This is a genomic window from Corynebacterium sp. HMSC11E11 (genome assembly GCF_001807025.1).
GTDB classification, from domain to species: Bacteria; Actinomycetota; Actinomycetes; order Mycobacteriales; family Mycobacteriaceae; genus Corynebacterium; species Corynebacterium freneyi.
In genome coordinates this window covers 1-94,250 of the sequence record NZ_KV787115.1, presented here as the reverse complement: position 1 = coordinate 94,250, position 94,250 = coordinate 1, and the positions used below count along the sequence as shown (strand labels likewise).

Annotated in this window: 74 protein-coding genes, 3 tRNA genes, 1 other RNA gene, 2 pseudogenes and 1 riboswitch; of the genes and pseudogenes, 32 read left to right on the top strand and 48 right to left on the bottom strand. The window is 69.0% G+C overall.

Going from position 1 to position 94,250, the window contains the following annotated elements; all coding sequences use genetic code 11:
- A pseudogene (locus HMPREF3121_RS12545) lies at window positions 1-543 on the top strand (hypothetical protein); the annotation flags it as partial.
- 105 nt (window positions 544-648) lie between these two features.
- On the opposite strand, the gene HMPREF3121_RS02535 reads toward HMPREF3121_RS12545, so the two are convergent.
- Window positions 649-1,056, bottom strand: coding sequence for a DUF3592 domain-containing protein (locus HMPREF3121_RS02535; RefSeq protein WP_168161352.1), 408 nt, complete (start codon window positions 1,054-1,056; stop codon window positions 649-651).
- A gap of 242 nt (window positions 1,057-1,298) precedes the next feature.
- Here HMPREF3121_RS02535 and thrC point away from each other — a divergent pair, with 242 nt between their 5' ends.
- Together thrC and HMPREF3121_RS02525 are read left to right on the top strand one after the other, a co-directional pair.
- Complete coding sequence (gene thrC, locus HMPREF3121_RS02530) at window positions 1,299-2,735, top strand: threonine synthase (protein ID WP_070519562.1); 1,437 nt, start codon at window positions 1,299-1,301, stop codon at window positions 2,733-2,735.
- A gap of 435 nt (window positions 2,736-3,170) precedes the next feature.
- On the top strand, window positions 3,171-5,003 hold the full coding sequence (locus tag HMPREF3121_RS02525; RefSeq protein WP_246816045.1) for a thiamine pyrophosphate-binding protein: 1,833 nt from the start codon (window positions 3,171-3,173) through the stop codon (window positions 5,001-5,003).
- Between the two features lie 86 nt (window positions 5,004-5,089).
- Here the strand turns inward: HMPREF3121_RS02525 and HMPREF3121_RS02520 are convergent, their stop codons facing one another.
- The 4 genes from HMPREF3121_RS02520 to HMPREF3121_RS02505 form a co-directional block, all read right to left on the bottom strand.
- The gene (locus HMPREF3121_RS02520) at window positions 5,090-5,743 is read right to left on the bottom strand and encodes an LppP/LprE family lipoprotein (RefSeq protein ID WP_083291187.1); all 654 of its coding nucleotides are present in this window, start codon (window positions 5,741-5,743) and stop codon (window positions 5,090-5,092) included.
- A 50-nt stretch (window positions 5,744-5,793) separates the two neighbouring features.
- The gene (locus HMPREF3121_RS02515; RefSeq protein WP_070519558.1) at window positions 5,794-6,357 is read right to left on the bottom strand and encodes an O-acetyl-ADP-ribose deacetylase; all 564 of its coding nucleotides are present in this window, start codon (window positions 6,355-6,357) and stop codon (window positions 5,794-5,796) included.
- 93 nt (window positions 6,358-6,450) lie between these two features.
- Window positions 6,451-7,470, bottom strand: a complete 1,020-nt coding sequence (locus tag HMPREF3121_RS12685) for a cation diffusion facilitator family transporter (RefSeq protein WP_083291186.1) — start codon at window positions 7,468-7,470, stop codon at window positions 6,451-6,453.
- 76 nt (window positions 7,471-7,546) lie between these two features.
- A complete protein-coding gene (locus HMPREF3121_RS02505) occupies window positions 7,547-8,323 on the bottom strand; it encodes an AAA family ATPase (RefSeq protein ID WP_070519555.1) in 777 nt (258 codons plus the stop codon).
- Window positions 8,324-8,366: 43 nt separating this feature from the next.
- Here HMPREF3121_RS02505 and HMPREF3121_RS02500 point away from each other — a divergent pair, with 43 nt between their 5' ends.
- Entirely contained in the window at window positions 8,367-9,680 is a 1,314-nt protein-coding gene (locus HMPREF3121_RS02500; protein ID WP_070519553.1) for an MFS transporter, read from the top strand.
- A gap of 72 nt (window positions 9,681-9,752) precedes the next feature.
- On the opposite strand, the gene HMPREF3121_RS02495 is transcribed toward HMPREF3121_RS02500, so the two are convergent.
- Window positions 9,753-10,421 carry a hypothetical protein gene (locus HMPREF3121_RS02495; protein ID WP_070519552.1) on the bottom strand — a complete coding sequence of 223 codons (669 nt, stop codon included), beginning with the start codon at window positions 10,419-10,421 and terminating at the stop codon, window positions 9,753-9,755.
- Window positions 10,422-10,542: 121 nt separating this feature from the next.
- Between HMPREF3121_RS02495 and glsA the strand changes: the two genes are divergently transcribed.
- Window positions 10,543-11,958, top strand: coding sequence for a glutaminase A (gene glsA, locus HMPREF3121_RS02490; RefSeq protein WP_070519550.1), 1,416 nt, complete (start codon window positions 10,543-10,545; stop codon window positions 11,956-11,958).
- 182 nt (window positions 11,959-12,140) lie between these two features.
- A complete protein-coding gene (locus HMPREF3121_RS02485; protein ID WP_070519548.1) occupies window positions 12,141-12,683 on the top strand; it encodes an NADPH-dependent FMN reductase in 543 nt (180 codons plus the stop codon).
- Between the two features lie 55 nt (window positions 12,684-12,738).
- On the opposite strand, the gene HMPREF3121_RS02480 is transcribed toward HMPREF3121_RS02485, so the two are convergent.
- The 3 genes from HMPREF3121_RS02480 to glnA form a co-directional block, all read right to left on the bottom strand.
- Entirely contained in the window at window positions 12,739-15,249 is a 2,511-nt protein-coding gene (locus HMPREF3121_RS02480) for a hypothetical protein (RefSeq protein ID WP_070519546.1), read from the bottom strand.
- 748 nt (window positions 15,250-15,997) lie between these two features.
- Window positions 15,998-19,183, bottom strand: a complete 3,186-nt coding sequence (locus HMPREF3121_RS02475) for a bifunctional [glutamine synthetase] adenylyltransferase/[glutamine synthetase]-adenylyl-L-tyrosine phosphorylase (RefSeq protein WP_070519544.1) — start codon at window positions 19,181-19,183, stop codon at window positions 15,998-16,000.
- Window positions 19,184-19,303: 120 nt separating this feature from the next.
- Window positions 19,304-20,644 carry a type I glutamate--ammonia ligase gene (gene glnA / locus HMPREF3121_RS02470; protein ID WP_070519542.1) on the bottom strand — a complete coding sequence of 447 codons (1,341 nt, stop codon included), beginning with the start codon at window positions 20,642-20,644 and terminating at the stop codon, window positions 19,304-19,306.
- A 64-nt stretch (window positions 20,645-20,708) separates the two neighbouring features.
- Between glnA and panB the strand changes: the two genes are divergently transcribed.
- Both panB and HMPREF3121_RS02460 read left to right on the top strand, forming a co-directional pair.
- Window positions 20,709-21,518: a 3-methyl-2-oxobutanoate hydroxymethyltransferase gene (panB, locus tag HMPREF3121_RS02465; protein WP_070519540.1), complete on the top strand. Its 810-nt coding sequence runs from the start codon at window positions 20,709-20,711 to the stop codon at window positions 21,516-21,518.
- Between the two features lie 127 nt (window positions 21,519-21,645).
- Window positions 21,646-23,718, top strand: coding sequence for a CYTH and CHAD domain-containing protein (locus HMPREF3121_RS02460; RefSeq protein ID WP_083291193.1), 2,073 nt, complete (start codon window positions 21,646-21,648; stop codon window positions 23,716-23,718).
- Window positions 23,719-23,796: 78 nt separating this feature from the next.
- Here the strand turns inward: HMPREF3121_RS02460 and HMPREF3121_RS02455 are convergent, their stop codons facing one another.
- Window positions 23,797-24,006: an SPOR domain-containing protein gene (locus HMPREF3121_RS02455; RefSeq protein ID WP_070519538.1), complete on the bottom strand. Its 210-nt coding sequence runs from the start codon at window positions 24,004-24,006 to the stop codon at window positions 23,797-23,799.
- Between the two features lie 151 nt (window positions 24,007-24,157).
- On the opposite strand from HMPREF3121_RS02455, the gene HMPREF3121_RS02450 reads away from it, so the two are divergent.
- Entirely contained in the window at window positions 24,158-25,324 is a 1,167-nt protein-coding gene (locus tag HMPREF3121_RS02450; protein WP_070519536.1) for a galactokinase family protein, read from the top strand.
- 100 nt (window positions 25,325-25,424) lie between these two features.
- Here HMPREF3121_RS02450 and HMPREF3121_RS02445 read toward each other — a convergent pair whose 3' ends face one another.
- Window positions 25,425-26,993: an RNB domain-containing ribonuclease gene (locus tag HMPREF3121_RS02445; RefSeq protein WP_070519534.1), complete on the bottom strand. Its 1,569-nt coding sequence runs from the start codon at window positions 26,991-26,993 to the stop codon at window positions 25,425-25,427.
- A 140-nt stretch (window positions 26,994-27,133) separates the two neighbouring features.
- Between HMPREF3121_RS02445 and HMPREF3121_RS02440 the strand changes: the two genes are divergently transcribed.
- Entirely contained in the window at window positions 27,134-28,498 is a 1,365-nt protein-coding gene (locus HMPREF3121_RS02440) for a TrpB-like pyridoxal phosphate-dependent enzyme (protein WP_070519599.1), read from the top strand.
- A 368-nt stretch (window positions 28,499-28,866) separates the two neighbouring features.
- Here the strand turns inward: HMPREF3121_RS02440 and HMPREF3121_RS02435 are convergent, their stop codons facing one another.
- The 6 genes from HMPREF3121_RS02435 to cobC form a co-directional block, all read right to left on the bottom strand.
- Window positions 28,867-29,889: a hypothetical protein gene (locus HMPREF3121_RS02435; RefSeq protein ID WP_070519532.1), complete on the bottom strand. Its 1,023-nt coding sequence runs from the start codon at window positions 29,887-29,889 to the stop codon at window positions 28,867-28,869.
- A gap of 536 nt (window positions 29,890-30,425) precedes the next feature.
- An RNA gene (gene rnpB / locus HMPREF3121_RS02430) (RNase P RNA component class A) lies at window positions 30,426-30,863 on the bottom strand.
- 145 nt (window positions 30,864-31,008) lie between these two features.
- Window positions 31,009-31,755, bottom strand: coding sequence for a histidine phosphatase family protein (locus HMPREF3121_RS02425; protein WP_371327304.1), 747 nt, complete (start codon window positions 31,753-31,755; stop codon window positions 31,009-31,011).
- A gap of 50 nt (window positions 31,756-31,805) precedes the next feature.
- Window positions 31,806-32,552: a zinc ribbon domain-containing protein gene (locus HMPREF3121_RS02420; RefSeq protein ID WP_070519530.1), complete on the bottom strand. Its 747-nt coding sequence runs from the start codon at window positions 32,550-32,552 to the stop codon at window positions 31,806-31,808.
- Window positions 32,549-33,712, bottom strand: a complete 1,164-nt coding sequence (locus HMPREF3121_RS02415; protein WP_070519528.1) for a Nif3-like dinuclear metal center hexameric protein — start codon at window positions 33,710-33,712, stop codon at window positions 32,549-32,551. Before HMPREF3121_RS02415 ends, HMPREF3121_RS02420 begins: the two co-directional genes overlap by 4 nt.
- Before the next feature lie 113 nt (window positions 33,713-33,825).
- Window positions 33,826-34,944, bottom strand: coding sequence for an Rv2231c family histidinol phosphate aminotransferase CobC (cobC, locus tag HMPREF3121_RS02410; protein ID WP_371327303.1), 1,119 nt, complete (start codon window positions 34,942-34,944; stop codon window positions 33,826-33,828).
- Window positions 34,945-34,999: 55 nt separating this feature from the next.
- Here cobC and HMPREF3121_RS02405 point away from each other — a divergent pair, with 55 nt between their 5' ends.
- Window positions 35,000-35,722, top strand: a complete 723-nt coding sequence (locus tag HMPREF3121_RS02405) for an HAD hydrolase-like protein (protein WP_070519527.1) — start codon at window positions 35,000-35,002, stop codon at window positions 35,720-35,722.
- Window positions 35,723-35,980: 258 nt separating this feature from the next.
- Complete coding sequence (locus HMPREF3121_RS02400) at window positions 35,981-36,484, top strand: low molecular weight protein-tyrosine-phosphatase (RefSeq protein WP_070519525.1); 504 nt, start codon at window positions 35,981-35,983, stop codon at window positions 36,482-36,484.
- Window positions 36,485-36,587: 103 nt separating this feature from the next.
- Here the strand turns inward: HMPREF3121_RS02400 and HMPREF3121_RS02395 are convergent, their stop codons facing one another.
- Window positions 36,588-37,187, bottom strand: coding sequence for a GtrA family protein (locus HMPREF3121_RS02395; RefSeq protein ID WP_371327302.1), 600 nt, complete (start codon window positions 37,185-37,187; stop codon window positions 36,588-36,590).
- 218 nt (window positions 37,188-37,405) lie between these two features.
- Between HMPREF3121_RS02395 and HMPREF3121_RS02390 the strand changes: the two genes are divergently transcribed.
- Window positions 37,406-38,488 (top strand): SURF1 family cytochrome oxidase biogenesis protein, encoded by a 1,083-nt coding sequence (locus HMPREF3121_RS02390; protein ID WP_246816044.1) that lies wholly within the window; start codon window positions 37,406-37,408, stop codon window positions 38,486-38,488.
- A gap of 39 nt (window positions 38,489-38,527) precedes the next feature.
- On the opposite strand, the gene cbiB is transcribed toward HMPREF3121_RS02390, so the two are convergent.
- The 3 genes from cbiB to HMPREF3121_RS02375 all read right to left on the bottom strand — a co-directional run bounded on the left by cbiB (window position 38,528) and on the right by HMPREF3121_RS02375 (window position 40,222).
- Complete coding sequence (gene cbiB / locus HMPREF3121_RS02385; RefSeq protein ID WP_246816043.1) at window positions 38,528-39,463, bottom strand: adenosylcobinamide-phosphate synthase CbiB; 936 nt, start codon at window positions 39,461-39,463, stop codon at window positions 38,528-38,530.
- A gap of 106 nt (window positions 39,464-39,569) precedes the next feature.
- Window positions 39,570-39,641: transfer RNA gene (locus HMPREF3121_RS02380), tRNA-Val, on the bottom strand.
- Between the two features lie 161 nt (window positions 39,642-39,802).
- Window positions 39,803-40,222 carry a DUF3052 domain-containing protein gene (locus HMPREF3121_RS02375; protein WP_070519520.1) on the bottom strand — a complete coding sequence of 140 codons (420 nt, stop codon included), beginning with the start codon at window positions 40,220-40,222 and terminating at the stop codon, window positions 39,803-39,805.
- A 373-nt stretch (window positions 40,223-40,595) separates the two neighbouring features.
- Here HMPREF3121_RS02375 and aceE point away from each other — a divergent pair, with 373 nt between their 5' ends.
- Together aceE and HMPREF3121_RS02365 are read left to right on the top strand one after the other, a co-directional pair.
- Window positions 40,596-43,325 carry a pyruvate dehydrogenase (acetyl-transferring), homodimeric type gene (gene aceE, locus HMPREF3121_RS02370; RefSeq protein WP_070519518.1) on the top strand — a complete coding sequence of 910 codons (2,730 nt, stop codon included), beginning with the start codon at window positions 40,596-40,598 and terminating at the stop codon, window positions 43,323-43,325.
- A 32-nt stretch (window positions 43,326-43,357) separates the two neighbouring features.
- Window positions 43,358-43,735: an acyl carrier protein gene (locus tag HMPREF3121_RS02365; protein ID WP_070519516.1), complete on the top strand. Its 378-nt coding sequence runs from the start codon at window positions 43,358-43,360 to the stop codon at window positions 43,733-43,735.
- A 38-nt stretch (window positions 43,736-43,773) separates the two neighbouring features.
- Here the strand turns inward: HMPREF3121_RS02365 and HMPREF3121_RS02360 are convergent, their stop codons facing one another.
- On the bottom strand, window positions 43,774-44,427 hold the full coding sequence (locus HMPREF3121_RS02360; RefSeq protein ID WP_070519591.1) for a DUF3145 family protein: 654 nt from the start codon (window positions 44,425-44,427) through the stop codon (window positions 43,774-43,776).
- Window positions 44,428-44,852: 425 nt separating this feature from the next.
- On the opposite strand from HMPREF3121_RS02360, the gene HMPREF3121_RS02355 reads away from it, so the two are divergent.
- Together HMPREF3121_RS02355 and HMPREF3121_RS02350 are read left to right on the top strand one after the other, a co-directional pair.
- The gene (locus tag HMPREF3121_RS02355; protein ID WP_070519514.1) at window positions 44,853-45,548 is read left to right on the top strand and encodes a hypothetical protein; all 696 of its coding nucleotides are present in this window, start codon (window positions 44,853-44,855) and stop codon (window positions 45,546-45,548) included.
- Entirely contained in the window at window positions 45,538-47,208 is a 1,671-nt protein-coding gene (locus tag HMPREF3121_RS02350) for a hypothetical protein (protein WP_210387243.1), read from the top strand. Before HMPREF3121_RS02355 ends, HMPREF3121_RS02350 begins: the two co-directional genes overlap by 11 nt.
- Before the next feature lie 45 nt (window positions 47,209-47,253).
- Here the strand turns inward: HMPREF3121_RS02350 and HMPREF3121_RS02345 are convergent, their stop codons facing one another.
- The 3 genes from HMPREF3121_RS02345 to HMPREF3121_RS02335 are packed head-to-tail and all read right to left on the bottom strand — an operon-like array spanning window position 47,254 to window position 50,689.
- Window positions 47,254-48,444, bottom strand: a complete 1,191-nt coding sequence (locus HMPREF3121_RS02345; RefSeq protein WP_070519509.1) for a hypothetical protein — start codon at window positions 48,442-48,444, stop codon at window positions 47,254-47,256.
- A gap of 2 nt (window positions 48,445-48,446) precedes the next feature.
- Window positions 48,447-49,298 (bottom strand): serine hydrolase domain-containing protein, encoded by an 852-nt coding sequence (locus tag HMPREF3121_RS02340; RefSeq protein WP_070519507.1) that lies wholly within the window; start codon window positions 49,296-49,298, stop codon window positions 48,447-48,449.
- Window positions 49,295-50,689 (bottom strand): dicarboxylate/amino acid:cation symporter, encoded by a 1,395-nt coding sequence (locus HMPREF3121_RS02335; protein ID WP_070519505.1) that lies wholly within the window; start codon window positions 50,687-50,689, stop codon window positions 49,295-49,297. The genes HMPREF3121_RS02340 and HMPREF3121_RS02335 overlap by 4 nt, the downstream gene beginning before the upstream one ends.
- 339 nt (window positions 50,690-51,028) lie before the next feature.
- Between HMPREF3121_RS02335 and HMPREF3121_RS02330 the strand changes: the two are divergent.
- Window positions 51,029-51,682 (top strand): annotated as a pseudogene (locus HMPREF3121_RS02330) (trimeric intracellular cation channel family protein); the annotation flags it as partial.
- Window positions 51,683-51,933: 251 nt separating this feature from the next.
- On the top strand, window positions 51,934-53,700 hold the full coding sequence (locus HMPREF3121_RS02325; RefSeq protein WP_246816041.1) for an MFS transporter: 1,767 nt from the start codon (window positions 51,934-51,936) through the stop codon (window positions 53,698-53,700).
- A 66-nt stretch (window positions 53,701-53,766) separates the two neighbouring features.
- Here HMPREF3121_RS02325 and HMPREF3121_RS02320 read toward each other — a convergent pair.
- A tRNA-Ile gene (locus tag HMPREF3121_RS02320) sits at window positions 53,767-53,840 on the bottom strand.
- 151 nt (window positions 53,841-53,991) lie between these two features.
- Here HMPREF3121_RS02320 and HMPREF3121_RS02315 point away from each other — a divergent pair.
- Both HMPREF3121_RS02315 and HMPREF3121_RS02310 read left to right on the top strand, forming a co-directional pair.
- Complete coding sequence (locus tag HMPREF3121_RS02315) at window positions 53,992-55,086, top strand: ribokinase (RefSeq protein ID WP_246816040.1); 1,095 nt, start codon at window positions 53,992-53,994, stop codon at window positions 55,084-55,086.
- Window positions 55,087-55,228: 142 nt separating this feature from the next.
- Window positions 55,229-56,050, top strand: coding sequence for an alpha/beta fold hydrolase (locus HMPREF3121_RS02310; RefSeq protein WP_070519586.1), 822 nt, complete (start codon window positions 55,229-55,231; stop codon window positions 56,048-56,050).
- Window positions 56,051-56,193: 143 nt separating this feature from the next.
- Here HMPREF3121_RS02310 and HMPREF3121_RS02305 read toward each other — a convergent pair whose 3' ends face one another.
- Together HMPREF3121_RS02305 and HMPREF3121_RS02300 are read right to left on the bottom strand one after the other, a co-directional pair.
- On the bottom strand, window positions 56,194-57,822 hold the full coding sequence (locus HMPREF3121_RS02305) for a flavin-containing monooxygenase (RefSeq protein ID WP_070519501.1): 1,629 nt from the start codon (window positions 57,820-57,822) through the stop codon (window positions 56,194-56,196).
- Between the two features lie 66 nt (window positions 57,823-57,888).
- Entirely contained in the window at window positions 57,889-59,253 is a 1,365-nt protein-coding gene (locus HMPREF3121_RS02300) for a PhoH family protein (protein ID WP_168161354.1), read from the bottom strand.
- Between the two features lie 306 nt (window positions 59,254-59,559).
- Here HMPREF3121_RS02300 and HMPREF3121_RS02295 point away from each other — a divergent pair, with 306 nt between their 5' ends.
- On the top strand, window positions 59,560-60,231 hold the full coding sequence (locus tag HMPREF3121_RS02295; protein WP_070519499.1) for a LiaF domain-containing protein: 672 nt from the start codon (window positions 59,560-59,562) through the stop codon (window positions 60,229-60,231).
- A gap of 188 nt (window positions 60,232-60,419) precedes the next feature.
- Here HMPREF3121_RS02295 and HMPREF3121_RS02290 read toward each other — a convergent pair.
- Window positions 60,420-60,494 (bottom strand) — tRNA-Asn (locus HMPREF3121_RS02290).
- A 203-nt stretch (window positions 60,495-60,697) separates the two neighbouring features.
- A riboswitch (TPP riboswitch) is annotated at window positions 60,698-60,795 on the top strand.
- Between HMPREF3121_RS02290 and HMPREF3121_RS02285 the strand changes: the two genes are divergently transcribed.
- From HMPREF3121_RS02285 to HMPREF3121_RS02260, 6 genes are all read left to right on the top strand, one after another.
- Window positions 60,786-62,411 (top strand): bifunctional hydroxymethylpyrimidine kinase/phosphomethylpyrimidine kinase, encoded by a 1,626-nt coding sequence (locus HMPREF3121_RS02285; protein WP_083291181.1) that lies wholly within the window; start codon window positions 60,786-60,788, stop codon window positions 62,409-62,411. It overlaps the preceding riboswitch by 10 nt.
- Window positions 62,412-62,601: 190 nt before the next feature.
- The gene (locus HMPREF3121_RS02280) at window positions 62,602-63,669 is read left to right on the top strand and encodes an S-(hydroxymethyl)mycothiol dehydrogenase (protein WP_070519580.1); all 1,068 of its coding nucleotides are present in this window, start codon (window positions 62,602-62,604) and stop codon (window positions 63,667-63,669) included.
- Between the two features lie 57 nt (window positions 63,670-63,726).
- A complete protein-coding gene (locus tag HMPREF3121_RS02275) occupies window positions 63,727-64,398 on the top strand; it encodes an MBL fold metallo-hydrolase (protein ID WP_070519497.1) in 672 nt (223 codons plus the stop codon).
- A gap of 238 nt (window positions 64,399-64,636) precedes the next feature.
- Window positions 64,637-64,996: a GntR family transcriptional regulator gene (locus HMPREF3121_RS02270; protein WP_035121833.1), complete on the top strand. Its 360-nt coding sequence runs from the start codon at window positions 64,637-64,639 to the stop codon at window positions 64,994-64,996.
- Window positions 64,993-65,895: an ATP-binding cassette domain-containing protein gene (locus HMPREF3121_RS02265; RefSeq protein ID WP_070519495.1), complete on the top strand. Its 903-nt coding sequence runs from the start codon at window positions 64,993-64,995 to the stop codon at window positions 65,893-65,895. The genes HMPREF3121_RS02270 and HMPREF3121_RS02265 overlap by 4 nt, the downstream gene beginning before the upstream one ends.
- A 2-nt stretch (window positions 65,896-65,897) precedes the next feature.
- Window positions 65,898-66,584 carry a hypothetical protein gene (locus HMPREF3121_RS02260; RefSeq protein WP_070519493.1) on the top strand — a complete coding sequence of 229 codons (687 nt, stop codon included), beginning with the start codon at window positions 65,898-65,900 and terminating at the stop codon, window positions 66,582-66,584.
- 81 nt (window positions 66,585-66,665) lie between these two features.
- Here HMPREF3121_RS02260 and dnaG read toward each other — a convergent pair whose 3' ends face one another.
- Window positions 66,666-68,639 carry a DNA primase gene (dnaG, locus tag HMPREF3121_RS02255; RefSeq protein WP_070519579.1) on the bottom strand — a complete coding sequence of 658 codons (1,974 nt, stop codon included), beginning with the start codon at window positions 68,637-68,639 and terminating at the stop codon, window positions 66,666-66,668.
- 89 nt (window positions 68,640-68,728) lie between these two features.
- On the opposite strand from dnaG, the gene HMPREF3121_RS02250 reads away from it, so the two are divergent.
- Complete coding sequence (locus HMPREF3121_RS02250; protein WP_083291179.1) at window positions 68,729-69,370, top strand: guanyl-specific ribonuclease; 642 nt, start codon at window positions 68,729-68,731, stop codon at window positions 69,368-69,370.
- Window positions 69,371-69,432: 62 nt separating this feature from the next.
- Window positions 69,433-70,140 (top strand): vitamin K epoxide reductase family protein, encoded by a 708-nt coding sequence (locus tag HMPREF3121_RS02245; protein ID WP_083291178.1) that lies wholly within the window; start codon window positions 69,433-69,435, stop codon window positions 70,138-70,140.
- Between the two features lie 4 nt (window positions 70,141-70,144).
- Here HMPREF3121_RS02245 and HMPREF3121_RS02240 read toward each other — a convergent pair whose 3' ends face one another.
- Entirely contained in the window at window positions 70,145-71,491 is a 1,347-nt protein-coding gene (locus tag HMPREF3121_RS02240) for a deoxyguanosinetriphosphate triphosphohydrolase (protein WP_070519491.1), read from the bottom strand.
- 137 nt (window positions 71,492-71,628) lie between these two features.
- On the opposite strand from HMPREF3121_RS02240, the gene HMPREF3121_RS02235 reads away from it, so the two are divergent.
- Window positions 71,629-73,680: a TPM domain-containing protein gene (locus tag HMPREF3121_RS02235; protein ID WP_070519490.1), complete on the top strand. Its 2,052-nt coding sequence runs from the start codon at window positions 71,629-71,631 to the stop codon at window positions 73,678-73,680.
- 574 nt (window positions 73,681-74,254) lie between these two features.
- Here HMPREF3121_RS02235 and HMPREF3121_RS02230 read toward each other — a convergent pair.
- Both HMPREF3121_RS02230 and HMPREF3121_RS02225 read right to left on the bottom strand, forming a co-directional pair.
- Window positions 74,255-75,040 carry a hypothetical protein gene (locus HMPREF3121_RS02230; protein WP_224370114.1) on the bottom strand — a complete coding sequence of 262 codons (786 nt, stop codon included), beginning with the start codon at window positions 75,038-75,040 and terminating at the stop codon, window positions 74,255-74,257.
- 42 nt (window positions 75,041-75,082) lie between these two features.
- On the bottom strand, window positions 75,083-76,468 hold the full coding sequence (locus HMPREF3121_RS02225; RefSeq protein ID WP_070519488.1) for a glycine--tRNA ligase: 1,386 nt from the start codon (window positions 76,466-76,468) through the stop codon (window positions 75,083-75,085).
- 288 nt (window positions 76,469-76,756) lie between these two features.
- On the opposite strand from HMPREF3121_RS02225, the gene HMPREF3121_RS02220 reads away from it, so the two are divergent.
- The gene (locus HMPREF3121_RS02220; RefSeq protein WP_141742931.1) at window positions 76,757-77,233 is read left to right on the top strand and encodes a Fur family transcriptional regulator; all 477 of its coding nucleotides are present in this window, start codon (window positions 76,757-76,759) and stop codon (window positions 77,231-77,233) included.
- A gap of 83 nt (window positions 77,234-77,316) precedes the next feature.
- On the opposite strand, the gene HMPREF3121_RS02215 is transcribed toward HMPREF3121_RS02220, so the two are convergent.
- The 15 genes from HMPREF3121_RS02215 to HMPREF3121_RS02145 form a co-directional block, all read right to left on the bottom strand.
- Window positions 77,317-79,194, bottom strand: a complete 1,878-nt coding sequence (locus HMPREF3121_RS02215; protein WP_070519486.1) for an HNH endonuclease signature motif containing protein — start codon at window positions 79,192-79,194, stop codon at window positions 77,317-77,319.
- Between the two features lie 231 nt (window positions 79,195-79,425).
- Window positions 79,426-80,154: an isoprenyl transferase gene (locus tag HMPREF3121_RS02210; RefSeq protein WP_256388229.1), complete on the bottom strand. Its 729-nt coding sequence runs from the start codon at window positions 80,152-80,154 to the stop codon at window positions 79,426-79,428.
- A 125-nt stretch (window positions 80,155-80,279) separates the two neighbouring features.
- Window positions 80,280-81,242 carry a DNA repair protein RecO gene (gene recO, locus HMPREF3121_RS12300; protein ID WP_141742930.1) on the bottom strand — a complete coding sequence of 321 codons (963 nt, stop codon included), beginning with the start codon at window positions 81,240-81,242 and terminating at the stop codon, window positions 80,280-80,282.
- A gap of 21 nt (window positions 81,243-81,263) precedes the next feature.
- Window positions 81,264-81,755 carry a DUF4282 domain-containing protein gene (locus tag HMPREF3121_RS02200; protein ID WP_070519482.1) on the bottom strand — a complete coding sequence of 164 codons (492 nt, stop codon included), beginning with the start codon at window positions 81,753-81,755 and terminating at the stop codon, window positions 81,264-81,266.
- A 164-nt stretch (window positions 81,756-81,919) separates the two neighbouring features.
- Window positions 81,920-82,867 (bottom strand): GTPase Era, encoded by a 948-nt coding sequence (gene era, locus HMPREF3121_RS02195; RefSeq protein ID WP_070519568.1) that lies wholly within the window; start codon window positions 82,865-82,867, stop codon window positions 81,920-81,922.
- A gap of 19 nt (window positions 82,868-82,886) precedes the next feature.
- Window positions 82,887-84,230, bottom strand: a complete 1,344-nt coding sequence (locus tag HMPREF3121_RS02190) for a hemolysin family protein (RefSeq protein WP_070519480.1) — start codon at window positions 84,228-84,230, stop codon at window positions 82,887-82,889.
- Window positions 84,227-84,907, bottom strand: a complete 681-nt coding sequence (ybeY, locus tag HMPREF3121_RS02185; protein ID WP_083291175.1) for an rRNA maturation RNase YbeY — start codon at window positions 84,905-84,907, stop codon at window positions 84,227-84,229. The genes HMPREF3121_RS02190 and ybeY overlap by 4 nt, the downstream gene beginning before the upstream one ends.
- A 63-nt stretch (window positions 84,908-84,970) precedes the next feature.
- Window positions 84,971-86,143 (bottom strand): PhoH family protein, encoded by a 1,173-nt coding sequence (locus tag HMPREF3121_RS02180; RefSeq protein ID WP_246816046.1) that lies wholly within the window; start codon window positions 86,141-86,143, stop codon window positions 84,971-84,973.
- A 185-nt stretch (window positions 86,144-86,328) separates the two neighbouring features.
- Window positions 86,329-87,456: an AbrB family transcriptional regulator gene (locus HMPREF3121_RS02175; RefSeq protein WP_070519478.1), complete on the bottom strand. Its 1,128-nt coding sequence runs from the start codon at window positions 87,454-87,456 to the stop codon at window positions 86,329-86,331.
- An 11-nt stretch (window positions 87,457-87,467) separates the two neighbouring features.
- Window positions 87,468-88,226: a 16S rRNA (uracil(1498)-N(3))-methyltransferase gene (locus tag HMPREF3121_RS02170; protein ID WP_070519476.1), complete on the bottom strand. Its 759-nt coding sequence runs from the start codon at window positions 88,224-88,226 to the stop codon at window positions 87,468-87,470.
- A 60-nt stretch (window positions 88,227-88,286) separates the two neighbouring features.
- Window positions 88,287-89,426, bottom strand: coding sequence for a molecular chaperone DnaJ (gene dnaJ / locus HMPREF3121_RS02165; protein WP_070519474.1), 1,140 nt, complete (start codon window positions 89,424-89,426; stop codon window positions 88,287-88,289).
- Window positions 89,427-89,560: 134 nt separating this feature from the next.
- Complete coding sequence (hrcA, locus tag HMPREF3121_RS02160) at window positions 89,561-90,595, bottom strand: heat-inducible transcriptional repressor HrcA (protein ID WP_070519472.1); 1,035 nt, start codon at window positions 90,593-90,595, stop codon at window positions 89,561-89,563.
- A 66-nt stretch (window positions 90,596-90,661) separates the two neighbouring features.
- Window positions 90,662-92,020, bottom strand: coding sequence for an MFS transporter (locus HMPREF3121_RS02155; protein ID WP_070519470.1), 1,359 nt, complete (start codon window positions 92,018-92,020; stop codon window positions 90,662-90,664).
- Window positions 92,021-92,055: 35 nt separating this feature from the next.
- Window positions 92,056-93,270 (bottom strand): radical SAM family heme chaperone HemW, encoded by a 1,215-nt coding sequence (hemW, locus tag HMPREF3121_RS02150; RefSeq protein ID WP_083291172.1) that lies wholly within the window; start codon window positions 93,268-93,270, stop codon window positions 92,056-92,058.
- The gene (locus HMPREF3121_RS02145) at window positions 93,267-93,935 is read right to left on the bottom strand and encodes a hypothetical protein (protein ID WP_070519468.1); all 669 of its coding nucleotides are present in this window, start codon (window positions 93,933-93,935) and stop codon (window positions 93,267-93,269) included. Before HMPREF3121_RS02145 ends, hemW begins: the two co-directional genes overlap by 4 nt.
- Window positions 93,936-94,250: the final 315 nt, after the last annotated feature.

The following is a 94,250-nucleotide window of genomic DNA, read 5'->3' as shown; positions in this document are numbered from 1 at the left end:
GCGACCCGGACGCACCGGGCCCAGCTGCTCGCACGCGCCGCCGAGGCGATTCACGACGGCGCCGCCGCCACCGCCGACGCCGCGGCGCGGGCCCGGGCCCTGTCGCTTCTCGACGACGTCGACGCCCTCGTCGCCGACGACCCGTCGATGGCCGCAGGCCTCACCGTGCTCCGGGCGGTGCTGGCCACCCGCTGGCCGTACACGACCCACGACGACTACCGGGAGCTGCTGCCCCACGTGCAGGCCGCGGCCATCGCAATGCGCCACACCGCCCTTGCCGCCGAAACACCGCGGGCCCGGCGCGCCCACGCCGCCGCCCACGCCACCACCGCCATCGAGCTGGCCTGCCACATCGCGTTCATCACCGGCCGCGCCGACCAGGTGGCCGCGATGGTCGACTTCGCCGCGGCCACTCCGGCCCTGCGCGCCGTCGGCCCGTCGCTTCTGGTCGGCCCGCCCCCGCCGACGCCCGGCCTCGACGACGCCCACCACATCGCTTCACGACGATTCGGGGTCCGGGAGAGGGCCATCGGACAACAGTGATCGAATCGAAACGCGACGTCGGCGGGATTTCGCGCTGCTCCCGCCAACTCCCACCGGCAATGCCTCAGGTACAGGGCCTCGGGCGGGCACCGCAGACGCGAGAACTCAGAAACCGCCCGACGTCACCCCGATGCCGACAAACACGATCCCGAGGAGCACCACCGCCAACGCCACGAAGCCCAGTGGCACGGTCCCGACCAGGACCTCCCGCGGGTCCCGGGGGTTGTACCTGACCTCGACCTCCTTGCCGATCACCAGATCTGACGTGGACATGTTCGTCCGGGCCTCGTGCTCCACGCCCCGTTCATCCCGGAAGGCCACGATCTCCCGGAACATCGCGCACTGCTCCTCCTGGTCGAAATACTCCTCGCCCCCGATGACGTGCCCGACGGACTTCGGCCACGTCCGTGCCCGCAGCGCGAACCCCGCCAGCACGACGCCCACCATGATCACCAATGCACCGGGCACTCCAAACCCGATCAGCCAGATCCACCCGCCGATGCCAGACGGCATGCCGATCACCTCTTCTTCCGATTCTCCCGCGAACTTCCGCGGCAACGAGCTCCCCGCATCGCCGCCACGGTGCACGACCGGCACCCGACTCCCGCAGGCGCATCCGGCCCACGGCCATCGCGCCCTGCACCAACCGATCATCGCCCACCACCGGCGGCCGCGCAGCACCACATCCCCCACCCCCACGCAAGACGCGCAGCCGGTGGCCGTCGTCAAGCACTCCCTTCAGTAAGGTTGGCCCCGTGGACTACATTTCGACGCGCGACCCGAAGCGAACCCCCGCCAAGTTCTCGGACATCCTCCTCGGCGGACTGGCGCCCGACGGCGGCCTGTACCTGCCGGCCGAATACCCGCAGGTCGACGACGCGACGCTCACCCGCTGGCGCGGCATCCTCGCCGACGACGGCTACGCCGCCCTGGCCGCCGAAGTGTTGCAGCTGTTCGTCGACGACATCCCCGCCGACGACCTCAAGGCCATCTGCGCCCGCGCATACACCACGCCGAAATTCTCCGACCCCGACATCGTGCCCGTCACCGAACTCGAAGACGGCCTGCACATCGGCCACCTGTCCATGGGCCCCACCGCCGCATTCAAGGACATGGCCATGCAGCTGCTCGGCGAACTGTTCGAATACGAACTCGCCCGCCGCGACGAAACCCTCAACATCCTCGGCGCCACCTCCGGCGACACCGGATCCTCCGCCGAATACGCCATGCGCGGCCGCAAGGGCATCTCCGTGTTCATGCTCACCCCCGCCGGACGCATGACCCCCTTCCAGCAGGCGCAGATGTTCGGCCTCGAAGACCCGAACATCCACAACATCGCCCTCGACGGCGTCTTCGACGACTGCCAGGACGTGGTCAAGGCCGTGTCCGGCGATCTGGAGTACAAGGCCGCCAACCGCATCGGCGCCGTCAACTCCATCAACTGGGCCCGCCTGATGGCCCAGATCGTCTACTACGTGTCGTCGTGGATCCGCATGACCGACGCCAACGACGAAAAGGTCAGCTTCTCCGTGCCCACCGGCAACTTCGGCGACGTGTGCGCCGGCCACATCGCCAAGTCCATGGGCGTGCCCATCGACCGCCTCATCGTGGCCACCAACGAAAACGACGTCCTCGACGAGTTCTTCCGCACCGGCGCCTACCGCGTGCGCACCTCCGAGGAAACCCTGGCCACGTCGAGCCCGTCGATGGACATTTCGCGGGCCTCGAACTTCGAGCGCTTCATCTTCGACCTCCTCGACCGCGACGCCGAGCGCGTCGCCGAGAAGTTCGGCGTGAAGGTCAAGCAGGGCGGTTTCACCCTGTCCGGCGACCCCGCCTTCCCCAAGGCGTCGGCCGTGCACGGGTTCCTGTCGGGCCGCTCCACCCACGCCGACCGCGTCGACACCATCCGCGACTGCTGGGAGCGCCTCGGCGTCATGGTCGACCCGCACACCGCCGACGGCATCCACGTCGCCCGCGGCCTGCGCGACCAGGTGTCCACCCCGATCGTGTGCCTCGAGACCGCGCTGCCGGTGAAGTTCGCCGACACCATCATGGAGGCCACCGGCCGCGAACCGGACATGCCGGAGCGTTTCGCCGGGATCATGGATGCGCCGCGCCGCGTCGTGGACCTGCCCAACGACGCCGACGTGGTCAAGAAGTTCATCTTGGACAACATCGCCGAAAAGTAGGCCGAGAAGTAGGGTTCGCCCGTTCCGTTCGGGGCGCCGCCGGGGTGACCGGTGGCGCCCCGTTTCGCTGCTACCCCGAGCGACCGCCCCGCTCTTTCCCCCAAACCACGGGGTTGACGGCGATCCCGTGGTTTGGACCCCGTGGTTTGGAGATTTCTGGGGCGCCGGAAAGCACGCCCCGCGCCGCAGTCGGTGAGAAGCGGGCGCCTGCCCACGCCGCCCCCGCTGAGCAATACCCCCGCCGAACACCCCCGTGAAACGCGCGGGACAAACCCAAGCGAACGGCGCAATCCCCCGCTTTTACCCCCGAACTTCCGGTAAAACCCGTGATCAATCCGTTATCTGGATTTTCCTCTTCCACCGACCAGCGAAATCGGCAAGAATCGGCCCCTGCACATCCACGCACCACCAGCCCGCCGCCGAAGGAGGCCCTCCGTGCAGCGATATTCCGCCGAGACCGACCACCCCGAAACCAACACGATCGGGCATGGGGCCGCGGTCGCAATCGACGCGTCTGCCACCCGCGACGCGGACACGCCCGCTGCGGCGACGGTGTCCACGGCCATCGCCGACGTCATCCTCGCCCGCGCCGACCACGTCTTCGGCCTGGTGGGCAACGCCAACTCGCACGTGGTCAGCCACCTGACCTCCCGCGGCTTCCCGTACACCTCCACCCGCCACGAAGCCGGCGCGGTCGCCGCGGCCGACGCGTTCTTCCGGGCGGGCGGGGGCATCGCGGTGGCCACCACGACGTGCGGTGCGGGGTTCACCAACACCATCACGGCGCTCGCCGAAGCGAAGGCAGCCCGGGTGCCGATGGTCTACGTCACCGGTTCGGCCCCCGCCGCCGGGGCGCGCCACTTCGACCTGAACCAGGCGGGGCTTCTCGACGCGCTGGGGATCGACCACTTCACCCCCACCCCGGAGACCGCCGCCGCCGACGCCCACGCCGCATTCGCGCTTGCGCAATCGCACCAGGAGCCGGTCGTACTGCTGCTTCCACACGACCTGCAGACCGCGCCCCTCTTCGACGGCGGCGACGTGCTGTCGCGCCCGGAGCTGCTGCGCCCGGCCCACGCCACTCCGACGCGCCCGATGTCCGACGATCTGCGCGCCGAACTGGCCGCCGTCGCCGACGCGTTGGCTTCGGCCCGCCGTCCGCTGATCCTGTCGGGCCGGGGCGTGGTTCGCGCCGGAGTCGCCGATGACGTCGCGGCCCTGGGCGACCGCATCGGGGCGTTGCACATGCATTCGGCGATGGCCCGCAACGTCGTCGGGGGTCAGTGGTGCATGGGCACCGCCGGCGGTTTCACGCATCGGGCGCACGTTCCCATCGCCCGCGACGCGGACGTGGTGCTGGTTCTCGGGGCGAGCTTCAACGCGCACCAGGTCCGGGGCGGTTCGTTGTTCTCGCCGGACGCGACGGTGATTCATCTGACGCTCGAGGAGCATCCCTCCAGCCGCGAGGTGGATGTGCGCGTGCTGTGCGATCTGGCGTCGGTGATGCCGGTGCTCGATGAGCTGGTCGCCGAACGTCTCGCCGGCACCGACGTCCCCGACGGCACCATCACCGCCGACGCCGCCGCCTCCCCCACCGCGTCGCGCCGCACGTGGCGCGATGAGCTGGGCGCGCTGCCGCCGGCGGAGGACCCGGTGACGCAGCCGGAGCTGTTCCACGAGCGCGGCGCCGATGGTCGCCTCGATCCGCGGGCGGCGCTGCGCGAGTTGGACCGCATCCTGCCGAAGCGGCGCACGGTCTGCACCGACGGCGGGCATTTCCTCGGGTGGGTGCCCATGTACCTGGACAGCCCGGATCCGCGGGCGCAGGTGTTGGTGGGCACGGCGATTCAGACGATTGGCCTGGGCTTTCCGACGGCCATCGGCGTCGCCGCGGCCCGACCGGACGATTACACCGTGTTGGTCACCGGTGATGGCGGCGGTTTGATGGCGCTGTCGGATGCGGAGACGGTATTCCGCACGGTGCGGCGGGGTGCGGTCGTCGTGATGAACGACGCGGCCTATGGCGCGGAGCTGCACCAGTATCGTGCGGAGGGCCTGGACACCGCGTCGATGGTCATCGACGACGTCGATTTCGCCGCGGTGGGCCGTTCCTTCGGTGCGCGCGGGGTGACCGTCGCGGACATGTCGGACTTTGCGCGGGTGTCGGAGTTGCTTGACGACGACCCGTCGGGCGTCATCGTCATCGACGTGAAGATTTCCCGCGAGGTCATCGCCGACTTCATCTCCGAGGTGCTGAAGAAGCAGTAGGCGTCATCGCCGGAAAAACGGTGGCGCCACCGCCTGGAAGGAGTCGACGCCACCGCGAAAAAAACCGGCAGAGAAACCGGCGGGCGTTATTGGCCCAGGTTGGTGTTCGGGAATTCCCCGTCGACGTCGACCTTGCCGGCGGACTCGTTCCACGTGAACGTCAGGGTCCGGGTGTAATTCGGGGCCGCGGCGTTGGCTTCGCCGGATTCCATGAGGGCTTCCCAGTCCTTGTACTTCACCTCGAACCAGCCGTCGCCTTCGCCGACGATCTGGCCCTGCTGGCGGTAATCGGAATCGACGCCGAGGTATTCGCCGTCGTGGAACATGAGGATCTTGGTCAAGAACTGGGCGCTGCCCTGCGGCATCTGGTGGTACAGGGCGTAGGTCAACTCACCGCAGGGGTCGTAGTTGGTCTCCACCAGTTCCCAGTATTCGACCGGATCCGGCGTGTCCACGGTGTCGATGGCTTCGTCGAGCACCGCCGCAGTCTCGTCGATGCCGCAGTTGTCGCCCCCTCCGTCGCCTTCCGTCGTCGTGGTCGTGGTGGTTTCGGTCGTGGGGTCGGCTCCACCGTCACCGGCGGCACCGTTGGTTTCGGTGGTCGTGGTCGTCTCGGTGACCGTCGGCTCATCGCCGCCATTGCCGCCGTCGCAGCCCGCCAGGGCCAAGCCCAGGGCGCACGCCAACGCAAGCCCGGCCGTCGCGGGGCCGGTTCGAATGGTTCCTCGTCGCTCAAACATCGTCTTCTCCCGTCTGATCCGTCTTCGACTGGTCGTCGGTTGTCCGTCGTCTACGGCTCGTCGGTTCCCGGCGCACCGGTCGTCGACCCGCCGTCCGCACCGAACTCGGCACGGAAAACGGCGTCGAGGTGATCGTCGAAAAGCACGAAAATCACCTCGGCCAGGTCGTCCAGGGCACCGTCGGGCCTCGATTCGATCGCCCGGTGCGCCGCCGCCGCGACATCCTCGCCGCTCCAGCCGTAGGCACCGGCACCAATGGCGGGCACGGCCACGGACCTGGCACCGACTCGACCCGCGGCGTCGAGGGCGCTGCGAAACGCCGACTCCAACACCGCGACGTCGGTCTCCCCCGCGTTCCTGTTCGGCCCGACCGCGTGAATGATCCACTGCGCCGGCAGGTCATACGCCGACGTGATCGTCGCCTGCCCCGCCGGCAGGCCGTCGGCGAGCGATTCCTCCCGGAGCCTGCGGCATTCGGCCAGCAACTCCGGGCCCGCCGCCCGATGGATCGCGCCGTCGACGCCGCCGCCTCCCAACAGCGACGAATTCGCGGCATTGACCACCGCGTCGGCCCGCACCTGCGTGATGTCTCCCCGAATGAACGTGATCTTCATGTGGCCCCTCCTCGGTAACCTCGGGCGTTACCTTCGGGTGTACACGTATTTATGCGATCGCGGAACCCTTTGCGGCGGATACGGGCCGCTCGGTCACACCTCCCGGGGGCGTTCGTGGGCGTGGTGGGCCTCCGTCTCCAGCTGCAACGTGGCATGGCCGACGCCGAACTCCTCGGCGAGGCCGTCCTCCATGTCGCACAGGATGGAACAGGCGTCGGAGAAATCGAGGTCATCGTCGACCGTGACGTGGGCGGTGAGCACCACATCGGAGCCGTGAATCGACCAGACGTGCAGGTCATGGATGCCGCGGACGCCGGGGCGCGCCACCATCCACTCCTCCAGCCGCCGCGTGTCCACGTCCGACGGCACCAGCTCCAACAGCACCGCCCCCGCATTGCGGATCAACGCCAGCGCCTGCGGGATCACCAGCAAGGCGATGAGCACCGCCGCCACGACGTCGGCGCGGTCGAAACCGGTCACCCGCACCACCAGCGCGGAGACGAGCACGCCAACCGAACCGAGGGCGTCGACCATGACGTGCAGCAACGCCGCGCGCAGGTTCATGTTGTCCTTGTCGCCGCTGGCCAGGATCGCCGCCGCGAGGAGATTGGCGACCAGACCGATGGCGGCGATGATCAGCACCGTCCCCGACGACACGTCGGCCGGCTCGGACCAGCGGTGGAACGCCTCGACGAGGATCCACACGCCCGCGGCGCCGACGAGAATCGCGTTGAACATCGCGCCGAGGACCTCCGCGCGGCGGAATCCGTAGGACGCCAGCCGCGTCGCCGGCCGCGATCCGATCCATGCGGCGGTCATGGCGACCAGCAGGCCCAGCCCATCGGAGGCCATGTGCGCGGCGTCGGCGAGCAGCGCCAGCGAGTTGGCGACGAGGCCGCCGACGACCTCGGCGATGAGAATGATCGCCGTCAGCCCGAAGGCCATCGCCAACCGGGGAAAGGCCGTGCTGGAGTGGTCGTGATCGTGGACGTGGAACAGACCGTGGCCATGGTCGTGATCATGCGAATGGCCGGAGCCGTGGTCGTGACCATGCGAGTGGCCGTGGTCGTGCTCATGACCCTGAGAGTGGTCGTGTCCGTGTGCGCTGCCCATGACCACAGATTAGGCCCGCCTATGACGCAAATGCATACTTGCAAATGGGAACCGACGCCAACAATGTGCGGCCGGATCAGCCCTCGTCCGTTTCCGGCGAAATCAGGTATTCCACGGTCGCCTCCGGCGCCTCGAGGAACTCCCGCATGTCCGCCACCGCGCCGCAATCACGCCAAGCGGGCACGTCGATGCCGTCTTCGCCCAGCTCGAAAATCGTCGCCCCGGGGATGGCCAGCAGGATCGGCGAGTGCGTGGCGATGATGAACTGCGCCCCGCCCTTCGCCAGCTCGTGGATTTGCGCCAGCAGCGCCATCTGCCGCATCGGCGACAGCCCCGACTCCGGCTCGTCGAGCAGGTACAGCCCATCGGAGAACCTGTGCGTCACCACCGCCCACACCGATTCCCCGTGGGACAGGTGGTGCAATTCATCCGGTCCGTACGTCGGCCCACGCGGCGGCTTCTTCGCGATCTCCTCGAGCATCCGCAGGTGCCCTTCGGCCCGCAGGAAAAACGCATCGGGGGGATTGGCCCGCCGCACCAGACCCATTGCACGGTGCAGCGGCGAGGCGTCGTCGAGCCCCGAGTAGCGCATGTGCCGCGAGCCGCCGTCGGCATTGCACCCGGCGAGCACCGCGATCGCCTCCAGCAAAGTCGACTTGCCCATCCCGTTGTCCCCGGCGATGAGGGTCACGGGCGTGGGCAGAGGAAGTTCCCGCAGGTCACGGAGATGCTTCACGACGGGCAGCCCCAACACCCACCCATCGCCGCCATCGGATTCGGCGTCCCCGAACACGGCGTCGACGTCGGTGATGCGCAACGCCTTGACGTAGGGCGCGCGGTCCGGGTGTTTCATGCCCGTGAGGATACGCGCGGCGAAGGGGCCTACACTGCCAGGAATGACCGTCGATCCACGCACCCGCATCACCGCCCGAGCGTTGACCGTATGGGCGGCGGCGGTACTGGTGTATATGGCGGCGATCACCGGGCGCACGTCCTTCGGCGTCGCCGGCGTCGAAGCGCTCGACCAGTTCAACATCGACGCGTCCCGGCTGGCGGTGTTCACCTCCGTCCAGGTCGGCGTCTACGCGTTGGCGCAGATCCCGGTGGGGCTGGCCATCGACCGATTCGGGGCGCGCAAGACCATGGTCGTCGGCGCGCTGGTCATGGCGGCGGGCCAGATCACCCTGGCGTTGACGGCGTCGTACCCCATCGCCATCCTCGCCCGCGTGCTCATCGGCGCCGGCGACGCCAGCGCGTTCCTGTCGGCCATGCGCCTGCTGCCCGCGTGGTTCCCGCTCAAGGTCACTCCGCTGTTCACCCAGCTGACGGCGGGGCTCGGGCAGATCGGCCAGTTCATCTCGGCCGTGCCCTTCCTCATGCTGCTCCACGCCCAGGGCTGGGTCGCCGCGTTTCTCGCGCTGGGCTCCGGAATCGCCATCGTCGGCATCGCCGCGGCCATCGCCATCGCCGACGTGCCCCCGGCCCCTGCCGAACCCGACGGGCATGACGGGCATGACGACGGGTCGTCGTCACGCGAGGAGGAGCGCGCGACCGTGCGCGACATGCTCGGCGTCGTGCTGCGCCACCCGGTGTGCTGGCAGGGTTTCTTCACCCACTGGGTCGGGCTGATGCACCAGGCCACCTTCACCCTGCTGTGGGGCATGCCGCTGATGACGCTGGCCATGGGGCTCAGCCCCACCCAGGCCGGCGGCGTGCTGGTGGTCAACACCATCGCCGCGGTCGCCGCCGGGCCGGTGATGGGCGTGCTGTCGGCCCGCTTCGGCGCCCGCCGCGGCACCCTGACCGTGGTCATCTCCGTGCTGCTCATGGGCATGTGGGTGGTGTTCCTGCTTCCCGACGCCCCGCGTGGACTCTCCGCGATGGTGGCGTTGAACATCGCGATGGCGGCCCTGTCGTCGGCTTCCGGCCTCGGTTTCGATTCCGTTCGCGAAGCCGTCGACCGCCGCGTGCTGGCCACCGGCACCGGCCTGTCCAACATGGGCGGATTCACCGCCGCCATGCTCGCCGCGCAGGGCGTCGGCGTGCTCCTCGACGTCTCCGCCGACGGCGGCGTCTACGACTGGGCCGACTTCCGCATCGCGTGGACCGCGATCGGCGCGGTCTGGGTGATCGGCATGACCGGCCTGCTGACGTCGATGGCGCTGCGGCGGCGCGGCCACCGGCGCAGCGACGCCCACTACGAGCTGTAGCGGGCTGCGCGAGTTGCAGCGGGCCGCCCGACTCGTCGCGGGTTCAGTCGCGGCGAGGTGCAATGGGCGGCTCTAGGAGACCTTCTCCCACGTGCCGCAGCGCGCGGTTTCGAAGGCCACGTCCGACTCGGCGATGGTGACCACCATCTGCCCGGAGCCGAAATCGTTGACGATGATCTCATCGAGGTCACCCGTCGTCCCGGACAACCGCGCCCAGTAACACGAGTCCGCGCCCGCGGCGCGGTAGGTGCCCGGCTCGATGTCGGTGCCCACCAGATACGTGCCGTCGCCCGGGATCGTCGCGCCCGCCGACCCCGGTTCGTCGCCGCCCTCGGGCTCCTCCGCCGGAGACGCGGTGACCTCGACGGTCGACTCGACGGTGGTCGTCTCCGTGGCGGTTTCGGTGACCGTCGTCGGCGCGGCCTCCGTGGACGAAGAGGAACCGCCGGCGAAGCCGAGCGCACCGCCGAGCAGCAGACCCCCGACCAACGCGATTCCGCCGATCAACGCGGTCCTGGAACCGGTGTCGCCGTGTTGGCCGGTGTCGTACTGACCCGATCCGTACTGCGCCGATCCGTACTGCGCCGATCCGTACTGGGCCGATCCGTACTGGGTGGCGCCACCCGGTGCTTCCCGGCCCTGCCCGTAATGCTGATCGGTGCCGCCGTTTGCGTACCAACCGCCCTGCGGTTCACCCGGCTGCGGGACGTCGTCGTGGATCTGGGGGCGATAGTCGTTCATCGGGGTCCCTTCAGCGGGGAAATGGTCCAAGAAGACACTACCCAGCGCGCGGGCCCGCGGCGGCACACGCGACGTGCCGCTAACCCGGTCCTCCCAGGGGTTTGCCCGTACTCTGTGAGGAATGACCCCGATTGACATCCGTTCACCTTTCCGCGAGACGCTCCACCGGCTTACGGAGGAGTGCCGCGGCATCACCGACGGCGACAACGCCGCCTACATTCCGGCGCTGGCGAAAGTCAATCCCGACCTGTGGGCCACCGCGGTGATGAGCCCCGAAGGCGACCTCTACGCCTTCGGCGACATCGACCACGAATTCACCATCCAGTCGATCTCGAAACCCCTGGTCTACGGCCTGGCCATCGAGGAAATGGGGTTGGACGCGGTGCTCGAACGCGTCGGCGTCGAACCCTCCGGCGACGCGTTCAACGAAATCTCCGTGGACAAGAGCGGCCGCCCGGTCAACCCCATGATCAACGCCGGCGCCCTGACGGTCCACGGCCTGCTGCGGGAACATTGCGGCGGCAGCGCCGACGACCTCATCCTCGACGGTCTGTCCGAGCTGGCCGGACGGCAACTCGGCGTCGACGAAGAGGTCTGGCGCACCGAATGCGACACCGGCTTCCGCAACCGGGCCATCGCGAACCTGCTGCGCTCCACCGAAACGATCACGGGCGACCCGCTGCAGGTGTTCAGCGGGTACATCCGGCAGTGCGCGATCAACATCACCGTGTGCGACTTGGCGACGATCGGCGCCACGCTGGCCACCGGCGGCGTCCATCCGCTGTCGGGCAAGAGGGTCTTCCGAGAAGAGACCGTGCAGTGGATCCTGTCGGTGATGTCGACGTCGGGCATGTACGACTCGGCGGGCAACTGGATGAACTTGGTGGGGGTGCCCGCCAAATCGGGCGTGTCGGGCGGCCTCTTGGGCGTCATTCCGGGTGAGTTGTCCCTGGCGTCGTTTTCCCCGCCCCTCGACGACCACGGCCATTCCGTGCGCGGCAACGCGTTCTTCCACCGCGCCTCGTCGGAGCTGGGCCTGCACATGATGCGCGTTACCGGCCGGCCGCATGGTGCACTGCGCCATCGCGCGGTCGTCGACTTCAACGCCGACGGAGTCCAGGACACCACGCTGCTGCGCCTGTACGGCGACATCGATTTCTGTTCCTACGAGGCCATCGACCGGGAGGTCACCCGCGGCGCGGCGTCCGGCACCGACCTGTTCGTCGATCTCGTCGAGGTCCGTTCCCTGGCCCCGAAGGCGAAGGAACTGCTCGAGGAGCTGCTCACCGCCGCGGGCGAAAAGATCACCACCTACGTCCACGACCCGGCGGACCTGCTCGACCACGACGCCTGCGCCACCCCGCACTGGGTCGACAAGGCCGAGATCCGCAAATACCGGTCGGATCAACCGGAACGCCGCGCGCCCCGCAAGCTGTTGCGCCGCCGCGACGCGCGCAAGGCCGGCGGCAAGAAGACCGGTTCCAGGACCGCCTCGATGACCTCGGCGAAGCGGTCGGATCCGCGCCGCAAGCGATGAGGGCCGGCTCGTCGTCAAGCAGTTCGCTGCCGCGACGCATTGCCGGTGCCGGGATTTTTTGCTTGACGACGCCCACCTCCTCGCAGCCGACGTGACACATCCCACACGGCCGTATCGTCGTGGGATGCGAGAGCGACCAATATAGTTGACATGACATCAACTACTGAAGGAGCACCCCGCACATGAAGTTCGGCATCATCACCGGCACCACCCGCCCCGGCAACGTCGGCACCGTCGTCGGCGAGTGGGTCATCGAGAACCTCTCCGCCCGCACCGACGTCGAGATCAAGGACCTGAAGGTCGCCGATTTCGACCTCGACCTGCTCGGCGAGCCCACCATCCCGGGCCAGGCCAACGGCAAGTACGAGGACCCGAAGACCGTGAAGTGGGCCGAGGCCGTCAAGGAGTGCGACGCCTACGTGTTCGTCACCGCCGAGTACAACGCCGCTCCCCCGGCCGCGTTGAAGAACGCCGTCGACCTGCTGTTCGTCGAGTGGAACGACAAGCCCGCCGGCTTCGTCGGCTACGGCTTCGGCGGCGGCCAGCGGTCCATCAAGCACTGGCGCGACATCGTCGGCAACCTCAAGATGAAGGACGCCGAGGCGACCGTGAACATCTTCCTCGGCGAGGAGTTCCCCGACGGCCGGTTCACCCCGGCGGAGGGCAAGGCCGACGACCTGCAGAAACTCGTCGACGAGATCGCCGCGCTGAACGGCCGGCAGTAGGCCGTCGGCGGGGGCGTCGGCGGCAGGGCGCCGGCGCGGCGCAGAAGATCCGCTATCAGAACAGCGGCGGCTGGGTGGGCACGCCCGGACCGCTGCCGGAATCCGGGCGACGCAGGGGATCTTCGATGTACGTCGCATCGGCGGCCCCGGCCCCGCCCCCGGAGTCGGACGCGGACGCGGACTCTGCGACGCCCTCGGCGCCCGGCCCGGCTCCTCCCCCGGACGCGGCACCGGATTCCCGCTGATCCGAGTCATCACCCGTCAGCGACGCCGACGGGCGCAGTCCCGGAAGGTCGAACAACGGCGGTTCGATCACGCCGTTTTCACCCACGACGCCGTCATCGACGCCGATGACGTCGAAAAGCGCGTTTTCCTGCGCTGACTGCCGCATCGCGTCGCCGCCGTCGCAGACTGCATCGGCCGCGTCGGTCGCGGCCGCCTCGGCATCCCGGCTCCGGCCGGCTTCGACGTCATTGGTCTCGTCATCGTCGGTGAACGGATCGGCGGCGGGCTCGTCGGGAAGCAACGGCTCCAGCTCCAAACCCTCGGCGACCCCGCGCAGCTCAATGCGCAGCATCCGCAGCCACGCGGACCCCGCGGTGACGTCGCGGGCCGCCGCCACAATCGCCTTGACGTCGCCGTCGTACTCGTCGAGCGCGTCGGCCAGCGACTCTTCGGTGAACACCCACTCCGACGTCGCGCCGCACTTCCGACGGTGCGCCATGGAATCCATCGTCACCGCGAGATCATGGCCGGGCACGCCGCGGACCACGGCGACCAACTGCGGACGCCCCACGCGCAGCGAATTCGGGTACAACCGCACCTGCGCCCGCCGCTGCACCGGCACGAAATCCCCGGCCTCGGCGGCGATCAACTCCACCGCTTCGTCAACGTGCGGATCCTGCCCCGACAGCCAGGCGTGGCCCAGCGCCGCCATGACCGCACGCACGGGCATCCCGGCGGCACCGTCGACGAGCAGCCCCAGCGCGCGCATGCCCTCCATGACCCGGTGGAGCACCCCGCCCCACATGTCATCCAGACCGTCGTACAGGGCGCCGCACGTCCAGTTCAGGTGCGAGTCGATGCAGCACGGGTACCACATCATGCCGTCGTCGAGGTCCGCGGCGAGCGCGACCGCTTCACGACGAACCCGCTTGGCGACGTCGGCCAGCACCTCGGCAGGGGGCATCCAACTTTCCTGCGCGTTCTCGCCGATCCAATGAACGGGGCCGCGGAGCCACCCGGCGACCAGCCAGGCCCAGCGGCGCGAGGCGTCGGCGGAGAACCACCTCTGCGCCGATCGCGCCGTCGGCTGGCCCGTGACCGGGTCCATGAAACCGGCGTCGACGAGCATGCCCACCACCTCGAAGACCACGGACACATCCGCTCCAACGGACGCGGCGAAATCCGACGCGGCGACGGAACCGGGGAAGTCGTGGAGGGCACCCGCCCCCAGGTAACCGCCGTCTTCCCACAACTGCATGACGGCGGTGCCCACCGCCACGGCCGACGTCGCCGCTTCGACGTACGCCTCCGGCGGCGTCCACGCCGTGCGCGGCTCCTTCGGGTGCGGCGTGGGCAGGGGCAGCCGGTCCATCTTCAACGCCAGGGCCACCGGCGAAATCATCGATGCGTTGAGCACGAAACCCGGTCGGCAATCGAATGCGCCTGCGGCGTCGACCGGCTGCGCGTGTTCGCCGCCCGTGGTGTCGTCGGCCGTCTCGAACGTGACCGCCAGCAGATGCTCGACCGCCCATTCGACGGCGGCGGCGCGGCGTCCGCCCCACTCGCGGGCGTCGAGGTAGATGGCCTCGCTGGCGAACAGCAGAAGCGACTTCTTGATGGCATCCGGGGCGGTGTCCACCAGCGCGCGGACGTGGCGCGGCGAACACAGGAACGTGCGCAACCGGGCGAGCAACTCGACACCCGACGGAGCGCCCGGGGCGACCGGTTCATCGTCGACGGGACTGACGCGCTCCGCCGCCCCCTCCACGGCAACTGCGGCGCGGTGCTCGGCGGCGGAGATCAACCCGAGGTTCTCCATCTTGCGAAGCAGCTCGGAGCGGTTGTTGAAGTCGAACAGGTACGCCACGGGCGTCGCCATCGTCGGGTCCTGGACCAGGACGTCCGAGATGTGCGGGGGCACGTTCCACACGCCCTCCGGTTCCTGCCACACCAGACCCAGATCCTCGGCGCGGCCCATCAACGCGGTGACGTCGGCCCGGGCGGCGGGGAGTCGGACGGTGGATGGCGGATGGTCGCCGTCGTGGGGCATCGAGTCCGCCTCGGAACCCCACACCGCGACGGCGGTGATGTCGTCGACGGCTGCGGAGTCCTCCAGAACATGCACCAGCTTCACCGCGGCCAGCACATCCGGCGTCGCGGCCGACACGGCGGTCAGGGCGGCCTGCCGCGTCATCAACAGTTCCGCGGTTTCGGCCCGCGACACCGGGGTGGAACTGCCCGGGCAGGCCACGCGCAGGAGCCGACGCAGCTCCGCCTCGCCCAGACGTCCGACGTGTTCGCCGAAGTCGGGGCTGGCTGCGTAATCGGCCCTGCTCTCCATTCGGGTCATTATGGCCCATCGGGGTCCGGGATGGGGAACCATCCGGGCCTTCGGGGCGTGGGATCCCCACGTCGGCACGCCGGGTAGGGCACACACGCTCCGAGAACACGACCACACGGACCCACGGGTCGGCGGTTCCCAAAGGACGGCGTTTCATTCGAATACGGTGTCGCAGAAGTGCTCGGCCGGGCCAACCCACGCTTCACGGAATGGAATCGAATTTTTGAACGACCAAACGTGTTACGACATGAGCCAGGCGCTTAATGCCGGCCGGGAAGTTGCACCGGCAGAAAGGCGCAGATAGTGCAGTTCTCCGATTCTCAACGCCGGTTTTTGACGGACATTATTCGATCAACCGGGTTCCTGTGCTTGACTACCGCACTCGGAATTCCGATTGTCGCCGCAATCTCACGCCCATTAAGCTGGTCGGACGGATTTGCTTTTGCGATCACCATCGGATTGATGGCCGTCCTCGCCCATCGGCGGTGGGGCAACAATCGGAGGATGCCTCGCGCGCTCGCGGCGCAGGGCGTGGCCCTGGGGGGCCTTGGCCGCCGGAGAGCTTTTCCACGCCATGGGGGCACGTGAAACCACCGTCACATTCACCACTGGTCTGGTGTTCATCGCGGCGGTCATCACGGTGTGGCGTATTGGCCAGCGGCGATAGCACCACGTGAAAATCGCTCCGGCCAAGCGGAACCGCGACATCGCATCGCGCTGACACACCGACGAGACGCCTCGGCGCACCCTAGTCGTGCGCCGGATTCTCCTCTCCCCAGAAGACGCGGTCGACCACGCGGCGGGAGTGCCGGGTGACGCGGAGATAGTTCTCCATGAACCCGGTGTTGTCGTCCGGATCCCAGCCCGCGGCACCGGCGACCTGCGCCAACTGCGGCCCCGGCTGGGGCAGCTCGTCCGTTCGCTTGCCGCGGGTGAGCACCAGGGCGTTGCGCGCCTTCGTCGCCGTCAACCACGCCGTGCGCAACGTCTCGGCATCATCGGCGGACAGGATCTCGTCGTCGGCAAGCGCCCGCAAACACTGCAACGTCGACGTGTTGTGCAGCCCCGGCACCTCATGGGCGTGCATGAAGGTGAGCAACTGCACCGTCCACTCGATGTCCGTCAACGCACCCGACCCCAACTTCGTGTGCGTGCGCCGGTTCGCCCCGCGCGGCAGGCGCTCGTTGTCCACCCGGGCCTTCATGCGGCGCACGTCGCGCACGACCTGCTCGGACGCCCCGCCCTCCGGATACCGGAACCGGTCGATGCCGTGGAGGAACCTCTCCCCCAGATCCTTGTCGCCCGCGATCCACGTCGCACGCAACAACGCCTGGATCTCCCACGTCTCGCCCCACCTCTCGTAATAGGCCAGGTAAGAATCCAACGTGCGCACCGGCGGCCCCGACCGCCCCTCCGGCCGCAGATCGAGATCCACCTCCAACGGCGGGTCCTGACTCGGCTTGGCCAACCGACGGCGCAGGGCGTCGCAGATGCCGATCGCCCACCGCACCGCGTCACTGTCATCCGCCACCGGTTCCCCGTCGTCGCCGACGGCCGGTTCACACACGAACATCACGTCGGCGTCCGACCCGTACCCCAGCTCGCCGCCGCCGAGACGGCCCATGCCGATGACCGAAACGATCGCCGGCACCGGCTCATCCGGATGCTGCGCACACCAACCGCGGATCTCGGCGGCCAGCGCCGCCTCGAGCACGTTGTCCCACACCAGCGACAGCGACGTGCACACGGACTCGACGTCCATGAACCCCAACAGGTCGGCCGACGCAACGCGCGCCAACTCGGCACGCCGCAACGCCCGGGCCACGCCGATGGCCCGATCCGGATCCGTGTGCCGATTCGCGGTGGCCACCAACGACCGGCCCACCGTCGCCGGATCGGTGTCCAGCAGCTTCGGCCCGGCCGCACCATCGCCGAAAAGCTTGATCGTGTCCGGAGACGACAACAACAGACCGGACACGTACGGCGACGTTCCCAAAATGTGCATCAACCGCTCGCCGACCACGCCCTCGTCGCGAAGCATGCGCAGGAACCACGTCTTGTCCACCAACACATCGGACAGCTTGCGGTAGTTGAGCAGACCGGCGTCCGGCTCCGCAGTGTCCGACAGCCACTCCATCAACGTCGGCAACAGCATCGCCTGAATGCGCGCCTTGCGCGACGTCCCCGACGCCAACGCCGACAAATGGTCGTACGCCCGATCCGGATACAGGTAGCCCAGCGCCGCCAACTGACGCTTCGCCGCATCGGCCGACAACTGCATCGTGCCGGTGTCCTGCTCCACCACGGAATTCAGCAGCGGACGGAAGAACAACTTGTTGTGGAGCGTCCGAATCTGCCGCCCCGTCGCCCGAATCCGCTTCGCCAACGCATCGGCGGAATTCTCCGACCCGGCCGGGGTGACGCCGGCGGCCCGCCCCAACCAACGGCGGGCGGAAACGTCCTCCTCCGGCGGCAACGTGTGCGTTCGCCGCATCTTCTGCAACTGCAGGCGATGCTCCAACAGACGCATGAACTCGTAGCACTCGACCAGGACGCGCCCGTCCTCGCGGCCGACGTAGCCGGCCTCCACCAGAGCCTCCAGAGCCTCCACGGTGGGCAGGACCCGCAGCGACTCGTCGTAACGCCCATGAACCAACTGCAACAGCTGCACCGCGAACTCCACGTCGCGCAGCCCACCGCGACCCAACTTCAGCTCGCGGTTCTTCAACTCGTCGGGGACGTTCTCGATGACGCGATCGCGCATCGCCTGCACGTCCTCCACGAAGGAATCACGCTGCGACGCCGTCCACACCAACGGCGAAAGCCCCTCGACGTACTCGCGGCCCAAATCCAAGTCGCCCGTCATCGGCCGGGCCTTGAGCTGCGCCTGGAACTCCCACGTCTGCGCCCACCGCTTGTAGTAGGCCCGATGCGAGTCCAACGTGCGCACCAACGCCCCCGACTTGCCCTCCGGGCGCAGGGCGGCGTCGACCTCGAAGAAACAGCGGCACGCAACCCGGATGAACTCCGACGCCAGACGCGTGGCCCGGGCATCGGCCGGTTCGGCGACGAAGATGACGTCGACGTCGGAAATGTAATTGAGCTCCCGGGCACCGCACTTGCCCATCGCCAACACCGCCAGACGCGTCGACACCGGGGCATCCGGATACGTCGTGGCCACCGCCACCGACAGGGCCGCCGTCAGCGCGGCATCCGCCAAATCCGACAGGGCCCCCGTGACGCGGGTGAACGGGATCGGCGGCTGCCCCGGACGACGCGGCCCACGCGGATACGTGCCCGCCAAGTCCGCCGCGGCCACCCGCATGATCAGGTTGCGGTACGTCCGCTTCATGGCGACGTCCGCCTCGCGCCCGGTCAGCCCCGCCCGGTACAGGCCGGCGTCCTCCAACTCCGGCGACGACGCCGTCGGCTCCCGGTACTCCAGCTCCGCGGCCTCCTTCACCGACTCCTCGTCCGTGCGCACCGGGGTCTCCGGCGTGGCCTCGACGGAGGTGAGCATGTCGCGGAACATGTCCGCCCGGGTCGGCAGATCCGCCAGCAACAGCGACCACGTCGTCGGATTCGCCACCATGTGGTCGCCCAACATCGACGAAGCGCCCAGCAGGGCGAACACCCGGGTGCGCATGAGCACCTGCTGGCGCATCGCCGCATCCAGCGCCGACCACGACGCCCACTCCGGCAACTCGCCGGACGCGATGCCGGAGTCGAGCTTTTCCTTTAACCGCACCAACGCCGTCAGCGCCAGCTCCGGATCGGCGGCGCCGGCCAGGCCCCACAACAGCTCCAGGCCGTCCTCGTCGTACCAGCCGAGTTCCCTCAAATCGGCCGTCGACCGCTCGGCGTCCGGCAACCCGAGGGCGGCCGGGGTCGGCACCGTCTGCCGGGACGTGCGGGGGCGATTCCTCATCACCATGTCGTGATCACCATGTCGTGCTCGTCGTTTCGTCGTCCGGTTCGCTCACCGTCGGCGCGGTCAGTGGTCCAGCGGTCGGTGCTGCAGCAGTCCGTGTTCCAGCGGCCGGTGCTGCAGCGGTCAGTAGTCCAGGTTCGTGCGCAGCTCCCAGGCCGTCACCTGGCTCTGGTACTCGCGCCACTCGCGCCACTTGTTGCGCAGGAAAAACTCGTGGACGTGATCGCCGAGGGTGTCGGCGACCAGGTCGGACCGTTCCATCTCGCGCAGCGCCTCCTCCAGCGACGTCGGCAAGTCGCGGTAGCCCATGGCGCGCCGCTCGCGGCGGGTCAGCTCCGAAATGTTGTCCTCCGCCTGCGGGGGCAGCTCGTAACCGTCCTGGATGCCGCGCATGCCGGCGGCGAGGATGACGGAATACGCCAGATACGGGTTGCAGGCCGAATCGACCGACCGGATCTCCACCCGCCGCGACGCCGCCTTGCCCGGCGAGTACATGGGCACGCGAACCAACGCGGACCGGTTGGCCAGGCCCCACGTCGCCGCCGTCGGGGCCTCGTCGCCGAAGACCGTGCGCTTGTAGGAGTTCACCCACTGGTTGGTCACCGCGGAAATCTCCGGCGCGTGCGTCAAAATGCCCGCGATGAAGCTGCGCGCCGTCGACGACAGCTGATGCTCGTCGTCGGGGTCGTGGAAGGCGTTGTCGTCGCCCTCGAACAGGGAAATGTGCGTGTGCATGGCGCTGCCCGGCTGATCGGCGAACGGCTTGGGCATGAAAGTGGCGCGCACTCCGTTGCGCATGGCCACCTCCTTGATCAGGTAGCGGAACGTCATGATGTTGTCCGCCATCGTCAGGGCGTCCGCGTAGCGCAGGTCGATCTCCTGCTGGCCCGGGGCGTTTTCGTGGTGGGAAAACTCCACGGGGATGCCCATCGCCTCGAGTGCGTTGATTGCGTGACGACGAAAATCCGGCGCCTTGTCGTGAACGGCCTGGTCGAAATAGCCGCCGTTGTCCGTCGGCACCGGGGGCTGGCCGTCGGTGTCGAGGGAATCGACGAGGAAGAACTCGATCTCCGGATGGATGTAAGACGTGAAGCCCTGATCCGCCGCAGCCTGCACCTGGCGACGCAGGACGTGCCGCGGGTCCGCCCAGCTGGCCTGGCCGTCGGGCATGGAGATGTCGCAGAACATGCGGGCCGAGTGCAGCTCCCGGTCATCATGGCGCCACGGCAGAATCTGGAAGGTCGACGGATCGGGGCGGGCGATGGTGTCGGACTCCGACACGCGGGAGAACCCCTCGATGGCCGAGCCGTCGAAGCCGATGCCCTCCTCGAAGGCGCCCTCCAACTCCGCGGGGGCGACCGCCACGGACTTCAGATACCCGAGAATGTCCGTGAACCACAGGCGGATGAAGCGAATGTCGCGCTCCTCGATGGCGCGGAGGACGAATTCCTGTTGGCGATTCATGCTCTCCAAGTTACGCGGGCGACCGTGGTTCGTGTGGCACGCCGGTGTGGCATGCTTGGCGAACATGAGCACCCGGAAGATGCGCCTGAACGATCTCGCAGCCCGCAAGGCCGAGGGCCGGCCCTGGGCGATGCTGACCTGCTACGACTACTCCACGGCCCGCGCGTTCTCCAACGCCGGCGTCGAAGTTCTCCTGGTGGGAGATTCCGCCGCCAACGTCATGTACGGGTACGACACCACCACCGAGGTGTCGCTCGACGAGCTGATCCCCCTGGCCCGCGCCGTGGTCCGCGGCGCCCCGAACGCGCTGGTCGTCGCCGACCTGCCCTTCGGCGTGTACGAGGCTTCCGACGAGCAGGCGGTGCTCAGCGCGGCGCGCATGATGCGCGAAACCGGTGCCCACATGATCAAGATCGAGGGCGGCGAGCGCATCGCCCCGCGCATCCGGGCGCTTGTCAACGCCGGAATTCCGGTGATGGCCCACATCGGCTTCACCCCGCAGTCGGTCAACGCCCTGTCCGGTTTCAAGGTCCAGGGCCGGGGCGAGGGCGCCGAGCAGCTGCGCCGCGATGCCCGCGCCGTCGCCGACGCGGGCGCCCACGCGGTCGTGCTGGAGATGGTCCCGGCGGAGCTGGCCACGGAGATCACCGCCGAGTCGCCGATTCCGACGTGCGGCATCGGCGCCGGCAACCAGTGCGACGGTCAGGTGCTCGTGTGGCACGACGCCTTCGCGGTCCCGTCCGACGGCCGCCGTCCGTCCTTCGCCGCCGTCTTCGGCGAGGTCGGCGAGATCCTGGAAAGCGGCGCCCGCGATTACGTCGCGCAGGTGGAATCCCGTGACTTCCCGCCCGCCGACAAGGATTTCAAGGGCTGACCGGAGGCCCTGCGGTGACGGCCCGGCCGGGTCGCCGCCCACCCCACATGCGGGTGACCCCGCCGACGCGCGAACCGGGCATGAACGGCCCTGCCCACCCCTTCCTTCCGGGGGTAGGATGGAGGGCATGAACGATTCCGGCAGCACCCCCGACACGACCGTCTCCGGCAGCACGAAGGAGCGGACCGCACCGTCCGAAAACCTCGAGATCGAGGTGAAGTTCTCCGCGCCCGAGCAGGCGGTGGCCCCCGGGTTCGATTTCGTGCCCGGCGTCGCCGACGTCGAGGTGGACGTCCGCGAGATGTCTGCGACGTATCTCGACACCGAGGATCTGCGCCTGACGCGGGCGAAGCGCACGCTGCGCCGCCGGTTGGGCGGCCCGGACGAGGGCTGGCACCTGAAGACCCCGGCGGAGGCCGGCCGCATGGAGTACGGCGCCGCCCTCGACGAGGGGTTGGCCGAGGGCGAGGGCGCCGAGGCGGTCTACGTGGTTCCGGATGCGCTGCTCGCCCCGGTGCGGTCCATCGTCCGCGATCATCCGCTGCGCCCGATCGCACGGGTCGACAACGTGCGCCACGTGTCCACGCTGAAAAACGCCGCCGGCGAGCCGATCGCCGAGTTCTGCGATGACCATGTCACGGCGGTGTCGTTGCTTCCGGGCGGCGAGGAGACGTCGTGGCGCGAGTGGGAGATCGAGCTGATCGGCGACATCGCCGGCACGCCGGAGGGCGCGGAGCTGTTGGAGCGTCTGGGCGCGGTGCTGGGCATCGCTGGCGCGACGCCGTCGGAGAGCCCGTCGAAGTTGGCCACGGCGCTGGGTTCGTCGATGGACGCGGCGCCGCTGCCTCCGTCACCGGCGGATCTGCCGGAGGGCACGCCGGGTCGCGCGGTGGTCGATGCGCTGGCGGCGAATGTGGCGAAGATGGTCGAGTGGGATCCGAAGGTTCGCCGCGACGAGTGGGATTCGGTGCACCAGATGCGTGTGGCCACCCGTGAGCTGCGCAGTCACATGCAGACGTTCCACGGCATTCTCGTCGGCGATCAGTTGCCGCACATGGAGTCGGAGCTGAAGCTGCTGGCCGGTGTGCTGGGCGTGGCGCGCGACGCGGAGGTGGTGGCGGAGCGGTTCGAGAATCAGCTCGGGCGCGACGAGGCCGACGTCATCGACGACGAGATGCGCGAGGAGCTCGTCGCCGACATTCGCCGCGATTACGACCGGGCGCATCGTCGCGTCGTCGCCGCGCTGGATTCGAGCCGGTACCTGACCCTTCTCGATCAGCTCGACGAGCTGCTGGCCGATCCGCCGGTCAACCCCAATACCGCGGAGGACGCCGAGAAGGCGGAGCAGGAGGTCGCCGAGCGCAAGGCCGCGGAGCAGTCCGGGGTCGAGTCGGCCGACGGTGCCGCTACTTCGCTTGACGACGCCGACGTCGCGGCCGAGGAGCGTGAGGACGACGATGAGCTGTCGTCGGACGAGACCGCGCGTCGCATCGTCGACGAGTCGGATGCCGCCGACGCCGAGTTCGGCCCCGGCGAGTCCGGCGACGAGGCCGGTGCGTCGGAAGAGGAGCCGTCGGAAAGCGACGACGAGCCCGAGGCCCGCGACGCCGCGACGGAGCAGGTCGCCGAGCAGGCCCCGGAGAAGAAGCCGGAGAAGGCAACCGAGAAGACGCCGGAGCAGCTGCGCGCCGAGACCAACGCGGTGCTGGCGATTCATCTGTCGAAGGCGTTCGCGAAGTTCGAGAAGCGCCACCGCAAGGCCGTCGAATGCCGCGATGATCGGTCCATCCCGGTCGCCGAGCGCGAGGAGCATTTCCACGACGTGCGCAAGGCCGCCAAGAAGCTGCGCTACTCCGCGGAGGCCGCGCAGTCGGCGGGCATGCCCACCAAGAAGCTGTTCGGGACGTGCAAGACGCTGCAGTCGTCGCTGGGCGATTTCCAGGACACCTGCACCGCCCGCCAGGTCCTGCTGCAGAAGGCCCGCCGCGCCCACGCGCACGGTCAGGACACCTTCGGGTACGGCGTGCTGTACCAGATCGAGCGCATGGACGGCCTGAAGGCGCTGGAGGCCTACGACGACGACGTCGAGGACGTGCTCAAGGCGTACGACAAGCTCGAATCGAAGATGAAGAAGGCCCGCGAGAAGGCCGCGAAGGAAGCGGCGAAGGACGCCGAGAAAAAGGCCAAGCGCAAGAAGTAGGTTCGGCGCCCACTGCGGGTGCGGACCCCATGCGCCGACTGCGGGCGCGGCATCTGCGCGCCCGCCGGAGCACGGCCCTTACGCACCGGCCGGGGGCTTGCCCCAGTCGTCGTCTTCCTCGTCCCAATCGTCGGCGGCGCGGTTGCGGGCGGCGACGCGGTCCATCGCGGCGCGGGCCTCCGCCTCCGAGGCGTAGGGGCCCATCCGGTCGTCCCACCCGCTCTTCTTGCCGCGGGTCACCTCACCGGTCGAGGGCGTGTAGTACCAATCCTTGTCATCGCCGGCCATGTCATCCTCCTGGGTCGGTCGTGGGCAGGTTGTGTCCAGGCTACCTGCGGGTACTATCTCAGGACATGATCCGCGACGACGCGGCACCCGGAAAAGGCCGGTTGCCGCGATGCCGTCGCGTCCGCCCTCCGTTGCCGTCGAAAGGTCCCCGATGTCCGTTCCCGCCGCCGTCGAACGAGTCCGCGAGTCCGCGGGTCCCGAGGCGACGATCGCGCACGCGCCGGGATCGGTGGAACTGCTCGGCGAGGCGTGCGCGGCGACCGGCGGCATGCTGCTGGCCACCGCGCTGCCCGTGTCCGTGGCCGTGGCGTTGGAGGAAAACGACGCCGACGAACTCGTCGTCATCGCCGCCCGCACCGGCGAGGAAACCCGCCTGCCCATGCCCGATGCCGTGCCGCCGGCGTACCCGGCCGAAATCACCGCCATCGCGGCGGCCGTCGTGGCGCTGCAGCACACCACGCACCTCATCCCCCGCACCGGCTCCGGCCTCACCGTGCGCTGGGCGTCGAACATTCCCGCCGGTCGCGGCCTCGGCGAGCTTCCCGCACTGCAGTCGGCGGTTGCGCTGGCTGCCAACGCCCGCTGGGGCGACCGCGACGACGTGCCCACCCGCGCCCGCCTGGCCGCCGCCCTCCACGAAACGTCGGCGGCCCACTACGGCGGCCACTGGCCGCTGCACCCCTACACCGTGGCCCTGCGCAGCCGTCCCGACTCGGTGCTGACGTGCAACCACTCCGACGAAGCCGTCACCCAGACGCCGCGCCCGGACAACCTGTCGCTGATGGTGGCCTACTCCCCCGACATCACCGGCGCGTCGCCGCAGGTGGAGCGCCACGAGTTCTTCACCGAGGCATGCTCCGCCTTCGGCGTGCCCACCCTCAGCGGCCTGCCCGAGGCACAGCCGCGGGTCCTCGAATGGGTCCGCGCCCGCCGTGAGGTCCAGCCCGACGGCGACGCCCCCACCGTCGGTCGCGCCACCCAGTGGCTCGACGACGCCTCCGGCTGCTCCGACCGCGCCCGCGCCGTGTCCGCCCACCTGCGCCACGGCGACGCCGCCGCCGCAATGGCCGGAGTCTCCCACGACGTCACCGTGCGCGACACCGCCCCGGCGGCCGATTCGCCGCTCGGCCGCGTGGTCGCCTCCCTCGACGGCCATGACGCCGTGGCCCGCTGCTGCCCGGCACCCGGCGCCGCCGTGGTCGTCTGGGCCCACGCCGACGACGCCGACGACGTCGAAGCCGCCATCCGCCGCGACGGCGGCACCGTCCTGCGCATCACCGACACCGACGCCGGGGCCGTCATCGACTCACCGTTCTGAGCCGGGGCGCTTTCATGCCGCCCTAATCGGCAGGCCCGGCGCGCTGCTCTGATCCGCCGGCCGGGCCCGCTGTCCTAATCTGCGGGCCAGGCGCACCCCCCTAATCAGCCGGCCAGGCGAACAGCACCTCCGCCTCCACGGGATTCGACGGATCGGCGGCGACCAGGCTGACCCGCTGGGCCGTGCCCTCGTCCGGCACACCCGCGTCGGTCGTTCCCCGGCACTTGGCGAACACCGGCGGCTCGAACACGAACACCTCGACCTCCTCGCCACGGTCGTGGAGCACCGCGGAGTCGAAGGCATGGCCCACCCACGGCTCCAACACCACCGCCTCGGTCAGATCCAGGCACGCCCGGTCCACCCGCGACGCCAGCTGCCCCGACGACGCCATCACCGAAATCGCCTCGTCGACCCCGGCCGTCACCCACCCGGGGACCTCCACCTCCTGCGTGTCGCCGCGCCGGTGAGCCGCGATGGCCAGACAATACTCCAGCCCGAACCGGTCGATCAGCCGTCGCAACGGGGCCGTCACATGCGCGTACGGGCCACCCACGCCCGAATGCACCGGCACGTCGGACGGTGCGGGGGCCGAACCGTCGTCAAGCGTCTCCAACCGCTCGTACCCCGAGCCGCGCAACAGGCGCGACGCATCCTTCATCACCGCCATCCCGCGGGTCGAATCCGCGTCGACGCCCGCCAAAAACGCGCTGACCTCGGCAATGCCCGCATCATCGGGCAGCTCGTACCCCAACGCGCGCGCCGCCACCCGAAACTCCGCCAGCGCAGCCTCGCCCGCCGGCCGCAACGTCCGCAACACCCCGACGCCGGCCTCCGCCATCATCTGACCCGCGACCATCCCCGCCAACAGCGAAATCTCCGAATTGAAATCCATCACCGGCGGCCGCGCATCCAAGCGCAGCTCCCACCGGCCATCCCCCGTCGGCACCACCGACTGCGACGGCAACCGCAAATTGATCGCTTCACGACGACGCGCCGACCCCTGCCTGGCCCGCCCAACTTCCGGAAGCAGCGCAATCGACGGATGCGGGACCCCGGCATCGAACGACTCCTGCACCGCGACGTACTCCAGCCGCGCCACCGACCGCACCAGAGCCGGGAACACGTCGCGCAACGTCGGCTCCCCATCCGCGTCGACGACGATGTCCCAGACGATGGCCGGGCGGTCGACGTCGGGAAGCAAACTGCCCGCACCCTCCGACAGCGCCGCCGGATGCAGGCGCGTCGGCTCGTCCGGCAGATAAATCGTCTGCCCGCGGCGCATCGACTCGGCCGCCGTCAACGAATCCGGCGCGATGAGCCCGCCGACGTCCGCGATCGCGTACAGCACGCGCCAACCGGCGGTGTCGGGGTCGCCAGCGCCCGCGTCGTCGGTGCCAGTGCCCGCGCCGGCGCCCGGGCCCGAGTCGCCGGCACCCGGGCCCGCGCCGGCGCCATCCCCGCCCCACGCGCTGATGTGCATCGCCTGATCCAGATCCATGGAGCCGGGCGGGTCGATGGTCACGAACGCGACGTCGCGCAAATCCTTCCGCGCCGCCCGCCGATCCACCGCAGCCGCGGCATCGGCGTGCACCTCCGGGGCGAACGTCTCCGGCACCCCGAACTCGCGGGCGACGGCACGGAAATCGAGGGCGGCCGCAAACAGCTTCATGTCCGCCCAGCCTAATGGCGATCACGGTCCGCGTCGCCGGATACGCTGAGGTGAACCATCCGCACTACACAGGAGCACACATGACCACCCAGGCCCGGCCCGGCACCGACGCCAACGGCGCGAACGGCGCGAACGGCGAGATGACCAAGGCGATTCTCCCCGACTCGGCGCTGCCGACCCACTGGTACAACCTCGCCGCCGACTTCCCCGAGCCGCTGCCGCCGCACCTCCACCCCGGCACCCGTGAGCCGCTGAAGCCGGAGGAGATGGAGCCGATCTTCGCGTCCGGGCTGGTCGAGCAGGAGTTCTCCACCGACCGGTGGATCGAGATCCCCGAGCCGATCCGCGAAATCTACCGCCTGTGGCGTCCGTCGCCGCTGGGCCGGGCGCGCCGTCTGGAGAAGGAGCTGGGCACCTCCGCCCGCATCTACTACAAGAACGAGTCCGTCTCCCCCATCGGTTCGCACAAGCCGAACACGTCGGTGGCGCAGGCGTACTACAACATGCTCGACGGCATCGAGAACCTGACCACCGAGACCGGCGCCGGCCAGTGGGGTGCGTCGCTGGCGTTCGCCGCCCAGTTCTTCGGCTTGGGCGTCGAGGTGTGGCAGGTGCGTGCGTCGTACGATTCGAAGCCCTACCGCCGCATGCTGATGGAGGTCTACGGCGGTTCGGTGCACCCGTCGCCGTCGGATCTGACCGAGGCGGGGCGCGCGATTCTGGCGAAGGATCCGGATACCCCGGGTTCGTTGGGCATGGCCGTGTCGGAGGCCATCGAGGTCGCGGTGAACGGCAAGAATTCGCGGTACGCCCTGGGCAGCGTGCTCAATCACGTGATGTTGCACCAGACGATCATCGGTCAGGAGGCCGCCGCGCAGCTGGCGATGTTCGGCGAGTCCGGCCCGGATGTGGTGGTCGGTTGCGCCGGCGGCGGGTCGAACCTGGCTGGTTTGACGTTCCCGTTCATCGGGCATTCGTTGACGGGTTCCGTGCTTGACGACGGCGGCCGTTCCTCCACTCCGACCTCCGCGTCGGGGGCGAAGGGGGATGCGAAGAAGTTCGTGGGAGACGATGCGCCGCGCATCATCGCCGCCGAGCCCGCCAAGTGCCCGTCGTTGACGCGGGGCGAGTACCGCTACGACCATGGCGATGTGGCGGGGTTGACGCCGCTGTTGAAGATGCACACCCTGGGCAGCGATTTCGTGCCGGATCCGATTCACGCCGGTGGTCTGCGTTACCACGCGATGGCGCCGATGGTGTCGCACGCCGTGGAGTTGGGGTTGGTGGAGACCACCACGGTCGAGCAGGAGGACGCGTTCGCCGCCGGCGTGCGTTTCGCCCGCTGCGAGGGCACGGTTCCGGCGCCGGAGTCGAACCACGCCATCGCCGCCGCGTGTGCCGAGGCCGCGAAGTACGAGGGTGAGCCGGGTTCGGGTCCGGCCATTTTGATCGGCCTGTCGGGCAACGGTTTCCTCGACCTGCCGACGTACTCGAAGTTCGTTTAGGCGGTTCGCCCCGCCAAACGCGAGTGCTGCGGTGATTGAGGTGAGGGCCGGTCGTCGTAAAGCCAGACACGACGGCCCGGCCTTCCGCATGTCCGACCCTCTACACCAGCCGCAACCACTTCCCCCACACCCACCACACCCGCCACATCCGACGCGCGCGCCCCAGAAACGCCCAGAGTCGCACAAAACGGGACTGACGACGAGAGGAAAAGCCCAGGTCACGTGAAGTGGGCGTGTCCCGTTTTGTGCGATAGAAAATCCTCTACGGTTGGGCCGGATTGCGTCCGGTGTCTGATCAAGTTCGAGGCGAGGGACATCCGGGGCCGGCGAGACCTGGCTGCACCCGACAGGTCACACCCCGCGATCCGTCACGCGGCACCCGCCCGACGCTGCCCCGGCGTGCGATAACCCTTCGGCCAACGATCCCCGGCCCGGACGAAACGCGCCGTCGTCGCATCACCCGCCGCGACCTTCGCCCTCTGCGCCTCCAAAAACTCACGCACCCGACGCAGCGCCTCCCCCGACATGATCTGCTCCCACGTCACGCGCAACACGGCCAGCCCCTCGTCGAGAAGCTCCGACTCACGCTTCCACTCGTAGAACGAACGCTCATCGGAATCGCCGTACACCCCGAGAAACTTCCCCTTGCCGTGCACCTCGATCATCGCCAACAAACCCCGATAGGCCAGATCCACGCACCCGATGAACAGCCCGTCAGCGCTGAACACCCGCAACTGCAGCTCCGGCGCCGGCAACCCCGCCTTGATGATCTGGGCGCGCATCAACGACTCCGCGGCACTGTCGGCGAAACGACTCGCGCACGCGACGACGTCGAGCGCCATCCGCGGATTCGCCGAACGCCCCGCCGCCCGGGCCAAATCAATCTGCGAATGCCCCAGCCGCAACGCCGAATCCGCCGTGACCAAACCATGAGCGAACCCGTGCCGCAAAGTCACGTCGGCGACGGTCGCGCCCACCGACGTCACCAACCGCCCCTCGACGCGCCGCAGGTCCTCCGGGCCCCACGTCAGCTTCCGTTCGTGGATCGCGCCCCGCGTCTGGTAGTTCCTGCGCGTGGGATGCGCGAGTTCGATGACGTCGATGCCGGCCGCGGGGTTTTTCGGGTTCGACCGTCCACCATCGCGGTTCGGCGACCGATCGAAGATGTCGAGCCCCCACGCCAGCGCGGCACTGCGCCCGACGACGACCATCCCCTCCCTGGAGTCGACGGCGCTGAGATGGGTCACCCGCCGGCGGGCTGTGGTGTCGAGGTCGTGCCACTCGGCGGTCGGAATGTAGGTGTTCGGGTGCAGTCTGTGCAGCTCGCCGCCCCGCCATTTGCGGGCGAGCGCTTTACGTTCGGATTCCGTGTTCCCCCTGAGAATGTTCACGCCCCATTGGACGCGGTCCGGCGGTAATCGGTTCCATCGACTTTCCGACGACCTCAATGTGGGGGTGCCGAAACCGGGTCGCCGAGGCCGGGCGCCACCGATTCGAGTGCCGCCGTGACTGCCCAAACCCAACCGGATGCAACCCCCGATTCCCGCCCAACGCGACCGCCCGTTACCGACTGGGCGCGCCCCGATTCCCGCCCAACGTGACCGCCCGTTACCGACTGGACGCGCCACCGATTCCCGCCCACGCCGCAGCAAATTTGCTATCGCACAAAATGGGACAGGGATCGAGACAAAACCCCAGCTCACAATCACCGCAAATGTCCCGTTTTGTGCGATTCCCCCAGAACTGGGGCCAGAGCGACGCAGGGGACTCAAGAGGTGAGCGACAGAGCAACGCCCTCACCGTCGCTCACGACGACGAGTGGCGAAGGGCGAAAAACGCCGACCACAACGACGAGCGAACCACCAAGGGCGAAAACGCAGGGCCACAACAGCGCGCGAAACCGGCAGGCGAAAACCGAAGCAAAAGGTGAACGAGCCGGCCTGTGAGCCGGATTCTGTCCCCGCCGCGCCTTTCGGCCTCGGCGGGTGATGACCATCCATCTCGACGCACCATCGCTGGGCGCCTGAAGCAGCTGACCCTCGGACTTGGGCGGGCAGCCCTCGGTCGTCCGAGCAGGCACACCGCGCGTGCGTGGTGCGCCCTCTTGCCTTGCTCCCGGTGGGGTTTACCGAGCCGTCGCAGTCACCTGCGGCGCTGGTGCGCTCTTACCGCACCTTTTCACCCTTACCCGGTTCGTGCGGACGCATCCGCGCGCCCGGGCGGTTTGTTTTCTGTGGCACTGTCCCGCGGGTCGCCCCGGGTTGCCGTTAGCAACCACCGTGCCCTGTGGAGTCCGGACTTTCCTCGGCGCCGGGCCGGGCGCTTTGTGCGCTGGTCCCCGTGCCGCGGTCATCCGGCCGGCTCGCTCACGTGGGGGGATTTTAGCGCACGCGGGCGGGTGTCTGGTGCGGGGTCTGCTTTACGACGCCCCTCTCCCCGCCGTCGCCCGTTTTCCCCGGGTGCATCGGGCATCGGTCGCCCTGGGTGCACCGGTCAGCTCCGGCCGCCGCTTACCTCAGGTGGGCGGTGTCGTTGACCAGCGTGACCGAGGTGGGCCCGTCGGCGTAGAACTCGGCGACGGACAGCGACGCGAGGTCGAGGTGCAATCGGGTGAACAGTTCGAACCCGGCGCCGAGGCCCTGGCGGAGGATGGATTTGATGGGCGTGACGTGGCTGACCACCAGGAAAGTGCCGGGGCCGAAGTCGTCGGCGATGCGGCGGCGGGCGGCGGCGACGCGGTCGTCGACGGTGCGGAAGGCCTCGCCGCCGGGTGGGGTCAGTTCGGGGTCGGTGAGCCAGCGGGCGTGGATGTCGGCGTCGCGGGCGGCGGCTTCGCCGAAGGTCAGGCCTTCCCAGGTGCCGAAGTCGGTCTCGCGCAGGTCGTCGTCGACGCTGATGCCGAGGCCGAGTTCCACCGCCGCGTATGTCGCGGTTTCCAGGGCGCGGGCCTGCGGGGATGCAATGATGCCGCGGATGTCCCAGTCGCCGGCCACCAGCCGGTCGGCGGCGGCGCGTGCTTGGCGGCGGCCGAAGTCCGTCAGGGAGGGGTTCGACGCCGAGCCGCTGTATCGGCGGTCGACGCTCATCGGGGTTTGGCCGTGGCGCAGCAGCAGCAGTCGCGTGGGTTCGCCGACCGCGCCGGTCCATCCCGGGCTTGCCGACGTCGCCTCCCGGGTGGATCCGCGCTCCGGTTTCACGGAGCTTGCCGACGTCGCCTCCCTGGTCGATCCACGTTCCGGCTTCTCGGGGGCGCTCATCGCCTGTTCACCGCTCCCAGCTTGCTCACCGCTCACCGCTCGCTCACCGCTCATCGCTTGTTCGCCTCGTCGGCGGCGTTGAGGGTCACCGGCCGGACGAGCCACGCGCTGCACTCGGGGCAGGTGACTACCTCTTCCGCCGGCAGCGTTTCGAAGTTGCGCATCGTCGACGCGTCGAGCTCCATGTAGCAGCTCAGGCACGTGCGGCCGTCGAGTCGGGCGACGCCGATGCCGGTTTCGGCGGTGATCTTGTCGTAGCGCGACAACAGCTTCGCGTCGACGGTGCCGCGCAGTTCCTCCATGCGGCGCTTCAGGCCGTCGACCTGCGCCTGCATGTCCAGATCGGCGTCGGCGACGCGCTTCTCGGCCAGGCGGATGCGGTCCTCCAGCTCATCGGAGTCCGCGCCGACGTTGATCTCGTGGGCGTCGCGGATGTCGCGGACGTCGGCGATGTGGTGTTCGAGCTCTTCTCGGCGACGGCGCGTCGAGGCGAGGTCGTGCTCCAGGTCGCGGCGCACCTCGGCGTCTTCGGCGTGGTCGAGGCTGCGGCGATCTTCGTCTTCGCGGCGGCGCAGCTTGTCCAGGTCGGATTCGAGCTTCTTCACGTCGACGCCCAGATCCCGCGCCGACAGACGCGATCGGGCGGTGCTGGTGCGCAGTGCGGCGCGTTCCGCCAGCAGCGACGTCAGCTCCGCCCGCTCCGGCGAGGACTGGCGGCGTGCCTCGAGCCCGTCCATGCGCGCCTGCGCCTCGGACAGCTCCAGGATGGTCACCTGGGTGACGGGGTCGAGTTTCATCGGTTCTCCTCGGTGGTGTCGGTGTTGTGGCCGGCGGCGGCGACGGTCCAAGGGTCGGTGCGGATGTCCAGGACCTCCGTCTCGACGCCCAACGCATCGCCCAACAGGTCCGCGGCCTGGCCGCACCACGGGAACTCGCTGGCCCAGTGGGCGGTGTCGACGATGCAGGGCCCGCCCTCGCGCAACGCCTCGTCGACCGGGTGATGACGCAGGTCGGAGGTGACGAACGCATCCACGCCCAGCTTGCGCGCGACGTTCAGGAAAGAATCGCCCGACCCGGAGGCCACCGCCACGCGGCGGATGATCCGCTCCGGGTCACCCGCCCCGCGCACGCCCCACTCGGTGGCGGGCAGACGCTCGCCGACCCGGGCGACGAAATCCTTGAACGGCATCGGCTCATCGAGATCGCCGACCCGGCCGATGCCGAACGCGGCCTCCGGGTCGAGATCGCCGACGAGCGACTCCAGGACGTCGAAGCTCGGCTCCTCATACGGGTGCGCCTCCACCAGGGCGGCATGCACCTTCGACCGCAGCGACGGCTCGGCGACGAACTCGATGCGCAGCTCCTCGACATGTTCGACCCGGCCCCGCTCGCCGAGGAACGGGTCGGCGTCATCGCCCGGGCGGAACTGGCCGCGGCCGGAAAGCTCGTACGCGCACGCTTCGTAATCCCCGACCGAACCGGCGCCGGCGGCGAACACCGCCTCCTTCACCGCCTCGGCATGCGACCCCGGCACCCGCACCACCCAGGCATCGAGATGCCGCCCCGGCTTCGGCGCCAACGGGGCACCCGGGTGCACTCCCAGCAGCTCGGCGAGGCGGTCGTTGACGCCCGGCCGCGCCGAATCGGCGTTGGTGTGCGCCGCGAACAACGCCACCCCACCGCGAATGAGCTTGTGCAGGATCCGCCCCTTCGGCGTGTCCGCCGCCACCGACGACACCCCGCGCAGCAACAGCGGATGGTGGACGACGAGCATCTGCGCACCCGACGCAAGCGCCGCATCGGCCACCGCGTCGGTGCAGTCGAGGGCCACCGCCACCCGCGACACCGGCTCGTCGGGGTCGCCGCAGATCAACCCGACCTTGTCCCACTCCTCCGCCAGCTCGGGCGGGTAGGCGGCGTCGAGAACTCGGCGCACGTCGGCGACGGTCACGTTCATCTGCGTTTCCTCTCGGGTCGAATCGTCGGTCGGGCGGGCCGCGCGGCGGGCGCCGGGGCCCGAGTCACATCAGTTGCTCCACCGGAGCCGAGGCGGGCGCCCCGGCCCCCTCATCATCGTTCACGTTGCAGGGCGGCGATGCGGGTGACCTCCCCCACCAGTGTGCCGACGTCGGCCGGACCACGCACCGCCAACCGCCACCACGACGTCCCCAACCCCGGGAACGTGTCGCAGCGCCGCACCGCCACTCCCCGATTCGCCAGAGCCAGCCGCACCGCCTCCGGGTCGGCCACCGGTGGCCTGGCCAGCAGAAACGGCCCCGCGGCCGGCTCGACCTCCCAGCCGGCGTCGTCAAGCACGGCCACCATCAACTCCCGCTCCCGCGCAACGTCGGCGCGCTCGAGCCGCAACGGCCGGCCCATCCCATGCTCGGCCACCAACCGCATCGCATGCAGCTGCAACGTGCCCACCGGCCACGCCGGACGACGCCGCGCCAACGCCGCCAGCACCTCCGGCACACCCAATGCATACCCGCAGCGCAACCCCGCCAACGCCCACGTCTTGGTCAAACTGCGGAACACCAGCAACCCGGGATCACGCACCGACGCGACCTCGCAAGCCTCCCCGGCATCCTCGGCGACGACGTCCATGAACGCCTCGTCGACAACCACGACCCGGCCCGGCGCGCGCAGGGCCAGAATGTCCTCGCGCGAATGGAGCACCGACGTCGGATTCGTCGGATTGCCCACCACCACCAAATCGGCGTCGTCGGGCACCGCAACCGAACCATCGCGCACCTGCCCCAGATCCCACGGGGGACGCAGAATCACCCGGTCGACGTCGATGCCCGCCGCCCGCATCACCGCATCCGGCTCCGTGAACTGCGGATGAATCACCGCCGGACGCTCGCAGATGTCCGGCAACAGCGCGAACCCCTCGGCCACGCCCGCCAGCAACAGGACCTCATCCTCCCGCCGCCCGTGCCGCCGCGCGATGAGCTTGCGCACCCGCCGATCCAGCATCGGATCCGGGTAGGCGGACAAATCGTTGAGGTGGCTGCCGAGGGCGTCGAGAAGCCACCGCGGCGTCGTCCCCCGCACGTTGACCGCGAAATCCACCAGCGCCCCCCGCGCCGCCACATCGCCGTGGTAACTCACGTCGCCGGTGAACTCGGCCCCGGCGGAGACCGCCGCAGCGTCATCCCCCGTGTCGCCCATCATCATGTTGTTCACATTGCCACACCGCCCGGATCGCCGACCAGGGGTCGCGGCCCCCATACTGGATGGCATGGCCCCCACCCTGCTCATCGACGTCGACGGCACCATCAGCGATTCCCTCGCGGGCATCCAGGCGAGCTTCCGCACCGCGATGGAGGCGGTCGGCCACCCGATCCCCGACGACACGTTCATGTCCACCCTCGCCGGCCCGCCGATGCGGGATTCGATGGAGAAGATCGGCCTGTCCGGCGACCGCCTCGACGCCGCGATGCGCGCCTACCGCGCCGCGCAAACCGACGGCGGGTGGGCGGACACCAGGATGTTCCCGGGCTGGGTCGAGCTTCTCGACGGCTGGCGCGCCGACGGCATCCGCCTGGCGACGGCCACCTCGAAGGGAGGGCACTTCGCCCGGAAGGTGCTGGCGGAGTTCGGGATCCTCGACCATTTCGACTTCATCGGCGCCGCCGACGACGGCGGGGACCGCCACCACAAGGACGACGTCATCGAACACACCCTGCGCGTGCTGGGGCTGCCCGCCGTGCGCCGCGACATCGACGGCGATGGCGGGGACTCCGGGGATGGCGGCAATGGCGGCAATGGCGGGGACGCCCTGCCCGGCGCCGTGATGATCGGCGACCGCATCCACGACGTCGAGGGCGCCCGACGCTTCGGCGTGCCGGCGATCCTCGTCGGCTGGGGCTACGGACCCGACGACGAACGCGACCGCGCCGACGCCGTCGCGCACACGCCCGACCAGCTAGACCGCATGGCCCGGGAGATGCTCGGGCTCTGACGAGCCCGCCCGGACGCGGGCGCGGGAGCGGTCGCGGGTGAGGCAACGAGCTCGAGCGCATGCTCGTGTAGGGACTCAGCGCGACTCCGGGCACCGGCCGCCGCACCGGACACCGCACGCCCCAATTTCTCCGACCGATGCGAAATTGGCCCCGGCGGCGCAGGCGATATACCTTGTCATTCGGAAAAATTCACGCCCGCGCGACGGACCCGACCGGTCCCCTCATGCGCGGGGCGTCCCCGGCACCGAGGAGACCCCATGTCCGCGCCTGGCCGCACCGAATCCGTTTATCTCGTCTTCGTGTGCAGCGGCAACATCTGCCGTTCCCCGATGGCGGAGATCATCGTCCGCGAAGCCGTCGAGGATGCCGGCCTCGCCGACGACGTCCTCCTGGCTTCCTGCGGCATCGGCGCGTGGCACGTCGGCCAGCCCGCCGATTCCCGCGCCCGCGCGGAACTGGAAAACTCCGGCCGCGACTCCACGCACGTCGCCGCGCAGCTCGGCGCCGAACACGTCGACGCGACGCTGTACATCGCCATGGACAACGGCCACGTGTCGCAGCTCGTCGCCCGCGGCATCCCCGCCGAGAAGATCCGCCTGATGCGCTCCTTCGACCCGAACTCCCCCGCCGACGCCGACGTCGCCGACCCGTACTACGGCGATCTGTCCGGCTTCACCCGCACCCGCCGCGAAATCGAGGCCGCCACCCCGGGTCTCATCGCCACCATCCGCGACATCCTCGAAGACTCCTCGACCCGCTGACCGCTGACCGCAGGCTCGCACCGCCACGCCCCCACCGGGTGCCGCTGACCGAGCGTCGACCGGCGTCCACGGTGAACGGCCGGGGCGGTGGCCGTCGTGAAGCCTACAATTCCTTCAACTCGATGCGCTCGCGGTTCTTCCGCCGGGGATCCTTGCCGCCGAGGCCGCGCACGCGGAACGTCCAGATCTTGTTGATGACGAAGTTCGCCGGCGTGCCCAACAGCACGCCGATGAGGTTCGCCCAGTAGAACTTCGTGCGCAGGCCGCTGGAATCGTCGAAGATGTGGTCCGGCAGGGCCAGCGGCGACGTCGGGTTGGTCAGCAGCGTGATGGTGACCAGGCTGACGATGAGCCCCGACAGGCCCGCCAGCAGGAACGGCCCGAACTGGCGGAACCAATTCGGCCGGTTATCCACCCGGAACGTCCACGAACGGTTGAGCTGGAAGTTCCACACGTTGGCGATGAGGAACGCCAACGTCGCGTACACGTGCGACCACCGGATGTTCCACCGGGTGCCCAGCAGGTTGGCGAACACCTCGTGCTCGTTGACGCCCCACTCCAGGCCGATCTTGCGCGCCATGATCGCCACCACGGTATTGACCAGGACACCGGTGCCGCCGACCATGCCGAACTTCAGGAATTGGCGGAACACCGCGCCATAACGCGAACGCGTCGATGCTTTTGCGACTGTGGACACGGGCACCTTCCGGCGGCTGGGCAAACGGGCCCGGGTTTCGGGCTGAGCGACGATTCTACTCCACCGCCGCAGTGCTCCGCCGCAACGCTCCGCCGCAGCCGACGGCGCCGCGCCGGTCGTTTTTCACGCCCACCGCCGACCAACCACCGACCACGCCCCGACCGCCGCCACCATCCCCCCGCCCGTATCCGGGGCGATCCGAGCTAGTGAGTAAGGTGGGCGGCGTGACATCCCGAATCCGCCAGTTCCTGACCCCCGGCTGGGTGCTCACCGCCGTGGTCTGCGTCGCGTTCGCCTATCTCGCGTTCACGGTGCTCGCTCCGTGGCAGCTCGGGAAGAACAAGGCCACGCAGGAGCGCAACGACCAGCTGCGCCACGCCTTCGAGGTCGATCCCGTGGACGCCTCGGAGCTGTTCCCCGCCGACGGGGAGCTGGCGGAGGGCACGGAGTGGCGGCGGGTCACCGCGCAGGGCGAGTTCCTGCCGGATTCGGAGGTCCTGCTGCGCAATCGGCCGGTCGACGGCACGCCGGCGACGCACGCACTGACCGCCTTCCGCGCCGATGACGGAACGATTTACCTGGTCAACCGCGGTTTCGAAACCCCGCCGGATGGCGGCGTCCCGGACATGGAGGCCGCACCGTCGGGTGAGGTGACCATTCTGGGCTACGCCCGTCGCGGCGAGATGACCCCGGAGCGCCCGCCCCTGGAGGGCGGCGAGGGCGAGCCGACGCAGGTCTACGGCATCGACACCGACCAGGTCGGCGAGATCATGGACGTGGATTTGCACCCCGATTACATCCAGCTCGCCGAGGATCAACCGGGAAGCCTGCGCGCCATTCCGCTGCCGACGCTGGAGAGCGGCCCGTACCTGGCGTACGGCATCCAGTGGATTTTCTTCGGCATCATGGCTCCGGGTGCCCTGATCTGGTTCATCTTCGCGGAGGCCCGGGAGCGTCGCCGGGACCGGGAGGAGCAGGAGGCCGTCCTGCGTTCCTCGCGTGACGACGAGCCCGCCGCCGCCTCCCCCGCCGCAGTGTCGGCGGCGGCCCCGTCCGCCACGGCGGGTGGCGAGGACGTGGACGTCGTCAAGCCCGAAACACACGAGGCACGCGAAGCGCACGCGGGTCGCGACGGCGGCGAGATCGAGGCCGGGTACGAGAAGAAGGCAGAGCCCGCCGCTGCGGCCGCCACGGCGGAAGCCGACGCGCGGGCCGAGCGTGCGCGCCGACTGGCCGCGCGCTACGGCGACTCCGGGCACAAGGGACGGCGCCGCAAGGGCCACGGGCTCGACGACGAACGGTTCTAGACGCGAGGGCGCGTCACCACGCCGGGCGCGTCAACCCCGTCACCGCGATGCGAACGCCGCGACGAGCAGACCGCCGACGCACATCGCGGCGGTGATGTCCTGCACGCGACGGGTGAGGGTCACCGCGCGGCGGACGTCGGCGACCGTCGGGGAATCCCCGCGGCCGAGAACCGCACGCTCCTCCACGCCGCCCTCGTAAGCGGTGGCGCCGCCGAGCCGCACGCCCAACGCGCCGGCCGCCGTGGCCTCGGGCACCCCGGCGTTGGGGCTCGGATGACCGGGGGCGTCCTCGCGCCACGCCCGCCACGCCCCCGCACGGTCCGGGCCCGCGATGACCGTGGCCACGCCCGTCAGCCGGGCCGGAACCCAGTTGATCACGTCGTCGAACTTTGCCGACGCCCACCCGAAATTCCGCCACTTCTCCGTGCGGTAGCCGACCATCGCGTCGAGGGTGTTGCCGCACCGGTGCGCCACGACGCCGGGGGCTCCGAACACCGCGCCCCACAGCAGCGTGCCCGACACCGCGTCGGAGGTGTTTTCCGACAGCGATTCCACCGTCGCCCGGGCCACGCCGTCGAGGTCGAGCCGCGCGGGGTCGCGAGAGCACAGCCACGGCACCAACTCCCGGGAGGCGGCGAGGTCTTCGGCCTCGAGACGGTCGGCCATGCGCTCGCCGGTGCGGGCCAGCGTCGTGCCGCCGAGCGACGCCCACGCCACCGCGGCGAGCGCTACATTCGGAAATCGGCGGGCGGCGACGGTGGCGGCGACGGTCGGCACCGCGACCAGCACCGCCGCGTACGCCGCTCCCCGGGGCTTCGAATCGGCCCACATCCGCTTTTCCAAACGGTCGGCGGCGGTGCCGAACCAGGCGACCGGATGGTGGCGCACCGGGTCACCGAAGATCCGGTCGGCGACGATGCCCGCCGTCAGCGCCGCGGCCCGGCCCACCATGCGTCGCCGGCGGGTGGTGGTCATGTGGGCTCCTCAATTGGGGCGGGGCAATCGTGGCGGGGCACGAAAACCCCGTCCCGGTGACGGTCCGGAAACGGGGTCGATCCGCCTTCGTCGGCGGTGAATCGAGTGCGGCGAGAGGGTTTCGAACCCCCGACCGCTGGTGTGTAAAACCAGAGCTCTACCACTGAGCTATCGCCGCTGATGTCGCGTGGGCGACGTCGCGGAGAACGGTAACACACCCGGTGACGCGGCCGACCTTCGGGCCGACCGCGCATCGGTCGGGGCATCGGCCAGCCGGTGGGGTCGCCGAAAACGGCCATCGCCGCAGGACGGGCCCCAAGGGCGACGCTGCGCCTCGCGCTACTGGCGCTTGACGCCACGCTGAACCAGGCAGTTGGCCTGCCACTGGCCCAGGCGGATCGCGGAGGTGCCGGTCAGGCCCGCCAGCTGCGCGGACTCGTCGATGAGGCCCGGGTCCACGAAGCCGGGGCGGCCGGCGCCGGGGGTCAGCAGCCAGATGCGGCCGTTTTCGTCCATCGGGCGGGCGGCGTCGACCAGGCCGTCGACCAGGTCGCCGTCTTCCTCGCGCCACCACAACAGCACGACGTCGACGACCTCATCGGTGTCTTCGTCGAGCAGGTCCTCGCCGAGGAACTCCTCGATCGACTCGCTGATGGCGGTGTCGCAGTCTTCGTCCCAACCGACTTCCTGAACCCGCCGGCCCTTTTCGATGCCGAGCGAATCCGCATAATCCCGCGCAGCGCCAGTGGCGTCGCCCACTTCTCCGGTCCTCCAAAATCTCGTGAGTGCCGCGGGTCCCGTCATAGACCCGCGTTGCTTTCTCCGGGGAGTTTACCGCCCCGGGGGGCCTTGTACAGGGATCGGGGTCCGGGAGCTTGACGACGACCCCGCCGAATCGCCCCCGCCCACACCGCGGATCAGCGCCGCAGTCACGCCCGACCATGAGGTGTAACGCCGTTTCCGGCCCACCGGACCGGTGGCGACGAGGTGGGCGTCGTCACGCACGAAGACGACGGAAATCGCCCCAAACGCGGATCCGGAAACGGAAGTAGAGTGTTGAGGAAAACGACTCGGGCACCGACCGCCCCATCATCACGGGGGCCGATCGCCCCAACGATTCGGGAGGAACCACATGGCCGACACGGCGGACCGACATGTCGACGAATCCAACTTCGCGCTGATCCGCGATGGCGTCGCGTCCTATCTGAAGGACACCGACCCGGAGGAGACCCGCGAGTGGCTGGAGTCCCTTGACGGGCTGCTGGAGGAAGCCGGCCCCGACCGCGCCCGCTTCCTCATGCTCCGGCTCCTGGAGCGCGCGACCGCCAAGCGCGTCGCCCTGCCCCCGTTGACCTCCACCGATTACGTCAACACCATCCCCACCACCCTGGAGCCCGAGTTCCCGGGCGACGAGGAAGTGGAGCGCCGCTACCGCAAGTGGATCCGCTGGAACGCCGCGATCATGGTGCACCGCGCCCAGCGCCCCGGCATCGGCGTCGGCGGGCACATCTCCACCTACGCCTCGTCGGCCCCGCTGTACGAGGTCGGCTTCAACCACTTCTTCCGCGGCAAGGATCACCCCGGCGGCGGCGACCACATCTTCTTCCAGGGCCACGCCTCCCCCGGCGTCTACGCCCGAGCGTTCCTCGAGGGCCGTCTCGACGAGGACGACCTCGACGGCTTCCGCCAGGAAGTGTCCCGCCCCCAGGGTGGCCTGCCGTCCTACCCGCACCCGCACGGCATGCCCGACTTCTGGGAATTCCCCACCGTGTCCATGGGCCTGGGCCCGATGGGCGCCATCTACCAGGCGCGATTCAACCGCTACCTGCACGACCGCGGCCTGGTCGACACCTCCCAGCAGCACGTGTGGGCGTTCCTCGGCGACGGTGAGATGGATGAACCGGAGTCGCGCGGCCTGATCCAGACCGCAGCCCTGAACAACCTGGACAACCTCACCTTCGTGGTCAACTGCAACCTGCAGCGCCTCGACGGCCCGGTCCGCGGCAACACCAAGATCATCCAGGAGCTGGAGAGCTTCTTCCGCGGCGCCGGCTGGAACGTCATCAAGGTCGTGTGGGGCCGCGACTGGGATGCCCTGTTCGAAAAGGACCACGAGGGCGCCCTCGTCGAGCTGATGAACGGCTTCCGCGACGGCGACTACCAGACCCTGAAGGCCAACGACGGCGCATGGGTGCGCGAGCACTTCTTCGGCCGCGACCCGCGCACCGCCAAGCTCGTCGAGGACATGACCGACGAGGAGATCTGGAATCTGCGCCGCGGCGGCCACGACTACCGCAAGATCTACGCCGCCTACGCCAAGGCCCTGGAGACCAAGGATCAGCCGACCGTCATTCTGGCGCACACCATCAAGGGCTACGGCCTGGGCCACAACTTCGAGGGCCGCAATGCCACGCACCAGATGAAGAAGCTGACGCTCGACGATCTGAAGCTTTTCCGCGACAAGCAGGAGATCCCGATTTCCGACGAGGTCCTGGAAAAGGACCCGGCCCTGCCGCCGTATTACCACCCGGGCGAGGACTCCGAGGAGCTGCAGTACCTGAAGGAGCGCCGCAAGGAACTCGGCGGCTTCGTGCCCGAGCGCCGCGAAACCTACGAGCCGCTGGCCGTGCCCGAAATGGACGCCCTCAAGTCGATTCTCAAGGGGTCCGGCAAGCAGAAGGTCGCCACCACCATGGCGGTGGTGCGCATCTTCAAGGAGCTCATGCGTGACAAGGAGCTGGGCAAGCGTTTCGTGCCGATCATCCCGGACGAGGCCCGCACCTTCGGCATGGACTCGTGGTTCCCGACGTTGAAGATCTACAACCCGCACGGCCAGCAGTACACCCCGGTCGACCATGACCTGATGCTGTCGTACAAGGAGTCCGAGCAGGGCCAGATCCTCCACGAGGGTATTTCGGAGGCCGGTTCGATGGCGTCGTTCATCGCCGCCGGTTCGTCGTACGCCACCCACGGCGAGGCGATGATTCCGCTGTACATCTTCTACTCGATGTTCGGTTTCCAGCGCACCGGCGACCAGATGTGGTTGGCCGGCGACCAGAAGTGCCGTGGTTTCCTGCTCGGCGCCACCGCCGGCCGCACGACCCTGACCGGTGAGGGCCTGCAGCACATGGACGGCCACTCCCCGCTGCTGGCGGCGACGAACCCGTCGGTGGTGACGTACGATCCGGCGTTCGCGTACGAGGCCGCCTACATCATCCGCGAGGGCATCGACCGGATGTACGGCGAGGGCCGCGGCGAGGACGTCATCTACTACCTGACCATCTACAACGAGCCGACGCCGCAGCCGCCCGCCGCCGAGGACCTGGACGTCAAGGGGCTGCTGAAGGGCATCTACCCGTACAAGGAGTCGCAGGGCGAAAACCACGTCAACCTGCTGGCGTCGGGCATCGGCATGCAGGCCGCGCTGAAGGCGGCCGACATGCTGGCCGAGGAGTACGACATCCCGTCGTCGATTTACTCGGTGACCTCGTGGAACGAGCTGGCCCGCGATGGCCTGGCCCGCGAGACCGAGGTGCTGCGCAACCCGGCGGAGTTCCACGAGCGTCCGTTCGTGCAGCGCGTTCTCGAGGATGCCGACGGCCCGTTCATCGCGGTGTCGGACTTCCAGCGCGCCATTCCGGAGCAGATCCGTCAGTGGGTGCCGGGCGACTACACGGTGCTGGGCTGCGACGGTTTCGGTTTCTCCGACACTCGTGAGGCGGCGCGTCGTTTCTTCAACATCGACGCCGAGTCGATCGTCGTCGCGGCGCTGGCGGGTCTGGCCCGCGAGGGCAAGCTGCCGGCGTCGGTGGCGCAGAAGGCGGCGGAGAAGTACCAGATCACCGACCCGACGGTGGTGTAGCCGGACATGGGCGACGGTGAGCGGGAGAGGTCATGACCAGCAGTTTGGGCGATGCCCTCAGCGCTTTGCTTGGCGACGGCGCCGGGGTCGCCGGTGACTCGACGTCGGCCGGCACGGGCGGAAAGTCCGGTGGCCGCGGCTCCGGCGGGGGTGCGCTCGACGGTTTGTCGGGTGCCCGCGCGGAGGTCACCGACGTGCTGTTCCGCGTGCTCGGCGACGACGCCCCGGAAGAGGCCCCGGGCCTGGATTCCACGCTGCGCGGCGACATCGGGCTGGACCGGTTGGGCGTGGTGGAGTTGCTCGTGCGGTGCGAGGAGGAAACCGGGGTGCGTTTCGCAGACGACGACGTCACCGGCATGAAAACCCTCGGCGACGTGGTGTCCCACGTCGAAAACGAACGACAGGGCTGACCGGCCCGGGGGCCGACCACCGGCCGACTGGCCGCCGCCTACATCACCGCCCGCCGCGTCAGGAGTTCCACGACGTCGCAGGCGGTGTTTTCACGTGCGTCGGCGTCATCGGGGTTCTGGGCGGCGGCGTTCGGATGTGCGTCGTCAAGCAAAGGCGAACCCTGCCCGACGGCGGGCGCCTCCCATGCCTCGAAACCGGCGGTGCCGGGGCGCAGCGGTTCGAGGGCGGTATCCCAGGCGGTGCCGAGTTCCGCGTCGAGGGCGCGCGCCATCCCGGCGGCGTCGCCCCGGTGGGCGGCCACGATGGCGCGGAGACGCTGCTCGCCGACCTGGATGTCGCCGGCGGCGTCGGTGGTGCCGGACCAGGTGCCCAACGCGGGGACGTGGCAGTGGCGTTCGCCCTGGGCGCCCGGGATCGACGGGTCGGGGTCCTCGGTGATTTCGAAGGTGAGGTCCGGCCAGCGGGCCAGGTCGCCGACCAGGCGTGCGGCGGCGCCCGCGGGTCCGCGCCAGTCGAGTTCGGCGCAGACGCGGGTGGCGTCATCGGGGCGGGTGCGCCAGATCGACGCCGCGGGGCGGGTGCCGTCGGGCAACGTGATGCCGGCGCGGGCGATCGCCCATGCGACGTGGGGAGTGAGGGCCGGGCGCGCTGCGTGGATCCACAGCACTCCGGTGGAGTCGTGTCGGGACATGGTCACCTGAGTGGTCGGCGGAGAGGCGGTGCGCCACCGGAGGTGCCGGTACCGGTGGCGCGCCGCCTCAAGACGAGGCTCGTCTTCCCCTACGCCCTCGTCGCCGGGGCTCCGCCGCCCGTGTGCGGGTCGTCGCGGTGCGGTCGGCCGCGGTGCGGCGTGTGCTTTGCGACGGCCCGGGCGGCGGTGCCCACGTGAACCAATGTGGCCAGTGTGTCGCGGGGCGCGAGGCGCGACAAGGGTCAAGTTGAGGTTGACACCCCCGAAGCATGAAGGGGCGGTTGAGGCTTCGCGGGTGGCGGGGCCGTCATCGTCGGGGGCCGGGGGCGCTCGCCGAGCGGGAAGCCGCCACCGGTGTTAAAACTCTTGTCGTGCGCGTACGACATACCGTTGCGCGTTCGACACTTGAGATTCGGGGGGATCCAATGAAACCAGGGCACACGCCCGACTCCACGCACGGCCGCGGGGCCGAGGATTCCACCAGCTGGTGGAGCTGCCTTCGACGCCTGGTCGTCGCCGCGATCGTCGCCGCCATCGCCGCAGGTGCGCTGGCCGGCTGCAGTGGTGCCCAGGCCGACGCTGATGACGGTAGGCACAATGCGGCGGAGGAAAACTCGTTGCCACCGGGCGTCATGCCACCCAACGACCCGCCCCAACCCGGTGACGCCCCACTCGGACCGGACGGCCACTACGACTACTCGGCCCCCGGCTTCGAGCTGAAGAACCCGTGCGACACGGACGCTTACCAAGTGGCGCTGCAGAACGGTTGGGAACCGCCGGTCATTGGAAAGCAGCTTTTCGATTCCGAATCAGACCGGATGTGCGGAATCGTGAAGAACGGTGACGGGATCGGAATTACCCATCACTCCTTTACTCGGTCTGAGCTCATAGACCTGGATCCGAAGGTGGAGACCCAAACCAAAGGCAAAACCACCTGGTACACGGTGGTTTGGCCTAACTACATCGGATCAACATGTTTCGCCGGTATCGATACGTCGAGCGGAGCTGAAGGCGTAACGGTACCGATCGGCGGCTTTTCGAACCTCACCACACGAGAGTCGGCCTGCCAATTCGCTTCTGAACAGTTCATTCAGTTCTTCGGGGGAAAATATGATTTTTAACGCCAGTCTCACCGGACTTCAGGCGGTCCACGGCGCTTTGACGCTCAACACGGCCGGCAACGCAGCTCCTTCTGTCTCGCTGGCCGGGTACTCGCCGGTGCCGTCGATGCAGATGGTCGCCACGCAGCATTCGTCGGCGATCGTGGGTTCGTCGGGATGTTCCGTCGTCGTGTCCGCCGCCATCGACGCCGAGATCCAGTGGTCCGCGGCGAACCTCAAGTCCATGATCACCGCCCTGCAGTCCCACGAGGCCGACACCGGCGCCGCCTTCACGGCGATCGACCCGCTCAACGCCCCGAACAAACTGCAGGTCGCCGACGGCATCGTCAATCACGCCTTCGGTGCCCGACCGCCCTTCAACCCGGGATCGCTGGTCTTCTCCCCCGCCGTCGTCGGGCCGGAAACCACCGAAACCGCAGAATCCCTCCTGGCGAAGTTCGTCGCCACCAACGACGCCACTATCGGCGAGGCCGTCACCTACTGGTCCGGCTACGGCACCCGCATGGCCGACCTGGCCACCACCCTCGCCAACGCCGCCCTGAAACTGCTCGGCGACAACGAAGGCGCGGCCTTCGACGCCGCCGCCGCAAGCCTCACCGGGCTGGCCGGCCGGGTCAGCAACGTCGCCGCCTCCGCCGGGATCCTCGCCACCCACCTGCAGGCGCTGCCCTCCGTCAAAGCGATGGCGATCAACGCGCTCACCAGCATCGAGGCGCAATCCCGGACCATGACCGATCCGGCGGCGAAGGAAGCGTTCGAACGCGCCGAGATCACCGCGTTCCTCACCGGCCCCTATCTCGGCCAGCTGCAAACCGCCGTGCCGACGATCCCGAACCTCACCCAGCCCGACTTCTCCGTCAGCGCCCCCGACCTCGTCGCCTCCGGCGTCGCGGGCGGCCACGGCGCCGCCGGGGCATCACAGGTCGGGCTCGCCCCGGCCGGCATGACCACAGCAGCCGCCGCCCCGGCGACGGCGGCATCGACCATGGCCCCGGCCGCCTCCGGCCCGATCACCGGCCCCAACGGAATGAGCCCCATGGGCGGAGCCCCGTCCGGCGTCCCGGCCACACCGTCGACGTCCGGCCCCATCTCCACCATCCCCGGCGGCGCCACCGCGCCCATGGCCCCCTCCAGCGCAACCGCACCGGCCGGCTCCGGCTACGGCGCCATGCCACCGGCTCCTGCGGGCATGTCCCCCGCGGGATCCGGCGCAGCAGGTGCCGCCACCCCGGGCTCCCGGGGTGCCTCCGGCGCCGGCCCCCTCTCCGGCTTCGGCGCGGGTGCGGTCGGCGGTCGCGGCGGCCTCGGCACCCCGACCTCGGGCGGCATCGGCAACTCCGGCACCCGCGGCCGCAGTGGCTTTGCGACGCCCGGCGCCGGAACCACCACCGGCACCGGTACCGGAAAGACGCAGCACACCACGGCGACGGCACTCAACCGCACCGGCCCCAAGGGCGGACACGCCGCAGGTGGGCCGTCGTCAAGCAAAAACGGCGCCGCCCACGCCACCATGCACCGCCGCGGGCCCAGGCCCGACGCCAACGTCGAATCGATCCGCGGAACCGGCCGCGACTTCGAACAGGACGAATACCAGCGGGAGCTCTTCGGCGACGAACCCACGACGGTGCCGGCCGTCATCGGCGCGAACGTGCGGGGCTAACGGCGCCCATCCCCGCACAACCGCCGCCCCGACTCATTCGTCGCCCTATTCGATGAGTCCCTCGAGATCGCGGAAAACCACCGACACGACGGTATCCGCGCCCACCTTCAGCGGAAACGATGGTGTGCCGGCATCGATCTCGAGAGACGACCATGGTTTCAGGTAAGCGGGAATACTCGGTTCGTCGTATTCGGTGGCGTCCCGCATACCGGAAAAGCGCCGAAGATCAATGAACTCATCGATGTCGGCCACCGACATGAGCGCATCGCTCATGTGGAGCCAAAAATCCAGCAAGAGCCGGAACACAAACCTGCGAAATCGGATCGAATCATCGACATCCCGAAGATCCGCGGGAAGCCCGTCTTCCTCCATCGCCACGTCGAAGGCGATGCGCAGAACATCCGACCCCGAATCGGCGACTCTCCGAAGGAATTCGCGGAGCTGCGGGGCGGCGTGCGCAAACTCACCGGCGATTCCGGCCCCGGGGCGAACGCGCGAACGAACAGCGCCATAACGCGACGACGTTGCGACGACGATGTCGTCCCCATCCCCGCCGCCGTCCCGGCCCAGGGGATCAACCCGGCCCAGGGGATGAAACAGCCAACCGGTGAAAGGACCGCACTCGACCAGAACGTCTTCATCGACATGGTGGTCGGCCCGGGGCGCGTTCGCCGCCGGCGCTTCGCCGTCGACGCTCACCCCGGCGTGGGAACGCATGAGCCTCCAGAAGTCCCCGAAATCGCGGACGGGCCCTTCCCCGAAGAACCCGGTGTCCCGAAAGTCCGCGACCAGCGCCAACAACGACCCCACGGGCATCCGCCTCAGTTCCGTCCCCTCATCGCCGCATACGCCCTCGTATCCGGTCATGCAGGCGAACCCATCGCCGGATTCCTCGACGGCGACGGCCGTGTAATTCCACAGGAACAGCACGGAACCCGGGGACTGCCGCACGCTCGCATGCAGCCACAGCAGATTCATCTCGACGTACGGGCAAAGCTCCAGTTCGGAGTACCACTCGGCCAACGCCGCAGGTTCGACTCCCCCAATCGCCCGCGGGAAAAGCAATTGCACCGTCGGCGGGCACCGCACGCCGGTGTGCTCCCCCACCAAAACCTTGTCCGGCGGCGCGAACATTCCGAAAAAGCAGCCGTCGCCGACCTCGGGAACGTAGTCGGGGAAAGCGGCGGGAGGATCGGGCCACGGTTCGAAACCCGATTCCCGCAGGAAGCCCGCCATCTTTACTCCGCAGCCTCGAACGCCGACCACAGCTCGTCGTTGAAGTCGGTCCACAGCGGCTTGGCCCACTCGCCGAAGGGCCGGTCGGTGAGCACCACGCAGGCGCGGCCCGTCGGCGCGTGCAGCCACAGGAACGTGCCGGCCTGTCCGAAATGCCCGGCGACGTCACCCGACATCGACTCGCCGAACCACAGGCCCTGGCGGGACTCGGGGCGGGAGAAGATCTCGAACCCCAGCCCCCAGTCAGCCGGCTTCTGCGCCCCATACCCCGGCACGACGCCATTCAGACCGGGAAACTGCACGGTCAGCGCTTCGGCGACGGTGTCGGGGTGCAGCACCGCCGGGGCGAGGATCTCGTCGGCGAACTTCATCAGGTCCGCCACCGACCCCTCACCGGCGTGGCCGGCCGAACCATGCAGCACAGACGACTCCATGCCCAACGGCTGGAACGTCGCCTCCCGCAGGTACGCCGCGAAACTCATCCCGGCTTCGTCGGCGATGCGGTCGGCGATGATGTCGAACCCCGCCGACGAATACAGCCGCCGCTCCCCCGGCTCCCGCTCCGGCTTGGGCGACGCGAACCCCACGCCGGAGGCATGCGACAGCAGATGCCGCACGGTCGAACCGGGCGGGCCGAGCTCGTCGTCGAGGTCGAACACGCCCTCCTCCACCGCCACCAGCATCGCGTGGGCCGACAGCAGCTTGGTCACGCTGGCCAGGCCATACACGCGCGATGCATCACCGTGGACGACCCACTTCCCGTCGGCGCCGCGGGCTGCGGCGCACACGGACTTCACGGGCCATTCGTCGACTGCGGCAAGGCTGCTGGACAGGGCGGAGGAAAGCTCGGTCATGCTCCCAGGCTAACGCGGGAGTCGGAGACGGCGTCGTCGTCAAGCGAACGGGGCTCGCCCTCGAAGGCCTCCTCGTCGAGGATGCCGGCTCGCTTGGCCACGACCGCCGGAACCAGCGCCTGACCCGTGACGTTGACCGCGGTGCGGCCCATGTCGACGATCGGCTCGACCGCCAGCAGCAGGCCGACGCCCTCCAACGGCAGCCCCAGCGTCGACAGGGTCAGGGTGAGCATGACCGTCGCACCGGTCGTGCCGGCCGTCGCCGCCGACCCGAGCACGGAGACGATGACGATGAGCAGGTAATCGGTCGCCCCCAACTGCAGACCGTAGAACTGCGCCACGAACAACGCGGCGATGGCCGGGTAAATCGCGGCGCAACCGTCCATCTTCGTCGTCGCGCCCAGCGGCACGGCGAACGACGAATACTCCTGCGGCACACCGAGACGACGCTCCGTGACGCGCTGCGTGACCGGCATGACGCCCATCGACGACCGCGTGACGAAGCCCAGCGACGTCACCGGCCACACGCGCTTGAAGAACCCGCCCACCGGCAGACCGTTGAGCTTGAGCACCGCCGGGTAGATGACGCCGATGACGACGAGCAGACCGACGTAGATGGCGACGACGAACTTGCCCAGCGAACCCAACGCCTCCCAGCCGTACTCGGCGACGGCGCGGCCGATGAGCGCCGCCGTGCCGATCGGCGCCAGGCGGATGATCCACCACAGGACCTTCTGGATGATCTTCAGCAGCGACTCCGTGCCCCGCAGGAACGGCTCGGCCGGATTCCCGACCTTCACCGCCGCGATGCCCAGCGCAATGGAGATGACCAGCAACTGCAGGACGTTGAACACCGGGTCGGCGCCATCCTCCGTCACCTTCACGCCCAAGCCGAGGATGTTGTCCGGCACGATGCCGGCCAGAAACGCCCACCACGAACCCGTCGACGACGGGGCCTCCGCGGCGGCGGCGTCGACGGAGGAGCCGATGCCGGGCTTGAGCCACACGCCGATGAGGATGCCGGCGACCACCGACGCGAAGGACGTGGCCGCGAACCACAGCAACGTCGACAAGGCCAGGCGCGCGGCATTGGTGACCTTGCGCAGATTGGCCACCGACGTGATCACCGCGGTGACCACCAACGGCGGAACCATCAACTTGAGCAGCTGCACGTACGCGCCGCCGACGGAATCGAGCACGGCGCGCAGCCCGGACCCTTCCGCCGTGCCGCGGGCGACGAAACCGAGGATCAGGCCGATGATGAGGCCATAGATGACCTGGGCCCCGAAACCGGTGGCCCAAGAAGGAACCCACGAAGGGAGAAAGCGGCGATGATCGGTCGCCGAAGAAGAGGTGCTCACGGTAGAGCCTTTCTGATGAGCCCGCGACATCGCGCGTTCGCCGGCACGGATGGGCGCGGGCGCGAACGCGATCGGGGTGCGGGGGTGCGCGAGGTGACGCGCGGTGCAGGATACGGGGATCCGCCGGTGCCGACGTCGGCGGCGGGCGGATCGATCAGACGAAGGTCACGGGGCGCGGACACATGTCCCCGTGCACGTGGCCCTGGTCCAACCAGAGCCTGCGAGTGAGCATCATCGACATGGCCGACAGACTAGAAGCAGACAGATTGGTCTGTCAACAAACGGCCCGGAGACCTCCGCTGGAACTGCCGCTGGAACCGACGCGACGTACCCGCCGACACCCGCGCCCCGATGGTCTACCGTTGAACCATGCTGCTCCATGTGTTGTGGGTCATCGGCATCACCGCCGAAGGCATGACCGGCGCGCTGGCCGCCGGACGCCAGAAAATGGACCTCTTCGGCGTATCCACCATCGCCTGCGTCACCGCCATCGGCGGCGGCACCATCCGCGACCTGATATTGGGCCACTATCCGCTGGTGTGGGTCGAAGATCCGCAATACCTGCTGCTCATCATCGGCGCCGCGATTTTGACGGTGTCCATCTCCTTCCTCATGGAGCACTTCCGGGTGCTGTTCCTGGTCCTCGACGCGGTGGGCCTGTCCGCCTTCGCGGTGATCGGCATCCGCATCGCCCTGGAGATGGGATACGGCTTCATCATCGCCGTGGTGGCGGCGGTGCTCACCGGCGTCTTCGGCGGCGTGCTGCGCGATCTGCTGTGCGACCGCGTGCCCCTGGTGTTCCAGAAGGAGCTCTACGCCTCCATCGCGCTGTTCGCGACGGTCGTCTACTTCGCCCTGGATTGGATGGGCGCCTCCGAAACGGCGACGATCATCACGTCGGTGACCGTCGCCTTCGTCACCCGCCTCCTGTCCATCTGGCGCGGCTGGGGCCTGCCCGTGTTCGACTACCAGGAACGCGACTACCAGCGCGACCCCAACCACCGCCTGTGGAACTTCTTCCGCTGGAACTCCAAGAGCTCGACGGGCGGCAACGGATCGGCCGGCTCGGGCGGCAACGGGTCGGCCAACTCGGCCAGCTCGGGCAACTCGGACGGATCCGATTCCCGCTCGGACAACGGCGCGAACGATGATCCGGAGGGCCGGCCAACCTCGGATTGAGCGCGCACCCGGCAAATGGCGCCGTCCAACCGCGCCGAAAAGTTCACACTTTCCATTGATGTCCACGGCCGTTTCCGGGGCATAGCGTGATGGACATGACCACGACATCAGGCGCCGCCGGCGACCGCACCGGCACCCCGGAGCGGCGCCCGGGCACCACCGAATCCCCCTATCCCCGCCGCTGGGCGGCGTTGGCGGTCCTCGCCTGCGGCCTCGGCCTGGTGGTCCTGGACGGCACCATCGTCGGCGTCTCCATGCCCACCATCATCCGGGAGCTCGGCCTGGACTTGGCCGGAGCCCAGTGGGTGACCAGCCTCTACGCGGTGGTCTTCGCCGCCTTCCTGCTCACCGCCGGACGCATCGGCGACTTCGCGGGCCGTCGCAGGCTGTTCCTCGTCGGCGTCGCCCTGTTCACCGTCGGTTCGGTGATGGCGGCCCTGGCCACCGGCGGCGGGTCGCTCATCGGCGCCCGCGTGATCCAGGGCCTGGGTGGTGCGGCGATTCTGCCGTCGACGCTGTCGACGGTCAACGTGGTCTTCCGGGGCCGCGAACGTGCCGCCGCCTTCGGCGTGTGGGGCGCGGTGATGGCCGGTGCCGCCGCCATCGGCCCCCTCGCCGGCGGCCTGCTCACCGAAAACATCGGCTGGGAATCGATTTTCTGGGTCAACGTCCCCATCGGCGTCGCCCTCATCGTCGCGGGTCTGGCGGTGGTGCCGGAAACCTCGGCGCGTGACGACGACTCCTCCGCCGACGACACCGCCCATCGTGCCGCGGCACGCCCGACCGACGACGACCGCCGTGCAAGCGACGTGGACGACGAGAACGAAGACGACACCACATTGCTCCGGATCCGACGGTTCGACGTGGCGGGCTTCGTGCTGTCGGCAGTCGGCTTCGGCACCCTGGTCTTCGGCATCATCGAAGGCCCCAAGATCGGCTTCTTCACCCAGATCCGCCCCTTCTCCATCGGCCCGCTCGACTGGCCGGCCAACTTCCCCTCGGCCGCGGGCATCGCCCTGGTCATCGCGACGGTGTCCCTGACCGCCTTCGTTTTCGTCGAAAAGTCCCGGTCCAGGGCCGACGCGCCCGTCCTGCTGGAACTGGGCATGTTCCGCTACCCCACCTTCAGCTGGGGCAACGCGACGGCGCTGATGGTCGCCATCGGCGAATTCGCCCTGGTCTTCGTCCTCCCGCTGTATCTGATCTCCGCCGTCGGACTGTCGACCGTGGTCACCGGCGTCATCCTCGCCGGCATGGCCCTCGGCGCATTCCTGTCCGGCGCCATGGCCCGCCACCTCGCCGCACGCATCGGAGCCCCCGGCGTGGTGCTGCTCGGCCTGGGCCTGGAGGTCTTCGGCGCCCTGCAACTGGCGGCGGAGGAACGCCCCGAGCAGCCGCTGTGGCTCGTCGTCGTGGCCCTGACGATCTACGGCCTGGGCCTGGGCCTGGCCTCGGCGCAGCTGACGTCGCTGGTGCTCGGCGACATCCCGGAATCGCTGTCGGGACAGGCCTCCGCCACCCAGTCGACCATCCGGCAGGTCGGCTCCGCGCTCGGCGCCGCACTCGCCGGGGCGATGCTGACGGTGGGCATCCGGACCAACGCCGGCGACCTCCCGTCATCTGTGGCCCACTTCGCCGAACCGCTGTCGGATTCGGCGGGCGGACTGCTCAATGCGCTGCGGGCCCAGGGCGCTCCCGCCGACATCATCGCGCCGCTGTCCAAGCTCTTCGCCGACGCGACCAGGTTGTCGCTGTTCTCGGCGGTCGCGGCCCTGACCATCGGCTTCGTCTGCGCCCTGATGGTGCGCCGCAGCCACGCGGAATCCGATGCCGAAGCCCCCACCGACGCACCCGTGAAGTAGAACCACACTCCCCCTCGACGACCACCGCCCCACCGGAACCAACCGGCGGGGCGGCATGCGTCACCGTGCCCCCGGCGGGGCTCGAACCCGCGACCTATGGATTATGAGTCCACGGCTCTAACCGACTGAGCTACAGGGGCGAAAGCGAAACGACCCCGAAAACGGGAAACGCCCGCGTATGCGCACCGGCTCAATCTACCAAGCCCGGCGGACGACGCGGACATGGACGTCGCAAAGCACGGGCACCGCTCCCCCGGGCGCGTTTCCGCCGCTCATGGCAAAGTTGAGGGTATGCAGAACGACCACCGCCGCCCCGGCACGCACCGCACCATCCAGCCCATCGACGCCACCGTCGAGCGCCTGATGCCGGATGCCGACCCCGGTGAGCCGACCGTGGTGATCTGCGGATCCCTCCACCAGGACGCCCTCGCCCGCGTCCCCGAGTTCCCCGCCCCCGGCGAATCGGCGATCGTCGACGACAGCTCGCTGTCCCTCGGCGGCAAGGGCGCCAACCAGGCATCCGCCGTCGCCCACGCCGACGTCCGCGCCATCATGGCCGGCACCGTCGGCGAAGACCCCGCCGCCGACCTCGTCCTGGCGGAACTGGCCGCCCACGGCGTCGACACCCACTCCGTGCGCACCACCTGGGACGAACCGACCGGCTCCGCCTACATCGCGGCGACGCCCGACGGCCACCACATGGTGTTCGTCACCCGCGGCGCCAACACCGTCACCGAGCCGACGGACTTCACCGACGAAATCACCGGAGCCGACGTCCTCCTCGCCCAGGGCGAACTGCGCCCCGACGCCACCGAACAGCTCGGCATGATCGCCAACCTGCACGGCACCCGATTCATCCTCAACCTCGCGCCCGTCACCGTGGTGACGCCGACGCTCATCGACAGCGCCGACCCGCTCATCGTCAACGCCACCGAAGCATGGGAAGTGCTGCGCAAGCTCGGCGCCTCCGAAGGCATCCGCCGCGGCGACCTGGCCGGCCAGATCGACTCGCTGCTGCAGTACTGCCCGTCGGTGATCATCTCCCTGGGCGACGAAGGCAGCGTCTACGCCCGCGCCGTAGTCGACGGCGGCGACGGCATCGTGTGGCACCAGCCGTCGCTGAAGGTCCCCGCCGAGGACATCGTCGACACCACCGGCGCCGGCGACGCCTTCGCCGGCACCATCGCCGCAGAACTCGCCCGCGGCGGCAGCTTCGAACGGGCCGTCGCCCTGGGCACCGCCGCCGGGTCGCTGGCCGTCCGTTCCTTCGGCGCGACGTCGTCCTACGCGGACTACGCCACCCTCCAGGCCACCGTCGCCGCCGACGATTTCCCGGCGCGCCGCCGCCTGGAGGGCACCACGAAGACGGGCACCACCAAGAACTGACGAACTGACCCGACGGGGGCGGCGGTTCAGCCGAACACCCGCGACCGCGTGAGCGACCTCGAGCACCGGCGGCCCCACCTTCTCCGCGGCGGTTTCCGCCGAACCGCCGCATTTTCGTTTCGTGTCCAATACCCTGTCGCGCATGACGCAGAAATCCGACGCCAACCACGCCGACGCCTCCTCGTCGCCGATCGCCCACTCCATCCACGGCGAAGGACCGACGCTGGTGCTCATCCACGGCATCTGCCATTCACGGCACGCCTGGGACGACGTGCTGCCCGGGCTCGTCGACCACTTCCGGGTGGTCACCATCGACTTGCCGGGACACGGCGAGACGCCGAATCCCGATTCGCTTGACGACGACATCGTCGACAGGATGATCGACGAACTCGCCGCCTTCCTGCGCGAAGTTTCGACCGACGGGGAGAAGCCCCACGTGGCGGGCAATTCGCTGGGCGGATACTTCGCGCTGGAGCTGGCCCGGCGCGGCCACGCGGCGACGGCGACGGCGTTCAACCCGGCCGGGTTCTTCCACGGCCCCTGGGATCAGCGCCGCACGGTCGCGCAGTTCCTCGCGCTGCGCGCCATCGGCCGGATCCTGAAGCCCGTGCTGCCGGCCATGGCCAAAACCGCGATCGGCCGCACCTCGATGTTCGGCATGTTTTCGGCGAAGCCCTGGCGCCTCGACCCCGACGCCGTCGTCCGCGACGCGAAGAACATGCTGCGCAACACGGTCATCGACCACGGCTTGGCCGCCGATTTCATCTATTCCCCGTCCGTCGGCGACGCCGCCCAGACGGTGTACTGGGGCACCACGGACCTGACCCTCATCCGCGGTTGGAAGCGCCACCACGACGTGCTGCCCGAGGTGCCACTGCATCTGCTGCCCGGCCTGGGACACGTGCCGATGGTCGACGACGGCGACACCGTCGCGGCCTGCATCCGCCGCAGCGCCCGAATCTGACCGGCCCACCACCGGGCCATCACCGTCCCATTACAGGGCCACCAACGGATCACCGCCGGCCCGCCACCTGGCCCCCCGGGGCGGGCACACGAAAGGGCGCGGAACCGAACCGGTCCCGCGCCCTTCGAGTCTCCTATGGCGCGCTAGCGGCTCGGTTCCAGCGCCGGCCGGGCCACCCGCAGGTCATACGACGACGCGTCGAACTTCTTCGTCTTCAACCGGAATTTCCACGTCCAGCTCGGCCACACCGCCGGCGCATTGCCGTGATCGTCGAGGTACCACGAACCGCAACCGCTGACCCACACCGTGTCCGGCAGGCGCTTGCGAATCCAGTCGTTCCACTCGCCCTGGGCGCGCTCCGACACCTCCGCGACATCGGCACCGTGGCGGCGCTTAGTCCGGAGCATGTCCATGAAGTAATTCGCCTGGGATTCGATCATGTAGATCATCGACGAATGCCCCAGGCCCGTCGCCGGGCCCATGAGGACCGACAAGTTCGGGTAACCGTGAATGGTGGTGCCCTTGTGGGCGCTCATGCCCTCGCGGCGCCACGCCTCGGCCAGCGACTCGCCGTCACGCCCGTGGACCAACTCGAACGTCGGCGAGTCGGTGACGTGGAAACCCGTGCAGACGATGAGCACGTCGATCGGACGCTCCGTGCCATCCGCCGTCGTGATCGAATGGGCGTTGACCCGCTGAATCGGATCGGTGACCAACTCGACGTTGTCCCGGGCGATCGCCGGGTAATACGTGTTCGAGATCAGCATGCGCTTGCAGCCGATGGTGAACTTCGGAGTCAGCTTCTCCCGCAGCTTCCGGTCCCGGACCTGCGCCCGCAACATCGCCAGCGACACCCCCTTGATCGGGGCCATCAACGCGTCGTTCTTCGTCAGCCCCGGAATCTGCAGCTCACGGAAGAACCAGTCCTGCGCTCGAACAACCCGACGCAGCCCCGGCACGTTGCGCAACGCCGCCCGCTCCCACCCGGCATAGGAACGATCCAGCCGCGGAATCACATACGGGGCGGTGCGCTGGTAGACGTCCAGATGCCCGACGATCGGGGCGATCTTCGGGATGATCTGGATCGCCGAAGCCCCCGTGCCGATCACCGCCACCCGCTTGCCGCGCAAATCCACATCATGATCCCAGCGCGACGAATGGAAGACAGTGCCCTCGAACCCGCCGATCCCCTCGATGTCCGGCAGCCGCGGCTCGCACAACGCACCGACGCCGAGAACGAGCTCACGGGCCGACCACGTCGTGGTCTTCGGCTCCGCAGTCGCGACCTCCCCATCCCGTGCACCCCCGTCGGCGTCGCCGCCGAACACCTTGTCGGCCAACTCCCCCGACGTGGCCACTGCGGTGCGCCCGTCGGCGTCGTCAAGCACATGCGGAAACTCGCGAGTCGTCACCAACCACCGGCCCGCCGCATCATCCCACCGGGCGTCGACCATCTCCGTTCGGAACCGGATATGCGGGTACAAACCCTGCTGAACCGCGACGCTGCGCTGGTAATCGGCGATCTCCGGCTGCGTGCCGAAACTGCGGGACCAATCGAAGTCCTGCGCGAACGACAACGAATACAGATGACTGGGCACGTCACACGCCGCACCCGGATACGTGTTGTCGCGCCACGTGCCGCCCACCTCGTGACCACGATCGATGATCTGGAAATCCTCGATCCCCTCACGCAGAAGACGGACACCGGCGGTGATGCCGGAAAAACCCGCGCCGACGATCAGAACCTCAGTTTTGCGAACCGAATCATTCATGGAACGTACGATAGCGCCCGAGTCGCCGACGCGGGAGGTTTTTCCCCGAGTCCCGGAAAACCCGTCCTACCCCTCTTCCAGCAGGTTGGTCACCAACTCGGCGATGCGCGACCGCTCCGACCGCTGCAAGGTCACGTGCCCGAACAACGCGTTGCCCTTGAGCTTCTCGATGATCGCCGCAACACCGTCATGCCGCCCGACCCGCAGGTTGTCGCGCTGCGCGACATCATGGGTGAGCACCACCCGCGAATTCGAGCCGAGGCGCGACAACACCGTCAGCAACACGTTGCGCTCCAACGACTGCGCCTCGTCGACGATGACGAAACTGTCGTGAAGGCTGCGGCCGCGGATGTGCGTCAACGGCAGCACCTCGAGCATCCCCCGCGCCTGGATCTCGTCCATGACGTTCTCGCTGACCAGGCCCTCCAACGTGTCGTACACCGCCTGGGCCCACGGATTCATCTTCTCGCTCTCCGACCCCGGCAAATAACCGAGATTCTGCCCGCCCACCGCGTACAGCGGCCGGAACACGACGATCTTGCGATGCCGGCCATGCTCCAACACCGCCTCCAGGCCGGCGCACAACGCCAACGCGGACTTGCCCGTGCCCGCGCGGCCGCCGAGCGAAACGATCCCGACCTCGTCGTCGAGAAGCAGATCAAGCGCGATGCGCTGCTCCGCGGAACGGCCCCGCAGACCGAAGGCCTCCACATCCCCGCGAACCAGCCGAACCGCACCACCCGGCACGATGCGGCCCAACGCCGACTGCGACCCCGCGGTCAACTGCACCCCGCAATGCACCGGCAGCTCCGACACGGGCGCGCCTTCCTCGGTGACGGCATCGTCGGAAAGCTCGACGAACCCGTTGCGGAACAACGAATCTATGTCCTCCGACGCCACCCCCACCTGCGCCAACCCCGTGTAGCCGGTGACCACCACATCCTGCGCGTGATATTCGTCGGCCGGCAACCCCACCGCACCGGCCTTGACCCGCAGCGGAATGTCCTTGGTCACCAACACCGTGTCCCGGCCCTCCCCCCGGAAATTCAGGGCGCAGGCCAAAATACGGTGATCGTTGGCATCATTGCGAAAACCCGCCGGCAACACCGACGGGTCCGTGTGATTGAGCTCCACCTGCAGCGTGCCGCCCTCATTGTTGGCGGGCACCGGCAGATCCAGGCGCTCGTGACGGTGCCGCAGCTCCTCGAGCTGGCGCAACGCCGTCCGGGCGAACCAGCCCAACTCGGGGTGGTGCCGCTTGGCCTCCAGTTCGTTGATCACCACCAACGGCAGCACGACGGAGTGCTCGGCGAACTTCCGCAGCGCGTGCGGGTCGGACAACAGCACCGACGTGTCCAGCACGTAGGTGCGCAGCGCCGTGTCCCGGCGTCCGGCATCGTCGGACCCGCCTGCGGGCAGGGTGGAATCGATGGTGGCGCCGTGCGACGTCGCGCCCGCGGCCACCACCTCCCCATCCCGGATCAGAGGGTTTCGGTCAGTGGTCGCGGTCGTGGTACGCAACGTGGCTCCTGTTCCGCCCGACAGCTTCCCCCTGCCGGGCACACGCCAGGGTAGGTAACGAGGGTGGAAATCACATTGGTGGAAGATGAACTTCCCGTTAAGTTGCGGCTACGCCCACATCATCGCAGTTCAGAGGCTTGACGACGTCCACGCAGTCGCCGTCCGCCCCCGCGCCGACCCCACCGAGAAGGCCCCGAAGCGGGTAATTTCGACCCCATGACCAACCCCGGAACGCCCCACGAGCGCCGCGAACATCTCCAATCCAGGCTCGAAACCGCCGTCGGACGCGCGGAACTGAGCATCGGGGAGTACGACGAGCTCTGCGCACGGGTATGGGACGACGAACTCGCCGACGACTCCCCCGAACTCGACGCCATCGCGGGACGCCTGGAACGGATCGAATCGGCCCGCCCCGCCGACACCGCCCCCGCCCCGGATCCGCTGCGCACCGCCCGGAGCGACAACCCCTACCGCCAACCCGACCCCTACCGACCGCGCCCGGAGGGCCGCACCGGCCACGGCCTGGAGCTCATCGGCCGGACCCCGGACTCCGACCGGCAAGAGGGACGCCCCGCCCTGCTGTCCGACAAGAAGTTCACCGGACGCTGGGCCCCGCGCGCCGACACCACATGGTGGGCCCTGCTCGGCGAGGTGAAACTCGACCTGCGCCAGGCAGATTGGCCCGCCGAGCGGATCGTCCTGGATTTCCAGGCCCTCTGTTCCGACGCGAAAATCATCGTCCCGCCCGGCACCGCCATCGTCGACGACACGACGGCGCTGCTCGGCGAAGTGAAGAACAAGACCTCGTCATCCGCACCGGCCAACGGACTGACCGTCGTGCTCGACGGCTTCCTCTTCATGTCCGACTTGATCGTCCGCGACCGCTGATTCATGTCCGACCTGACCGTGCGCGACCACTGACGATTCATGCCCAATCTGACCGTGCGCGACTGCCGACGGGAAAACCCCGGCCACCCGGCGCGGGGATTAATCCTGCATTTTTCGGTCCTTTAATGGTCCTTTTCGACCGAAAAGACGAAAGCAGGCCGGAGGTTTTACCCTCTGACCTGCTGTTTTGGCTCCTCCAGCTGGACTCGAACCAGCAACCCTTCGATTAACAGTCGAATGCTCTGCCATTGAGCTATGGAGGAATATCTCCGGCACGTCTCCGTGCAACGGATCATTACTCTACCCAGATCGCATATGGACACCAAATCAGCAGGTCACGCGGCATTTCCACCCCACCGCCGAGCATTGCGAAACTGCGCTACACACCCCACCAGCGCCCGCACCCGCACGCCGGACCGGCACCACGGACGACGTCGCAAAGCAACCCCCAACCTTTGCTAACGTGACGCGCGACACGGGGTGCCCGCGACGGACCGGGCTGAGAACACACCCGCCGAACTTGATCCGGCCAACACCGGCGAAAGGATGTTGCAATGGGCGACGCACGCACACCCGCATACCGGCAGTTCCCCGACGACTGGAACGGCGGCTGCATCACCTGCGGCGCCTCCGTCACCGGCCGCATCCCCCGCGTGCTGTCCATCGCCGGCACCGACCCCAGCGGCGGCGCCGGCCTGCAAGCCGACCTGAAGGCCTTCTCCGCCCACGGCGCCTACGGCATGGGCGTCGTCACCGCCCTCGTCAGCCAGAACACCACCGGGGTCCGCGACGTCCACGTGCCGCCGATCGAATTCCTGCGCTCCCAACTCGATGCGGTGTCCGATGACGTCACCATCGACGCCATCAAAATCGGCATGCTTTTCGACGCGCCCATCATCGCCGAAGTCGCCGACTGGCTCGACACGCTGCCCAAGCGCACCAGCCACTCCGACGACGGGGCTTCCGGCGAATCCGTCGACGGCACGATCTCCCCCGAGGGCACGCCCGCCCCCATCGTCGTCCTCGACCCCGTCATGGTCGCCACCTCCGGCGACCGACTGCTCAAGGCCGACGCCGAAAAAGCCCTGCACGACCTGCTGCGCCACGTCGACCTGGTCACCCCCAACATCCCCGAACTGGCCGTCCTCGCCGGCACCGCCCCCGCCACCACCGCCGGCGAAGCCCTCGACCAAGCCCACGGCGTCGCCGCCGCCCACGACGTCCTCGTCCTGGCCAAGGGCGGCCACCTCACCGACGACACCGTCATCGACGCCCTCGTCCGCCCCGACGGCTCCGCCGAACGCTTCACCGGCCCCCGCATCGACACCCGCAACACCCACGGCACCGGCTGCTCCATCTCCGCGGCCATCGCCGCCCTGTGGCCCCGCACCGGCGACCCCGTGCTCGCCGTCGACACCGCCAAGTCCTGGATGACCTCCTCCCTGCGTCACGCCGACGAACTCCACGTCGGACACGGCAGCGGCCCCATCCACCACTTCGCGCAACTGTGGGAACGCGGCCTCGCCCCCAACGCCGCCACCATCGCCGACCAGTGGTGGGAATCGATCGCCGACCTCCGCGACGCCATCGACGACCTCGACTTCGTCAAGGGCCTCGGTTCCGGCACCCTGCCCGAAGAAGCCTTCCGCTTCTACCTCGCCCAAGACGCCCTGTACCTCAACGGCTACGCCCGCGCCCTGGCCGCCGCATCCGCGCTGGCGCCGACGCAGGACGAGCAGATGTTCTGGTCCTACGCCGCCCACGGCGCCCTCGCCGGCGAAATGGAACTGCACCGCAGCTTCCTCGGCGACGACGCCGGCGACACCGGGGCCGGCGCCATCGATGCGTCCCCGGTCACCCGCGCCTACGTCGACCACCTCGTCGCCACCGCCGCCCGCGGCTCCTACGGCGAACTCATCGCCGCCGTCCTCCCCTGCTTCTGGCTCTACCGCGACATCGGCCACCGTCTCATCGCCCTCAACCACCCCAGCCACCCGTACTCGCGATGGCTCGACACCTACGCCGACGAATCCTTCGACGCCGACACCACCAAGGCCATCGACATCTGCTCCCGCCACGCCACCACCGCCACCACCACCGAACGCGCCGCCATGGACCGGGCCTTCCGACTGTCGTCCTGGCACGAGGTGGAATTCTTCGCCGCGCCGATGCGGCGGTGAGCCGGGCTGCGGGCATGGTTCCGGAAGTCTCCCTACGCTGGGACGCATGACCGACAACGACGCGAACCAGCCCCGGACAGCTTCCGACAACCCCGAAGGCGCCGCCGGAACCGCCGACGCCGCTTCCGCCGCGGGCGCCCACCGCACCGTGCGCGGCGTCATCGCCCGCTCGAAGGGCGCCCCGGTGGAGATGGTCGACATCGTCATCCCCGCCCCCGGCGCCAACGACGTCATCGTCGACGTCCAGGCCTGCGGCGTCTGCCACACCGACCTGGCCTACCGCGACGGCGACATCGTCGACGACTACCCCTTCCTCCTCGGCCACGAGGCCGCCGGCATCGTCTCCGAGGTCGGAGACGCCGTCACCCACGTCAAGGTCGGCGACTTCGTCGTCCTCAACTGGCGCGCCGTGTGCGGCCAGTGCCGCGCCTGCAAGAAGGGCGAACCGAAGTACTGCTTCGACACCCACAACGCATCCAAGCCCATGACGCTTGCCGACGGCACCGAGCTGACCCCGGCCCTGGGCATCGGTGCCTTCTCCGACGCGACGCTCGTCCACGAAGGCCAGTGCACCAAGGTCGACCCCTCCGCCGACCCCGCCGTCGCCGGCCTGCTCGGCTGCGGCGTCATGGCCGGCATCGGCGCCGCGATCAACACCGGCGAAGTCACCCGCGGCGAATCCGTCGCCGTGATCGGCTGCGGCGGCGTCGGCACCGCCGCCATCGCCGGCGCGAAGCTGGCCGGAGCGACGACGATCATTGCCGTCGATATCTCCGACGACAAGCTCGCCACCGCCCGCGAGTTCGGCGCCACCGAGGTCATCAACTCCAAGGAACTCGCCGCCACCGCACCCGACGCCACCGGCGAAGACGACCCCGTCGTCAAGCAAATCCGGGAACTCACCGGCGGCTTCGGCGCCGACGTCGTCATCGACGCCGTCGGCCGCCCCGAAACCTACGTTCAGGCGTTCTACGCCCGCGACCTCGCCGGCCGCGTCGTCCTCGTCGGCGTACCCTCGCCGACGATGAACCTCGAGGTGCCGCTGCTCGACGTCTTCGGCCGCGGCGGCTCCCTGAAGTCGAGCTGGTACGGCGACTGCCTGCCGGAACGCGACTTCCCCATGCTCGTCGACCTGTCCCTCGACGACCGCCTGCCGCTGGGCGACTTCGTCACCGAACGCATCGACCTGAACGACGTCGAGGAAGCATTCGACACCATGAAGGCCGGCAAGGTCCTGCGGTCGGTCGTGACGCTGTAGCCCGTCCGCCCCCCTCCCCACCGCACCATCCCTTTCGACAACCGGAAGAGAGCACCAATGAGCACCGATTCGCACGACGCCGCCAACCGCATCCGAAAGCAGGGCGACCTGCTCATCGACCACGTCGTCACGTCCGGCACGTTCGCCCTCGACGGCGGCGAATGGGACGTCGACAACAACATCTGGGTCTTCGGCAACGACGACGAAGTCATCGTCGTCGACGCCGCGCACACCGCCCAGCCGATCATCGACGCCGTCGCCGGCCGCCGCGTGAAGGCCATCGTGTGCACCCACGCGCACAACGACCACATCACCGTCGCCCCCGAACTGTCCGAGAAGCTCGACGCCCCGATCCTCGTCCACCCCGGCGACCAGATGCTGTGGGAGCAGACGTGGGGCGACCTGGGCCACGACACCCTGACGCACGGCCAAAAGCTCGAAGTCGCCGGCACCGAGGTCGTCGTCGTCAACACCCCGGGCCACTCCCCCGGGTCCTGCTGCCTGTACGTGCCCGAAGCCGGCGAGCTGTTCTCCGGCGACACCCTGTTTTCCGGCGGGCCCGGCGCGACCGGCCGGTCCTACTCGGACTTCGACACCATCATCGACTCGATCCGCGACAACCTGCTGACCCTGCCGGAGGACACCATCGTCCGCACCGGCCACGGCGACCACACCACCATCGGCCGCGAGGCGCCGCATCTCGAGGAGTGGATCCGCCGGGGCTACTGACCCGGGATTCGGCCCAAGCGACGCCACCGCATCCATCACACTCCCGGATTTGGGCCAGGCCACGCCATCGTAGCCATCACGCCCCCGGATTCGGCCCCGGCCCCGCCCTCGGTGCCGCCGTAGCCCCGGCGCAAGGATTTTCCGCAAACCCCCTTGTGTCGGGGCTTTCGCATGCCTAAAGTCACGGTTAAGGGGTTCACCACATAGGTGGTTAACCCATGAACCAAAGGAGGTGCTCATGGCCGATCCCCGCCCGATCTACGCGCGCATCGCCGCCGAGCTCCGCGATCACATCGGCAGCGGCGCGTTAAGGGAAGGCGACCGCGCTCCGTCGACCAACGAGCTGTCCGCCTTCCACTCCGTCAACCCCACGACCTCCGGAAAGGCCCTCGCCGAACTCGTCGCCGACGGTCTTCTGGAAAAACGCCGCGGCCTGGGCATGTTCGTCGTCCCCGGCGCGCGCGACATGGTGCTGGCCCGCCGCCGGGCGGCACTGGCCGAAGAGTTCATCCGTCCCCTGCTCGCCGAAGCGCGCGCACTGGGTCTCGACGACGCCACGCTGGACGGGCTGATCGCCGAAGAAAGGAAGAGGAAATGACCATCGGAATCTCCGACGTCGTCGTACGGCGCCGCGGCCACACCATCCTCGATCGGGCGAGCGTTGAACTCGGCCCCGGCATCCACGGCGTCATCGGGCGCAACGGCGTGGGCAAGACGACGCTGCTCCGGGTACTGGCCCACCACATGCGCGTCACCGCCGGCACCGTGCACGGCCCGGGCACCACCGCGCTGGCCCGCGTCGCACCGGACGTTCGATTCGCGGGCGCCACGGCCGGGCAGCATCTCGACGTCGCCGCCGTCGGGCATCCGGGCCTCGACCGCGAACTCGCCCTGGAGGTTCTCGCCGCCGCCGGCATCGGCGCACGCACCCGCACCGCAACACTGAGCGCAGGGCGGCGCCAGCTCCTCTCGGTCGCCACGGCACTGTCTTCCGGCGCCGACGCGATATTGCTCGACGAGCCCTTCACCGGCCTGGACGTCGGTCTCCGCCGTGCCCTGCGCGACCACGTCATCGCGGTCGCGGGCGACCGCCCGGACCTGTGCCTCGTGCTCACCTCGCACCGCTCCGAGGACCTCGCGGGACTCGTCGACGACGTGACCACCATCGCCGACTCCGGCATCGTCGTCGGCCCGATCGCCCTCGACGCCGCGCGCTCGGGCTTCCCCACGCTGCGCGGCCCCTCGGCCATGGTCGACGTCATCGCCGGCGAAACGCCGCGCGCGTCCGCGAAGCACCTCGGCGGCATCGCGGAAGTCACGCTGTCGCACCCCCTGTCCTGTTCGGCTTCACGACGAGCCATCGCCGAAGGCGTCACCGTCACCGAACCCGAAGACGGCGAGCTGATCGACCTCCTCGCCCTCCACGGCGCACCCGACGGCCCCGACACCGCCACCCCCACCCCGACCTCCCGCACCCCCGAAACCACGAGGAACTAGCCATGAAAAACGCCATCACCGCCTTCGTCTCCCCCTCCCGACGGGAATTGCTCATCGGCTTCGCCGCCACCGCGTTCTTCCTCGCGGTCGGCAGGTTCGCGGCGGGGGACGGGTTCATCTGGAACATGCTGGCGCTGGTGTCGACGGCCGTCCTCTTCGGCATCGCCGCACACCGGGTACGCGCCGTCCGCGCCCTGGACGTGTCGGCAACCACCTGGTTCGCCGGATTCGCATCCGTCGCCGCCGCATGGAGCCTCGCGCTGGCGGCCGTCGCCACCGCAAGCACGTGGCTCAGTTGGCGAAACTCCCCCTGGTACACGCGATACGACTCCTTCGTCGTCGCCGCCGGAAGCGCGCCTTTCACGGACACCAACGGCGAACCGTACCTGGTCGACGACGCCGGCACCGCAGCGTGGACGTGGGCGACCACTCTCCTGGTGTTCCTCGTCTGCTTCCTCATGGCCGCCGCCATCGGCGCGGCGCTGGGCACGGTGACCGCATCCCTGGGCGTGGTGACGGCCATCGCCGGCGCGTCGTTGGCCATCGCCGTCCTGTTGGTGGCCACCTGGGGCTTCGGCATCGGCGACGGCGTGGCCGCGCCCTACCCGGGAGCGTTCATCTTCGGCATCCCCATCGCCGCCGTCGCAGCGGCCATCAACTGGGCCGCGGCGAGCACACTCGAACCCTGACCCGCCCCGGAGGCGTCGCAACGTGAGCCAACCAGGATTTCCCGGACCTCCCGAACCACCGGAATGGCCGCCCGCTCCCCCTCAGTCGACCTGCACCTTGAGCGACTCCGCCAACAGCTCGCGGCGGTAGTCCTCGAGGGCCAGCAGGTCGGCGAACATTTGCCGGTAGGCGGCTTCGTCGTCGGCGGGCCGCATGCGGGCGAGCATCGACTTCACCTGCGCCACCTGCCCGCCGACCCACACCTCCTGCAGCCGCGCCAGCACCGACGACGAGTACGCGCGCAGCTGCTCGGCATCGACGCGGATTTCCTCCACCCCGAGCTCCGTGACCAGGGCGCGGCCCACGGCATCGTCGAGCTGCCCCAGCAGGGCCGTCACCCACGGCGCGCCACCGCTTTGCGACGCCACCCCTCCCGCCTTCTGCGTGGCGTCGAACAACGCCCGATACGTCGGATGCGGGAACGTATCCGGCGACAGGGCGTCGAACATCGGGCCGGTGATCACCGGCTCCTGGATCGCCAACTTCATCGCCTCACGCTGCACGTGCAATTCCGGGTCCCGCGGATCCGGGTACGGCAGCAACGGCCGCGCCGCACCACCGCCCGGCGCCCCGCCACCCGCAGCGGCCGCCCCGCCGCCGAAGCCCGGCGACCCCGGCCCCGTGTACTCGTCCTCATCACGCTTCCGGAACGGGCGCCGCCTCGGCCCGTCCGCACGCGACGGATTGCGGGCCTCGTCGCGAACACGACGAACCAACTCCGCCTCGTCGTTCCAACCGACCCAACCGGCGACCTCGCGTGCGTACTCGTCGCGCAACGCCGCATCGCGGATCTGGCCCAGCACCGGCACCACCCGGCGCAAACCCTCGACGCGGCCGTTCGGGGTGGTCATGTCGTAGTCGCTCAGCAGCGTCCGCAGCACGAACTCCACCAGCGGCGTCCGCTGCGCCACCAGGTCCCGCACCGCCGCATCGCCCCGCTCCATCCGCAGATCGCACGGGTCCATGCCCTCCGGCGCCACCGCCACGTAACTCTGCCCGGTGAACTGCTGCTCGCCCTCGAACGCGCGCATGGCGGCCTTCTGCCCGGCCTCGTCGCCGTCGAAGGTGTAGATCAACTCGCCGCGGAAGAAACTGTCGTCGAGCATCAACCGCCGCAACAGCTGCAGATGCTCATCGCCGAACGCCGTACCGCACGCCGCCACCGCGGTGGTCACCCCGGCGGCGTGCATCGCCATGACGTCGGTGTACCCCTCGACGATCACCGCCCGATGCTCCTCCGCGATCGACTTCTTCGCGTGATCCAGCCCGAACAGCACCTTCGACTTCTTGTACAGCATCGTCTCGGGCGTGTTCATGTATTTGCCCAGGTTGTCGTCGTCGTAAAGCTTGCGCGCACCGAAACCGATCACGTCGCCGCTGATGTTGCGGATCGGCCACAGCAGCCGCCGGTGGAACCGGTCGATCGGCCCCTTCCGGCCCATCCGCGCCAGCCCCGCCTTCTCCAGCTCCTCGAAGCTGAACCCCAGCCGCTGCAGATGCTTCGTCAGCGTGTCCCACCCCGCCGGGGCGTACCCGCAGCCGAAATGCTTGGCCTGCTCCATGGTGAACCCGCGGTCGGTGAGGAACGTCCGCGCGGTCTCCGCCTCCGGCTTGCCCAACTGCATGGAGTAGAACTTCTGCGCCTCACGGTTGGCCGCGATCAGCCGCTGCCGCGTGCCCGGCTCCTCGCGCCTGCCGGTGCCGCCGCCCTCGTAGTTGATGCGGTACCCGATCCGCTCCGCGCACGCCTCCACGGCCTCCGGGAACGTCAGGTGCTCCATCTCCATCAGGAAACTGAAGACATCACCGCCCTTGCCCGTGGAAAAGCAGTGGTAGTACCCGTGATTGGGGCGCACGTGGAAACTCGGGGTGCGCTCGTCCTTGAAGGGCGACAGCCCCTTCATCGAGTCCGCGCCACCCGGTTTCAACTGCACGTATTCCGCGACGATCTCCTCGATCGGCGTACGTTCGCGGATCGCCGCGATGTCGCTGTCGGGAATTCGTCCTCTGGCCATGGCCACCATCGTAGCCGCGCCTCCGGATCGCTTCGCCGGGGACTTGGACCGATTGCTTTACGACGCCCACCCCATGGGAAAATGCCCCCATGGCAGGACACAACGGGAACCCCGGAGGGGCCGGCGGCGGCAACGCCGACGGAAACAAGGGCGGCAGCGGCGACGGAAGTAACGGCGGCGAAACCAACCGAGGCAAGGGCGGCAAGGGCGCGCTCGCCACCGTCGGCGCCCTCGTGCTGGCGCTGGCCGCGGCGTGGCTGGGCATCGACGGAACCGGCGGAACCGACGACGGAACCGACGGCAACGGCAACGGCGCCAACGGGCACAACGCGAAGGGCAACGACGGCAACCGCAGCAACGGTGGCGGCAACGGCAACCGCAGCAACGGCGACAACGACGGCGGCGAAAGCACCGGCAACGCCGATGGCACCCGGCTCTGTCCCATCGATACGCTGCCGCCGCAGACCGACGACGTCGTCGACCGCATCCTGACCAACCAGGACCACATCCACTCGGCCCACGACGGCAAGCACTTCGGCAACTACGAAGGCGTCCTGCCGAAGCAACACGGCAGCTACTACCGCGAATACACCGTCGACACCCCGGGCCTCAACCACCGCGGCGCCCGACGCATCGTCGTCGGCGGCGGGACCGAGGATGACCCCGACGTCTGGTACTACACCGACGACCATTTCGAGTCCTTCTGCGAGATCCCCGACGCCGAAGACTGACGCCCGGACCCCGCCCCCAACTCGCACCAACCACCACGCACATCCCCGACCAGGAACCGCGCATGACAGCCCACCCCCCGGCCAGCCCGGACAGCCCGAACCCCCCTGACACCGCACACACCACAGGCACCACGGGCACGACGAACACCCCGGACGCCACCGGCCCGACCACCGGCACCGCGCCGACCGCCCGGACCACCCCGGCACCTCTCGCCTGGCTGTACGTCATCGGCGGGCTCATCGGACTCGTCTCCTCGACGACGCTGACGGTGGAAAAGATGGAGCTCGCCGAAAACGCCTCCTACGTGCCCTCCTGCACCTTCGGCGAATCCTTCACCTGCAGCTCCGTCATGACCAGCCCACAAGCCGCCGCCTTCGGCATCCCCAACCCCCTGCTCGGCATCGCCGGCTTCGCCGTCGTCATGGCCATCGGCGTCATCATGCTCGTCAGCGCCGCCCTACCCCGCTGGTTCCGCGCCACCTTCGTCACCGGCCTCGGCCTGGCCACCGCCTTCTGCCTCTGGCTCGCCTGGCAAGCCGTCTACGACATCCACGCCCTGTGCATCTACTGCATGATCGTGTGGGCCGTGACCATCACCATGTTCTGGTTCGCCCTGCTGCGGCTCATGGGCGACGCCGCCGACGCCAACCCCGACTCCGCCATCGCGCGCATCCACGGCACGCTGAACATGCTGCGCTTCCCCATCCTCATCGCCGTGATCTTCCTCATCGCCGCCCTCATCGCCATCGAATTCGGGTTCGTCGGCTGACCGCCTACCCCCACGCCGCCGAAACGCCCGCGATCTGCCGATCCAACTGCTCCACCCGCGACTCCGTCATCGACGCGATCTGATCCACGATGACCCGCAACCGTCCCGCATCCGACTCCGCCTGGGCGTACATCCTGCGGTACATCGGATCCAACGCCCCGGGCGCCCCTTCCTTGAAATACTCCGCTACACGGAACAACCGATCCCGCTCCCGATCCTGCCGGCGAATATGCCGCGGCAAATCCATCACGTACAGCACCGCAATGGTCTTCAACATCGTCACTTCCGCCAGGATCCCCGCCGGCACGGCCAAATCCGCCTCATAACGCCCCAAGGCCCGATCAATCGGCTGCTTCGGCCCGAAAATCCCCTCCGCCTCACTCGACGACGCCCACGCCTCGCGCGCCGCCCTCCTCGTGCCCGCAACCGACGCCGTGACGAACCGGCCCACCAACTCCGACGTCATCCGCTTCAACGCCACCATCGACTCCAGCGAACCGTCATACGACGCCGCCGCCGACACCACCGGCAAACTCGCCAACCGACCGGCCGCCTCGACCAGCTCCGCGGGATCCCCGCCGAACGCCCGCGCCCCCTTGTCCGCCAACGCCGCCAACTCCACCGTGTCCCACAACACCCCCAAATCGATGCGCCCCGACACGATCCCGTCCTCGACGTCATGCACCGAATACGCGACGTCATCGGCCCAATCCATGATCTGCGCCTCAAGACACTGCCGCCCATGCGGCGCCCCCGCCCGAATCCACTGCAAAATCGGAGCATCCTCCTGGTAGGCGCCGTACTTCGCCCGCTTCGTCCCATCCGGAGCGATCGGCGTCCACGGATACTTGCACGCCGCATCCAACGCCGCCCGCGTCAGGTTCAGACCGCACGGATGACCCGTGTCATCCAAGGTCTTCGGCTCCAGACGCGCCAAAATGCGCAACGTCTGGGCATTCCCCTCGAAACCACCGCACCCTGCGGCAATCTCATCCAACGCCCGCTCCCCGTTATGCCCGTACGGCGGATGACCGATGTCATGGGTCAACCCCGCCAACTCCGCCAAATCCTCATCCGCGCCCAACTCCGCCGCAATCCCCCGCGCAATCTGCGCCACCTCCAACGAATGCGTCAAACGAGTACGCGGCGTATCACCCTCATGCGGCCCCACGACCTGAGTCTTATCCGCCAACCGTCGCAAAGCAGCCGAATGCAGCACACGCGCACGATCCCGGGAAAACGCCGTACGATGCGCCTCCACCACCTCCGCCCCCGGCAGCAGCGACTGCTTCGCCCCCTCACGCAGGATGCGGTCGAAATCGGAAGGTGAATAACGGAATCGAGCGGCCACGCGCCCATCATGCCGCCGAAACCACCACACCGCCCGTAGGCGCGCGGTACGCCCTCCCGCAACTCCCTGGTCCCATTTCCGCCGCACACCGCCCGTGGGCGCGCGGTACGCCCACGCACCCACGTATCCTCGAGACCATGACCGAGCACGACCGCAACCGCCGAACCAGCCGCACCCACCGCCTCGCAGCAACCATCGCAGCCGGTGCCCTCGTCGCCCTGACCGGCCCCCTCACCGGCGTGCTCCCCGCAACCGGCCCCAGCCCCATAACCCCGCCCACCGCACGAGCCGAAACCCCGCAACGATTCGACGGCCGCATCTGGGACGCCGCCGACGTGCTCACCGACGCCGACGAAGCCACCATCAACGAACGCGCCGCCCAACTCCAACAGGACCAGGGCACCGTCATGCGCATCATCTACGTCAACACCTTCGACGGCATCCAAGCAGAAGAATGGGCCCACCAAACCTGGCAAGCCCTCGGCGGCACCCCCAACCTCGCCGTCTTCGCCGTCGCAGTAGGCGACCGCAACGTCGGCGCATACGCCGGAAACGACGTCGACGCCACCGGCCCCGACCTCGCCAACTCCGCCGTCCCGCAACTCGGAAACGACGACTGGGCCGGCGCCGCCCTCGCCGCCATCGACGAAGCCACCGCCCCCGGCGCAACCGAAGGCCTCGCCGTCCTCGGCGCCGGAGCAGCCGGAGCAGCAGCCCTCGGCGGCGGCGCCGTCGCATGGTCGCGCCGCAACAAAAAGAAGCGCACCGCCACCGAAGTCGAACAAGGCAAAAAGCTCAACCCCGACGACATCGAATCCCACGACCAACTCTCCACCGACGCCCTCGACCAACTCGCCCGCGAAGAACTCGTCTCCACCGACGAATCCATCCGCCTCGCCACCACCGAACTCGACCTCGCCCGCGCCGAATTCGGCGACGCCCGCGTCCGAGACCTCACCCAAGCCCTCGACCACTCCCAACGCACCCTCAACCGCGCCTTCCGACTGCGCCAAAGCATCGACGACGCCCCCTCCCTGCCCGAAACCGAACGCCGCGGCACCCTCCTGGAAATCATCTCCACCTGCGGCACCGCCGACGACCGACTCGACGGCGAAGTCGCCCGCTACGCCGAAATGCGCGAACAACTGCTCAACGCACCCGACACCCTCGACCGCCTGACCCAACGCGGCATCGCCCTGCGCACCCGCATCCCCAACGCCGCCACCATCCTCGACGGCCTCCGCGCCCGCTACGACGAAGAAGCACTGGCCTCCATCTCCGACAACGTCGACATGGCCACCGAACACGTCAACATGGCCGAACGCTCCGGCGACGAAGCCCGCTCCCTGCTGACCAAACCCGCAGGCGAACAAGCCGGCCTCGTCGACGCCCTCCGCGCCACCGACCTCGCCCTCGACCAAGCCGAAAAACTCGTCGAAGCCATCGAACACGCCGACGACAACATCGCCCAAGCCCTCACCGGCCTCAAAGACCTCATCAACGAAGTCCGCGACGAAATCGCCGAAGCCACCAACCTCCTCGCCGCACCCGACGCCGCCAACATCGACCGCAACGCCCTGGCCGACGCCGCCGACTCCGGCCGCACCGCCCTCGACATCGCCCAAGCAAAAAGCTCCACCGACCCCCTCGGCGCCTGGACCATCCTCACCGACGCCGACGCCACCCTCGACGACCAACTCGAAGAAGCCCGCGACGCGGCCAACGCCTTCGCCCGCAAAATGCAAACCCTGCACAACGCACTCACCGACGCACGCGCCCAGGTGACCGCCGCCCGCGACATCATCGGCACCCGCCGCAGCATCGTCGGCTCCACCGCCCGCACCCGCCTCGCCGAAGCCGAACGCCACCTCGCCACCGCCGAAAACATCGCCGCCAACCCCGGCAACGACCCCGACCACCACCCCCGCCGCGGCATCCAAGAAGCCCGCACCGCCGCCCAACTCGGACGCCAAGCCGCCCAAAAAGCCCGCGACGACATCAACCGCCACCGCCAACGCATGAACCAACACCGCGGCGGCGGCAACTCCGGCGCAATGATCGCCGGCATGGTCCTCGGCAGCATGATGAACAGCGGAGGCGGCTTCAGCGGAGGAGGCAGCTTCGGCGGAGGAGGCTTCAGCGGAGGCGGAAGCTTCGGCGGCGGATCCGGCGGCTCGGCGAGCTTCTGACCGCCGCAGCGAGCCGCGACCTACGCGGCCCAGCCGACAACCGACCGCACCCGGGCTACCCCATCAAACGCGCGGCGCCATCCACATGCGCACACGCAAACGCCGCAGCCGCCAAAAGCCCCGCATCAACCCCCGCCGCATCGGGATCACCCCCGACGATCTCGACGACGACCTCCCCACCATCCACGCGCGTCCTCGCCACCAGACGCCGAGCGCCGACATCCACCACATCACGGCCCCGCCCACCGTCACGCCGCCTCAAACTCAACTCCCCACCCGGCCCCGACACCACCACATGCGCCACCGTCAAACCCACCGTCCGCGCACGCCACCAATCCCCCGGCGACGACACCGTAAACGTCCGCCCCGACAACCCCGACGGCGTCACCCGCCAACCGGCCGCAATGACAACCCCATCAGCGTCGTAAAGCACACCCCCCTGCCCCGAACCAACCCCCGACCGGCCCGCCGACACCACCCCCGACACACGCCACGGCCCGGGCGCACCACCGGGAACGGGCCCCACCCCCTCCCCCGGCACACGCCCGGGCCGATCACCGCCAACCATCGCGTCCTACGCCACCCACACCCACACAAGGTAAGCGATCAACAGCAACAGACAGACCGTGAGAATCCACGTCGAACTGACCATCCGGTACTCCAGCACCCGACGCGCCACCCACGACAGGAAAATCTTCTCCTCATCCGGCAACGCACGGCCACCATCGGTGTCGTACTGAATCTCCGCCGCACGCACACCACGATTCGCGCCCGTGAACTGCCCCAACTTGCCGCCGCGAGCATCCTCGATCACGTAATTCTGCGACCCCTCGCACACCACGACCAGGTGGCGATCACCGCCCAAATCAACGTCGATCTTCTTCGCCCGGGCCAACTTCGGACGATCCTTGCCGCCCGCCGTGAAAACCCGGCCATCCGGCAAAGTGGCCACCAGACGCCCATCGCCGACGACATCCAGATCCCACGCACCCCGCGCGGACGCGATCGCCTCCTCCGGGCCAACGCGAACGTACTCCGCCACCTCAGCACCCTCGGCGATCACCGGAATGCGAACCTTGTCGCCGTCCTTGACCTCCTCCCCCAGACGCCAGCTCTCCCACCGCACGACGGTGCCGTCATCCAGGGTCGCCGCATGCGACTCGTCGATCTCCCGCAGCCCCGGTGCCTCCGGAGACTCCGGGGCATCCGGCGTTTCCAGCGTTTCCGAAGACTCGGGAGCACCCGGATTCTCCGGCACAGCCGGCGTCTCCGGAGCCTCGACGTCCTCCGCGGGCGCCACGGTCGGCTCCTCCGACACCCCCTCGGCATCGAGCCCGGGACGATCGTTCTGGTCGCTCATGCGTTGTCTCCTAGCTGACGGCGGGAATCGTCGAAAAGCGAACTAGCAACCGATCAGGCGCTGTGCGAGGTACCCCTCGAGCTCGTCGATCTTCACGCGCTCCTGCTCCATCGTGTCACGATCGCGCACGGTGACCGCGTCATCCTCGAGCGTGTCGAAGTCGACCGTCACGCAGAACGGCGTACCGATCTCATCCTGACGACGGTAACGACGACCAATGGCACCCGACGTGTCGTAATCGACGGCCCAGTGCTGACGCAGCTTGTCGGCGACGGCCTCCGCGGTCGGAGTCAGCGTGTCCTTCTTCGACAGCGGCAGTACCGCGACCTTGACCGGCGACAGGCGCGGGTCCAGCTTCAGCACCGTGCGGGTGTCGGTGCCGCCCTTGGCGTTCGGCACCTCCTCCTCGGTGTAGGCGTCGCACAGGAACGCCATCAGCGCACGGGTCAGACCGAAGGACGGCTCGACGACGTACGGCACGTACTTCTCGCCCGTGACCTGGTCGTGGTAACGCAGATCCTCCTTGGCATGCTCGATGTGGCAGCCGAGGTCGTAGTCGGTGCGGTTGGCCACGCCCATCAGCTCGCCCCACTCGTTGCCCTGGAAGTGGAAGCGGTACTCGAAGTCGATGGTGCGGGCGGAGTAGTGGGCGCGCTCGTCGTCCGGCACGTCGTACTGGCGCATGTTCTCCGGGTTGATGCCCAGGTCGATGAACCAGTTCCAGCAGGCGTCGACCCACTCGTCGAACTTCGCCGGGGCGTCATCCGGGGCGGTGAAGTACTCGATCTCCATCTGCTCGAACTCGCGGGTGCGGAAGATGAAGTTGCCCGGGGTGATCTCGTTGCGGAACGCCTTGCCGGTCTGGGCGATGCCGAACGGCGGCTTCATGCGCGCGGTGGTCATGACGTTCTTGAAATTCACGAAGATGCCCTGCGCCGTCTCCGGGCGGAGGTAGTGCAGGCCGACCTCGTTGTCGACGGGGCCGAGGAAGGTCTTCAGCAGGCCCGAGAACATCTGCGGTTCGGTCCACTTGCCCGGCTGGCCGGTCTCCGGGTCCGGAACGTCGGCGAGGCCGTTGGCCGGCGGGTGGCCGTGCTTGGCTTCGTAGGCCTCCAGCAGGTGGTCGGCGCGGTACCGCTTGTGGGTGTGCAGCGATTCGACGAGCGGGTCGGTGAACGTCGCGACGTGGCCGGAGGCCTCCCACACCTGGCGGGGCAGGATGATGGACGAGTCGAGGCCGACGACGTCCTTGCGTCCGGTGACGAAGGTCTTCCACCACTGGCGCTTGATGTTTTCCTTCAGCTCCACGCCCAGCGGACCGTAGTCCCACGCGGAGCGCGTACCGCCGTAGATCTCACCGCAGGGGTAGACGAAACCCCTGCGCTTGCACAGGTTCGCGACGGTATCGACGACAGACTTCGGGGCCACTGCCTCAAACGCTCCTTGGTTCACGGTGTCCCGCCCCGCGGTGGATCCGGCGGGCACGGGATGACGGTGGGCGGCTTCATCGGCCGCCCCGTGCAATCGACTGTCCGGGTGGACGGTCGACAAGTGTCCCCCACTCTAACCGGCATGGTGAGTTTCATGCCCATCGACCCCGGGATTTCGCCGAGGGTAGTGTCGGGATGCGAAGCAAGCTTTGCGACGATACCTCCCCGGTCCACCGCGAAGGTGCGGTTTGGGGCGGTGATCATGTCGGGATTGGAGAAGTCGGCGATGTCATCCACGAAGGGTTCTGGTGCCGGTGTCGGGTCGGGCGACGCCGGAGGGGCGGCCACCGGTGCCGCCGCCCAGACCCCGAAGATCGGAGTGCGCAGCACCAGGCAGCGCAAGGCCGTGATCGCGGCGATGAACGACATCACGAAGTTCAGCTCCGCAAAGGACATTCATCGGGTGCTCGTGGAACGCGGCGACCAGGTCGGGTTGACCACCGTGTATCGGACGTTGCAGTCGCTGTCGGAGGTCAAGGCCGTGGATGTTCTGCACACCGATGCCGGTGAAGCGTTGTACCGGTTGTGCGGGGATCATCATCACCATCACCTGGTGTGCACCGATTGCGGTGAAACCGTGGAGATCGGCGGCGGCCCGGTGGAGGAATGGGCGGGTGACCTCGCCACCAAGCATGGTTTCCGGTTGACCGGTCATACCGCCGAGGTTTTCGGGGTGTGCGGCGACTGCCAGGAAGAGTCTTAGACGAAGACCGTTTGGCCGTTCCGAGAGGCCGTCTGGTTCGAGATCCCGCCTGGTTCGAAATTCCGTCTAACTGCCGAGCCCATCTAGTTGGACCAGCTCCACCATCCGGTCGACGTCGACTGCGCTTCTCTCCTGCCGGCTTGGTAGGTCGCCCACCAGGATTCGGACCAGCCGGGGGATCTGCGTGCCGCCGGCGAGTCGTTGAACTCGGGGGCCCGGCCCGGTTTCACGTGCCCGACTCGTCCGGTTTCCCGGGGGTGGGTGGCCCGCCCACTGGCATGGCCAGCATCCGCGTCGTCGTTTTCGCGGTGGTGTTCCGGGCAGCGGAGTGTGCAGTTGCCGATGTCGGTGGCCCCTCCGAATAGCCAGGCGTCGATGTGGTGCGTTTCGCACATGTCGGCGGGCTGTTCGCATCCGGGGTAGGTGCACACGGTCTCCGACGCCAGCAGCAGGACTCGCTGCCACAGGTCGGCGGTTCGCCGTGATCGGCCCAGGTCGAGTGGGCGTCCCGTGATGTCGTCGAGCAACGCCAACCACGCGTACTTGTGAGCCCCGAGGGTCACCAGTTCGGGCAGCGTCAGGTCGATGCCGGTGTTCGTCGGGAAGCGTTTGAACACCCGCCGCTCCCCTTCCGGCGGCCCTTCCCGTTGGGCGCTCTGAAGTTCGTCGTCGAAGTCCGAGGCCCTGATCGCCATCACGATCGACGCCACGCCGGCATTCGGGCGGTCGAGCGGTTGCGCGACTCCCGAGTACAGGTCGGCGACGAAGGGGCATCGTTCCGGGTCCCAGTAGGTTGATTCGGTGCGCAACCATCGCAGCAATCCCCGGCCATGGTCCTCCCCTGCACCCTCCCCTGCGCCGTCGTCCGCCTCCGGCGCGTCGCTTCCGGCCCCGCTCCGGACTCCACCTGCGGTTCCCGCTCTGCGGCTCACCTTCCCGGCGCCTCCGCCTCCGCCGCCCGACTCTCCGGCGGCCGCGGTTCCGCTCCGGACCCCGCCTGGCGCACCGAGATCAACACCATCCCCGGCATCCACCCCGACTCCCGCCGCAGCTCCGGCTCCGCTGTGCTGCAGCGCGAACAGCAGCACGTGGTGGAGGGCGTGCACGCGTCGTTGGGTCAGGGTTCGGGGATCTTTGACGCCGTCGGGCAGGTCGAGGAAGGCGCCGGGCCCGGCGTTGAGGTGCAGCAGCGCGTTAAGCACTGCGGCGGTCGGCGCCGGCAGCATCGCGTCGAGTTTGCACAGTCCGTCGACGTTGGGCGCCCGGACGGTCAGCCTGGCCTGCGAGGTGCCGGCTTTGGTCGCCGATTTCCGTTTTTCCAGGCGTTTGCGGGCTTCGTTGGCGCACATCGACCGGAAGAGGTCGGCGGGCGTGGAGTCGATGTTGTCGGTGATGGCTTCGGCGACGTCCTCCATGAGTCCGTGCTCTTGTCCGGTGAAGCTGCCGAGCACTTCGTTCATTTGGTTGGATCGGCACACTGGGAAGTTGCCTTTTTTGGCGGAGGCTGCGAGTCGTTCGCCGATGGCGCGACGCCGGTGGAGTTGTTTTTCGGCGGCCTCCAGTTCTTCGGGGGTGGCGTCGGCGGGCGGGTCGGGGTCGGGTTCGGGGTGGAGTGCGTCGCGGTATGCGAGCAGGTGGCGTGCTTCGGTGTCGGTGATGTCGAACAGCCTCTTGAGGTATGACCGTGGCGTGGCGCGTCCGCCGCCGCGTTTGTGCAGTTCGTTGACGACGACGGCGTTGGCGTATTCGGCGAAGACGACGTCGGCGGCGCGCATGGCGTGGCGCAGCCTGACGACGCCGGATTCGACGTGGTTGATCTCGTCGCCGTGGTGTCCGTCGCCGCCCACTGCCCCGATGGGCAGGGTGGTCAGTTGCCGGATCATGCCCTCTATGTTTCGCGTCAGCTTTGCGACGAGTCCCGCCAGGTCGTCGCCCGCCCCGTTGTCGTGTGCCGTCGACATCGCCCCACCCCGAGTGATTGTTCGCTTTCTTGTTCGCACCCCGGACGCTATCAGCAGATCAAGATCGGCCGCGACGCATATTTGTTCGAATCCGCCATTCGGGCGGGCCACCACCGGCGAAAGCGTCGTCGCAAAGCCGAAAGTGACCGATTCCGCGAATTTTTCCCGGACCCAGCCCCGCTCGCCTCCCCCGTCGTTGCACTCCGGTGGTTCCCGCCTATTTGCCGCCGACTACTTGACGCCGCCGAAGCGACGGTCCCGCTTGGCGTATTCGACGACGGCGGCGCGCAGGTCCTCGCGGGTGAAGTCGGGGAACAGGCGGCCCTGGAACACGAGTTCGGCGTAGGCGGACTGCCACGGCAGGAAGTTGGACGTGCGCTGTTCGCCGGAGGGGCGGAGGAACAGGTCGACGTCGGGCATGTCGGGTTCGTCGAGGAAGCGGGCGAAGTTCTTTTCGTCGATGTCGGTGGGCTTGATCTCCCCGGCGGCCGCGAGGCGTGCGATTTCGCGGGCGGCGTCGACGATTTCGGCGCGGCCGCCGTAGTTGACGCACATGTAGAGGGTCATGTTGGTGTTGTCGGCGGTCTGGCCCTCGGCGGTTTCGAGTTCCTTGATCACGGAACGCCACAGTCGGGGTCGTCGGCCGGCCCAGCGGACGCGGACTCCCTTGGCGTCGAGTTCGTCGCGGCGGCGGCGCAGGACGTCGCGGTTGAAGCCCATGAGGAAGCGGACTTCGTCGGTGGAGCGTCGCCAGTTTTCGGTGGAGAAGGCGTAGGCGGACAAGTGGGGCACGCCCATTTCGAGGCATGCGTCGACGCAGTCCATGAGCACGGCTTCGCCGCGTTTGTGGCCTTCGGTGCGTTTCATTCCGCGTTCTTGGGCCCAGCGTCCGTTTCCGTCCATGACCAGGGCGATGTGGTTGGGGAGGAATTCTTCGGGGACGGGGGAATCGTGCGGGATGGGGTTTGGTTTCGACGTCGTCACGTTTTCATCATGCCCCACGGGGTGCGGCGGGCCCCAGTCCCGGTGGGCCTCAGTTCCGGCGGGCACCAGTTCCGCTGGGCTCGGTTCCGGTGGGCGTGGCTTTACGACGGTGTGCCGCGTCCCGGTGCGCCGGGGTGGGTTCGGGCGGTCGGCGTGGTCGAGGTGCGGGGGCTGCCGTCTTCTCCCCAGCGGGCGTCGACGAAGGACAGTGCCGCGACGCGTCGGCCGAGGTGGTGGTGGAGGTGAGCCGTCGCCAAGCCTCGGGCTTGTGAGGCGAGGGGGCGGAATCCTCGGCGGTCGGAGACGGCGTCGATGTAGTCCCAGCGGTCGTGGGCGAGCCACCACATCAGGCGGAGGACGTCGGTGGGTGGGGTGGCGGCGCCGGGTGGGCGGCATTCGACGCATACGGCGCCGCCGGCGGCTGGGGCGAATGCCTTGTGGGGGCCGGGTTTTCCGCATTGGGCGCAGTCGAAGAGGCTGGGGGCCCAGCCGGCTTCGCCCATGGCTTTGAGCAGGTATGCGGTGAGCAGGAGTCCGGGGGTGCGGCGGGGTGCGCCGCCATTGTGCCCGCCCAGCGTGCTGCCACGGTGGACGCCGTTTTCGGGGCCGCGTTCATCGGCGGTGCCGGCGGCGTCGGTGTCGGCGGCGTCGGTCGCGGCGACATCGGCGGCGGTCGCGGAGTGTGCGAGGGCGTCGAGTGCGTCGACGGTGAGGTCCCACAGGCCCGGCGAGGGGGCGCCTTCTTCGCCGGCGAGGCGTTCGGCGGTTTCGAGGACTCCGCAGGCGCAGGTGTAGCGGGCGTAGTCGTCGACGATGGGTGCGGCCCACGTTCGGATCGTGTCGGCGCCGGTGATGGTGCCGAGGTTGCGGCCGGGGTGGATCTGCACGTCGGTTTCGACGAACGGCGCCAGCCTGGATCCGAAGCGGGATTTGGCGCGACGCACGCCTTTCGCCACGGCGCGGACGATGCCGTGGTTCCGGGTGAACAGGACGATGATCCGGTCGGCTTCCCCCAGGTCGTGACGCTTTACGACGATCGCCCGGTCGCGATAGCTCTCCGCCATCGTTGGTTGCGTGGTCTCCCGTTAGGGGCGCTGCTCGAGGTTCTGCAGCGACTGGGCGGAGCGGATGAGTGCGAGGCTCGATTCCAGCAGCACGCGAACCAGGGCGAGCTGCAGGATGACGGCGATGAGGATGAAGGGCACGCCGAACAGCAGGAAAAGCAGCCCGATGCCGGAGTCGAGGTCGAAGGCGCCGGCTGCGCCGGTGATGATCCACACCAGGGCGCCGAGGGCGACGACGATGGTGACCAGGACGTAGATGGTCTTCACGATCGACGGCGTGGCGTACTGGCGGAAGGAGAAGTCGAACAACGCGGAGAGGAAACTGGCGTCACGGCCGGCGGCTGCGGGGGCGGGGGCGCCGGTTGCGCCGTTGGCGGGGTACCCGGAGTAGTCGGGGTACCCGGCCTGGGGGTTGTGTTGGCCCGCGGTCGAGTAGCCGTCGGCGGGGTTTCCCCATCCGCCGTCACCGGAGTAGTTGCCGAAGCCGTTTCCCGGGTTGTTCGCGTCGGTCACGGTTCACCTTTCGCACGTTTATGGATCGTTTATGGATGTTCTCGCCCGTGGGCGAATGATGAGGTTACCCGGCGCCCCGGATTCCACCGGCCGCAGCCCGGAAAAGGGGCACCTTCTCCGGTCTGCCGGGCCGCGAGCTCGGCCGTGTCCCGCAGCCTCCCGCTCTAGAACCCCAGGCGTCCCAGCTGCTTCGGGTCGGACTGCCAGTCCTTGAGCACCTTGATGCGCAGGTCCAGGTAGACGTTGCCGCCGAGCAGTTCCATGAGGGACTTTCGGGCCTTGTGCACGGTGGTGCGCATGCGCCTGCCGTCCTTGCCCATGAGGATGTGCTTCTGGCCGGGACGTTCGACGTAGATGACGGCGTGGACGTCGGTGACGCCCTCGCGGTCGGGGTTCGGCATGACTTCGTCGATTTGGACGGCGACGGAGTGCGGCAGTTCATCGCGGAGGCCGCCGAGGGCCGCTTCGCGGATGAGTTCGGCCATGCGCGTGTCGCGGTCTTCGTCGGTGACGTGGCCGGACGGGTAGTACTTGGGGCCCTCCGGCAGCAGCGACGCCATGACGTTGACGAGGGTTTCCAGGTTTTCGCCGGAGTTCGACGACACGGGCACGAGTTCGGCTTCGGGGCCGAGAAGGTCGTGGAGTTCCATGAGGCGTTCGGCGATGACGTCGCGGCCGACCTTGTCGGTCTTGGTGACGATGCCCATCATCGTCGTGTTCGGGCACTCCTTGCGGACGGATTCGAGGATCCACCGGTCGCCGGGGCCGATTTTTTCGTCGGCGGGCACGGACATGGCGATGAGATCGACGTCGGCGTAGGCCTCGGCGACCATGTCGTTGAGGCGGTGGCCCAGCAGTTTGCGGGGCTTGTGCAGGCCGGGGGTGTCCACGACGATGATCTGGCAGTCGTCGCGGTGCACCACGCCGCGCACGGGGTGGCGGGTGGTTTCCGGCTGGTCGGCGGTGATGGCGATCTTCTCGCCGACGAGGGCGTTGGTCAGGGTGGATTTGCCGGTGTTGGGGCGCCCCACGATGGACACGAATCCGGAGCGGTGGCCCGGCGGGGTGGCGTAGTCGTCGGAATCGCCGCCGATTCCGGCGCCGGCCAGCATGTCGTCCAGGTTTCCCATGTCAGTTCTCCTCTTGTTCGTGTCCCGCGGCGGCGTCCGCCGGTTCCGGGTCGACGGGTTCGACCACGACGGCGTGGACCCGCATGCGGCCGCGGCGGTCGCGTGCGCCTTCGGCGGTGAAGCGCAGTCCGGCGGCCTCCACTTCGGCGCCCGGCAGCGGGACGCGTCCGAGACCGTAGGCGAGCAACCCGGATACCGTGTCGACTTCGTCGTCGACACCGTCGTCGAATCGGACTTCACGTCCCTCGGCTTCGTCGTAAAGCTCCACGAGTTCGCCGAGGGACAACCTGGCCATGACCCGGTACCGGCCGTCGCCGAGGGGTTCGATGGGCGCCCGTTCGTCTTCATCGTATTCGTCCGCGATCTCGCCGACGATTTCCTCGAGGATGTCCTCGATGGAGATCAGCCCCGCCACGCCGCCGTACTCGTCGACGAGGATGGCGATGTGGTTGCGGTCGCGTTGCATTTCGTCGAGCAGGTCGTCGAGGGGTTTGGAGTCCGGCACGAACGTGGCGGCGCGCATGACGTCGGTGACGGGGACGCTGCGGCCACCGTCGGTGAGCGAGTAGGTCTGCTGCACCAGGTCCTTCAGGTAGACGATGCCGACGATGTCGTCGGCGCCGTCGCCGATGACCGGGATGCGCGAGTGGCCCGACCGGACGCACAGGGCGACGGCCTGGCCGGCGTGCTTCTCCGATTCGATCCACACCATTTCCGGGCGCGGCACCATCACCGACCGTGCGGACGTCGACGCCAGGTCGAAGACGGATTGGATCATGCGGCGTTCGTCGTGTTCGACGATGCCGCGTTCGCGGGCGATGTCGACCATTTCGCGCAGTTCGACTTCGCCGGAAAATGGGCCGTCGCGGAAGCCGCCGCCGGGGGTGAGCACGTTGCCCACCCAGATCAGGAGCTTTTCGACGGGGCCGAGCAGGCGGGAGACGGCGCCGAGGATGACGGCGGAGGCGAGCGACACCGCGTAGGGGTTGCGGCGTCCGAGGGTGCGCGAAGTGACGCCGAGGACCAGGTAGCTGAACAGCGTCATGGCCACGATCGCCGCGGTGATCGCCCAGGCGTCGGACCGGATGTATTCCATCGCAAGGACGGCGACGAGGACGGAGCCGGAGACTTCGCACACCGTGCGCAGCAGCACGAGGACGTTGACGTTGCGGGCACGGTAGTCCAGGACGCGGACCAGTGCTTTCGCACCGGCGACTTCGTCGTGGACCATTTCATTGGCGCGCGCCCGGGAGATGGACGATACGGCGGTTTCGACGGTGTTGAGTACGCCGGCGATGGCCATGAGGAGGATGACCGCGAGGATCATCCATGCCGATGCGGTCATCGCTGCGTGCCCGCCCCACGGTCGTCGTCGTTTCGGCCGTCACCGTCGCGGCCACGGCCGGCGTCGCCACGCGCGTCGCCACCATGTGCGTTACCAGCATGCGCGTTGCCGCCATGCACATCGCCGCCGAGCTGTTCGTCAAGCTGTTCGCGGTCGGCGGCCGACGGGAAGGCGCCCGGGTTGATGGGCTTGGCCGGGAAGTCGGCGCCGCGGCGTTCGACGTCGTCGTACCAGTCGGCGAGCAGGCCATTTTGGAGCGCGAACATGCGGCGCTCCTCGTCGGCCTCGATGTGGTCGTAGCCGAGCAGGTGCAGCAGGCCGTGGACGGTGAGCAGGACCAGTTCGTGGCTGAGCGGGTGGCCGGCCTTCTCCGCCTGGCGGGCGGCGAAGTCGGGGCACAGCACGATGTCGCCGAGCATCGACGGGCCGGGTTGCGGCGCATCCGGGCGGCCGGAGCCGGGGGTGAGCTCGTCCATGGGGAAGCTCATGACGTCGGTCGGGCCGGGCAGGTCGAGCCAGCGGATGTGCAGGTCCTCGATGGTCGGTTCGTCGACGAGGTGGATCGACAGTTCCGCGGCCGGGTGGACGTCCATCCGGCCCAGGGCGTAGCGGGCGACGTCGATGAGCGATTCCTCGCTGACGCCGCGGCCGGATTCGTTGAAGACCTCGATGCTCATCGTCTCATGCTCCCGTTTCCACTGTCGTTGCCCGTGTGTTGTTTCCCGTGTTGTCGCGGCCCATCACCGCTGGTCCCCCGAGTCCCACATCCAGTCGCGGCCGGGGCCGGGGTTCGTGCCGCCGCCGCGCTTGTTCTTGCCGCGCCCGGTGCCGTCCCGCCCGGCCACGTCGCGCTTGTTCTTGCCGCGCCCGGGTTTCGTGGATTCGGTCGTCCCACGTTCGGCCCTCCCTCGCTCGGCCTTCGCCCGCTCGGTCTTCGCCCGTTCGGCGCGTTCCTGCTCGGCGGCGTCGTAGTCGTCGTAGGCCTCGACGATGGCGGAGACGAGCGAGTGCCGGACGACGTCGGCCGCGCCGAGGTGCGGGAAGGCGATGCCGTCGATGTCGCCGAGGATGCGGCGCACGACGTCGAGGCCGGAGCGCTGCCCGCGGGGCAGGTCGACCTGGGTGGCGTCGCCGGTGACGACCATCTTGGCGCCGAAGCCGAGTCGGGTGAGGAACATCTTCATCTGCGCGGGCGTGGTGTTCTGCGCTTCGTCGAGGATGATAAATGCGTTGTTCAGCGTCCGTCCGCGCATGTACGCGAGCGGGGCGACTTCGATGACGCCGGACTCCATGAGTTTCGGGATCATCTCCGGGTCCATCATGTCGCGCAACGCGTCGTGGAGAGGCCGCAGGTAGGGGTCGATTTTCTCGTGGAGGGTGCCGGGCAGGAAGCCGAGGTTTTCACCGGCTTCGACGGCGGGGCGGGTCAGGATGATCCGTTCGACGTCCTTCCGCTGCAGCGCCTGGACGGCCTTGGCCATGGCCAGGTACGTCTTTCCGGTGCCGGCGGGGCCGATGCCGAAGATGATGGTGTTGCGGTCGATGGCGTCGACGTAGTCCTTCTGGCCCTGGGTTTTGGGGCGGACGATTTTGCCCCGGCGGGCGATGATCTCCGCGCCGAGGACGTCGGCGGCGCCGCCGGATCCGCCGGCCGCCCCGTCGCGGGCGTCGGCACCGACGATGCCGACGGCACGCGTCACGGAGTCGGTGGACAGTTCGTGGCCTCGGCGCGCCATGGATTCGAGTTCCTTGAAGGCCCGGGCCGCGGTGGCGACCTGGGAGGGGCGGCCGGTGACGGTGACGGTGGTGCCGCGGGCGTGGATGTCCGCGCCGAGGAGGTTTTCGAGGAGGCGCAGGTTGCGGTCGGCGTGCCCGAACACGGTCGGCGCGTGCGCGGGGTCGAGTTCGACGATCGCCTGGGTGCGGTGGTCGACGGCGTGTCGTTCGGGGCGTCGTCGTTCGGGTTGTCGGGTCGGATCCGTCACGCCGGGTGGAACCTCGTTTCCTTGGCGGGTTGGTGGTGCGGGTCGGTGAGGCGGTTGGTGGTCGGCGCGCCGGGGGCGGGGCGTCGACGGGTTTGTCACGATCTTAGGTCGTCTCACTGGTCGGGCGTGCACCGGCGCATGAGTTGCGGCAGGGATGGGGCCGCGACGGCGACGGCGATGACGCGGACGACGTGCATGACCACGACGATGCCCGCGCCGCCGCGTTCGGCGACGAACCCGAATACGAGCTCGCTGGCACCGGGTGCGGTGGCCAGGTAGGAGTCGACGCCGCCGGTGATGCCGAACATCCACATCACCCAGGCGGACAGTGCGGTGGTGGCCAGCAGCATGCCGACGCCGGCGAGGACGTACGGCAGGGCGCGGCGGAATTCGGCGATGTTGGCCATGGTCATGCCGGAGCCGGCGGCGGTGCCCAGGACGATGAATGCGACGGCGACGGCCAGCCGCGGCATGTCGGGGGCCAGTTCGGGCCAGATCATGGCGCCCGCGGCCCCGGCGAGGATGGCGGGGATGATGAAGGGCGCCGGGAACTTCGGCATGAGCTTTGCGACGGCGGCTCCCAACGCCATTGCGGCGGCGATCATCGCCCAGCTCGACCAGTCGCCCGCCCATTCCGAAATCCGGGACGCCGAGTCCATGGCGGTTGGGTCGGCTGCGCCGCCGGTGGGGGCGACGGCGTCGTCGGGGCGGACGTCACCCGGGCCGTCGAGAAGCAGAATCACGGCCGGCAGGCTCAACGAGACGACGAGCAGGCGCAGGTACTGGGAGAAGACGACGAATTTCTCGTCTGCGCCGGCTTCGCGGGCCACCGCCAGCATGAGGGATGCGCCACCCGGCAGCGTGGCCACCACCGATGTGGCGCGATCGACGCCCGCGCGGCGGTGCAGCAGGGACGATGCGGCGAAGGCGACGAGCATCGACGCGACCGTGACCAGCAGGGCGAGGGGAAGACCCGCGGCGAGCTCGCCGGGGCTGGATTGTGCGACGGGACCGACGGCGAGCAGCGCGATGACCGTCTGCCCGAAGCGGTTCGGCCAGGGCCTGGTCCACTTCACGTTCGGGGCGGCGCGGCCGCCGGCGACCAGCGACAGCACCACGGCGACGACCATCGGGCCGACCAGCCATCCCGCCGGCACGCCCGCCCACGACGCCGCCGCGCCGCCGAGGGCGCACAGCAGCCAGGGAACGAGGAATGCGCGGGCGGATTTCACGTCGACCACGCGGTCCCGGCTCAGCCCCAGCGCCGGGTCAGCGGACCCAGCGCCGAGGTCGCGGCCGCACCGGCCAGGGCCGTGCGCAACACGGTCGGGCCGAGGACCACCGGCGTCGCGCCCGCCGCGCGGAACGATTCGAGCTCCGCGTCGTCGACGCCGCCTTCGGGGCCGACGATGAAGATGATCTCGCCGACGTCGGCGGCGGCCCGGGCGACGTCCGCGAAGGCGCGATCCTCCTCCTCGTGGAGCACCACGGCCACTCCCCCGCGTCCGGTCACCGTCTCGATGAGCGCCACGACGTCCTTCGTCGAATGCAGTTCGGCCACCGGCGGGATCCAGGAGCGGCGGGCCTGTTTGGCGGCCTCGCGGGCGGTCGACGCCCACTTGTCGCGCGCCTTGCCCGCCTTCGCGCCGGTCCACTTGGCCACGCACCGTCGCGCCGACCACGGGATGATCGCGTCGACGCCGGCTTCGGTCATCAGATCCACGGCCAATTCCGCCCGGTCCGACTTCGGCAACGCCTGGACGACCGTCACATGGGGCGTCGGCCGCTCATCGACCTCCGAGGAGAGGATTTCGCAGGTGACTCGGGCACCGTCGGCAAGCGAAATCCGGGCCCGGGCCCGCCGGTCCCGGCCGTCGACGAGGAACACCTCGTCGCCTGGGCCCAGGCGCTGCACCTTGACGTGACGCGCCTCCGGGCCCTCCAGGGCGATGACCGAGCCGGGGTCGGGCACCGCGCCGTCGAAATCGGCGAGGAAAACGGGCAGTCCCATGGCTCTCCTGTTCTGATTCGGCGGGCGGCTCCGTCGACGGTGTCCGGGCGACGGTTGGTCCTAGCGGCGGTTGCGGAAACGCGAGAAGAAACCGCGCTCGGTGGCCTTGTCGTCGACGAGCCGCGTGCCCTCGCCGCGATGATCGCGGAGCTTCTCCAGCAACTCGCGGGACTTGCCGTCGAGCTTGGTGGGCACCTGCACGTCGACGTGGGCGATGAGGTCGCCGGAGCCTTCGCCGCGCAGGCGCGGCATGCCGCGGCCCTCCACCCGCATGGTCTGCGCGGGCTGGGTTCCCGGTTCGACCTCGACGGCGATGTTCTCGCCGACCAGGTCCTCCACGTCCAGGGAGGTGCCCAGCGCCGCGTCGACCATGGGCACGTGGATGGTCACGTGCAGGTCGTCGCCTTCGCGGGTGAACACGGGGTGCGGCTCGGCGTGGACCTCGACGTACAGGTCGCCGGCCGGCCCGCCGCCCGGGCCGACCTCGCCCTGGCCGGCCATGCGGATGCGCATGCCATCGGAGATGCCCGCCGGAACGTTGACGGTCAGGTCGCGGCGCGACTTCACGCGGCCGTCGCCGCCGCAGTTGGTGCAGGGGTCGGCGATGATCTCGCCGGTGCCCTGGCAACGGCCGCATGGACGCGAGGTCATGACGTTGCCCAGGAAGGAACGCTGCACCTGCTGGATTTCACCGGTGCCGTTGCAGTCGCCGCACACCTTCGGCTTGGCCTTCGACTTCGAGCCCGTGCCCTCGCAGATGTCGCACAGCACGGCGGTGTCGACGGTGATCGGCTTGCGCACGCCCGTGAAGCACTCCTCCAGGCCGAGCGAAATGCGCAGCAGCGCATCGGAACCGGGCTGGACGCGGGAACGGCGCTGACGCGGGCCGCCGGCGGCGCCGCCGAAGAACGCCTCGAAAACGTCGCCCAGGCCACCGCCGCCGAAACCGCCGAAGCCTCCGCCGCCGACGCCGCCGCCCTGCTCCATCGGGTCGCCGCCCATGTCGACGATGCGCCGCTTCTCCGGGTCGGAGAGGACCTCGTGGGCGACGGAGGCCTCGCGGAACTTCTCCGCGGCCTCTTCGTCATCCGGGTTGCGGTCCGGGTGGTACTTCAGCGCGAGCTTGCGGTACGCCTTCTTGATCTCCGTGTCGGAGGCGTCCTTGGACACGCCGAGGATGCCGTAGTAGTCACGAGCCAACGTCAGTTACTTCCTTATGCATCTGTGGAAAACCAATTGTCGGTAATCAGCGAAGAGTCACCGGAATTCGGGCGGCCCGGCCACCGGCGGGCCGATGGGGCAGCCGTCGGAAGAATGTACCAGCGTGCGGGCCGTCACCCGTCACCGAGGACCCGGCCGACGTACTGTGCAACGGCGGCGACCGACGCGATTGTTCCCGGGTAGTCCATGTAGGTGGGGCCGACGACGCCGAGACCGCCGAGAATCGCGCCCGCCGTCCCGTAGCCGGTGGACACGACGGACGTGCCACGCAGTTCCTCGTCTTCGTTTTCTTCGCCGATGGACACCCGCACCTGGTCGAGGTCCTGCACGGCCGACAGCAACTTGAGCACGACGACCTGCTCCTCCAGCGCGTCGAGGATGTTCGGCAGGGTCGACGGCAGGCGCCCGTGCAGGCCGGAGCGCGTCAGGTTGGAGGCGCCGGAAAGGATCAGGCGGTCGTTGGGCTTGTCGATGAGCGACTCGATGATCACCGTCGAGCAGCGGATGACGATGTCGCGGACGTCGGCCGGCGCGTTGGCCGCCAGGTCGGCGATGGACGCCGAAGCGTCGGACAGGGTTTTGCCGGCCATCGTGCGGTTGAGCAGGTCGCGCAGCGCCGACACCTGGTTCGGGTCGATCGGCGCGGCGAGTTCGACGTTGCGCTGTTCGACGCGGCCGGTGTCGGTGATGATGACCACCAGCAGGCGCACGTCGGCGAGTTGCACCACCTCGCAGTGCCGCACCTGCGACGTCTGCAGCGTCGGCAGCTGGACGACGGCGACCTGTCGGGTGAGCTGGCTGAGCAGCTGCACCGAGCGGCGCAGCACGTCCTCCAGGTCCACGCCGCCTTCGAGGAATTCGAGGATCGCCCGGTGCTCCGCCTTCGACAGCGGCTTGACCTTCGAAATCGAGTCGACGAACAGTCGATAGCCCTTCTCCGTGGGGATGCGCCCGGAGGAGGCGTGCTCCTGCGTGATGAACCCCTCGGCCTCCAGCACCGCCATGTCGTTTCGGATGGTCGCCGAGGACACGCCCAGGTTGTGGCGCTCGACCAAGGCCTTCGATCCGACCGGCTCCTGCGAGGACACGTAGTCGGCGACGATGGCGCGCAGCACCTCGCGGCGGCGCAGTTCGGTCTGGCTGGACATCGGGCGCTCATCTCCTTTTCGCGTCGTCGTCGGGCCCGGCGGGCTCCCGTGCATCGAGGGCCGAGTCTACCGGCCGACGGCGGTGCGCTTCCCCAGCGCCATGTGCGTGACGACGACCACCGCAACCGGGATCATCGCAACCAGGGACAAACCGGTGTACCCGATCTGGACAAGCACCGGCCCGCCGATCAATCCGCCGAGCACGCCCGCCAAGTTCATCGTCATGTCGGTCCGGCCCTGGACGGCGGCGCGATCGTGCTGCGGCGTGGCCGTGGTGACCGCCGCCGATCCCGCCACCACCGACGCCGACCAGCCCAGGCCCAGCAGGGTCAGCGCGACGGCGAGCATGGGCAAGCTGAACGGCGCGATCCAGATGACGACCGCGGTGGCCAGGAAAATGGTCTGGCCGACGAAGATCATCGCGGTCGTGCCGAACCGGTCGACGGCCCAGCCAAAGACGGGCGACAGGGCCCACATGCCGGCGATGTGCAAGCTCATGACGGCGCCGATGATGGTCAGCGATGCGCCGAAGTTCGCCATGTGCAGCGGTGCCATGGACATGAGGGTGACCATGACGAAGTGGGCGACGGCAACCGCGCCCTGGCCCGCGAGCACGACGCGGCGATCGGCGGGCACCACGGCGTTGGGTTCGGCGGTGGCGGGCGCGGCGTGAGCGGTTGGAGCGGTTCCTTCTCCTTCGGCGGACGTCGATCCTGCCGGCGTTCGCGCAGCCGCATTGGCCGCGGCCGCATCGGTGAGTCGCGCGACCTCGAGCGGATCGGGGCGCAGCAACAGCGCGTACAGCAGCGTGGCGCCGACCTGGGCGACGACGGTGACCAGGAAGGGCCCGGTCAACTCCGGCAGGCCGAACGCCGTGGCCACTCTTCCCGACGGGGACATGAGCAGCGGCCCAGTGACGGCGCCCACGGTCGTGGACCACATGACCGTCGACAGCATCAGGCCGCGGCGGTGCGGCAGGGCGGCATCGGCGGCGGCGAACCTCGCCTGCAGCCCCACCGCCGAACCGACGCCGAGAACGAGGAGCCCGGCGAGCAGCAACGGGGTGCTGTCCGAGACTGCGGCCAACGTCGACACCACGGCGCCGACGGCAGCCAGGCCGGAACCGACGGCCAACGCGAATCCGCGGCCCTTCGCGATGGCCAGCCGCGCCAACGGCACCGACGCGATCGCGGCACCGAGCGTGCTCAGCGTCGCGGCGAGCCCCGACAGTTCCGGGGATCCGGATACCTCAGCGACGAGCAACGCGCCGACGCTCACCGCGGCGCCGACGCCGAGGCCGCCGAGGATCTGGCCGATCACGAGCACCGCGATCAGCCGCGTGCGCGTGGATTGGGCGACGGCCGCCAGCTCGGGCGCGGATTCGCGGCACGGGTTGCCCGCCTCCGGGGCCACGTTCGAACTCATGCGGGGAACCTTAGCCCCCAATGCGGATCGCGCGCTCAGCTGAGGATGTCGACGATGATCGCGTCGGCCAGCAGCCGGCCCGCATCGGTCAGGCGAACCCGATCGCCGTCCAGCGCCAGCATCCCGGCGGCCTCCTGCGCACGCGCCCGCTCGAGTTCCTCTGGCCGCAGTTCCGACGTCGGCATGCCCTCCGCCAAACGCAACCGCAACATCACTCGTTCGATGTGGCGGTCCTCGTCGGAAAGCGACTCCGAATCGTGGATGGGCAACTCCCCGCCCGACACGACGGACGCGTAGCGGGCAGGGTGCTTGACGTTGTGGAAACGACGGCCGCCGAGATGCGAATGCGCCCCCGGGCCGGCGCCCCACCAGTCGCCGTCGCGCCAGTAGATCATGTTGTGGCGGCACTCCCCGCCCGGCCTCGCCCAGTTGGACACCTCGTACCAGCCGTAGCCCGCGCCGCGGAGGGTGGCGTCGATGCGTTCGTAACGGTCGGCGAGGTCATCGTCGTCGGGCATGGGCAGCTCGCCGCGACGGACCTTCCGCGCCATGGCGGTGCCCTCCTCCACGATGAGCGAATACGCCGACACGTGATCGACGCCCGCCGACAGCACCGCCTCCAGCGACGCGTCGAGGTCGGACATCGACTCCCCCGGCGTGCCGTAGATGAGGTCGAGGTTGACGTGGTCGAAGCCGACGTCGCGCGCCTCCCGGGCGGCCTCCACCGGACGGCCCGGCGTGTGGACGCGATCCAGCGTCGCCAGCACGTGCGGGGCGACGGACTGCATGCCCAGGCTCACCCGGGTGAAACCGGCCTCGCGGATGCCCTCGAAAAAGTCCGGCGACGTCGATTCCGGGTTGGACTCCGTGGTCACCTCGGCGTCCGGGGCCAGGCCAAACGTGTCGCGCACGCCGTCGAGCAGGCGCGCCAGCCCCTCGGCGCCCAACAACGACGGGGTGCCGCCGCCGATGAACACGGTCTCGGCGGGGCGGACCCCACCGCCGCCGGCCGAAGCCGAGTCGAGGGACTCCACCGCCAACTCCAGCTCGCGGACGATGGCGTCGAGATAGCTGCCCGTCGATGCCGCCGACCCCAGCTCACCGGCGGTGTAGGTGTTGAAATCGCAGTAGCCGCACCGCGTCGCGCAGAACGGGACATGCAGATAGATGCCGAACTCCGGGCGCGGGTCGCGCTGGCCTGCCGACGTTGCCGCAGCCGCCGGGTCGCCGTCGTTGACCGGCCCCGTCACACGCGCTCCGCGGCACGGCGCTGGGCGACCTTGCGAACGACCTCGTCGATGCGGATGCGCTCCATGAGGAACGCGGGAGGACGACGCCCGCGCAGCGTCTTCGCCACGGCGGGGTGCGTTTCGGGGACGGTGACGCACCAGGCCGCGGCGGCATTGAGGGCGCGGCGGCCGCAGCGGGCGTACAGCGCCGGGATCTGCACCGACCCGAGGACTTCGACGCCGCGGATGTTTTCGGCCGACACCCAGTCGGCGAGATCCTCCAGGTACGCGGCCGTGCTCTCCGACCGCGCCAGCAACGCATGCGCGACCGTCGGCACGGCGACGGGGTGCCGCAACGGCGCGGGAATGGCCGACAGCGAAGCGACGTCGACGGGCTTCGGCTCGGGGCCGGGCTCGCGGTCGGGCATCGGCCCCAATTCGCCGCGGCGAATGCCGGACGTGAACGCCTGCCGCAGACCGGCGAGTTCGCCGACGAGCGGGCGGGCGTCTTCGACGGCCTCATCGACGATGTCTGCCAGCTCCAGCACGCATTCGTCGACCAACTCGCGGTCGACGTCGGCGATGGCCTGGGCCAGGTGCTCGATGTGCTCGGCGACTTCATCGCCGATGTCGTACAGCTCCTGGGTGATTTCCCGGAGCCGGAGGCGCGCGTCGTAATGCTCCACCGCGGTCCTCCTCGCCGGTCGGGCCCTGCCGGGCTGATCATCGCCGCCGGCGTTCGCCGGGGTCGTCCTCGGGGCGCCGGGGCCGATTGCGCGTTCCCCCGAAAACCTCGAACGACCCCACCATAAGGGTGCGCGGGCCGCTGCCCGTGGAGCGACACCGGCTCGGCGGGTGCGTGTCGGCGCGGTGGGTGCGTGTCGGTGGGCGCGGGGGTGTGTCGGCTCACGAGGCTGCAGGGGTCGACCCGGGCTGCCGGGATTCGGCCGTCGTCGACAAGCGCAACGGCCCGGCACCCCATGTGGGGTGCCGGGCCGGAA

Coding starts and splice junctions, on each gene's coding strand:
- HMPREF3121_RS02535 (WP_168161352.1), bottom strand. CDS start 1,056: ATGCCGTCTGGCATCGGCGGGTGGATCTGGCTGATCGGGTTTGGAGTG.
- HMPREF3121_RS02520 (WP_083291187.1), bottom strand. CDS start 5,743: ATGTTTGAGCGACGAGGAACCATTCGAACCGGCCCCGCGACGGCCGGG.
- HMPREF3121_RS02515 (WP_070519558.1), bottom strand. CDS start 6,357: ATGAAGATCACGTTCATTCGGGGAGACATCACGCAGGTGCGGGCCGAC.
- HMPREF3121_RS12685 (WP_083291186.1), bottom strand. CDS start 7,470: ATGGGCAGCGCACACGGACACGACCACTCTCAGGGTCATGAGCACGAC.
- HMPREF3121_RS02505 (WP_070519555.1), bottom strand. CDS start 8,323: ATGAAACACCCGGACCGCGCGCCCTACGTCAAGGCGTTGCGCATCACC.
- HMPREF3121_RS02500 (WP_070519553.1), top strand. CDS start 8,367: ATGACCGTCGATCCACGCACCCGCATCACCGCCCGAGCGTTGACCGTA.
- HMPREF3121_RS02495 (WP_070519552.1), bottom strand. CDS start 10,421: ATGAACGACTATCGCCCCCAGATCCACGACGACGTCCCGCAGCCGGGT.
- glsA (WP_070519550.1), top strand. CDS start 10,543: ATGACCCCGATTGACATCCGTTCACCTTTCCGCGAGACGCTCCACCGG.
- HMPREF3121_RS02485 (WP_070519548.1), top strand. CDS start 12,141: ATGAAGTTCGGCATCATCACCGGCACCACCCGCCCCGGCAACGTCGGC.
- HMPREF3121_RS02480 (WP_070519546.1), bottom strand. CDS start 15,249: ATGGAGAGCAGGGCCGATTACGCAGCCAGCCCCGACTTCGGCGAACAC.
- HMPREF3121_RS02475 (WP_070519544.1), bottom strand. CDS start 19,183: ATGGTGATGAGGAATCGCCCCCGCACGTCCCGGCAGACGGTGCCGACC.
- glnA (WP_070519542.1), bottom strand. CDS start 20,644: ATGAATCGCCAACAGGAATTCGTCCTCCGCGCCATCGAGGAGCGCGAC.
- panB (WP_070519540.1), top strand. CDS start 20,709: ATGAGCACCCGGAAGATGCGCCTGAACGATCTCGCAGCCCGCAAGGCC.
- HMPREF3121_RS02460 (WP_083291193.1), top strand. CDS start 21,646: ATGAACGATTCCGGCAGCACCCCCGACACGACCGTCTCCGGCAGCACG.
- HMPREF3121_RS02455 (WP_070519538.1), bottom strand. CDS start 24,006: ATGGCCGGCGATGACAAGGATTGGTACTACACGCCCTCGACCGGTGAG.
- HMPREF3121_RS02450 (WP_070519536.1), top strand. CDS start 24,158: ATGTCCGTTCCCGCCGCCGTCGAACGAGTCCGCGAGTCCGCGGGTCCC.
- HMPREF3121_RS02445 (WP_070519534.1), bottom strand. CDS start 26,993: ATGAAGCTGTTTGCGGCCGCCCTCGATTTCCGTGCCGTCGCCCGCGAG.
- HMPREF3121_RS02440 (WP_070519599.1), top strand. CDS start 27,134: ATGACCAAGGCGATTCTCCCCGACTCGGCGCTGCCGACCCACTGGTAC.
- HMPREF3121_RS02425 (WP_371327304.1), bottom strand. CDS start 31,755: ATGAGCGCCCCCGAGAAGCCGGAACGTGGATCGACCAGGGAGGCGACG.
- HMPREF3121_RS02420 (WP_070519530.1), bottom strand. CDS start 32,552: ATGAAACTCGACCCCGTCACCCAGGTGACCATCCTGGAGCTGTCCGAG.
- HMPREF3121_RS02415 (WP_070519528.1), bottom strand. CDS start 33,712: ATGAACGTGACCGTCGCCGACGTGCGCCGAGTTCTCGACGCCGCCTAC.
- HMPREF3121_RS02405 (WP_070519527.1), top strand. CDS start 35,000: ATGGCCCCCACCCTGCTCATCGACGTCGACGGCACCATCAGCGATTCC.
- HMPREF3121_RS02400 (WP_070519525.1), top strand. CDS start 35,981: ATGTCCGCGCCTGGCCGCACCGAATCCGTTTATCTCGTCTTCGTGTGC.
- cbiB (WP_246816043.1), bottom strand. CDS start 39,463: ATGACCACCACCCGCCGGCGACGCATGGTGGGCCGGGCCGCGGCGCTG.
- aceE (WP_070519518.1), top strand. CDS start 40,596: ATGGCCGACACGGCGGACCGACATGTCGACGAATCCAACTTCGCGCTG.
- HMPREF3121_RS02365 (WP_070519516.1), top strand. CDS start 43,358: ATGACCAGCAGTTTGGGCGATGCCCTCAGCGCTTTGCTTGGCGACGGC.
- HMPREF3121_RS02360 (WP_070519591.1), bottom strand. CDS start 44,427: ATGTCCCGACACGACTCCACCGGAGTGCTGTGGATCCACGCAGCGCGC.
- HMPREF3121_RS02355 (WP_070519514.1), top strand. CDS start 44,853: ATGAAACCAGGGCACACGCCCGACTCCACGCACGGCCGCGGGGCCGAG.
- HMPREF3121_RS02350 (WP_210387243.1), top strand. CDS start 45,538: ATGATTTTTAACGCCAGTCTCACCGGACTTCAGGCGGTCCACGGCGCT.
- HMPREF3121_RS02345 (WP_070519509.1), bottom strand. CDS start 48,444: ATGGCGGGCTTCCTGCGGGAATCGGGTTTCGAACCGTGGCCCGATCCT.
- HMPREF3121_RS02340 (WP_070519507.1), bottom strand. CDS start 49,298: ATGACCGAGCTTTCCTCCGCCCTGTCCAGCAGCCTTGCCGCAGTCGAC.
- HMPREF3121_RS02335 (WP_070519505.1), bottom strand. CDS start 50,689: ATGTCGCGGGCTCATCAGAAAGGCTCTACCGTGAGCACCTCTTCTTCG.
- HMPREF3121_RS02325 (WP_246816041.1), top strand. CDS start 51,934: ATGACCACGACATCAGGCGCCGCCGGCGACCGCACCGGCACCCCGGAG.
- HMPREF3121_RS02315 (WP_246816040.1), top strand. CDS start 53,992: ATGCAGAACGACCACCGCCGCCCCGGCACGCACCGCACCATCCAGCCC.
- HMPREF3121_RS02310 (WP_070519586.1), top strand. CDS start 55,229: ATGACGCAGAAATCCGACGCCAACCACGCCGACGCCTCCTCGTCGCCG.
- HMPREF3121_RS02305 (WP_070519501.1), bottom strand. CDS start 57,822: ATGAATGATTCGGTTCGCAAAACTGAGGTTCTGATCGTCGGCGCGGGT.
- HMPREF3121_RS02295 (WP_070519499.1), top strand. CDS start 59,560: ATGACCAACCCCGGAACGCCCCACGAGCGCCGCGAACATCTCCAATCC.
- HMPREF3121_RS02285 (WP_083291181.1), top strand. CDS start 60,786: ATGGGCGACGCACGCACACCCGCATACCGGCAGTTCCCCGACGACTGG.
- HMPREF3121_RS02280 (WP_070519580.1), top strand. CDS start 62,602: ATGGTCGACATCGTCATCCCCGCCCCCGGCGCCAACGACGTCATCGTC.
- HMPREF3121_RS02275 (WP_070519497.1), top strand. CDS start 63,727: ATGAGCACCGATTCGCACGACGCCGCCAACCGCATCCGAAAGCAGGGC.
- HMPREF3121_RS02270 (WP_035121833.1), top strand. CDS start 64,637: ATGGCCGATCCCCGCCCGATCTACGCGCGCATCGCCGCCGAGCTCCGC.
- HMPREF3121_RS02265 (WP_070519495.1), top strand. CDS start 64,993: ATGACCATCGGAATCTCCGACGTCGTCGTACGGCGCCGCGGCCACACC.
- HMPREF3121_RS02260 (WP_070519493.1), top strand. CDS start 65,898: ATGAAAAACGCCATCACCGCCTTCGTCTCCCCCTCCCGACGGGAATTG.
- dnaG (WP_070519579.1), bottom strand. CDS start 68,639: ATGGCCAGAGGACGAATTCCCGACAGCGACATCGCGGCGATCCGCGAA.
- HMPREF3121_RS02250 (WP_083291179.1), top strand. CDS start 68,729: ATGGCAGGACACAACGGGAACCCCGGAGGGGCCGGCGGCGGCAACGCC.
- HMPREF3121_RS02245 (WP_083291178.1), top strand. CDS start 69,433: ATGACAGCCCACCCCCCGGCCAGCCCGGACAGCCCGAACCCCCCTGAC.
- HMPREF3121_RS02235 (WP_070519490.1), top strand. CDS start 71,629: ATGACCGAGCACGACCGCAACCGCCGAACCAGCCGCACCCACCGCCTC.
- HMPREF3121_RS02230 (WP_224370114.1), bottom strand. CDS start 75,040: ATGAGCGACCAGAACGATCGTCCCGGGCTCGATGCCGAGGGGGTGTCG.
- HMPREF3121_RS02220 (WP_141742931.1), top strand. CDS start 76,757: ATGTCATCCACGAAGGGTTCTGGTGCCGGTGTCGGGTCGGGCGACGCC.
- HMPREF3121_RS02215 (WP_070519486.1), bottom strand. CDS start 79,194: ATGTCGACGGCACACGACAACGGGGCGGGCGACGACCTGGCGGGACTC.
- recO (WP_141742930.1), bottom strand. CDS start 81,242: ATGGCGGAGAGCTATCGCGACCGGGCGATCGTCGTAAAGCGTCACGAC.
- era (WP_070519568.1), bottom strand. CDS start 82,867: ATGCTGGCCGGCGCCGGAATCGGCGGCGATTCCGACGACTACGCCACC.
- HMPREF3121_RS02190 (WP_070519480.1), bottom strand. CDS start 84,230: ATGACCGCATCGGCATGGATGATCCTCGCGGTCATCCTCCTCATGGCC.
- ybeY (WP_083291175.1), bottom strand. CDS start 84,907: ATGAGCATCGAGGTCTTCAACGAATCCGGCCGCGGCGTCAGCGAGGAA.
- HMPREF3121_RS02170 (WP_070519476.1), bottom strand. CDS start 88,226: ATGGGACTGCCCGTTTTCCTCGCCGATTTCGACGGCGCGGTGCCCGAC.
- hrcA (WP_070519472.1), bottom strand. CDS start 90,595: ATGTCCAGCCAGACCGAACTGCGCCGCCGCGAGGTGCTGCGCGCCATC.
- HMPREF3121_RS02155 (WP_070519470.1), bottom strand. CDS start 92,020: ATGAGTTCGAACGTGGCCCCGGAGGCGGGCAACCCGTGCCGCGAATCC.